This window comes from Streptomyces sp. NPDC043878 (genome assembly GCF_056435735.1).
Genome location: NZ_JBWKDW010000005.1, coordinates 171,222 through 284,648, shown reverse-complemented (window position 1 = coordinate 284,648; position 113,427 = coordinate 171,222). Strand labels below are relative to the sequence as shown.

General features: G+C 72.0%; 99 protein-coding genes, 3 pseudogenes and 1 riboswitch (1 of these 103 cut by a window edge). Of the genes and pseudogenes, 56 read left to right on the top strand and 46 right to left on the bottom strand.

Features of this window, described 5'->3' with window-relative positions; all coding sequences use genetic code 11:
- Positions 1-111, top strand: partial view of a glycosyltransferase 87 family protein gene (locus tag AC07AZ_RS10250; protein WP_478845803.1) — the 3' end only. It extends 1,125 nt beyond the left edge of the window; 111 of the gene's 1,236 nt are visible here — the last part of the coding sequence; the start codon falls outside the window, past its left edge; it ends in the stop codon at positions 109-111.
- 168 nt (positions 112-279) lie between these two features.
- On the opposite strand, the gene AC07AZ_RS10245 is transcribed toward AC07AZ_RS10250, so the two are convergent.
- The 5 genes from AC07AZ_RS10245 to AC07AZ_RS10225 all read right to left on the bottom strand — a co-directional run bounded on the left by AC07AZ_RS10245 (position 280) and on the right by AC07AZ_RS10225 (position 5,725).
- A complete protein-coding gene (locus AC07AZ_RS10245; protein WP_478845801.1) occupies positions 280-1,470 on the bottom strand; it encodes a hypothetical protein in 1,191 nt (396 codons plus the stop codon).
- Positions 1,471-1,502: 32 nt separating this feature from the next.
- Positions 1,503-2,516, bottom strand: a complete 1,014-nt coding sequence (locus tag AC07AZ_RS10240; protein WP_478845799.1) for a C40 family peptidase — start codon at positions 2,514-2,516, stop codon at positions 1,503-1,505.
- A 221-nt stretch (positions 2,517-2,737) separates the two neighbouring features.
- The gene (locus tag AC07AZ_RS10235) at positions 2,738-3,772 is read right to left on the bottom strand and encodes a C40 family peptidase (protein WP_478845797.1); all 1,035 of its coding nucleotides are present in this window, start codon (positions 3,770-3,772) and stop codon (positions 2,738-2,740) included.
- Between the two features lie 327 nt (positions 3,773-4,099).
- Positions 4,100-5,449 carry an NYN domain-containing protein gene (locus tag AC07AZ_RS10230; protein ID WP_478845795.1) on the bottom strand — a complete coding sequence of 450 codons (1,350 nt, stop codon included), beginning with the start codon at positions 5,447-5,449 and terminating at the stop codon, positions 4,100-4,102.
- A gap of 36 nt (positions 5,450-5,485) precedes the next feature.
- Positions 5,486-5,725 (bottom strand): hypothetical protein, encoded by a 240-nt coding sequence (locus AC07AZ_RS10225; RefSeq protein WP_356046383.1) that lies wholly within the window; start codon positions 5,723-5,725, stop codon positions 5,486-5,488.
- A gap of 157 nt (positions 5,726-5,882) precedes the next feature.
- On the opposite strand from AC07AZ_RS10225, the gene AC07AZ_RS10220 reads away from it, so the two are divergent.
- On the top strand, positions 5,883-6,626 hold the full coding sequence (locus tag AC07AZ_RS10220; protein WP_478845793.1) for a rhomboid family intramembrane serine protease: 744 nt from the start codon (positions 5,883-5,885) through the stop codon (positions 6,624-6,626).
- The gene (locus AC07AZ_RS10215; RefSeq protein WP_356046387.1) at positions 6,623-6,904 is read left to right on the top strand and encodes an Lrp/AsnC family transcriptional regulator; all 282 of its coding nucleotides are present in this window, start codon (positions 6,623-6,625) and stop codon (positions 6,902-6,904) included. Before AC07AZ_RS10220 ends, AC07AZ_RS10215 begins: the two co-directional genes overlap by 4 nt.
- A 39-nt stretch (positions 6,905-6,943) precedes the next feature.
- Here AC07AZ_RS10215 and AC07AZ_RS10210 read toward each other — a convergent pair whose 3' ends face one another.
- The 6 genes from AC07AZ_RS10210 to ctaE all read right to left on the bottom strand — a co-directional run bounded on the left by AC07AZ_RS10210 (position 6,944) and on the right by ctaE (position 14,095).
- Positions 6,944-8,305 (bottom strand): aminotransferase class V-fold PLP-dependent enzyme, encoded by a 1,362-nt coding sequence (locus AC07AZ_RS10210; protein WP_478845790.1) that lies wholly within the window; start codon positions 8,303-8,305, stop codon positions 6,944-6,946.
- A 180-nt stretch (positions 8,306-8,485) separates the two neighbouring features.
- A riboswitch (SAM riboswitch) is annotated at positions 8,486-8,602 on the bottom strand.
- Positions 8,603-8,686: 84 nt separating this feature from the next.
- Positions 8,687-9,751 carry an anthranilate phosphoribosyltransferase gene (gene trpD, locus AC07AZ_RS10205; RefSeq protein WP_478845788.1) on the bottom strand — a complete coding sequence of 355 codons (1,065 nt, stop codon included), beginning with the start codon at positions 9,749-9,751 and terminating at the stop codon, positions 8,687-8,689.
- 133 nt (positions 9,752-9,884) lie between these two features.
- Positions 9,885-11,549, bottom strand: a complete 1,665-nt coding sequence (gene qcrB, locus AC07AZ_RS10200) for a cytochrome bc1 complex cytochrome b subunit (RefSeq protein ID WP_478845786.1) — start codon at positions 11,547-11,549, stop codon at positions 9,885-9,887.
- A complete protein-coding gene (gene qcrA / locus AC07AZ_RS10195; RefSeq protein ID WP_478845784.1) occupies positions 11,546-12,613 on the bottom strand; it encodes a cytochrome bc1 complex Rieske iron-sulfur subunit in 1,068 nt (355 codons plus the stop codon). The genes qcrB and qcrA overlap by 4 nt, the downstream gene beginning before the upstream one ends.
- Positions 12,610-13,419 (bottom strand): cytochrome bc1 complex diheme cytochrome c subunit, encoded by an 810-nt coding sequence (gene qcrC, locus AC07AZ_RS10190; protein ID WP_478845782.1) that lies wholly within the window; start codon positions 13,417-13,419, stop codon positions 12,610-12,612. The genes qcrA and qcrC overlap by 4 nt, the downstream gene beginning before the upstream one ends.
- A 64-nt stretch (positions 13,420-13,483) precedes the next feature.
- Positions 13,484-14,095 (bottom strand): aa3-type cytochrome oxidase subunit III, encoded by a 612-nt coding sequence (ctaE, locus tag AC07AZ_RS10185; protein WP_356046399.1) that lies wholly within the window; start codon positions 14,093-14,095, stop codon positions 13,484-13,486.
- Between the two features lie 186 nt (positions 14,096-14,281).
- Between ctaE and AC07AZ_RS10180 the strand changes: the two genes are divergently transcribed.
- Complete coding sequence (locus AC07AZ_RS10180; protein ID WP_478845779.1) at positions 14,282-14,683, top strand: response regulator; 402 nt, start codon at positions 14,282-14,284, stop codon at positions 14,681-14,683.
- Positions 14,684-14,730: 47 nt separating this feature from the next.
- On the opposite strand, the gene AC07AZ_RS10175 is transcribed toward AC07AZ_RS10180, so the two are convergent.
- The 4 genes from AC07AZ_RS10175 to ctaC all read right to left on the bottom strand — a co-directional run bounded on the left by AC07AZ_RS10175 (position 14,731) and on the right by ctaC (position 19,305).
- A complete protein-coding gene (locus AC07AZ_RS10175) occupies positions 14,731-16,008 on the bottom strand; it encodes a L,D-transpeptidase (protein ID WP_478845777.1) in 1,278 nt (425 codons plus the stop codon).
- Positions 16,009-16,217: 209 nt separating this feature from the next.
- A complete protein-coding gene (locus AC07AZ_RS10170; RefSeq protein WP_478845775.1) occupies positions 16,218-16,616 on the bottom strand; it encodes a cytochrome c oxidase subunit 4 in 399 nt (132 codons plus the stop codon).
- Complete coding sequence (gene ctaD / locus AC07AZ_RS10165) at positions 16,613-18,349, bottom strand: aa3-type cytochrome oxidase subunit I (protein WP_478845773.1); 1,737 nt, start codon at positions 18,347-18,349, stop codon at positions 16,613-16,615. Before ctaD ends, AC07AZ_RS10170 begins: the two co-directional genes overlap by 4 nt.
- Positions 18,346-19,305, bottom strand: a complete 960-nt coding sequence (ctaC, locus tag AC07AZ_RS10160) for an aa3-type cytochrome oxidase subunit II (RefSeq protein WP_478845771.1) — start codon at positions 19,303-19,305, stop codon at positions 18,346-18,348. The genes ctaD and ctaC overlap by 4 nt, the downstream gene beginning before the upstream one ends.
- A 329-nt stretch (positions 19,306-19,634) precedes the next feature.
- Here ctaC and AC07AZ_RS10155 point away from each other — a divergent pair, with 329 nt between their 5' ends.
- Positions 19,635-21,011, top strand: coding sequence for an aminotransferase class V-fold PLP-dependent enzyme (locus tag AC07AZ_RS10155; protein ID WP_478845769.1), 1,377 nt, complete (start codon positions 19,635-19,637; stop codon positions 21,009-21,011).
- Positions 21,012-21,026: 15 nt separating this feature from the next.
- Here the strand turns inward: AC07AZ_RS10155 and AC07AZ_RS10150 are convergent, their stop codons facing one another.
- Positions 21,027-22,001, bottom strand: a complete 975-nt coding sequence (locus AC07AZ_RS10150) for a carbohydrate kinase family protein (RefSeq protein WP_478845767.1) — start codon at positions 21,999-22,001, stop codon at positions 21,027-21,029.
- A 149-nt stretch (positions 22,002-22,150) separates the two neighbouring features.
- On the opposite strand from AC07AZ_RS10150, the gene AC07AZ_RS10145 reads away from it, so the two are divergent.
- Positions 22,151-22,360, top strand: a complete 210-nt coding sequence (locus AC07AZ_RS10145; protein WP_478845765.1) for a hypothetical protein — start codon at positions 22,151-22,153, stop codon at positions 22,358-22,360.
- A gap of 184 nt (positions 22,361-22,544) precedes the next feature.
- A complete protein-coding gene (locus AC07AZ_RS10140) occupies positions 22,545-24,692 on the top strand; it encodes a hypothetical protein (protein ID WP_478845763.1) in 2,148 nt (715 codons plus the stop codon).
- Between the two features lie 108 nt (positions 24,693-24,800).
- On the opposite strand, the gene erpA is transcribed toward AC07AZ_RS10140, so the two are convergent.
- The gene (erpA, locus tag AC07AZ_RS10135; RefSeq protein WP_030039301.1) at positions 24,801-25,157 is read right to left on the bottom strand and encodes an iron-sulfur cluster insertion protein ErpA; all 357 of its coding nucleotides are present in this window, start codon (positions 25,155-25,157) and stop codon (positions 24,801-24,803) included.
- A 288-nt stretch (positions 25,158-25,445) separates the two neighbouring features.
- Here erpA and nadA point away from each other — a divergent pair, with 288 nt between their 5' ends.
- Positions 25,446-26,630 carry a quinolinate synthase NadA gene (gene nadA / locus AC07AZ_RS10130; protein WP_478845761.1) on the top strand — a complete coding sequence of 395 codons (1,185 nt, stop codon included), beginning with the start codon at positions 25,446-25,448 and terminating at the stop codon, positions 26,628-26,630.
- A 210-nt stretch (positions 26,631-26,840) separates the two neighbouring features.
- Here the strand turns inward: nadA and AC07AZ_RS10125 are convergent, their stop codons facing one another.
- The 4 genes from AC07AZ_RS10125 to AC07AZ_RS10110 all read right to left on the bottom strand — a co-directional run bounded on the left by AC07AZ_RS10125 (position 26,841) and on the right by AC07AZ_RS10110 (position 30,000).
- Positions 26,841-27,521, bottom strand: a complete 681-nt coding sequence (locus AC07AZ_RS10125; protein ID WP_478845759.1) for a response regulator — start codon at positions 27,519-27,521, stop codon at positions 26,841-26,843.
- Positions 27,518-28,747, bottom strand: coding sequence for a sensor histidine kinase (locus tag AC07AZ_RS10120; protein ID WP_478845757.1), 1,230 nt, complete (start codon positions 28,745-28,747; stop codon positions 27,518-27,520). The genes AC07AZ_RS10125 and AC07AZ_RS10120 overlap by 4 nt, the downstream gene beginning before the upstream one ends.
- A gap of 136 nt (positions 28,748-28,883) precedes the next feature.
- Positions 28,884-29,162 carry a PspA-associated protein PspAA gene (pspAA, locus tag AC07AZ_RS10115; RefSeq protein ID WP_478845755.1) on the bottom strand — a complete coding sequence of 93 codons (279 nt, stop codon included), beginning with the start codon at positions 29,160-29,162 and terminating at the stop codon, positions 28,884-28,886.
- A 40-nt stretch (positions 29,163-29,202) separates the two neighbouring features.
- Positions 29,203-30,000 (bottom strand): PspA/IM30 family protein, encoded by a 798-nt coding sequence (locus AC07AZ_RS10110; protein WP_478845753.1) that lies wholly within the window; start codon positions 29,998-30,000, stop codon positions 29,203-29,205.
- Between the two features lie 243 nt (positions 30,001-30,243).
- Here AC07AZ_RS10110 and AC07AZ_RS10105 point away from each other — a divergent pair, with 243 nt between their 5' ends.
- Complete coding sequence (locus AC07AZ_RS10105; RefSeq protein WP_478845751.1) at positions 30,244-30,915, top strand: DUF3043 domain-containing protein; 672 nt, start codon at positions 30,244-30,246, stop codon at positions 30,913-30,915.
- Positions 30,916-30,998: 83 nt separating this feature from the next.
- Positions 30,999-31,700, top strand: coding sequence for a class I SAM-dependent methyltransferase (locus AC07AZ_RS10100; protein ID WP_478845749.1), 702 nt, complete (start codon positions 30,999-31,001; stop codon positions 31,698-31,700).
- Positions 31,701-31,761: 61 nt separating this feature from the next.
- On the opposite strand, the gene AC07AZ_RS10095 is transcribed toward AC07AZ_RS10100, so the two are convergent.
- Positions 31,762-31,977 carry a hypothetical protein gene (locus tag AC07AZ_RS10095; protein ID WP_356047948.1) on the bottom strand — a complete coding sequence of 72 codons (216 nt, stop codon included), beginning with the start codon at positions 31,975-31,977 and terminating at the stop codon, positions 31,762-31,764.
- 112 nt (positions 31,978-32,089) lie between these two features.
- On the opposite strand from AC07AZ_RS10095, the gene AC07AZ_RS10090 reads away from it, so the two are divergent.
- Complete coding sequence (locus AC07AZ_RS10090; RefSeq protein WP_478845747.1) at positions 32,090-33,292, top strand: bifunctional adenosylcobinamide kinase/adenosylcobinamide-phosphate guanylyltransferase; 1,203 nt, start codon at positions 32,090-32,092, stop codon at positions 33,290-33,292.
- Here AC07AZ_RS10090 and AC07AZ_RS10085 read toward each other — a convergent pair.
- Positions 33,281-34,195, bottom strand: a complete 915-nt coding sequence (locus AC07AZ_RS10085) for a class I SAM-dependent methyltransferase (RefSeq protein ID WP_478845745.1) — start codon at positions 34,193-34,195, stop codon at positions 33,281-33,283. The genes AC07AZ_RS10090 and AC07AZ_RS10085 overlap by 12 nt on opposite strands.
- Positions 34,196-34,352: 157 nt before the next feature.
- Between AC07AZ_RS10085 and cobT the strand changes: the two are divergent.
- The 3 genes and pseudogenes from cobT to AC07AZ_RS10070 all read left to right on the top strand — a co-directional run.
- Positions 34,353-35,429 (top strand): annotated as a pseudogene (gene cobT / locus AC07AZ_RS10080) (nicotinate-nucleotide--dimethylbenzimidazole phosphoribosyltransferase); the annotation flags it as partial.
- 394 nt (positions 35,430-35,823) lie between these two features.
- Entirely contained in the window at positions 35,824-37,590 is a 1,767-nt protein-coding gene (locus tag AC07AZ_RS10075; protein WP_478845743.1) for a phosphatidylglycerol lysyltransferase domain-containing protein, read from the top strand.
- Positions 37,587-38,282, top strand: coding sequence for a hypothetical protein (locus AC07AZ_RS10070; RefSeq protein WP_478845741.1), 696 nt, complete (start codon positions 37,587-37,589; stop codon positions 38,280-38,282). Before AC07AZ_RS10075 ends, AC07AZ_RS10070 begins: the two co-directional genes overlap by 4 nt.
- On the opposite strand, the gene AC07AZ_RS10065 is transcribed toward AC07AZ_RS10070, so the two are convergent.
- On the bottom strand, positions 38,225-38,986 hold the full coding sequence (locus AC07AZ_RS10065) for a hypothetical protein (protein ID WP_478845739.1): 762 nt from the start codon (positions 38,984-38,986) through the stop codon (positions 38,225-38,227). The genes AC07AZ_RS10070 and AC07AZ_RS10065 overlap by 58 nt on opposite strands.
- Positions 38,987-39,068: 82 nt before the next feature.
- Between AC07AZ_RS10065 and AC07AZ_RS10060 the strand changes: the two genes are divergently transcribed.
- Positions 39,069-39,851, top strand: coding sequence for an adenosylcobinamide-GDP ribazoletransferase (locus AC07AZ_RS10060; RefSeq protein WP_478845737.1), 783 nt, complete (start codon positions 39,069-39,071; stop codon positions 39,849-39,851).
- A 31-nt stretch (positions 39,852-39,882) separates the two neighbouring features.
- On the opposite strand, the gene AC07AZ_RS10055 is transcribed toward AC07AZ_RS10060, so the two are convergent.
- The gene (locus tag AC07AZ_RS10055; RefSeq protein WP_478845735.1) at positions 39,883-40,668 is read right to left on the bottom strand and encodes an endo alpha-1,4 polygalactosaminidase; all 786 of its coding nucleotides are present in this window, start codon (positions 40,666-40,668) and stop codon (positions 39,883-39,885) included.
- 283 nt (positions 40,669-40,951) lie between these two features.
- Here AC07AZ_RS10055 and AC07AZ_RS10050 point away from each other — a divergent pair, with 283 nt between their 5' ends.
- The 7 genes from AC07AZ_RS10050 to AC07AZ_RS10020 all read left to right on the top strand — a co-directional run bounded on the left by AC07AZ_RS10050 (position 40,952) and on the right by AC07AZ_RS10020 (position 51,915).
- On the top strand, positions 40,952-42,493 hold the full coding sequence (locus AC07AZ_RS10050; protein ID WP_478845733.1) for a leucyl aminopeptidase: 1,542 nt from the start codon (positions 40,952-40,954) through the stop codon (positions 42,491-42,493).
- 272 nt (positions 42,494-42,765) lie between these two features.
- Positions 42,766-44,154 carry a dihydrolipoyl dehydrogenase gene (gene lpdA / locus AC07AZ_RS10045; protein ID WP_478845731.1) on the top strand — a complete coding sequence of 463 codons (1,389 nt, stop codon included), beginning with the start codon at positions 42,766-42,768 and terminating at the stop codon, positions 44,152-44,154.
- A gap of 74 nt (positions 44,155-44,228) precedes the next feature.
- The gene (sucB, locus tag AC07AZ_RS10040; RefSeq protein WP_478845729.1) at positions 44,229-46,094 is read left to right on the top strand and encodes a 2-oxoglutarate dehydrogenase, E2 component, dihydrolipoamide succinyltransferase; all 1,866 of its coding nucleotides are present in this window, start codon (positions 44,229-44,231) and stop codon (positions 46,092-46,094) included.
- 402 nt (positions 46,095-46,496) lie between these two features.
- A complete protein-coding gene (locus AC07AZ_RS10035) occupies positions 46,497-47,120 on the top strand; it encodes a GntR family transcriptional regulator (protein ID WP_478845727.1) in 624 nt (207 codons plus the stop codon).
- A 440-nt stretch (positions 47,121-47,560) separates the two neighbouring features.
- Positions 47,561-50,263 (top strand): pyruvate dehydrogenase (acetyl-transferring), homodimeric type, encoded by a 2,703-nt coding sequence (aceE, locus tag AC07AZ_RS10030; protein ID WP_478845725.1) that lies wholly within the window; start codon positions 47,561-47,563, stop codon positions 50,261-50,263.
- Positions 50,264-50,348: 85 nt separating this feature from the next.
- The gene (locus AC07AZ_RS10025) at positions 50,349-51,383 is read left to right on the top strand and encodes a helix-turn-helix transcriptional regulator (protein ID WP_478845723.1); all 1,035 of its coding nucleotides are present in this window, start codon (positions 50,349-50,351) and stop codon (positions 51,381-51,383) included.
- 13 nt (positions 51,384-51,396) lie between these two features.
- Positions 51,397-51,915, top strand: a complete 519-nt coding sequence (locus tag AC07AZ_RS10020; protein ID WP_478845857.1) for a DUF4240 domain-containing protein — start codon at positions 51,397-51,399, stop codon at positions 51,913-51,915.
- Positions 51,916-52,010: 95 nt separating this feature from the next.
- Here AC07AZ_RS10020 and AC07AZ_RS10015 read toward each other — a convergent pair whose 3' ends face one another.
- Both AC07AZ_RS10015 and AC07AZ_RS10010 read right to left on the bottom strand, forming a co-directional pair.
- Complete coding sequence (locus AC07AZ_RS10015) at positions 52,011-52,241, bottom strand: hypothetical protein (protein ID WP_478845721.1); 231 nt, start codon at positions 52,239-52,241, stop codon at positions 52,011-52,013.
- A gap of 376 nt (positions 52,242-52,617) precedes the next feature.
- A complete protein-coding gene (locus tag AC07AZ_RS10010; RefSeq protein WP_478845855.1) occupies positions 52,618-53,355 on the bottom strand; it encodes a peptidoglycan recognition protein family protein in 738 nt (245 codons plus the stop codon).
- Positions 53,356-53,624: 269 nt separating this feature from the next.
- Here AC07AZ_RS10010 and AC07AZ_RS10005 point away from each other — a divergent pair, with 269 nt between their 5' ends.
- A complete protein-coding gene (locus AC07AZ_RS10005) occupies positions 53,625-54,809 on the top strand; it encodes a MarP family serine protease (protein WP_478845719.1) in 1,185 nt (394 codons plus the stop codon).
- 188 nt (positions 54,810-54,997) lie between these two features.
- Here AC07AZ_RS10005 and AC07AZ_RS10000 read toward each other — a convergent pair whose 3' ends face one another.
- On the bottom strand, positions 54,998-55,486 hold the full coding sequence (locus AC07AZ_RS10000) for an N-acetyltransferase family protein (protein ID WP_478845717.1): 489 nt from the start codon (positions 55,484-55,486) through the stop codon (positions 54,998-55,000).
- A 73-nt stretch (positions 55,487-55,559) separates the two neighbouring features.
- Here AC07AZ_RS10000 and AC07AZ_RS09995 point away from each other — a divergent pair, with 73 nt between their 5' ends.
- Together AC07AZ_RS09995 and AC07AZ_RS09990 are read left to right on the top strand one after the other, a co-directional pair.
- Complete coding sequence (locus AC07AZ_RS09995; RefSeq protein WP_478845715.1) at positions 55,560-56,456, top strand: TIGR01777 family oxidoreductase; 897 nt, start codon at positions 55,560-55,562, stop codon at positions 56,454-56,456.
- Positions 56,457-56,635: 179 nt separating this feature from the next.
- Positions 56,636-58,015: an NAD(P)/FAD-dependent oxidoreductase gene (locus AC07AZ_RS09990; RefSeq protein WP_478845713.1), complete on the top strand. Its 1,380-nt coding sequence runs from the start codon at positions 56,636-56,638 to the stop codon at positions 58,013-58,015.
- Between the two features lie 416 nt (positions 58,016-58,431).
- Here the strand turns inward: AC07AZ_RS09990 and AC07AZ_RS09985 are convergent, their stop codons facing one another.
- Complete coding sequence (locus AC07AZ_RS09985; RefSeq protein WP_478845711.1) at positions 58,432-59,868, bottom strand: regulator; 1,437 nt, start codon at positions 59,866-59,868, stop codon at positions 58,432-58,434.
- A 200-nt stretch (positions 59,869-60,068) separates the two neighbouring features.
- Here AC07AZ_RS09985 and lipB point away from each other — a divergent pair, with 200 nt between their 5' ends.
- The 4 genes from lipB (at position 60,069) to AC07AZ_RS09965 (ending at position 63,350) form a co-directional block, all read left to right on the top strand.
- Positions 60,069-60,911: a lipoyl(octanoyl) transferase LipB gene (gene lipB, locus AC07AZ_RS09980; protein ID WP_478845709.1), complete on the top strand. Its 843-nt coding sequence runs from the start codon at positions 60,069-60,071 to the stop codon at positions 60,909-60,911.
- Positions 60,912-61,086: 175 nt separating this feature from the next.
- Positions 61,087-62,052, top strand: a complete 966-nt coding sequence (lipA, locus tag AC07AZ_RS09975; protein ID WP_478845707.1) for a lipoyl synthase — start codon at positions 61,087-61,089, stop codon at positions 62,050-62,052.
- 326 nt (positions 62,053-62,378) lie between these two features.
- Positions 62,379-62,579 carry an SCO2195 family GlnR-regulated protein gene (locus AC07AZ_RS09970; protein WP_478845705.1) on the top strand — a complete coding sequence of 67 codons (201 nt, stop codon included), beginning with the start codon at positions 62,379-62,381 and terminating at the stop codon, positions 62,577-62,579.
- 69 nt (positions 62,580-62,648) lie between these two features.
- Positions 62,649-63,350 (top strand): DUF4191 domain-containing protein, encoded by a 702-nt coding sequence (locus AC07AZ_RS09965; protein ID WP_478845703.1) that lies wholly within the window; start codon positions 62,649-62,651, stop codon positions 63,348-63,350.
- Positions 63,351-63,465: 115 nt separating this feature from the next.
- Here the strand turns inward: AC07AZ_RS09965 and AC07AZ_RS09960 are convergent, their stop codons facing one another.
- A complete protein-coding gene (locus tag AC07AZ_RS09960) occupies positions 63,466-63,933 on the bottom strand; it encodes an RDD family protein (protein ID WP_478845701.1) in 468 nt (155 codons plus the stop codon).
- Positions 63,934-64,145: 212 nt separating this feature from the next.
- On the opposite strand from AC07AZ_RS09960, the gene glnA (AC07AZ_RS09955) reads away from it, so the two are divergent.
- From glnA (AC07AZ_RS09955) to pspAB, 4 genes are all read left to right on the top strand, one after another.
- A complete protein-coding gene (gene glnA, locus AC07AZ_RS09955) occupies positions 64,146-65,555 on the top strand; it encodes a type I glutamate--ammonia ligase (protein ID WP_478845699.1) in 1,410 nt (469 codons plus the stop codon).
- A 138-nt stretch (positions 65,556-65,693) separates the two neighbouring features.
- The gene (locus tag AC07AZ_RS09950) at positions 65,694-65,951 is read left to right on the top strand and encodes an SCO2583/SCO2584 N-terminal domain-containing protein (RefSeq protein ID WP_478845697.1); all 258 of its coding nucleotides are present in this window, start codon (positions 65,694-65,696) and stop codon (positions 65,949-65,951) included.
- A 229-nt stretch (positions 65,952-66,180) separates the two neighbouring features.
- A complete protein-coding gene (gene htpX / locus AC07AZ_RS09945; protein ID WP_478845695.1) occupies positions 66,181-67,101 on the top strand; it encodes a zinc metalloprotease HtpX in 921 nt (306 codons plus the stop codon).
- Positions 67,102-67,103: 2 nt separating this feature from the next.
- Positions 67,104-67,688, top strand: coding sequence for a PspA-associated protein PspAB (pspAB, locus tag AC07AZ_RS09940; RefSeq protein WP_478845693.1), 585 nt, complete (start codon positions 67,104-67,106; stop codon positions 67,686-67,688).
- Positions 67,689-67,728: 40 nt separating this feature from the next.
- Here the strand turns inward: pspAB and AC07AZ_RS09935 are convergent, their stop codons facing one another.
- Together AC07AZ_RS09935 and AC07AZ_RS09930 are read right to left on the bottom strand one after the other, a co-directional pair.
- Positions 67,729-68,007 (bottom strand): hypothetical protein, encoded by a 279-nt coding sequence (locus AC07AZ_RS09935; RefSeq protein WP_478845691.1) that lies wholly within the window; start codon positions 68,005-68,007, stop codon positions 67,729-67,731.
- 239 nt (positions 68,008-68,246) lie between these two features.
- Complete coding sequence (locus AC07AZ_RS09930) at positions 68,247-69,596, bottom strand: DUF2252 domain-containing protein (RefSeq protein WP_478845689.1); 1,350 nt, start codon at positions 69,594-69,596, stop codon at positions 68,247-68,249.
- 188 nt (positions 69,597-69,784) lie between these two features.
- On the opposite strand from AC07AZ_RS09930, the gene AC07AZ_RS09925 reads away from it, so the two are divergent.
- A complete protein-coding gene (locus AC07AZ_RS09925) occupies positions 69,785-70,978 on the top strand; it encodes a winged helix DNA-binding domain-containing protein (RefSeq protein ID WP_478845687.1) in 1,194 nt (397 codons plus the stop codon).
- Between the two features lie 243 nt (positions 70,979-71,221).
- Here AC07AZ_RS09925 and AC07AZ_RS09920 read toward each other — a convergent pair whose 3' ends face one another.
- Positions 71,222-71,530 carry a hypothetical protein gene (locus tag AC07AZ_RS09920; RefSeq protein WP_478845685.1) on the bottom strand — a complete coding sequence of 103 codons (309 nt, stop codon included), beginning with the start codon at positions 71,528-71,530 and terminating at the stop codon, positions 71,222-71,224.
- A gap of 280 nt (positions 71,531-71,810) precedes the next feature.
- Positions 71,811-72,014, bottom strand: a complete 204-nt coding sequence (locus tag AC07AZ_RS09915) for a hypothetical protein (RefSeq protein ID WP_478845859.1) — start codon at positions 72,012-72,014, stop codon at positions 71,811-71,813.
- On the opposite strand from AC07AZ_RS09915, the pseudogene AC07AZ_RS09910 reads away from it, so the two are divergent.
- The 6 genes and pseudogenes from AC07AZ_RS09910 (at position 71,950) to AC07AZ_RS09885 (ending at position 77,256) form a co-directional block, all read left to right on the top strand.
- Positions 71,950-72,328: pseudogene (locus tag AC07AZ_RS09910) on the top strand (RlpA-like double-psi beta-barrel domain-containing protein). The gene AC07AZ_RS09915 and the pseudogene AC07AZ_RS09910 sit on opposite strands and share 65 nt — an antisense overlap.
- A gap of 475 nt (positions 72,329-72,803) precedes the next feature.
- Positions 72,804-73,832, top strand: a complete 1,029-nt coding sequence (gene glnII, locus AC07AZ_RS09905) for a glutamine synthetase (RefSeq protein WP_478845683.1) — start codon at positions 72,804-72,806, stop codon at positions 73,830-73,832.
- A 145-nt stretch (positions 73,833-73,977) separates the two neighbouring features.
- Positions 73,978-74,100: a hypothetical protein gene (locus AC07AZ_RS09900; RefSeq protein ID WP_399731594.1), complete on the top strand. Its 123-nt coding sequence runs from the start codon at positions 73,978-73,980 to the stop codon at positions 74,098-74,100.
- A gap of 118 nt (positions 74,101-74,218) precedes the next feature.
- Positions 74,219-74,812, top strand: a complete 594-nt coding sequence (locus AC07AZ_RS09895) for a winged helix-turn-helix domain-containing protein (RefSeq protein WP_478845680.1) — start codon at positions 74,219-74,221, stop codon at positions 74,810-74,812.
- A 122-nt stretch (positions 74,813-74,934) separates the two neighbouring features.
- A pseudogene (locus AC07AZ_RS09890) lies at positions 74,935-75,526 on the top strand (LuxR C-terminal-related transcriptional regulator); the annotation flags it as partial.
- Between the two features lie 170 nt (positions 75,527-75,696).
- The gene (locus AC07AZ_RS09885; protein ID WP_478845678.1) at positions 75,697-77,256 is read left to right on the top strand and encodes a DUF1996 domain-containing protein; all 1,560 of its coding nucleotides are present in this window, start codon (positions 75,697-75,699) and stop codon (positions 77,254-77,256) included.
- Positions 77,257-77,350: 94 nt separating this feature from the next.
- Here the strand turns inward: AC07AZ_RS09885 and AC07AZ_RS09880 are convergent, their stop codons facing one another.
- Positions 77,351-77,770, bottom strand: coding sequence for a hypothetical protein (locus AC07AZ_RS09880; protein ID WP_478845677.1), 420 nt, complete (start codon positions 77,768-77,770; stop codon positions 77,351-77,353).
- Positions 77,771-77,914: 144 nt separating this feature from the next.
- Between AC07AZ_RS09880 and AC07AZ_RS09875 the strand changes: the two genes are divergently transcribed.
- The 5 genes from AC07AZ_RS09875 to AC07AZ_RS09855 all read left to right on the top strand — a co-directional run bounded on the left by AC07AZ_RS09875 (position 77,915) and on the right by AC07AZ_RS09855 (position 83,259).
- Positions 77,915-78,424 (top strand): tetratricopeptide repeat protein, encoded by a 510-nt coding sequence (locus AC07AZ_RS09875; protein WP_478845675.1) that lies wholly within the window; start codon positions 77,915-77,917, stop codon positions 78,422-78,424.
- Between the two features lie 48 nt (positions 78,425-78,472).
- On the top strand, positions 78,473-80,398 hold the full coding sequence (locus tag AC07AZ_RS09870) for a hypothetical protein (protein ID WP_478845673.1): 1,926 nt from the start codon (positions 78,473-78,475) through the stop codon (positions 80,396-80,398).
- Positions 80,399-80,486: 88 nt separating this feature from the next.
- Complete coding sequence (locus AC07AZ_RS09865; RefSeq protein WP_478845671.1) at positions 80,487-81,464, top strand: metal-dependent hydrolase; 978 nt, start codon at positions 80,487-80,489, stop codon at positions 81,462-81,464.
- Positions 81,464-82,513 carry a PDR/VanB family oxidoreductase gene (locus AC07AZ_RS09860; RefSeq protein WP_478845669.1) on the top strand — a complete coding sequence of 350 codons (1,050 nt, stop codon included), beginning with the start codon at positions 81,464-81,466 and terminating at the stop codon, positions 82,511-82,513. The genes AC07AZ_RS09865 and AC07AZ_RS09860 overlap by 1 nt, the downstream gene beginning before the upstream one ends.
- Before the next feature lie 56 nt (positions 82,514-82,569).
- Positions 82,570-83,259 carry a TetR/AcrR family transcriptional regulator gene (locus AC07AZ_RS09855; RefSeq protein ID WP_478845667.1) on the top strand — a complete coding sequence of 230 codons (690 nt, stop codon included), beginning with the start codon at positions 82,570-82,572 and terminating at the stop codon, positions 83,257-83,259.
- Positions 83,260-83,268: 9 nt separating this feature from the next.
- Here AC07AZ_RS09855 and AC07AZ_RS09850 read toward each other — a convergent pair whose 3' ends face one another.
- The 8 genes from AC07AZ_RS09850 to AC07AZ_RS09815 all read right to left on the bottom strand — a co-directional run bounded on the left by AC07AZ_RS09850 (position 83,269) and on the right by AC07AZ_RS09815 (position 97,808).
- The gene (locus tag AC07AZ_RS09850; RefSeq protein ID WP_478845665.1) at positions 83,269-83,625 is read right to left on the bottom strand and encodes a 5-carboxymethyl-2-hydroxymuconate Delta-isomerase; all 357 of its coding nucleotides are present in this window, start codon (positions 83,623-83,625) and stop codon (positions 83,269-83,271) included.
- Between the two features lie 84 nt (positions 83,626-83,709).
- Positions 83,710-85,332: a SpoIIE family protein phosphatase gene (locus AC07AZ_RS09845; protein ID WP_478845663.1), complete on the bottom strand. Its 1,623-nt coding sequence runs from the start codon at positions 85,330-85,332 to the stop codon at positions 83,710-83,712.
- 75 nt (positions 85,333-85,407) lie between these two features.
- Positions 85,408-90,855 carry a pullulanase-type alpha-1,6-glucosidase gene (gene pulA / locus AC07AZ_RS09840; RefSeq protein ID WP_478845661.1) on the bottom strand — a complete coding sequence of 1,816 codons (5,448 nt, stop codon included), beginning with the start codon at positions 90,853-90,855 and terminating at the stop codon, positions 85,408-85,410.
- A gap of 201 nt (positions 90,856-91,056) precedes the next feature.
- Positions 91,057-92,430: an alpha-amylase gene (locus AC07AZ_RS09835; protein ID WP_478845659.1), complete on the bottom strand. Its 1,374-nt coding sequence runs from the start codon at positions 92,428-92,430 to the stop codon at positions 91,057-91,059.
- Between the two features lie 175 nt (positions 92,431-92,605).
- Positions 92,606-94,339, bottom strand: a complete 1,734-nt coding sequence (locus tag AC07AZ_RS09830; RefSeq protein WP_478845657.1) for a glycoside hydrolase family 13 protein — start codon at positions 94,337-94,339, stop codon at positions 92,606-92,608.
- 170 nt (positions 94,340-94,509) lie between these two features.
- Positions 94,510-95,418, bottom strand: a complete 909-nt coding sequence (locus tag AC07AZ_RS09825) for a sugar ABC transporter permease (protein WP_478845655.1) — start codon at positions 95,416-95,418, stop codon at positions 94,510-94,512.
- A gap of 13 nt (positions 95,419-95,431) precedes the next feature.
- Positions 95,432-96,436, bottom strand: coding sequence for a carbohydrate ABC transporter permease (locus AC07AZ_RS09820; RefSeq protein WP_478845653.1), 1,005 nt, complete (start codon positions 96,434-96,436; stop codon positions 95,432-95,434).
- Positions 96,437-96,533: 97 nt separating this feature from the next.
- Entirely contained in the window at positions 96,534-97,808 is a 1,275-nt protein-coding gene (locus AC07AZ_RS09815; protein WP_478845651.1) for an extracellular solute-binding protein, read from the bottom strand.
- Positions 97,809-98,254: 446 nt separating this feature from the next.
- On the opposite strand from AC07AZ_RS09815, the gene AC07AZ_RS09810 reads away from it, so the two are divergent.
- Both AC07AZ_RS09810 and AC07AZ_RS09805 read left to right on the top strand, forming a co-directional pair.
- Positions 98,255-99,289 (top strand): LacI family DNA-binding transcriptional regulator, encoded by a 1,035-nt coding sequence (locus AC07AZ_RS09810; protein ID WP_478845649.1) that lies wholly within the window; start codon positions 98,255-98,257, stop codon positions 99,287-99,289.
- Positions 99,290-99,419: 130 nt separating this feature from the next.
- Positions 99,420-100,283, top strand: coding sequence for a phosphatase PAP2 family protein (locus AC07AZ_RS09805; protein WP_478845647.1), 864 nt, complete (start codon positions 99,420-99,422; stop codon positions 100,281-100,283).
- Between the two features lie 472 nt (positions 100,284-100,755).
- On the opposite strand, the gene AC07AZ_RS09800 is transcribed toward AC07AZ_RS09805, so the two are convergent.
- Positions 100,756-103,761: a bifunctional [glutamine synthetase] adenylyltransferase/[glutamine synthetase]-adenylyl-L-tyrosine phosphorylase gene (locus AC07AZ_RS09800; protein ID WP_478845645.1), complete on the bottom strand. Its 3,006-nt coding sequence runs from the start codon at positions 103,759-103,761 to the stop codon at positions 100,756-100,758.
- 318 nt (positions 103,762-104,079) lie between these two features.
- Between AC07AZ_RS09800 and AC07AZ_RS09795 the strand changes: the two genes are divergently transcribed.
- From AC07AZ_RS09795 to AC07AZ_RS09785, 3 genes are all read left to right on the top strand, one after another.
- Complete coding sequence (locus AC07AZ_RS09795; protein WP_478845643.1) at positions 104,080-104,520, top strand: VOC family protein; 441 nt, start codon at positions 104,080-104,082, stop codon at positions 104,518-104,520.
- A gap of 111 nt (positions 104,521-104,631) precedes the next feature.
- Positions 104,632-105,522 (top strand): alkaline phosphatase family protein, encoded by an 891-nt coding sequence (locus tag AC07AZ_RS09790; RefSeq protein WP_478845641.1) that lies wholly within the window; start codon positions 104,632-104,634, stop codon positions 105,520-105,522.
- A gap of 155 nt (positions 105,523-105,677) precedes the next feature.
- Complete coding sequence (locus tag AC07AZ_RS09785) at positions 105,678-106,697, top strand: TolB family protein (RefSeq protein WP_478845639.1); 1,020 nt, start codon at positions 105,678-105,680, stop codon at positions 106,695-106,697.
- Position 106,698: 1 nt separating this feature from the next.
- Here the strand turns inward: AC07AZ_RS09785 and AC07AZ_RS09780 are convergent, their stop codons facing one another.
- Positions 106,699-106,821 carry a hypothetical protein gene (locus AC07AZ_RS09780; RefSeq protein ID WP_478845637.1) on the bottom strand — a complete coding sequence of 41 codons (123 nt, stop codon included), beginning with the start codon at positions 106,819-106,821 and terminating at the stop codon, positions 106,699-106,701.
- Positions 106,822-106,880: 59 nt separating this feature from the next.
- On the opposite strand from AC07AZ_RS09780, the gene AC07AZ_RS09775 reads away from it, so the two are divergent.
- From AC07AZ_RS09775 to AC07AZ_RS09765, 3 genes are read left to right on the top strand one after another with little or no spacing between them, the layout of a single operon-like run.
- Entirely contained in the window at positions 106,881-107,477 is a 597-nt protein-coding gene (locus AC07AZ_RS09775) for a DUF5753 domain-containing protein (protein WP_478845635.1), read from the top strand.
- On the top strand, positions 107,474-107,683 hold the full coding sequence (locus tag AC07AZ_RS09770; protein WP_478845633.1) for a DUF397 domain-containing protein: 210 nt from the start codon (positions 107,474-107,476) through the stop codon (positions 107,681-107,683). Before AC07AZ_RS09775 ends, AC07AZ_RS09770 begins: the two co-directional genes overlap by 4 nt.
- A 23-nt stretch (positions 107,684-107,706) precedes the next feature.
- Positions 107,707-108,090 (top strand): hypothetical protein, encoded by a 384-nt coding sequence (locus AC07AZ_RS09765; protein ID WP_478845631.1) that lies wholly within the window; start codon positions 107,707-107,709, stop codon positions 108,088-108,090.
- A gap of 92 nt (positions 108,091-108,182) precedes the next feature.
- On the opposite strand, the gene glnA (AC07AZ_RS09760) is transcribed toward AC07AZ_RS09765, so the two are convergent.
- Positions 108,183-109,544, bottom strand: a complete 1,362-nt coding sequence (glnA, locus tag AC07AZ_RS09760; protein WP_478845629.1) for a type I glutamate--ammonia ligase — start codon at positions 109,542-109,544, stop codon at positions 108,183-108,185.
- 336 nt (positions 109,545-109,880) lie between these two features.
- Between glnA (AC07AZ_RS09760) and AC07AZ_RS09755 the strand changes: the two genes are divergently transcribed.
- The 3 genes from AC07AZ_RS09755 to AC07AZ_RS09745 all read left to right on the top strand — a co-directional run bounded on the left by AC07AZ_RS09755 (position 109,881) and on the right by AC07AZ_RS09745 (position 113,281).
- Entirely contained in the window at positions 109,881-110,540 is a 660-nt protein-coding gene (locus tag AC07AZ_RS09755) for a DUF3105 domain-containing protein (protein WP_478845627.1), read from the top strand.
- Complete coding sequence (locus AC07AZ_RS09750) at positions 110,537-111,157, top strand: DUF305 domain-containing protein (RefSeq protein ID WP_478845625.1); 621 nt, start codon at positions 110,537-110,539, stop codon at positions 111,155-111,157. The genes AC07AZ_RS09755 and AC07AZ_RS09750 overlap by 4 nt, the downstream gene beginning before the upstream one ends.
- A 183-nt stretch (positions 111,158-111,340) precedes the next feature.
- A complete protein-coding gene (locus AC07AZ_RS09745; protein ID WP_478845623.1) occupies positions 111,341-113,281 on the top strand; it encodes a S53 family peptidase in 1,941 nt (646 codons plus the stop codon).
- Positions 113,282-113,427: the final 146 nt, after the last annotated feature.

Below are 113,427 nucleotides of genomic sequence, written 5' to 3'. Positions count from 1 at the left end.
GCCACCCTCGCCGGGGCCCGCGCCCTGTGGCGCTCGACGGTCCCCCGCCCGGACCCGGCCCTCCTCCCGGCCCAGACGGCCCGCGCCGACGAGACCTCCGTCTCCCGCTGAACCCGCCCGGCGCCGGCCTGCCGCGGGAGCCCGGGCGACCGGGGCGACCGGGGAGGTGGAACGCGCCCGGCACACCGAGTCGCTGGTTCCGCCCCGGCCGGATCAGCCGGGCCCGCGGACCGGACCGGTCAGGCCGGCCGAACCCGCGGACAGGCGAGAGGCACCCGGTCAGGTCAGCTGAGCCCGCAGATAGGCCCGCCAGCGGTCGGTGAACCGCGCCGGGGTCGTGCCGAGGACCTTGTCCATGGCGTCCTCGACCGCCCCGGCCCGCCGGTCGTGTCCGCCCACGGCCCGGTAGAACGCGCGCAGGCGGGCGTCGCCCCAGTGCTCGGCGATGTACCGGCAGGCCATCCACCCGCCCTCGTAGGCCCGTGCCAGCCCGCTCGCGTCCCCGGTGAAGCCGAAGTCGCCGTCGGCCGGCAGCCCGGCGGGGACGTGGCCGCCGGTCACCGCCCGCCACAGCTCGGGCGCGGCCTCGGCCGGCGTGCGGCCGGTGCCCAGGTAGCCGATCCAGTCGGCGTACCCCTCGGACAGCCACAGCGGGGTGGCGGCGCTGGTGGCGGCGCGGGTGGCGACATGGGTGGTCTCGTGGGTGAGCACCACCTGCTTGCCGACGTCGCCCAGGACGCCGTACGCGTCCGGGTTGACGATGATCCGGTCCGCCGGTGCCCGGGCCGGGGCGCCCGTCTCACCGGTGGTGACGGCGGCGATCCCCCGGTAGGAGGAGGCGGGCGAGCCGAGCAGGCCGGCCATCCCGTCCAGCGACTTCGGCACGAGCACCACGACGTGCCGGCTCCAGCCCGTGCCCCAGGCCGCCGACACGGCCGGCACCGCGCGGTCGGCGAGCTCCGCGTACCGGTGCAGGGTCTCGCCGGTCTGCCCGACCCCCATCACCAGGCTGTGCGCGCCCCGCACGACGGCCACCTCGCCCTCGTCCCACAGCTGCTGCGCCGTCTTCCGGGCGGGCAGCTCCGCGTCGACGTACCAGTGCCCGCCCGCGTCCCGGCTCAGGTTCAGGGTCCGGCCGACGGTGACCGGGGCCGTGTCGTACCCCTCGACGCGATAGCCCAGCTCCGCGTCGGCGGTGGCCGTGGAGCCGCTGCGGTGCACGGCGGTCACCCGGTAGGACCAGGACGCCAGCGGCACCGCGCCGAGGTTCCCGAACCAGCTCAGCGCACCGGTCCGGACGAACGCGGCCGGGTCACGGTCGAGGACCGCGGCCGCACGCCGGTCCAGAACCCGCTGCACGTCGGCCTTCGCGCTGTCGGTCGCCGTCCGCCCGCCGCACCCGGCCAGGGAGACGAGCAGCAGACACAGCGCCACGAATCCCGATCCCGCCACCCGCCCTCGACCAGCCACTTCCCGATCGTACGGCCAGCGGGGGCGCCGGGTCAGACCCGCGTGACCGACGAGACAGGCATCATGCCGACCGGGTCGTAGCGCACCGGCGCGCCGGGGTAGGGCGCGTGGATCACCTGGCCGTCGCCCATGTACATCCCGACATGGCTGGCGTCGGACCGGTAGGTGACCAGGTCACCGGGCCGGGCCTCGGAGAGCGGGATCTGCCGGCCCGCGTGGCGCTGGGACTGCGAGGTGCGGGGCAGGGAGACACCGGCCTGCGCGTAGGACCACTGCATCAGGCCCGAGCAGTCGAAGCCGGAGGGGCCGGTCGCGCCCCAGACGTACGGCTTGCCGAGCGCGGAGCGGGCGGCGGCGACCGCGGCGGCCGCCCGGGCGGAGGACGCGCCCGCCCCGGTGGGGTCGGGCAGTTGGAAACGCCCCGAACGGGAGGCACGGTCGTAGGCCGCGCGCTCCGCGGACGGCAGGGAGTTGAGCAGCTGCCTGGCCCTGGCGAGCTTCTTCTCCACGGTCCGCCTGTGGGTGGCGACGGCCTCGCGGCCGCGCTCCAGTTCGGCGAGTTCGCCGGCCGCCTCCGCGCGCTCCTGGGCGAGTTCACGCATCGCCGCCTGGAGTTCCCTCAGTTGGCCGGCCTGGCGGGCGGTGATCCGGTCGAGCGTGGCGGCCCTGTCGAGATAGTCGTCCGGGTCGTCGGAGAACAGCAGCGCGAGCGAGGGGTCGAGGCCGCCGGAGCGGTACTGCGCTCCGGCGAGTGAACCGAGCGACTCCCGCATGGTGTTGACGCGTTCCTGCTGCCGGGCGATGTGGTCCTGCGCGTCGCTCACCCGCTCGCGCAGTGAGTCGGCCCGCTCGTCGGCCTTGTTGTAGGCCTCGGTGGCCTGCTCGGCCGCCTCGTAGAGGCGGTCCACCTCGGCACGGGTGTCGTCGTGCGGCGCGGCCGCCGCCGGCACGGCGCCGAGAGCGGCGGCCGCGGCGGACAGGACGCACAGGGCGGTGCCGGCGCCCCGGTTGAACCCGGACGGTACAAGGCGGCGATGGAACCCCACGGGAAGCCGCGCTCCTTCCGCTGGCGGACACGGACTGCTTCCCGGTGCCGGAGCGGCGCTCCGGTGTGGGGAAACGCGGCAGACAGTAGCCCCGCCACCGGGCGGTCACCAACGACCCGCGCGGGCACACAACGTGACACCCCGCCTATGACGCAGGTCATGGGCGGGGCGTGGGGTCAGCGGCGGTGACAGCAATTCGCCCGTTCGGGCGGGAGCCGGAGTCAGATACGGACGCCGAACTGGAACGGCATGTTGCCGATCGACTCGTAGCGCACGACGGTGCCGGTGCGGGGGGCGTGCAGCACCTGGCCGTTGCCGGCGTAGAGGCCGACGTGGTGCATGTCGCCGTAGAAGATGACCAGGTCGCCGACCTTGAGGTCGCTCTGGTTGTAGATGCGCGTACCGGCGTTGGCCTGGGCCTGCGAGGTGCGCGGGATGGTGACGCCGGCCTGGGCGTAGGCCCAGGAGGTGAAGCCCGAGCAGTCGAAGGAGGAGGGGCCGGACGCGCCGTAGACGTACGGCGTGCCGATCTTGCTCTGTCCGGCGGCGAAGGCCGCGGCGGCCCGGTTGGAGGCGGAACCGTCGTTGCCGAGGTCGACCCGCTCGGTGGCGGAGCGGCTGGCACGGGCGTCCGCGGCGTTGAGTGCCGCCTGCTCCGCGGCCGTCAGGGTGTTGAGCAGCTTGCGCGCGTCGGCGAGCTTGGTCTGGACTTCCTGCTTCTTCTTGCCCAGTTCCGTGCGGGTGGAGGCGAGGTCCTTGAGCTTGTCGGAGGCCTCGGCGCGCTCCTGCGCGAGTTCGCGCTGCTTCCCCTGGATCTTCTTCAGCGCCTCGACCTGCTGGCCGCTCAACTGGTCGAGCGTGGAGGCCTTGTCGAGGTAGTCGTCCGGGTCGGCCGACAGGAACAGCTGGACGGAGGAGTCTATGGAGCCGGTGCGGTACTGGGCGGCGGCCGCCAGGCCGATGCTGTCGCGCAGCTCGTTGAGCTCTTCCTGGCCGCGGGCGACGTTGTCCTGGATGGTGGAGATCTCCTTCTGGAGCTTCTCCTGCTTCTCCTGGGCCCCGTTGTACTTCTCGGTGGCCTGCTCCGCCTCTTCGTAGAGCTTGTCGACCTTGGCCTTGACGTCGCCCTTGCTCGGCTTCTCGCTCGGCGCCGCGTTGGCGGCGTTGGCGCTGAGGACGACGGCCGCTGCGGCGGCGGTGGTGAGCACGGTCACACGGGTGCGGCTCGGCTGCTTGGGTCGACGGTGGGACGCCACGAAGGCGAGCTCCTTCTTCCTCCAGCCGCCTACCGAGACGCCGGCGGGCGGTGCCCCTCCGCCGTCACTCCCAATGAGTGATCACCCGAGCGGGGGTTCGAGCCCAGACCCTAGTGACCTTCTTGTGATCAGTTCAAATCCTCACGTGAAAAATGTTTGTCACAGTCTGCAATCTTCACAAACAACTCACGTGCAGTGATGCACATCTGACACTACGTTGCGTGCAGGTACTGTCAATTCGGTCATTGCCGCCGTACGTTGCGGTTGGGATCTAAGCGACGCACGGGATCTACGGGGCAGTTCGGCCCACGCGACCCCCGGGCCGTCTCAGACCCTGGAGAACCGCTTCAGAAGCACCGCGGAGGCGACCGGCCGGGCCCCCGCCCGCGCCACCCCGTCGGCCACCTCGCGGTCGGTGGAGACCACGATGACCGGACGCCCGGGCGGCTCCGCGCGCACCAGCTGACGGATCAACTCGTCGGCCGTCACACCGGGTTTGGAGAACAGCACCCGCACCCCGCGCGGTGGCGCGAGCAGCACCGGCGCGAGCAGCTCGGCCCCGTCGAAGACACAGGTCGCCTCGGCCCCCGTCTGCGCGGCGAGCTGCGAGAGCTGCCCGAGCAGCCGCAACCGCTGCTTCTCCAGCGGCATTTGGGGATAGCCTGTCTTGGTGACGTTGTAGCCGTCGACCACGAGATGCGCCTGCGGCAGCGCGAGCAACTGGTCGAGGATCGCGGGGTCGTTCTCGGACAGAGCGCGCGCGGCGATGTCCTTCGGGGTCATTCGTCCCGGTTCGACCGCGTCGACGGTCTCCGCCGGCCGTACGGACACGGGCGGCAGCGCCAGTTCGCGCCGCAGCCCCTGGGCCGCGTCGAGCACGGTGTCGAGCAGCAGCCGCACCCGCATGTCCTCGACGCTGCGCCCCTCCCGGGCCGCCCGGCGGGTGGCCTCCAGGGCCGCCTCGGCCTCGCCGAGCCGCGCCTTGAGCCGCCGGCTCTCGCTCTCGGCGGCGGACACCTGGGCCTGCCCCTCGGCGCGGGCCGTCTCGGTCTCGCTCTGGAGCTTGCGCAGGGCCGCCTCGCCGCGCTTGACGTCGCTGAGGGCCGCGCGCAGCTTGCGGTGAAGCGCTTCCGTCTCCTTCTTCGCCGTGTCCAGCTCGGTCCGCAGCCGCTCGGTGTCGGCCCGGGTCTGCTCACGGGCCTGGGCGAGCTCCTCGCGCAGCCGCGCCAGCTCCGCCCGGCTCTCCTCGCCGGCCCGCTCGGCGTCCGCCCGCAGGGCCTCCTCGCCGGCCGCGGTCACCAGCTTCACCCAGCCGGTGGGGCGCAGCACGTAGGCCGCGGCCGCCACGTCCAGCGGGTGCGCGGCCGGCGGCGGCGCACCGGAGTCCAGAGCCGCGGACAGCTCCGGCTGGATCTCCCGGAACTTCTCCCCGATGCGCTGCCGGAACAGCGGATCGGTCTCCAGGGCGGCCGCCATCGCGTTCCCGGCGAACTTGGCCCGCCGGTTGGGGGCGAACCGGGCGTACTGTCTGAGCTGTGCGGGCAGTTCGCCGACGGTCAGGCCGCCGAAGCCGTCCGACACGATCTGCACGACCCTGCGGCGCACGCCGTCGGGCAGCGGACGGTCGAGCACCTCGGCGGCGCCGTCGCCCGGCTCCCCGCCCGTGGTCTCCACCATCCGTCAACCCCAATACCTGTGCGGGGCCCGCTCCCGTCAGGAGCCGGCACCCGGCCTGTCCACGAGTTCCACCTGATCCACCGCGTTGCACCAGCGGCACCGCACCGACTCGATGGTCTCACTGAGCGTCTCGCGCTCCTCGACCTTCGGCTCACCCGCGAGGTCGAGGTGGACGTACTCGACGACCTTCGACGAGCGCGTCACGTCGAAGCGGGTGAGGTTGCCGCAGAGGGTGCAACGCCACCGGGTGGCGTCGGTCGGCAGGGGAACCGTCATCGTGGGCGTCCGCTTTCCTTCTAGTGTCCGTGACGCGCCGGATTCCCCGGTGCGTGTGGCTCGTAACCCTACGGCCTGGCAGGGACCCGCCGCCCGCCCGTCCACGGCGGCGAGGCGGTCTGTGCGGTTCGGTCCGCTTACGTCATGCTCTGTGCTCATGATCGGCAACTGGAGCACGGCGGTCGGCAGGACGGTCGGCAGGGTCCGGACGTCGCCCGCACCGGTGACGTACGGCCTGATCGGCGCCTGCTGCCTGCTGTTCGCGATGGGCCCGGCCTCCGGCCTCGACCCCGCGTACGGCTCCGGCGACGGGCTGCTCGCCGCGCAGCGGGCCTACTTCCACCGCTGGGGCGTGGTCCCCGCAGAACTGTTCGAGGGCTCCCCCCGGGCCGCCCTCACCCCCGCCACGGCCCTGTTCGTGCACGGCAGCTGGGTGCACCTGCTGGGCAACATGCTGTTCCTGCACGTCTTCGGCGCGCTGACCGAGGAACGCATGGGCCGGCTCCGCTTCGCCCTCTTCTACCTCGGCTGCGGCTGCCTGGCGCTGCTGGGCTACGCGGCCGCCAACGCCGGCTCCACCCAGTCCCTGGTCGGCGCCTCCGGGGCGATCTCCGCCGTCCTCGGGGCGTGTCTGTACCTGTTCCCCGGAGCGCGGGTGACCAGCCTCCTGCCGTTCCTGTTCTTCCTGCCGCTGCGCTTCCCCGCCTGGGTCGTGCTGCCCTTCTGGGCGGCCCTGCAGTGGCTGGCGGCCGGGCGGGCGTCCCAGGGGCCCGGCGTCGCCTATCTGGCGCACCTGGTGGGGTTCACGGCGGGCTTCGGCTACGCGTGGGTGTGCTTCGGCCGTACCACTAGAGTGAACTCCGCCCCAGCTCCGGCCCCCGAGGGAGAGAACCAGCCGTGATCACCGCGATCGTCCTCATCAAGACAAGCGTGGACCGGATTCCCGAGATCGCGGAGTCGATCGCCGCCCTGGAGTCCGTCAGCGAGGTCTTCTCGGTCACCGGCACCTATGACCTGATCGCCATGGTCCGGGTCGCGCGGCACGAGGACCTCGCGGAGGTCATCCCCGGGCGCATCAGCAAGATCCCCGGGGTGGAGGGCACGGACACGCACGTCGCGTTCCGCACCTACTCGCAGCACGACCTGGAGGCGGCGTTCGCGATCGGGCTGGACTCCTGACCGCCTGAACCCCGCCTCCGGGCACCGCCGAGCGGGGCCTCACACCGCCGGGACGCAGCGACCGCCCTCGGTGCGGTACTGCCACCGGGCGCCGTCACGCACGAGTTCCCGTACGGCGCCCACGAAGCGCTCCACGTGTTCGTCGGGGGTGCCCGCGCCGAAGCTCACCCGGATCGCGTTGAGGGACTTCTCGCCCGGCGCCGCCTCGGGGGCACCGCACTCGCCCTGGGTCCCGGGTTCGCCGCCCAGCAGGGTGCGGACCAGGGGGTGGGCGCAGAAGAGGCCGTCGCGGACGCCGATGCCGTACTCGGCGGAGAGCGCCGCGGCGAAGTGCGAGCTGTTCCAGCCCTCGACGACGAACGAGATCACGCCGACGCGCGGGGCGTCGTCCCCGAAGAGCGACAGCACCCGCACCTCCGGCACCTCGGCGAGGCCCGCGCGGACGGTGTCGATCAGCTGCCGCTCCCGGGCGACCAGGTTGTCGAAGCCGGCCTCGGTGAGGGCCTTGCAGGCGGAGGCGATGGAGTACACGCCGATGACGTTGGGCGAGCCGGCCTCGTGGCGGGCGGCGGTGTCGTGCCACTCGACGTCCACTCCCCCGTCCTCGCGCCGCGTGACCTTGCGGCTGGCGCCGCCGCCGGCGAGGTACGGATCGGCCTCCCGCAGCCAGTCGGCGCGGCCGGCCAGCACGCCGGAGCCGAAGGGCGCGTACAGCTTGTGCCCGGAGAAGGCGACCCAGTCGACGTCCAGCTCCCGCACCGACACCGGGTGGTGCGGGGCCAGCTGGGCGGCGTCCAGGACGATCCGGGCGCCGTGGGCGTGCGCGGCGGCCGCCAGCTCCCGTACGGGCCACAGCTCGCCGGTGACGTTCGAGGCGCCGGTGACGCAGACCAGGGCCGGACCGTGCGGGTCACGGCCGGCGAGGGCGCGCTCCAGGGTCTCGACGGCCTGGCGCGGGGTGCGCGGGGCGTCGAGGTAGGTGACCCGGGCGTCCTTCCAGGGCAGCAGCGAGGCGTGGTGCTCGGTCTCGAAGACGAAGACCTGGCAGCCGGCCGGCAGCGCGGCGGCCAGCAGGTTGAGGGAGTCGGTGGTGGAGCGGGTGAAGACCAGCTGGTCGTCGCCGCGGCAGTCGAGGAACTCCGCGACCGTCCGGCGGGCGTTCTCGAACAGGTCGGTCGAGAGCTGCGAGAGGTATCCGGCACCGCGGTGCACGCTGCCGTAGTACGGGGCGTACGCGGCGACGTCGTCCCAGACCCGCTGGAGGGCGGGGGCGCTGGCCGCGTAGTCGAGCGCGGCGTAGGTGACCTCGCCGCCCGTGACGAGCGGGACGGTGACGTCCGCGCCCAGAACGGGCAGCGGGGCACAAAGCGACCGGGCGGCGGCAGCGGTGGAGACAGACATGGGGGAACTCCCGTGAGAAGCGGCGGAATCACGCGCGGGCGGACACGGCCCGGCGCGGGAAAGGCTGGAGAAGAGGGGATGCGGAGGCGGGGCTCTGCGGCCCTATCGCATTCGCTTGCTCACGGAGGACTCCCTCGAGACCAGGACCCCTGGGCTTCGTCCACTCGAACGAGTGGGAGGGGTCCGCGCTTGCCGCAGACCTCGCTGCCTGCGGCCTGGTCTTCACCCGGGGCACCCCGCCACGGACGGAGGGTTGCCGGACAGTCGGCCGGGGCCTCATGACTGTCACTCATGACCTGCCGGACATCCTGCCACACGGCTCCGTACGCGCAAGGCGCGGTCCGGATCGTGGACCGCGCCCCGCGTCACACCGTGCCGTCGTCAGGCGTTGCTGACCGCCACCCAGCGCTCCAGCGTCCGCCGGGCCGCACCGGAGTCGATCGACTCGGCGGCCTTCGCCATGCCGTCCCGGATCTGCTCGGCCAGCGGCCCGTTGCCGGGCTCCAGGGCGACCAGCGCGGCCGCCGAGTTCAGCAGGACGGCGTCCCGTACCGGCCCCGTCTCCCCGTCGAGCACCCGCCGGGCGACCTCCGCGTTGAACGAGGCGTCGGCGCCCCGCAGGGCCTCCACCGGCACCAGGTCGAGGCCGACGTCCCGGGGATCGAAGGGCTCCTCGGTGACCTTGCCGTCCCGCACGACCCACACCCGGGAGGTCGCGGTGGTCGTCAGCTCGTCCAGGCCGTCGTCGCCCCGGAACACCAGCGAGGAGTTGCCGCGCTCGGCGAAGACCCCGGCGACGATCGGCGCCATCCGCAGGTCGGCGACCCCGACCGCCTGTGCCCTGACCTTGGCCGGGTTGGTCAGCGGACCGAGGAAGTTGAAGGTCGTCCGGATGCCCAGCTGACCGCGCGCGGCGGCCACATGGCGCAGCGCCGGGTGGAACTTCACGGCGAAGCAGAAGGTGATCCCGGCCTCCTCGGCCACCTCCGCGACGCGCTTCGGCGTCAGTTCCAGATTGACGCCGAGCTTCTCCAGGACGTCCGAGGCGCCGGAGGCGGAGGAGGCGGCCCGGTTGCCGTGCTTGACGACCTTCGCGCCGGCGCCGGCCACGACGATCGAGGACATCGTGGAGATGTTCACCGTCCGGGCGCCGTCGCCGCCGGTGCCGACGATGTCGACGGTCGCGCCCGGCACCTCGATGACGTTCGCGTGCTCGTACATCGTCCGGACCAGCCCGGTGATCTCCTCGACGGTCTCGCCCTTGGCCCGCAGCGCCACCGCGAAGCCCGCGATCTGGGCGTCGGTCGCCTCGCCCCGCAGGATGCGGTCCATCGCCCAGGCCGTGGCCTCGGCGCTCTGGTCCCGGCCGTAGAGCAGGGCGTCCAGTACCTGGGGCCAGGAACGGCCCGCCGCGGTGTCGCCTCCAGCGGGGGTCACAGCGCTCATCAGCCGCTCCTGGGTCGGTCCCGTACCTCGGGACGCGGATCTCAACGGGACCACCCTATCCAGCCCGGACCACGGCGAAGGGCCCCCGTCCGAACACCGGACGGGGGCCCTTCGGCTGTGGCGTGCGCAGCGATCAGTGGTGGCCGTGGCCGCTCGTGATCTCCTTGTACTCCTCGACGGTGGGCTTGGGGATCTGGGACTCGTCGCCGTAGTACGCCTCGCTCAGCTTGGCGCGCAGCCTCTCGGGTCCCTTCACCTTGCGCTCGACGCCGTTCCCGTCGACCGTCGGGCCGATCTCGGCCGGCTTGTACTGCTCGTGCGCGGTGAGGGTGTGCAGCTGCTCCTGGCTGAGCGGCTCGTGCACCTCGATGAACTCACCGTGCGGCAGGCGCTTGATGATGCCCGACTCGCGGCCGTGCAGCACCTTGTCCTTGTCGCGGCGCTGGAGGCCGAGACAGACGCGCTTGGTGATGACGAACGCGATGACCGGCGCCACGAAGAACGCGACCCGGACGAACCAGGTGATGGCGTTGATCGACAGGTGGAAGTGGGTGGCGATGATGTCGTTGCCACCACCGATCAGCAGGACGAAGTACCAGGTCATCCAGGCCACACCGAACGCCGTCCGGGTGGGGACGTTGCGCGGGCGGTCCAGGATGTGGTGCTCGCGCTTGTCGCCGGTGACCCAGGACTCGATGAACGGGTACACCGCGATCGCGACCAGGACCAGCGGGAAGATCACCAGCGGGATGAACACGCCCAGCACGAGCGTGTGACCCCAGAGGTTGATCTCCCAGCCCGGCATCACACGGATCAGGCCCTCGGAGAAGCCCATGTACCAGTCGGGCTGGGCGCCCGTGGAGACCATGTCCGGCCGGTAGGGGCCCATGGCCCAGATCGGGTTGATCGAGGCGATCGCCGCGATGGCCGCGATGACACCGAAGACCAGGAAGAAGAAGCCTCCGGCCTTGGCCATGTAGACCGGCAGCAGCGGCATGCCGACGACGTTGTTGTTCGTCTTTCCGGGACCCGCGAACTGCGTGTGCTTGTGATAGAAGACCAGGATCAGGTGGCCGACCACCAGGCCGAGCATGATGCCCGGCAGCAGCAGGATGTGGATCGAGTAGAAGCGGGCCACGAAGTCGCCGCCCGGGAACTCGCCGCCGAAGAGGAAGAACGAGAGGTACGTGCCGACGATCGGCACGGACAGGATCGCGCCCTCCATGAAGCGGACACCGGTGCCGGAGAGCAGGTCGTCCGGGAGCGAGTAGCCGGTGAAGCCGGTGAACATGCCCAGGACGAACAGCAGGAAGCCGAACAGCCAGTTGACCTCACGCGGCTTGCGGAACGCGCCCGTGAAGAACACGCGCATCATGTGCACGAACATGCCGGCGAGGAAGACCAGCGCCGCCCAGTGGTGGATCTGCCGGATCAGCAGACCACCGCGCACATCGAAGGAGATGTGCATGGTCGAGTTGAACGCCTCGGACATCAGCTGTCCCTGCAGCGGGACGTAGCTGCCGTGGTACTCCACCTCGTTCATCGACGGGTGGAAGAACAGCGTCAGGTACACACCCGTGAGGATGATGATGATGAAGCTGTAGAGGCAGACCTCGCCCAGCATGAACGACCAGTGGTCGGGGAAGATCTTGCGCATGTTGGACTTGGCCAGGGAGTAGATCCCGAGCCGTCCGTCCGCCCAGTCGGCCACCCGCTCGCCGGCCGGTGCCCTGTCGCGCGAGCCGCTCGCCGAGCCGGTCGTGGCGGAGGGATTCGTGTTGCCGGGTGTAGTACTCATCCGCGCTCCCAGAAAGCAGGACCGACAGGCTCCTCGAAGTCGCCGAGCGCCTCGAGGTAGCCCTGGTCGTTCACGCCGATACGCAGCTGCGGCAGGGCGTGACCGGCGGGACCGAAGATCACCCGGGCACCGTCGGACAGGTCGAAGGTGGACTGGTGGCAGGGGCACAGGACGTGGTGCGTCTGCTGCTCGTACAGGGAGATCGGGCAGCCCACGTGGGTGCAGATCTTCGAGTACGCGACGATGCCCTCGTGCGACCACTCGAGCTCGCGCTTGTCCTTGATGTTGTCCGGCTGCAGCCGGACGATCATCACGGCCGCCTTGGCGATCTCGGTCTGGAAATCCTCGGCGTCCTCCTCCAGGCCCTCGGGCTTGACGAAGGTGAGCGAGCCGGTCACCACGTCGGAGGCGCGCAGCGGCTCGTTCGTGTTCATGTTGACGAGCAGCTTGCCCTTGGACCACAGGGTGTGGCGGAGCTTGGTGCCCGGCAGCGTGCCGAGGTCGCGCAGCAGCATGACGCCGGAGAGCGGGAACAGGGTCAGCGCACCGAACATCGTGTTGCGGATCAGCTTGCGACGGCCGAGCGCGGACTCCTTGGCACCCTGCTTGAAGTCGGCCAGGACCTTGGCCTTGACCTCCGGGGGCGCCTCGATCGGGTGACGCTCGTCGGCGATCTCCATGTCGGACATCAGGGTGCGGGCCCAGTGGACCGCGCCCGCGCCGATGGTGAACAGGGCGAGCCCCAGGGTCAGGCCCAGCGCGAAGTTCAGCGCGCTGACCCGGCCGATCGGGAAGACGTAGATCGCCCTGTCGGCCGGGATCGCCACGTAGGAGACGATGAAGCCGACCGTCGCCAGCATCGACAGCGTGAACAGGAACGCGACCACACGCTCGGACCGCTTGGCGGCCCGCTCGTCGATGTCCTGCACCCGGTGCTCGTGGGGCGGCAGACCGGGGTCGGCGAACGGGTTGCGGTCGTCCGCGACGGCCACCGCGCCGTGCCCGTGGTCGTGGGCGGCCTGCTCAGCGGGCAGGTTCTCTTCTGGAATGTCTTGGCTACTCATGACTTCTTGGCCTTTGCGGTCCGAGCGGCGACCCAGACGGCGACCGCGATCAGCGCGCCGAGTCCGAAGACCCAACCGAACAGACCCTCGGTGACCGGACCGAGTCCACCCAGCTCAAGACCGCCGGGGCTCTCGGTGTTGTCACCGTTGACCTGGTTCAGGTACGCGATGATGTCCTTCTTGTTCTGCTCCGACAGCGTGGTGTCGGGGAAGGAAGGCATGTTCTGCGGGCCGGTCTGCATGGCCTCGTAGATGTGCTTCGGGTCGACTCCGTCGAGGTCCGGTGCGAACTTGCCGTGCGTCAGCGCGCCGCCCTTGCCGGTGAAGTTGTGGCACTGGGCGCAGTTGGTGCGGAACAGCTCGCCGCCCTTGGCGACGTCGGCTCCGTCGGGGCCGAACTGCGCCTTGGTCGGAACGGACGGACCGGCACCCAGCGACGCGATGTACGCGGCCAGCTGGTCGATCTCGGCCTGCGAGTAGATGACCTTCTTCTTCGGGATCTGCGCGCCGGGCTGCTGGGCCGGCATACGGCCGGTGCCGACCTGGAAGTCGACGGCCGCGGCGCCCACACCCACGAGGCTCGGACCGTCAGAGGTGCCCTGACCGCCGGTGCCGTGGCAGCTGGCGCAGCCGACCGAATAGAGCTTCTTGCCCTCCTCGATGGTGAGGGACTGGGCTGTCTCGTCGGCCTGCGCCTTGCTCGCGGGTGCGAACGCGGCGTACAGCCCCCCGGTGCATGCCAGCGCGAGGAGTAGGACGACGAGCGCCGCCAGCGGATGGCGTCGTCGTGCGGAGAGCTTTTTCACGGATTACCCCGGTGTCAGGATCTTCTGCGTCGATGCTTCTGGATAAGTGCGGGTACGGCCGCGACTACTTGATCAGGTAGATCGTGGCGAAGAGGCCGATCCAGACGACGTCGACGAAGTGCCAGTAGTAGGACACGACGATCGCGGCGGTCGCCTGCTCGTGGGTGAACCTCTTGGCCGCGTAGGTGCGTCCGAGGACGAACAGGAAGGCGATGAGGCCGCCCGTCACGTGCAGGCCGTGGAAGCCGGTGGTCAGGTAGAACACCGAGCCGTACGGATCGGAGGAGAGCGAGAGCCCGTCCTTCTTCACCAGCTCCGTGTACTCGAAGATCTGACCGCCGATGAAGATGGCGCCCATCACGAAGGTGACGATGAACCAGCCCCGGAGCCTCTTCACGTCACCGCGCTCGGCGGCGAACACGCCGAGCTGGCAGGTGAGTGAGGAGAGCACCAGCACCGTGGTGTTCACCGACGAGAAGGGGACGTTGAGAGAGTCCGCCATCTCCTTCCAGTGATCGGGCCCCGTCACCGATCGCAGGGTGAAGTACATCGCGAAGAGGGCCGCGAAGAACATCAGCTCGGAACTCAGCCAGATGATGGTTCCGACGCTGGTGAGGTTCGGCCGGTTGACCGACGGGTGCGCGTGCCCGGTATCTACTGTCGTTGCTGTCGCCACGCCGACATTATGTCGGTCCCTTATCCCGCCCTCACTCCGGGGGGTGCCGTTCGGAGTGTCCGCAGCGTGTGCAGTGCCCGTATGGCCCACCGAAGGGGTGTCCGAACCGGTGTTGGCGGGGTGGGTGAGGGAGTAGCATCCGCCGCATCGGTTCTGTCCGTACGACGCTGACGTCCCGGAGGAAACATGCGGCCGACCGCCACGGTGCTGGTCTACAGCGACAACTCCACCACCCGTGAACAAGTGCGGCTCGCCACCGGGCGGCGGCCCGCCCCCGACGCTCCCGCGGTGGAGTTCGTGGAGTGCGCGACGCAGGCCGCCGTCGTCAAGGAACTCGACAAGGGCGGCATCGACGTCTGCGTGCTGGACGGCGAGGCCGCGCCGATGGGCGGCATGGGCCTGTGCCGGCAGCTCAAGGACGAGATCTTCCGCTGCCCGCCCGTGCTGTTGCTCATCGGCCGGCCGCAGGACGCCTGGCTGGCCACCTGGAGCCGGGCGGACGCCGCGGTGACGCTGCCGGTGGACCCGGTGGAGTTCGCGGGCGCCCTGGCCTCCCTGTTGCGGCAGCAGCGCGCTCTGAGCGCCTGAGCACCCGCTCGGGCCTCGCCCCCGAGGTCCGTGGCCCCTGACACCGCTCAGACGCTCTGTGGCCTCAGCCGGGCCCGCTCCGCCGCGCTCGGCGCGTCGGGCGTGCCGGCGACCAGGGAACTGCCGGTGCGCCACTTCTTCCAGTCCAGGTTCCAGTCCCCGAAGCCGTTGCCGAACGGCTCCATGGTGTCGCCGTCGGAGTTGACGACCTGGACCACGTCGCCCTCGCGGACGTGGTCGAAGAACCACTCGGCGTTGCCGGTGCTCATCCCGGTGCAGCCGTGGCTGACGTTGGCGTAGCCCTGGGAGCCGACGGACCAGGGGGCGGCGTGCACGTACTCGCCGCTCCAGGTGACCCGGGTGGCGTAGTAGACCGGCAGGTCGTAGGAGTCGGCGGAGCCCTCGGCGATACCGACGGTGGTACCGCGCATCCGTACGAAGTACTCCTTGCCCAGGACGACCTTGACGCCGTTGCGGGTGTCGAAGCCGGGCTTGCCCGTGGTGACCGGGATCTCGTTGATCACTTCGTTGTTCTTGTAGAACGTCATGGAGTGCGCCGAGGCGTCCGTGACGGCGATGACCCGGTCGCCCGTGGTGAGCTTCACGGGCTTGGCCGGACCGCCCCGCAGGCGGTCGCTGATCTTCACCCCGTCCAGGTCGCTGTGCACCTGGACGGTGGCGTGGGCGGGCCAGTACTCCTTCGGCCGGTAGTGCAGCGTCTTGTCGTCCACCCAGTGCCACGCGCCCTGCACGGCGGGGGTGGAGTCCACCCTGAGGGCGCGCTCGACTATCGCGCGCTGCGCCTTGTCCCTGACCGGTTTGCTCAGTTCGGCGGTGACCGGCTGGCCGACGCCGTAGGTGCCGGACTTGGGGCCGAACGTCACGGTCAGCCGCTTGCTGGTGGTGGGCTTGCTGGTGTCGAAGGTGAGGACCTTGCGGCCGGGCGCCCCGTCCTCGTCCTCGGTGCTGACGCGCACGGTGTAGTGGGCGTCGGCGGCCAGCGGAGAGGTGCTGTGCCAGCGGCTGCCGTCGGCGGAGAGTTCGCCGACGACGTAGCGGCCGGTCGCGTCCACGGCCGTGACGTCCGTGAGGCGCCCGTCGGAGTCGTCGGCGGTGACCTCCAGGGGCTTGTCCGGGTCGGCCTTCCTGCCGTCGCCCGTGAGGCCGTTGAAGGAGATCTGGTCCGCCGCGTCGTACGGGGTCGCGGACAGCGGGTTGCCGTCGCTGCCGCAGGCGGTGACGGCCACGCCGAGGGCGAGGGCCAGCACCGTGCAGCCGAGGACGGTGCGGGTGCGCGGGCGTGCCGGGGTCGAGAGGCGGAGCACGTGGGGGCCCGTAGGGCTGAGCACGGCCGGCCTCTCGGCACCGGCTGTCGCGCCTTGGGAGGTGTCAGAGTGGCTCATGAGCCCAACGTAGGAAGCCTCGTCAACGGCGGCGCGCTGGGTGACACGGACGGGGGACGCGCATTGCGGCAAAAGCAGGAGCCCGGACCCTCCTGACGGAGTGTCCGGGCTCCTGGGGCGCCAGGCGCGTGCTACTGGGTGCGGCTCTCACCGCGGTAGTACTCGAAGACCCAGCCCCACAGCCCGATCATGACCAGCGGCGCCGAGAAGAACAGCAGCCACCAGCCGATCGCGATCGACAGGAAGGCGAGGGCTCCGCCGACGGCCAGGGACAGCGGCTGCCAGCTGTGCGGGCTGAAGAACCCGACCTCGCCGGCGTCGTCCGCGACGTCCGCCTCCTTGTTGTCCTGGGCGCCCGCGTCGACCCGCCGGGCCGTGAATCCCAGGTAGAAGCCGATCATGACGCACAGGCCGAAGGCCAGGAAGAGGGCCGTGGTACCGGCCGGCTCCTTCGACCACACGCCGTAGACGATCGCCATGACGAGCACGAAAGCGCTCAGCCAGATGAACATCCATCCCTGGATTTTCACTTGCCGGCCTCCTTGCCGCCGGAGAGGGCCTTCTCACCGTGACCGACGTTCTCGAGCTGGTCGAGAGCGGCGATCTCGGGGTGGTGCAGGTCGAACGCCGGGGATTCACTGCGGATCCGCGGCAGGGTGAGGAAGTTGTGCCGCGGGGGCGGGCAGGAGGTCGCCCACTCCAGCGAGCGGCCGTAGCCCCACGGGTCGTCGACGCCGACCGGCTTGCCGTACTTGGCCGTCTTCCACACGTTGTAGAGGAACGGCAGGATCGACAGGCCGAGCAGGAACGAGCTGATCGTCGAGATCGTGTTCAGGGCGGTGAAGCCGTCGGCCGCGAGGTAGTCCGCGTACCGGCGGGGCATGCCCTCGGCGCCGAGCCAGTGCTGGACCAGGAAGGTGCCGTGGAAGCCGATGAACAGCGTCCAGAAGGTGATCTTGCCGAGGCGCTCGTCGAGCATCTTGCCGGTCATCTTCGGCCACCAGAAGTGGAAGCCGGAGAACATTGCGAAGACGACGGTGCCGAAGACGACGTAGTGGAAGTGCGCCACCACGAAGTAGGAGTCGGACACGTGGAAGTCCATCGGCGGCGAGGCCAGGATGACACCGGTCAGACCACCGAAGGTGAAGGTGATCAGGAAGCCGGTCGCCCAGAGCATCGGGGTCTCGAAACTCAGTGACCCCTTCCACATGGTGCCGATCCAGTTGAAGAACTTCACGCCCGTCGGGACCGCGATGAGGAACGTCATGAAGGAGAAGAACGGCAGCAGCACACCGCCGGTGACGTACATGTGGTGGGCCCACACGGTCACGGACAGGCCGGCGATGGAGATGGTCGCGGCGATCAGGCCCATGTAGCCGAACATCGGCTTGCGGGAGAACACCGGGATCACTTCGGAGATGATGCCGAAGAACGGCAGGGCGATGATGTACACCTCCGGATGGCCGAAGAACCAGAAGAGGTGTTGCCACAGCAACGCTCCGCCGTTGGCCGCGTCGAAGACGTGAGCGCCGAACTTCCGATCCGCCTCCAGCGCGAACAGCGCGGCGGCGAGCACGGGGAAGGCGAGCAGGACCAGGACCGCGGTCAGCAGCACGTTCCAGACGAAGATCGGCATGCGGAACATCGTCATGCCGGGCGCGCGCATGCAGATGATCGTGGTGATGAAGTTGACCGCGCCGAGGATGGTGCCGAAGCCGGAGAACGCCAGACCCATGATCCACAGGTCGGCGCCGATGCCCGGCGAGCGGACCGCGTCCGACAGCGGGGAGTAGGCGAACCAGCCGAAGTCGGCCGCGCCCGACGGGGTGAGGAAGCCGCCGACCGCGATGGTCGAGCCGAACAGGTACAGCCAGTAGGCGAACATGTTCAGCCGCGGGAACGCCACGTCCGGCGCGCCGATCTGCAGCGGCATGATCCAGTTGGTGAAACCGGCGAACAGCGGCGTCGCGAACATCAGCAGCATGATCGTGCCGTGCATCGTGAACGCCTGGTTGAACTGCTCGTTCGACATGATCTGCAGACCCGGCCGGGCCAGCTCGGCGCGCATGAACAGCGCCATCACGCCACCGATGCAGAAGAACGCGAACGACGTGACCAGGTACAGCGTGCCGATCGTCTTGTGGTCGGTGGTCGTCAGCCACTTGATGACGATCTCGCCGCGCCTCTGGCGCCGGACCGGCAGCTCGTCCGCGTAGTGGGACCCTGCGGCCGCGGCACCCTGGGGTTCGTTGAGGATGCTCACAGGTTGTTCGTCTCCCGGTTCTTCTCGTGGCTCGTCTGCGCGATGCCGGCGGGAATGTAACCGGTCTGCCCCTTCTTGGCGAGGTCCTTCAGGTGCTGCTGGTAGCGCTCGGGGGAGACGACCTTCACGTTGAACAGCATCCGGGAGTGGTCGACGCCGCAGAGCTCGGCGCACTTGCCCAGGAAGGTGCCCTCCCTGTTGGGGGTCACCTGGAAGGAGTTGGTGTGGCCCGGGATGACGTCCTGCTTCATCAGGAACGGCACCACCCAGAAGGAGTGGATGACGTCACGCGAGGTGAGGACGAAGCGGACCGTCTGACCCTTGGGCAGCCACAGGGTGGGACCGGGGTTGTGGGTCTGCGGGTTCCGCGTGCCGGGAGTGCCGACGTCGTAGACACCGCCGGCGTTCGCCGGGAACGCGTCCTTGAACCGGCTCGGAATCGCGGCCAGGTTCTTGTCGGTCTTCGCGTCACCGGTGGAACCCGCGACGGGCTCGACGTAGTTGAAGCCCCAGCTCCACTGGAAGCCGACGACGTTGATGGTGACGTCGGGCTTCTTGTCGAGGCTGAGGAGCTTCGACTCGTCACGAGCCGTGAAGTAGAACAGCACCGAGACGATGATCAGCGGGACCACCGTGTACAGCGCCTCGATCGGCATGTTGTACCGGGTCTGTGGGGGAACTTCGACCTTGGTGCGGCTGCGCCGGTGGAACATGGCGCTCCACAGGATCAGGCCCCACACCAGCACGCCCACGGCGAGCGCGGCCGCCCAGGAGCCCTGCCACAGGGAGAGGATCCGCGGAGCCTCTTCCGTGGTCGGGGTGGGCATACCAAGGCGGGGGAAGTCCTTGTATGTGCAACCGGTCGCGGTCGCCAGGACCAGGCCCGCGGTCAGTGCCTGCAGCAGCTTCCGCCGCATCGGGCGCCGCGGCGAGCGGTCGGAGCCGTTGGGACTCACGTAGCGCCTTCCCGAGAGTCTCGCCCGCGCTGTACGGCTGCGGCCTTCTCGCTGGTCGGTCGCCGCCCTGCGTCGGGCAGGGGTTTGGATGTTTATGCGGACCAAACCCTACTGGACGCGTTTTGGGGTCGCGCGGGGAGGGGGGGCAACGCGCCGCACATGGCTCACCGGGTCACGCCGACGGGTCGGGCTGGGCGGCCACGGGCCGATTCTGACGGTGGGTCCGGGGCGCCCGGCGGGCCCGGTCGTACGGCGGTCGCGGCGCCGTCGCGGCTGGTCGCCCGGCTCCCGCGCTTCGGCGGAAGGGCCGGAAGTCCTACCGTTGCGGTGTGTCCTACTTCGACGCGGCCTCCGCCGCTCCCCTCCATCCCGTGGCCCGCCAGGCCCTGCTGGCCTCCCTCGACGAGGGCTGGGCCGACCCCGCGCGGCTCTACCGCGAGGGCCGGCGGGCCCGGTTGCTGCTGGACGCGGCGCGGGAGGCGGCGGCCGAGGCGGTGGGGTGCCGGCCGGACGAACTGGCCTTCACCTCCTCCGGCACCCGCGCGGTGCACTCCGGGATCGCCGGGGTGCTGGCGGGCCGGCGCCGCGTCGGGCGTCACCTGATCGTGTCAGCGGTCGAACACTCCTCGGTCCTGCATTCGGCGGAGGTGTTCGAGGCGGACGGCGGATCGGTGACGGAGGTACCGGTCACGCGTTCGGGCGCGGTGACCGCCGAGTCGTACGAGAGGGCTCTGCGCGCCGACACCGCGCTGGCCTGTCTCCAGTCGGCCAACCACGAGGTGGGCACCGAGCAGCCGGTGGCGGCCGTCGCCGAGGTGTGCCGGCGGACGGGCGTGCCGCTGCTGGTGGACGCGGCCCAGTCGCTGGGCTGGGCGCCGGTGGAGGGCGACTGGTCCCTGCTGACGGCGAGCGCGCACAAATGGGGCGGCCCCTCGGGTGTCGGGCTGCTCGTCGTGCGCAAGGGGGTGCGGTTCGCGCCCCAGGGGCCCGTGGACGAACGGGAGTCGGGGCGGGCGGCCGGGTTCGAGAACATCCCGGCCGTGGTGGCCGCGGCGGCCTCGCTGCGCGCGGTACGCGCCGAGGCGGCCCTGGAGGCGGCCCGGCTGCGGGAACTGACGGAGCGGATCCGGGTACGGGTGGCACGGTCGGTGCCGGACGTGGAGGTGGTCGGCGACCCCGAGCGCCGGCTGCCCGGGATCGTCACCTTCTCCTGTCTCTACGTCGACGGCGAGACCCTGCTGCACGAGCTGGACCGCGCCGGGTTCTCCGTCTCGTCGGGTTCGTCCTGCACGAGCAGCACGCTGACGCCCAGCCATGTGCTGAAGGCGATGGGCGTGCTGAGCGAGGGGAACGTCCGCGTGTCGCTGCCGCCCGGGACCCCGGCGCAGGAGGTCGACCGGTTCCTGGACGTGCTGCCTGGGGCGGTCGCCGCGGTGCGCGAGCGACTGGGGGCGGCGGCCCCGCAGACGGTGGTGCGGGACGACGTCCTGGTCGTCGACGCCGTCGGCAGGCGATGCCCGATCCCGGTGATCGAACTGGCGAAGGTCATCGGGGACGTGCCGGTGGGCGGGCGGGTCCGCGTCCTGTCCGACGACGAGGCGGCCCGGCTGGACATCCCGGCCTGGTGCCAGATGCGGGGACAGGAGTACGTCGGCGAGGAGCCGGCGGACCAGGGCTCGGCCTACGTGGTCCGCCGGCTCGCGTGAGCCGGTGGGGGCCGGTCAGCCGAGGTGCGCCCGGACCTCGGCGGCGGCGTCGTGGCCGTACGCCTTGGTGAAGCGGTCCATGAAGTTGGCGCGGCGCAGGGTGTACTCCTGGGTGCCGACCGTCTCGATGACCAGCGTGGCGAGCATGCAGCCGACCTGCGCGGCGCGCTCCAGGGGGACGCCCCAGGCGAGGCCGGAGAGGAAGCCGGCCCGGAAGGCGTCGCCGACGCCGGTGGGGTCGGCCTTGCGCTCCTCCTCCGCGCAGCCCACCTCGATCGGGTCCGCGCCGACCGCCTCGATGCGCACCCCGCGCGAGCCGAGGGTGGTCACGCGGTGGCCGACCTTGGTGAGGATCTCGGCGTCGCTCCAGCCCGTCTTCGACTCGATGAGGCCCTTCTCGTACTCGTTCGAGAAGAGGTACGTCGCCCCGTCCAGCAGTATCCGGATCTCGTCGCCGTTCATCCGGGCGATCTGCTGGGAGAAGTCGGCGGCGAACGGGATGGAGCGGGAACGGCACTCCTCGGTGTGGCGGAGCATCGCCTCCGGGTCGTCCGCGCCGATCAGGACCAGGTCGAGTCCCTCCACCCGGTCGGCCACGGTCTTGAGCTCGATCTGCCGGGCCTCGCTCATGGCACCCGTGTAGAAGGAGCCGATCTGGTTGTGGTCGGCGTCGGTGGTGCACACGAAGCGGGCGGTGTGCAGCGTCTCGGAGATGCGCACGGACTCGGTGTCGACGCCGTGCCGGTCGAGCCAGGCACGGTACTCGTCGAAGTCGAAGCCGGCGGCGCCGACGAGGATGGGCCGGGTGCCCAGCTGTCCCATGCCGAACGCGATGTTCGCGCCGACACCGCCCCGGCGGACGTCCAGGTTGTCGACCAGGAAGGAGAGCGAGACCGTGTGCAGCTGATCCGCGACGAACTGGTCGGCGAATCGGCCGGGGAAGGTCATGAGGTGGTCGGTGGCGATGGAGCCGGTGACTGCGATGCGCACGACGTGGACTCTCCTGCGGGGAGACGACTTGACGGTTCACGCTACCGGGTCGGGCAGGGCTCTGCGAGGCTGCGTGCCGCCGGGAAGCATGCAAAACTACCCGATAGTAGATCTTTCTTCGCGGACTTCGACGTGCTTACGGTGCCGCCATGACGAACCTGAAGGTCCATGCCCCCGTCCCGGCCGACCTGGACGGCGACCTCGCGTCGCTGCGGGTGGACTGCGCCCGGATGGCCCCTCACTGGGCCGCTCCCGACCGGGTGACCGCCCTGCCCGTGTCCCCGTCGCTCATCCACGGCGTGACCGTGCCGCCGGCCTCGGCCCGGCTGCTGGACGCGATGTCGGACTACGGGGACTGATCCGGCGCAGCCGACCGGCGCTCTTTCCGAAACCGCGCGCCGTTTCGGGGAACCGTGCGCTCCCCCGCCGCGTCCCATCGCCGTCCCCCGTAGAGGGGATACGGGATACGACCCACCGGCACGTCCGAACGGGCGGGGCCGGGCCGGGATCACAGGGACTGTGCGCAGCCGAAGGAGCGATGCGGTGAACACCGAGCGACCCGACAACGACGACGCCGCGGGGGCCTCCGAGGCGGGTGCGACGACCGAGGGCGCAGAGGCGGCCGAGGGCGCCGGGGCTCCCGAGGGCGCCGGGGCTTCCGAGGGCGCCGGGGCTTCCGAGGGCGTCGAGGGCGTCGACAGCTCCGAAGGCGTCGAGGCTTCCGGGGCCGGGGAGGTGGAGGCCACCTCGGAGCGGGCCTCGGGCGCCGGGACTTCCGAGGGCGTCGGCAGCTCCGAGGGCGCCAAGGCGGCCGAGGGCGCCAAGGGTGTCGAGGGCGCCAAGGGTGTCGAGGGCGCCAAGGGTGTCGAGGGCGCCAAGGGTGTCGAGGGCGCCAAGGGTGTCGAGGGCGCCGACAGCTCCGCAGGCATCGAGGCTTCCGGGCCGGCGGAGGGGGAGGCCACCTCGGAGCGGGCCTCGGGCGCCAGGGGTGCCGCGGAGGACGCCGATGGTTCGGAGGGGTCCGGCTCGGGCGTGTCGGGCACTCCCGCCGAGGCCACCGGGGCCACCGGGGCCCCTGAAGCCGCTGACACTGTCGAGCCGCGCGAGGCCGTGGAGGCCGTGGAGGCTTCCGCGACCGCTGAGGCCGAGGCGCCGGATGTGGATGCGGCCGCGGTAACCGCGGCCCCAGCTCCCGCCCCCGGCCCCGACCCCGCGGAGCCGGCCCGGCGGCGCTCCCCGCTGGTCGTCGCCTCCGTCGCGGCCACCGTACTGCTGGTGGGCGGTGGCGGGGCGTACTTCGCCGCCAACGCGGCCGGGGACTCCGGGGGTTCGGACGCCCGTCCGCGCTCCGCCGCCCCCGGCTCCGACGGCACTCCCCCGCCGCTCCACCTGGACGACCTCGCCGGGCAGGAGGGCGGTACGAACGGCATCGCGCCCGGTGAGCCCAACCCCTACGGCGTCACCTACCGCGCCGCCGGCACCCTCCCGGACGGCCCCTCCTCGGCGCCGGTGTACCGGGCGAAGGGTGAGGTCACCCGGGACGAGGTGGCCCGCCTCGCGAAGGCCCTCGGTGTCGACGGAACCCCGGTGGTCCGCGGCCAGGACTGGCAGGTCGGGCCGGTGACGGACGGCGCGGGTCCGAGCCTGCGGGTGGGCCGGCAGGCGCCGGGCGCCTGGACGTTCCACCGGTACCTGCCGGGCACCGACTCCTGCAAGAGCGCCATGGTGTGCGGCAACGACCCCGCGAACCCGGCCGGTGACACGGTGGGCGAGGAGGCCGCGGAGAAGGCGGCCGCCCCGGTCCTCAAGGCGGTCGGCCAGGACGACGCGAAGGTCGACGCGAGCCAGATCATGGGCGCCCAGCGGGTGGTGAACGCCGATCCGGTGATCGGCGGGCTGCCCACCTACGGCTGGACGACCGGGCTGACCGTCAGCGCCGACGGCCAGGTGATCGGCGGGAGCGGCCGGCTGGAGGCACCGGTGAAGAGCGACACGTATCCGGTGCTGAGCGCGGACCGGACGCTGGACCGGATGAACACCGAGCCGGTGGCCGACCACCGCATGGGCATCGGCGGCTGTGCCAGTCCGGTCCCCCTCGGAGAGCGGCTGGAGGCGCCCTGCGGCTCCTCCACGTCGACGTCCGTACCGAAGTCGCCGGCCGCGCCGACGCCCACGCGGCCGCGGACCACGATCACGGTGGACAAGGCCGTGTTCGGGCTCGCGGCGCATGTGGTGGACGGGCGGGCGGCGCTGGTGCCGTCCTGGCTGTTCGGTGTGCGGGCCTCCGGGGCGCAGAACGCCTTCACGGTGACGCATCCGGCGGTCGACCCGGCGTATCTGACGACCACGGAACCGGGCGCGCCGAGCGACGGGGCGACCTCGACGGTGGGCCCGCACCCGGTCGCGGTGGACGGCTACACGGCCGAGGGCAAGGAGCTGACCGTGGCGTTCACGGGCGGTGTCTGCGCCGACTACAAGGCGACGGCGAGCGAGTCCGCCGGCAGGGTGACGGTCGAGGTGACGGCGACGCACTGGCCCGACAAGGTCTGCATCGCGATCGCGAAGCAGTACCACAGGACCGTGCGGCTGAACGCGCCGCTGGGTGACCGCAAGGTCGTGGACGAGGACGGCACGGGGGTCCCGCTGGAGAAGGCGGGGGCGCGGCTGCCGGCGACGACCGAGGCACGGTAGCGCCGCTTCCCCCGACCGCGCGAAAGGCGGCGGCCCCGTCGGAGGGGGCCGCCGCCTTTCGCGTGTCGGACCGGTGTCGTCCGTGCGGAGGCACGGGCCGGGCAGCTCCTAGCTGAAGGAGTCACCGCAGGCGCAGGAGCCGGTCGCGTTCGGGTTGTCGATCGTGAAGCCCTGCTTCTCGATGGTGTCCACGAAGTCGATCGACGCGCCGCCCAGGTACGGGGCGCTCATGCGGTCGGTGACGACCTTGACGCCGTCGAAGTCCTTGACCACGTCGCCGTCGAGGGAACGCTCGTCGAAGAAGAGCTGGTAGCGCAGGCCGGAGCAGCCGCCGGGCTGGACGGCGACACGCAGCGCCAGATCCTCACGGCCTTCCTGGTCGAGCAGGGCCTTGACCTTCGCCGCGGCGGCGTCGGACAGGATGATGCCGTCGGTGACGGTGCTGGTCTCGTCCGATACGGACATCTACATCTCTCCAAGGTTGTACGGAGACTGCTTGCCGACGGTTGCAACCGGCTAAGCGGCGGATTCATTCCGGGCAGAGCGCTTCTTTCTCGCCTCCCTCTTCATGCTCGCACACGCGCGGCGAAGCGAACAGCGACCGCCGGACGGCGCCGGCACCCCGGGCCGCGGCCTCCCCCGGTTCCGGCACCGGGATTGATGTCACATCGACGCTATGGCCGTCGTCAAAGTGACGTGAACCGGTTATGATAGATAGCGTCAGTTAGACGAAAAGTAGAAAAGGTGCGTGTCGTGACCACCGCCCAGCCCCAGGAGCTCGACGTACAGCCGACGCCCCTCGCCCTGTTGCTGCTCGGCCGTGAGGCCGACCCGAGGAGCGAGCGGGGCGTCGAGTGTCCCGGCGACCTGCCCTCGCCGTCCGACCCGGATCTGGTCGAGCGCGCCCGTGCCGCCAAGGAGAAGCTCGGCAGCAAGGTCTTCGTACTCGGCCACCACTACCAGCGCGACGAGGTCATCCAGTTCGCCGACGTCACGGGCGACTCCTTCAAGCTGGCCCGTGACGCGGCCGCGCGCCCGGAGGCCGAGTACATCGTCTTCTGCGGTGTCCACTTCATGGCGGAGTCCGCGGACATCCTGACGTCCGACGACCAGAAGGTGGTCCTGCCCGACCTCGCGGCCGGCTGCTCGATGGCCGACATGGCGACGGCCGAGCAGGTCGCCGAGTGCTGGGACGTGCTGACCGAGGCCGGCGTGGCCGAGCAGGTCGTGCCCGTCTCGTACATGAACTCCTCCGCCGACATCAAGGCGTTCACCGGCAAGCACGGCGGCACCATCTGCACCTCCTCCAACGCCCGGCGCGCCCTGGAGTGGGCGTTCGAACAGGGCGAGAAGGTGCTGTTCCTGCCGGACCAGCACCTGGGCCGCAACACCGCGGTGCGGGACATGGGGATGTCGCTCGAGGACTGCGTCCTCTACAACCCGCACAAGCCGAACGGCGGGCTGACGGTGGAGGAGCTGCGGGCCGCGAAGATGATCCTGTGGCGGGGTCACTGCTCGGTGCACGGCCGCTTCAGCGTGCAGTCGGTGAACGACGTGCGCGAGCGCGTCCCGGGAGTGAACGTCCTGGTGCACCCGGAGTGCCGGCACGAGGTCGTGGCGGCGGCGGACTACGTCGGCTCGACCGAGTACATCATCAAGGCCCTGGAGGCCGCTCCGGCCGGTTCCAAGTGGGCCATCGGCACGGAGCTGAACCTCGTACGGCGGCTGGCGAACCGTTTCGCGAGCGAGGACAAGGAGATCGTGTTCCTCGACCGGACGGTGTGCTTCTGCTCCACGATGAACCGCATCGACCTCCCCCACCTGGTGTGGACCCTGGAGTCGCTGGCCGAGGGCAACCTGGTCAACCGCATCGAGGTGGACCGGGAGACGGAGACGTTCGCGAAGCTCGCGCTGGAGCGGATGCTGGCGCTGCCGTAACCGGCCGCTCCACGGTGGGACGTCGGTGCCGGGCACCTCGTGCGCCCGGCCCCGACGTCCCACACCTCCCGCGTCACCCGCCCGCGGGCTCCCGCTGCGCCGGGGCACGCCGTCCGCCCGCCGCGCCGCGCGCTTCGCCGCCCGGCCCGCTCGTCGCGGACCTGTTGCCCGGCGCGGCACCGGTCCGGGCGCCGTACGCCCGGCTCACGCTCAGTCCACCCGTGGACGTACCAGGCCCGATTCGTAGGCGATCACCACGAGCTGGGCCCGGTCCCGGGCGCCCAGCTTGGCCATGGCCCGGTTGACGTGCGTCTTCACGGTGAGCGGGCTGACCTCCAGCCGCTCGGCGATCTCGTCGTTCGAGTGCCCGCCGGCCACCTGCACCAGCACCTCGCGTTCGCGCACGGTGAGTGTGCCGAGCTTTTCGGCGCGGGCCGGGTCGCGGTCCTCGTCCCCGTCGCCCTGGGCGAGGAAACGGGCGATCAGTCCCTTGGTGGCCGCCGGGGACAGCAGGGCCTCCCCGCCGGCCGCGACCCGGATCGCGCTGAGCAGTTCCTCGGGTTCGGAGCCCTTGCCGAGGAATCCGGAGGCGCCCGCGCGCAACGACCGCACCACGTAGTCGTCGACCTCGAACGTCGTCAGGATGACCACGCGGACGTCGCCGAGGGACGGGTCGGCGCCGATCGTGCGGGTCGCGGCGAGCCCGTCGGTGCCGGGCATCCGGATGTCCATCAGCACCACGTCGGGCCGCAGTTCCCGGGCCAGCCGCACCGCCTCCGCGCCGTCGGACGCCTCGCCCACGACCTCCATGTCGGGCTCGGAGTCGACGAGCACCCGAAAGGCACTGCGCAGCAGCGCCTGGTCGTCGGCGAGCAGGACACGGATCGTCATACGGGCTCCCCCGGCTTGCGCGTGGCGGCCGCACGGACCTTGACCGGCAGGATCGCATGGACCCTGAAACCGCCCCCGTAGCGGGGACCCGTGGTGAGGGTGCCGCGCAGGGCCGTCACGCGCTCCCGCATGCCGAGCAGTCCGTGGCCGCCGCCGGTGTCGGGGTCCAGGTCCTCCCCCGCGCCGTTGTCCAGCACCGTGATCTCGATGTTCGGTCCCACGCGCACGACGCTGACCTCGGCTTTCGCCTCACCCCCTGCGTGCTTCTGCACATTGGTGAGGGCCTCCTGCACGATCCGGTAGGCGGCCAGGCCGACGGCGGCGGGCAGCGTGGTGCCGTGGTCGGCGCGGGCGACCTCGACATGCAGGCCCGCGCTGCGGAAGGTGCCGACCAGTTCGTCGAGGCGGTCGAGGCCCGGCGCCGGTTCGGTGGGCGCCTCGGGGTCGCCCGACTGCCGGAGCAGGCCGACCGTGGCGCGCAGCTCGTTGAGCGCGGAACGGCTGGCCTCCCGTACGTGCGCGAGGGCCTCCTTGGCCTGGTCGGGCCGCTTGTCCATGACATGGGCGGCCACCCCGGCCTGGACGTTGACCAGGGCGATGTGGTGGGCGACGACGTCGTGCAGGTCGCGGGCGATGCGCAGGCGCTCCTCGGCGACCCGGCGGCGGGCCTCCTCCTCGCGGGTGCGCTCGGCGCGTTCGGCGCGCTCGCGGATGGCGTGCACGAAGGCGCGGCGGCTGCGGACGGCGTCGCCCGCGGCGGCGGCCATGCCGGTCCAGGCGAAGATGCCGAGGTTCTCCTGCGCGTACCAGGGCAGGGGGCCGGCGAGCATCGCGGCGCCGGTCAGGACGGTCATGGTGAGCACGCCGACGCGCCAGGTGGTGGGGCGGTCGGTGGAGGCGGCGACGGTGTAGAGGGCGATCACCGCGGACATGGCCACGGGGGCTCGGGGGTCACCGGTGACGCACTCGACGAGGGAGACCGTGCCGGTCAGGGCGAGCACGGTCATGGGCGCCCGGCGGCGGAACACCAGGGCGACGGCGCCGAGGGTCATCAGGACCAGGCTGAGCGGGTCGGGGCTGCGCACGCCCCAGCTGACGCCGCTCTCGCCGTGCGGGTCCACGAACGAACCGGCCACCATGCAGCCCAGCACACCGGCCGCGAGGACGGCGTCCAGGGCCAGGGGATGCGCTGTCATCCGGTGCCGGGTGCGATCGAGGGTGCTCACGTCCGGTAACGGTACGGAAGCCCAGGCCGGGGCGGAACGGGACGGACCTGTGGGAGGCGTCTCCCCGGCCTGTCGCGCGGCGTCGGGCCGGGCGACACCGGGAACCGACGGACCGGGGGGAGCGGGAGGGGAGGGGTCAGCCCGGGATGAGACCGTCGTCGCTCAGGAGGTCCCGGACCTCCTCCAGCGTCGCGTCGGGCGACGGGAGGATCAGCCCGGAGGGGTCCAGGGAGTCGTCGGGCAGGGGGACGCCCAGTTCGCGGACCCTGGACAGCAGGGCCCCGAGGGTGCGGCGGAAGGCGGGGCCGTCGCCCTTCTCCATCTCGGCCAGGAGCTCGTCGTCCAGTCTGTCCAGCTCGGGGAGGTGGCTGTCCGCCAGCCTCACCTGTCCTTCTCCCATGATCCGAACGATCATGTCGCCCTCCTCGGCGTGGACCCCGGCCGCCGGCCGGTGGCTACTGCTTGTCGAAGCGCGGGGTGTCCTGCGGCTGCTGCTGGGACCGGGGCTGTCCGGCGCCGCCCTCGATGGCCTGCTGGCCACCGGTGGGACCGCCGGCCAGCTCGGCCTTCATGCGCTGCAGTTCCAGCTCCACATCAGTACCACCGGAGAGCCGGTCCAGCTCGCTCTGGATGTCGTCCTTGGCCAGCCCGGACTGGTCGTCGAGCGCCCCGGAGGCGAGCAGTTCGTCGATCGCGCCGGCCCGCGCCTGGAGCTGCGCGGTCTTGTCCTCGGCGCGCTGGATCGCCATGCCGACGTCGCCCATCTCCTCGGAGATGCCGGAGAACGCCTCGCCGATGCGGGTCTGCGCCTGGGCCGCGGTGTACGTGGCCTTGATCGTCTCCTTCTTGGTGCGGAAGGCGTCGACCTTGGCCTGGAGCCGCTGGGCCGCGAGGGTGAGCTTCTCCTCCTCGCCCTGGAGCGTGGCGTGCTGCGTCTGCAGGTCGGTCACCTGCTGCTGGAGGGCGGAGCGGCGGGACAGCGCCTCGCGGGCCAGGTCCTCGCGGCCGAGCGCGAGCGCCTTGCGGCCCTGGTCCTCCAGCTTGGTGGACTGCGACTGCAACTGGTTGAGCTGGAGTTCCAGCCGCTTGCGGCTGGTCGCCACGTCGGCGACACCGCGGCGCACCTTCTGGAGCAGCTCCAGCTGCTTCTGGTACGAGTAGTCGAGGGTTTCGCGCGGGTCCTCGGCCCGGTCAAGGGCCTTGTTCGCCTTCGCGCGGAAGATCATCCCCATACGCTTCATGACACCGCTCATGGGCTTCGCGCGCCCCCTTCTGACGGACTCCGGCTTCAGCACCTGCGACAGAACCCACAGTACGGGCCCTGCATCCATTACCGCACTGTTCGGGGACGGATGTGGTCCTCCCCAAGGACGACTGCGTGCCCTCCCGCTCCGGCGTAGGGAGTAGGTGTCTCCCGGGGAAACCCGGGGGGTCTCTCAGGGACACCTCGGACACCGGCGGGCGGAAGCGCGTGCAACGTCCCCTCTGCCCCCTTCATGACGACTGGTGTTGCCGGATCGTTCCCCAGCGGGCTGGGGTCCATGCCCTCGCACCCCGTACCCTTGGGTTTTGTGTTCCGTAGCCGCGCCAAGGAAGAGAAGGGCCCCGCCGCCAAGGCGGCGGTGACCGACTCCACTCAGCCCCGTCATCCGCAGGCCCCCAAGGGCCGCCCCACGCCCAAGCGCAGTGAGGCCCAGTCCCAGCGTCGCAGCGTCGCCACGACGCCGACGACGCGCAAGGACGCCGCCAAGCGCCAGCGCGACGAGCGCCGTGCGCAGATGGACAGGCAGCGCCAGGCGTTGGCCGGCGGCGACGAGCGGTACCTGCCGGCCCGTGACAAGGGCCCGGTCCGCAAGTTCGCACGTGACTTCATCGACTCGCGTTTCAACGTGGCCGAGTTCTTCCTGCCGATGGCCGTGGTCATCCTCGTGCTGAGCATGGTGCGGGTGGGTTCGCTGCAGAGCATCGCGCTGCTGCTGTGGCTCGTCGTGATCGTGCTGATCGTGCTCGACTCGATCGCCACCGGCTTCCGCCTGAAGAAGCGGCTGGCGGAGCGCTTCGCGGACCAGAACACGAAGGGCGCCGTCGCGTACGCCCTGATGCGCTCGCTCCAGATGCGTCGCCTCCGGCTGCCGAAGCCGCAGGTCAAGCGCGGAGAGCGGCCCTGAGCGCGACGTCGTTCTCCGGGGGTGCGGCGGACGCCTGGCTGAGCCGGCTGGGCGGTCTGCGCAATGTCGTACGGCAGGAGCTGGTGGCCCGGCAGCTCGACGAGCAGATAGTCGGCCGGTACCCGGTGGGGCGCCGGCTGCGGGTGCTCGACGTGGGGATGGGCCAGGGCACCCAGTCCCTGCGGCTGGCCCGGGCCGGGCACCAGGTCACCGGTCTGGAGCAGGACGCGCGGATGGTCGCGGCCGCCCGTGAGGCGCTGGCCGGGGAGCCCGAGGGCATCCGGGAGCGGATGCGGATCGTCGAGGGCGACGGCCGGGACACCGGGGTGCACTTCCTGCCGGGCAGTTTCGACGTCGTGCTGTGCCACGGCGTGCTCATGTACGTCGAGGATCCGGACGCCCTGCTGGCGGGGCTGGGCCGGATGCTCGCCCCGGGCGGGCTGCTCTCGCTGCTGGTGCGCAACGGGGACGCGCTGGCCATGCGGCCGGGGCTGTCCGGTGACTGGGCGGGCGCGCTGGACGCCTTCGACTCGGTGTCGTACCGCAACCGGCTCGGGCTGGACGTCCGCGCGGACCGGCTGGACACGCTGACCGGGACGCTCGCGGGGATCGGGGCGCCGTTGCAGGCGTGGTACGGCGTGCGGGTGTTCACGGACACGGCCGTCGACTCGGCTGAGATCCCGGCCGACCTGGAGAGCCTGCTGGCCGCCGAGGAACGCGCGGGGCGGACCGATCCGTACCGCCGGGTCGCGGCACTGCTGCACCTGTGCGGCGTACGGGGCTGACCGTCGCCGGACGCGCCAGGGGCCGGAGGGCGGCGGCCCCGGGGGACCGCCGCCCCGCTCGCTACGCGTCCTCGGCCGCGCGCAGGCTCATCGGCCCGTAGATCTCCGCGGAGTCCTCGAACAGCCGCACCTGGTCCGCGCCGCCTTCGAGCAGGTCCTTCCAGTGCTCCCCGATCCAGGACTCGGCGTCCCCCTGCGTGGTGAACTCCTCGGGCACGACCGAGGGCTGGACCTCCGCCCCGTCGGCCTTCTCGAACCGCCACGTCCATGCCGCCATGTACGCCTCCAACGTATGAGCACATGCAGAGCGGAAGCCGGATCTTGGTCCGGCTCCCGCTCAGAGCCTAGCCGGACGCGCAAGACCTGCTGGGACAAGCCAAAATCAGGGCGTGGAACTCACTCTGCTCGGCACCGGCGCCCCCGCGGGACTCCCCCGCCCCGACTGCCCCTGCGCGGCCTGTGCGACCGCGCTCGGCGCGTACGCGCGGGCGGCGACCGCGCTGCTCGTGGACGGCACGCTGCTGCTGGACCTGACGCCCGGCGCGGCGCTCGCCGCCGCGCGGGCGGGGCACTCGCTGACGGGCGTACGGCAGGTGCTGCTGACGCATCCGCACAACGGGCCGGCGGTCGAGGTGCCGGCCGGGCTGCCGCAGCCCGGCCGGGTGCCCGACGGGCGGGAGTTGGCGCTGCTGACGGGTCATCGGGTGCGGGCGGTGGCGATGGACGCGCCGGGCACCGGCTACGCGGTGACCGGTCCCGACGGCCGCCGGCTGCTGTACCTGCCGCCCGGCGGCGCGCCGGCCGGACTGGAGGGGCGGTCCGACGAGGCGTACGACATGGTCCTCGTGGACGTGGTGGGGCGGCCGGACGCGCTGGCGCGGCTGCGCGCGGTGGGCGCGCTCGGGCCGGCCACGGACGTGGTCGCCGTGCACCTGGACCACGACGTGCCGCCGGGGTCCGAGTCGCGGCGGCGGCTGGCCGCGGCGGGCGCGCGGGCCGTGCCCGACGGGACGACCCTGACGGTGGGCGTCTACGAGGACGTACCGGACGTGCCGCGGCGGACGCTGGTGCTGGGCGGGGCCCGGTCGGGGAAGTCGGTGGAGGCCGAGCGCCGGCTGGAGGCCTTCCCGGACGTGCTGTACGTGGCGACGGGTGGCACCCGCGGCGGGGACACCGAGTGGGCCTCGCGGGTCGCGGTCCACCGGGAGCGTCGGCCCGGTTCCTGGCGTACGTCCGAAACCTGCGACCTGGTACCGCTGTTGGCCCAGGACGGGCCGCCGCTGCTGGTCGACTGTCTGTCGCTGTGGCTGACGGACGCGATGGACTCCGCCGGGGCGTGGGACGACGCGCAGTGGGCGGACGGCGGCGAACGTGCGCTGCGGGAACGGGTGCGTGAGCTGACGGAGGCGGTGCGGGCCACCCGGCGCACCCTGGTCGCCGTGTCGAACGAGGTCGGCTCGGGGATCGTGCCGGCCACGGCGTCCGGCCGCCGCTACCGGGACGAACTGGGCCGCCTGAACGCCGCGTTCGCCACCGAGTGCGAGCACGTCCTGCTGGTGGTGGCGGGCCAGGCGGTGACGCTACGAGGGTGAGCCGGGGGCGGCCCGGGAGGCCGCCGGGTCCGCCGTGACCCGGGTGGGTACCGCCCGGGTCATCCGGGTCGCCTTGCGGGCGACGAGCCGGTACACGGGGGCCAGACGGGCACGGTGGTCCGGGGTGAGGACCGTGCAGCCCCGGGCCTCCAGTACCGCCCGCAGGTTGGCCGGGGGGATCAGGTGGACGGCGCGGGCCTGGGTGCGGGGCAGCCACCAGGGACGCAGCAGGGTGGCCGGCACGCTGTGCGGGTCGAGGAGTTCGAGCAGCAGGTGGCCGCCCGGCCGCAGGACCGCGAGGGCGGCGCGGAGTTCCTCGCGGGGGTCGGGGGCGCGCTGCAGGTGGTGGAACATGCTGACCACGTCGTAGCGGCCGCGCAGCCGGGCCACGAGGTGCGGGTCCGTCAGCGGGCCCACGTACGCCTCCTCCAGCCGTCCGGCCGCGCGCGCCTGTTCCACGCGGGCGGTGGGGTCGAGGCCGTCGAAGGACGTGTACGGGAACAACTCCTTGGCCACCGCCGCGAAGTGGGCCCGGCCCGCGCCGACGTCGAGCCAGCTCTCCGGCTCCGGGAACGGCAGCATCGCGCGGGCGGCCGAGCGGTGACGCCGGACCGCGCCCCGCCCTTCGGCGGCGTCCCCGAGGCGGGCGGTGAGGCTCCGCGCGGTGAGCCGGGGGTTGTGGAACAGGTGACCGCAGTCCCGGCACTCGTCGACGGCGAGAGCGCCCGGGCCGCGCAGCCGTCGCGACGCGCACCAGGGGCAGTCCTCCCGGTGCGGCTCGTACACCCGGGGCAGGGCGGGACCGGTCGCGGTGGCGGAGGGCTCCGGCGGTGCGGTGGGCGCCGGGGGCGCGGAGGACGCCGGTGCTCCGGAGGGGGTGGACGGTACGGAGGGTGCGGACATGGGCGGCTCCCGGGTGCGCGGGCCGTACGGCAGGTCGTACGACAATCCAGTGCAAATGGGAACGTATGGGATCGTGATCCCGGGTGCAACGACGCGTGGGAGGCGTGGTGGCCATGTGGCGCCGTCCTGTTCGATGGGGGCCGGTACTGTTCGGCGAATGAGCTCGCTTAATCTCGACGACTTCACCGATCTGATCGAGCGCCCCGACGGCGGGGTGCGCCGCGACGCCGAGGCGCGTCGGGAGCGTCAGGTCGTGCCTCCCGGGGCGCTGGGCCGCCTGGACGACCTGGGTGAGTGGCTGGCGGCGGCGCAGTCGTCCGTGCCGGTGCGGCCGATCGAGCGGCCCCGGGTGGTGCTCTTCGCCGGAGACCACGGGATCGCCGAACTCGGCGTCTCCGCACGGCCGGCGGGCACCGCGGGACGGCTGGTGCGCGAGGTGCTGGAGGGCGCGCGTCCGGTGTCCGTGCTCGCCCGGCGCCTCGGGGTGCCGGTGCGGGTCGTCGACATGGCACTGGACTGCGACCCCGCCACCCTGCCCGCCGAGGTCGTACGGCACCGGGTGCGGCGCGGCAGCGGACGGATCGACCTGGAGGACGCGCTGACCGCCGAGGAGGCGGAGGCCGCCTTCCGGGCCGGCGCCGCGGTCGCCGACGAGGAGGCCGACTCCGGTACGGATCTTGTGGTGCTCGGCGATGTGAGCGTGGGCGGGACGACCGCAGCGGGCGTGCTGATCGCCGCGCTGTGCGGGACCGACGCGTCCGTGGTGACCGGGCGGGGCGGGCTCGCGATCGACGACCTGGCGTGGATGCGCAAGTGCGCGGCGATCCGGGACGCGTTGCGGCGGGCCCGGCCCGTGCTCGGGGACCAGCTCCAGTTGCTGGCGACGGTGGGCGGCGCCGACCTGACGGCGATCACGGGCTTCCTGCTGCAGAGCGCGGTGCGGAAGCTGCCGGTGATCCTGGACGGGGTCGTGGTGGCCGCCTGCGCGCTGGTGGCGCAGCGGATCGCGTTCCGGGCGCCGGACTGGTGGCTGGCCGGCCAGAACAGCGGGGAGCCGGGTCAGGGCAAGGCGCTCGACCGGATGGCGCTCGAACCGCTGCTGGACCACGGGGTGACGGTCGGGGAAGGCGCGGGCGCCCTGCTGGCACTGCCCCTGGTCCAGGCCGCGGCGGCCCTGGCCGCGGAACTGCCGGAGACTTCCGGCGGTGAGCCGGCGGAGACCGGATCCGGCGAGCCGCGGTCCGTCGAGGAGGGAACCGAGGCGCCCCGGGAGTCACGGTCCCCCGTCGGGGAGGAGGCCGAGGCTTCCGCGGAGCCGCGCTCCGCCGACCCGGCTTCCACGAGGCCGCAGCCCACCGGCCACGCGGCCGACGGGTCCGCGCGGCCGGTGGGAGGCGCCGGCAAGCCGGCGGATGGGTCCGGGACGATCGAAGAGGCCGCGGAGGCCGGCGTGCGGGCGGAGCCGGACGCCTTCGCGGAGCTCAGGGAGTTCGCGAAGGCGTCCGAGGCCGGCGAGACGAGGGATTCCGCGGCACCGGCGGAGCCGAAGGAGTAATCACCGGGGCCGAGCCGTGCCCGGCGACCCAAAACGGACGTTCGCCGCAACGGCACCCATATGATCACCCTTCATGGAAGATGCCCACGTTGCGCCCGTTCGGGACCACCGGCCCACCGCTGTCCCGCGGCGGGCCGCCGCCTTCGCCGTCTGGTACCTGCGGGCGGTCGCGTTCGTCAACTTCCTCAGTGCGGTGTGGGTCTCCCTGGGGCAGGACGTGCGGCGCCACAACCAGGAGAACCTCTTCACGCCGTACCTGCTGACGGCCGGCTTCGCCTCCGGGGTGTTCACGGCGTTCCTCGCCATCACCATGCGGCGGCGCAAACGGGCCGCGTGGATCCTGAACCTCGCGCTCGGCGGGCCGTTCCTCGCGCTGTTCGGCTTCGCCATGACCTTCCCGGAGATGCGGCGGTACGCGCAGAACTGGGTCTCCCTCGCCCTCACCGCCGCCTTCGTCGCCGCCCTCCTGCTCGGCCGGCGGGAGTTCTACGCCAAGGGCGACCGGTCCAACCCGAGACTGGCCGCGGCCGTCGCGGTGGGCGGCCTCTCGGTGTCCTCGCTGCTCGCCGCGCTGCTGGTGACGGCCACCAACCAGGCGGACGACGCCCACCGTTCGAGGTTCGCGGAGCGCTGGCGCTACGGCACGCTGCGGCTGGTCTCGGTCGCCGCCGACGACTCCCACTACCCCGGTATCTCGACGCCGAACTGGGTCAACGTCGCCGTCAACGTCCTCAGTACGGTCCTCGTCCTCGCCGTCCTCTACGCCGCCTTCCGCTCCCGGCGCGCCGTCGACCCGCTCACCGAGGACGACGAGAAGCGACTGCGGGCCCTGCTGGAACGCCACGGCGACCGCGACTCGCTCGGTTACTTCGCGCTGCGCCGGGAGAAGAGCGTCGTCTGGTCGCCGACCGGCAAGGCGGCCGTCGCCTACCGCGTCGTCGGCGGGGTGTCGCTGGCCTCCGGTGACCCGCTCGGCGACCCGGAGGCCTGGCCCGGCGCGATCGCGCCCTGGCTCGCCGAGGCGCGGGCGCACGGCTGGATCCCAGCCGTGATGGGGGCCGGCGAGGAGGCCGGGACGGTGTACGCCCGGCACGGCCTGGACGCCCTCGAACTGGGCGACGAAGCCCTCGTGGAGGTGGCCGAGTTCACCCTGGAGGGGCGGGCGATGCGGACCGTGCGGCAGGCCTACAACCGGGTGAGACGCGCCGGGTACAGCGTGCGCATCCGCCGCCACGAGGACATCCCGGCCGACGAGCGGGCGTATCTGGTCCGGCGCGCGGACGACTGGCGCGACGGGGCCACCGAACGCGGCTTCAGCATGGCGCTGGGACGCCTCGGGGACCCGGCGGACGGGCAGTGCGTGATGCTCGAATGCACCGACGCCCAGGGCGAGTTGAAGGCGCTGCTGTCCTTCGTGCCGTGGGGGCCGCGGGGACTGTCCCTCGACCTGATGCGGCGCGACCGCGACGCCGACAACGGACTCATGGAGTTCATGGTCATCGACCTCCTGCGCCGGGCCCGGGAGACGGGGATCACTCAGGTCTCACTCAACTTCGCGATGTTCCGTTCGGTCTTCGAACGTGGCGCACGCCTCGGCGCCGGGCCGGTGCTGAGGCTGTGGCGGTCACTGCTCAGCTTCTTCTCGCGCTGGTGGCAGATCGAGTCGCTGTACCGCGCCAACGCCAAGTACCGGCCCATCTGGGAGCCGCGGTTCCTGCTCTTCGAGAAGAGCGCGGACCTGCCGCGCATCGCCATCGCGTCGGCGCGCGCGGAGGGGTTCCTGGAAGCGCCGGGGCTGCCGAAGTGGCTGCACCGCAAGCACCTGGAGACCCGTGGATGAACGCCCTCGCCCGCCGGGCCCGCGCCGAGTGGGGACCGCTGTACGTCACCGTGCGCGGGCCGCTGGTCGAGCGGAGGTGGCGGGCGGTCCCGATGACGCTCGGAGCGGTGTGCCTGACAGCGGCCGTGCAGGTGGCGCAGAACCAGTCCTGGGGCTACGCACTCGTCCAGAACGCCGGGGCCGTACAAGCCCGGGAGCCGCTGTGGCTCGCCCTGCTGCGCACTCCCCTGTCGCTGTTCGTGCCCGCGCTCGACCTGCCGGTGTGGGGGGCGCTGGCGCAGATCCTGTTCGTGTTCGGGATCGCGGAGATCTGCCTCGGCTGGTGGCGGACGCTCACCGTCGCCTACCTCGCCACGCTCGCCGGGACGCTGTTCGCGCGGGTGGGCATCTGGCTGGGCCCCGACGGGCTGTTCGGGCTGCCCGGTTCGGACGCGCGGGTCGTGGACACCGGCCCGTCGGCCGCGGTGGTGGGCCTCGCGGTGTTCCTCGGGGTGCGCCACGGGGCGTACGTCACGGCGGCCGGGGTGGTCGTGGCGATGATCGTCGAGGTGCTGCTGAAGGGGAACCTGGCCGGCAAGGAGCATCTGGCGGCGATCGCGGCGGCGCTGGCGCTGTGCGCGGTGCCGGGGCCGCGTCACCGGCGCAGGGCGGGCACCACCGGCTCGTCGGGCCTGCCGCCGATCAGGTCCTGAAGCCGGCGGCGGGGACCGGCCCAGCGGCGGTCGTGGCGGTAGACGCGCAGGGTGGACCGGGCGCGGGCGCGCGGGCGGCGGCGGTAGAAACGCCTGGCCCACGGGGAGCCGGGGCGGGCCAGGCGGATCGCGCCGACCAGGGCGACGACCGGCACGACCACGCCGAAGATCGCGGTACGCCCCTTGCCCTTGCTCAGGGCGAGCAGGGAGAAGGCGAAGTTGACGGCGACGCTGAGGACGGCGGCGCCGCGGTCGTGCAGTTCCTCGGCGGACAGGTCGTTGACGCCGAACGGCAGGAAGCCCGCGAGCAGCAGGCCGACCAGGGCGGCCGTGACCACCACGACCTCGACGCTCTGCCGGCCGGCCTCGGTCCAGTAGACGTCGTCGAGGTGCAGGATCAGCGCGAACTCGTCCAGGACCAGGCCGGCGCCGATGCCGAAGACGACCGCGGCCAGGCCCGAGCCGAAGCCCTGCCGGCCGCTGGCGACCGCGCCGAAGCCGCCGACGACGGTGAGCACGACGCCGGGGACCACGTGGTGGATGTGCACCCCGCCGGCGCTGACGTTGCCGAACGGCCCCTTGCCCGCCCGGATCAAACGGGTGATGACCCGGGTGACCAGGAAGGTCAGGACGAAGGCCGTGAGGGCGAGGAGCAGGGGCAGCTTGCCCGGCTCTACGATGTTCCGCTGCAACCAATGTCCCATATGATCACTTTATCCTTGCCCCTCGCCGACGCCATCCCCCGCCGCCACGGGCGCCCTCGCGACCGCCGGGTAACCTGCGCCGGTGTCCAAGACCCCCTGGCCGGACGGCCTCCGCTTCGCGTTCGGCACCCTCACCGCGCTGCCGGTCCGGGTGACCCGCTGGGACCGGGAGGCCGCCCGCGGCGGCATGCTGAGCGCCCCGCTGGTGGGCCTGGCCGTCGGCGCGGGTGCGGCGGCCGTCGGTCTCCTGCTGCTGTCCCTGGGCGCGGGCGCCCCGCTCGCCGCCGTCGCCACCGCCGCCGTACCGGCCGCCCTCACCCGCGGCCTGCACCTGGACGGGCTCGCCGACACCGCGGACGGGCTCGGCAGCGGCAAGCCCGCCGAGGACGCCCTGCGGATCATGAAGCAGTCGGACATCGGGCCCTTCGGCGTCCTCACCCTCGTCCTCGTGCTGCTCGCCCAGGTCGCCGCGCTCGCCCAGCTCTACGACGGCTCGTGGGCCCGGGGCGCGCTCGCGGCCCTCGTCTCGGCGACCGCGGCCCGGCTGGCCCTGACCCTGGCCGCCCGCGCCGGGGTGCCGGCCGCCCGGCCGGAGGGCCTGGGCGCGGCGGTGGCGGGGGTGGTGCCGGCGGGCGGCGCGGTGGTGGCGGCGTTGGCGGTGACCGCCGCCGCGGCGGCCGGGGGCGCGTTCCTCGGGGTGTGGGACGCGGTCCGGGCCGCGCTCGCGGTGCTCGTGGCCGCCGGCGTGGCCGAACTCCTGCTGCGGCACTGCACCCGGCGGTTCGGCGGGGTGACCGGGGACGTGTTCGGGGGGCTCGCGGAGACGGCGGCCACCACGGCCCTGCTGGTGCTCTGCCTCGGGTGAGGCGGGGACCCGGGCGCGGGCGGGACCGAGCTCAGCACGCCTTCCGCCAGGCCCCCAGGTCGTACTTCTTGAGCATCGAACTCAGCTTCAGGCGGCGGGAGTCGGCGCAGAAGCGGCCGACGGGCAGTTCGTACTCGACGTGGAAGACCGCCTTGTCCGCGGCGACGAACGGCTTCAGGTCGGCGCACTCGCCGTACTGGGCGCACTGTTCGTTGACCGCGAAGTCGAAGTCCCCCACCAGGTCGGGGATCTGGTCCAGGTCGTTCTTCAGGCCGACCGCCATGCCCCGGTCGTGGGCCAGCTTCGCGATCAGCCGGTTGTAGCGCACCTGGTCGCGGGCCGACAGGTCGAAGCCCGTACGGTTGCGGTAGCCGTCCATGTTGTCCGGCTCGACCGCGTCGAAGCCCTTGGTCCGGCACAGGTCGAGGCGGGCCGCCATCAGGGGTTGCAGTACGTCGGTGCGGCGGATGTCGAGCCAGCGCTCGCCCTTCCAGCCGTTGCCCCGGCCGAGCACCGAGCGGGGGAACTTCCCCGCGTCCGGGCGGAAGTCCTCCCAGGCGCCGGTGGAGACGTAGCAGATGACCCTGCGGCCGGCGCGGTGCAGGCCGGCCACCGCGGCCCGGGAGTGGTCGAAGCCGTCGATGTCGTAGACGGGCACGTCGACGGAGGTGTCGAGCCGGCCGCTGAGCTGCCACTGCCAGGCGACCCCCGGGCGCGGACGCCAGCGTTCAGCGGACGGCCGACCGTCGTCGGTGGGGCCTGCGCAGGCCGCCGACAGCAGGAGCAGGGCGGCGACGGTGAGGGGGACGCGTCTCAACGGGGGCTCCAGGGTCGGCGACGACGTTCTCCCCCGATGATCGCCGACGCCCGCGCCGGGTGGCCGGGGGCCGCCGGGTGGGGGTCCGCGGTCGCGGCGAGGGGTGGTCGGGGGCCCTGCCGGGGTGATCGGGGCCCGGGCCGAGCGTAGGCTCGTGCCGGGCGTCCGCCCGCCCGCTCGCGGACCTCGTCCGAGGCCGGAAACAAGGTCGGATGCCGGGCCCGGCCGACCCATCCCGATCGGCCACCGCTACTTCACTCAACGGAAGCGAGATTTCACCACCGTGACTGCTCTCACTCTCAGCACCGCCGCGGTGCCCGGTCTGCGGGCCGACGCGATCGTGATCGGTGTCGCCAAGAGCCCGAAGGGCGGCTCCGAGCTCGTCGTCGCGCCGGGCGCCGAGGCCGTGGACAAGGCGTACGACGGCAGGCTCGCCGGCGTCCTGGAGACCCTCGGAGCCTCCGGGGCCGAGGGCGAGGTGACGAAGCTGCCGGCCCCGTCCGGCTTCAAGACGCCGCTCGTGGTCGCGGTGGGCCTGGGCGAGGAGCCCGAGAAGGACGAGACCTACGACGCCGAGGCGCTGCGGCGCGCGGCCGGTGTCGCCGCCCGCGCCCTCTTCGGCGCCAGGAAGGCCGCCTTCGCCCTGCCGCTCACCGACCCCGCCGACGCCGGCGCGGTCGCCGAGGGCGCGCTGCTCGGCGCGTACTCCTTCGACACCTACAAGGGCACCGGCGCGGACAAGGCCGCCAAGGGCAAGAGCAACAAGGCCCCGCTGGCCGAGGTCACCCTGCTCGGCGGCAAGCCCCGCGACAAGGCGTTCAAGGCCGCGGTCGAGCGCGCCACCGCCGTGTCCCAGGAGCTGAACCGCGCCCGCGACCTGATCAACACCCCGCCGAACGACCTCAACCCGCAGTCGTTCGCCGCCCTGGCGCAGGCCGCGGCCAAGGAGCACGGCATCAAGGTGCAGGTGCTCGACGAGAAGGCGCTGGAGAAGGGCGGCTACGGCGGCATCCTCGGCGTGGGCGTGGGCTCCGCCGCGGCTCCCCGTCTGGTGAAGCTGTCGTACACGCACTCCAAGGCGGCCAAGCACCTCGCCTTCGTCGGCAAGGGCATCACCTACGACTCGGGCGGCATCTCGCTCAAGCCGGCCGGGCACAACGAGACGATGAAGTGCGACATGAGCGGCGCGGCCGCCGTGTTCGCCGCGGTCGTCGCCGCCGCCCGGCTCGGCCTGGAGGTCAACGTCACCGGCTGGCTGGCGCTGGCGGAGAACATGCCGTCGGGCTCGGCGACCCGGCCGGGTGACGTGCTGCGCATGTACAGCGGCAAGACGGTGGAGGTGCTCAACACCGACGCCGAGGGCCGTCTGGTCCTCGCGGACGCGCTGTGGGCCGCCTCCCAGGAGACACCGGACGCCATCGTGGACGTCGCGACCCTGACCGGTGCGATGGTGCTGGCGCTCGGCAGCCGTACGTTCGGCATCATGGCGAACGACGACGCGTTCCGCTCCACGGTCCTGGAGGCCGCGGAGGAGGTCGGCGAGCCGGCGTGGCCGATGCCGCTGCCGGAGCACCTGCGCAAGGGCATGGACTCCCCCACCGCCGACATCGCCAACATGGGCGAGCGGATGGGCGGCGGTCTGGTCGCCGGACTGTTCCTGCGCGAGTTCGTGGGTGAGGGGATCACCTGGGCGCACCTGGACATCGCGGGGCCGGCCTACAACGAGGGCGGACCGTTCGGTTACACCCCCAAGGGCGGTACGGGCAGCGCGGTGCGGACGCTGGTGCGGCTGGCCGAGCTGACCGCGGCCGGCGACCTGGGCTGACCCGCGTCGGACCGGAAGTGACGGCGGGGCCTCGCACGCGGGTAGCGCGAGGCCCCGCCGCCCGTTCGTCCGGCTCCCGGTGGACGTGGGGCGTCTCACACACCATCCCGGCGTCTCGTCCACCCCTGACAAGTGCGAAGATGGGGCTCGGCAGGACAGGGCCCCCACCACAGGGCCGAAGAAAGAGCGGCCGGACACCAGCCGACCGACCGGTCAACCACCCGCAAGGGACAAGGTGCCCGGCGTACGGCGCACAGCATGGAGGACGTGACGTGGCGAACGACGCCAGCACCGTTTTCGACCTAGTGATCCTCGGCGGTGGTAGCGGTGGTTACGCCGCGGCCCTGCGCGGGGCGCAGCTGGGCCTGGACGTCGCCCTGATCGAGAAGGACAAGGTCGGCGGCACCTGCCTGCACCGGGGATGCATCCCCACCAAGGCCCTGCTGCACGCGGGCGAGATCGCCGACCAGGCCCGCGAGAGCGAGCAGTTCGGCGTCAAGGCCACCTTCGAGGGCATCGACGTCCCCGCCGTCCACAAGTACAAGGACGGTGTCGTCTCCGGCCTGTACAAGGGGCTGCAGGGGCTCATCGCCTCCCGCAAGGTCACCTACATCGAGGGTGAGGGCCGGCTGTCCTCCCCCACCTCCGTCGACGTGGACGGCCGGCGCGTGCAGGGCCGTCACGTCCTGCTGGCGACCGGCTCCGTGCCGAAGTCGCTGCCGGGCCTGGAGATCGACGGCAACCGCATCATCTCCTCGGACCACGCCCTCGTCCTGGACCGGGTGCCGAAGTCGGCGATCGTCCTCGGCGGCGGTGTCATCGGCGTCGAGTTCGCCTCCGCCTGGAAGTCCTTCGGGACGGACATCACCATCGTCGAGGGCCTCAAGCACCTCGCCCCGCTCGAGGACGAGAACTCCTCCAAGCTCCTCGAGCGCGCGTTCCGCAAGCGCGGCATCAAGTTCAACCTGGGCACCTTCTTCTCGAAGGCCGAGTACACCCAGGACGGCGTGAAGGTCACCCTCGCCGACGGCAAGGAGTTCGAGGCGGAGCTCCTCCTCGTCGCCGTCGGCCGCGGTCCGGTCTCCCAGGGCCTCGGCTACGAGGAGCAGGGCGTCGCGATGGACCGCGGCTACGTCCTGGTCGACGAGTACATGCGCACGAACGTCCCGACCATCTCCGCCGTCGGTGACCTGGTCCCCACGCTCCAGCTCGCGCACGTCGGCTTCGCCGAGGGCATCCTGGTGGCGGAGCGTCTGGCCGGTCTGAAGACCGTTCCGATCGACTACGACGGCGTGCCGCGGGTGACGTACTGCCACCCCGAGGTCGCCTCCGTGGGCATCACCGAGGCCAAGGCCAAGGAGATCTACGGCGCGGACAAGGTCGTCGCGCTGAAGTACAACCTCGCGGGCAACGGCAAGAGCAAGATCCTCAACACGTCGGGCGAGATCAAGCTCGTCCAGGTGAAGGACGGTGCCGTGGTCGGCGTCCACATGGTCGGCGACCGCATGGGCGAGCAGGTCGGCGAGGCCCAGCTGATCTACAACTGGGAAGCGCTGCCCGCCGAGGTCGCCCAGCTCATCCACGCCCACCCGACGCAGAACGAGGCACTCGGCGAGGCCCACCTGGCCCTGGCCGGCAAGCCCCTCCACTCCCACGACTGAGCCTTCGGTCAACGGACGCGCGAATCCACGCGACGACACAGACTTCCGCACTTCCGTAAGGAGCAACCGAAACCATGGCGGTTTCCGTAACCCTTCCGGCGCTCGGTGAGAGCGTCACCGAGGGCACTGTCACCCGCTGGCTGAAGGCAGAGGGCGAGCGCGTCGAGGCCGACGAGCCGCTGCTCGAGGTGTCGACCGACAAGGTCGACACCGAGATCCCCTCTCCCGCAGCCGGCGTCCTGGCCTCCATCAAGGTCGCCGAGGACGAGACCGTCGAGGTCGGCGCCGAGCTGGCCGTCATCGACGACGGCACCGGTGCGGCCGAGGCCCCCGCCGCCGAGCAGGCCCCCGCCGCCGAGCAGGCCCCCGCCGCCGAGCAGGCCCCGGCCGCCGAGGAGGTGGCCCCTCCGGCCCCCGAGCCGGCTCCGGCCGCCCAGCCGTCCACCGAGCAGGCGGCTCCGGCCCCGGCTCCCACCGCCGAGGCCGCGTCCGGCGGCGGCTCCGCCGAGGGCACGGACGTCGTCCTGCCCGCGCTCGGCGAGTCCGTCACCGAGGGCACCGTCACCCGGTGGCTGAAGGAGGTCGGGGACTCCGTCGAGGCCGACGAGCCGCTGCTCGAGGTCTCCACGGACAAGGTCGACACCGAGATCCCGGCGCCCACCTCCGGTGTGCTGCTGGAGATCACGGTCGGCGAGGACGAGACGGCCGAGGTCGGCGCCAAGCTGGCCGTGATCGGCGCCCCTGGTGCCGCTCCCGCGGCCGCTCCGGCCCCCGCCGCCCCGGCTCCGGCCCCCGCCGCCGAGGCCCCGGCGCCCGCTCCGGCCGCCCCCGCGGCTCCGGCCGCTCCGGCCCCCGCGGCTCCGGCTCCGGCCGCCCCCGCTCCGGCCCCGCAGGCGCCCGCGGCTCCGGCCCCGCAGCAGCAGGTCACCCCGGCTCCCGAGCCGGCCCCGGCCGCTCCCGCGCCCGCCCCCGTCACCCCGGCCGCGGCACCCGCCGCGACCTCCGGTGACGACGGCGCGTACGTGACCCCGCTGGTGCGCAAGCTCGCCGCCGAGAACGGCGTCGACCTGGCCGGCGTCAAGGGCTCCGGCGTCGGCGGCCGTATCCGCAAGCAGGACGTCGTCGCCGCCGCCGAGGCGGCGAAGGCGGCCGCCGCGGCTCCGGCTCCGGCCGCCGCCGCTCCGGCCGCCCGGAAGGCGCCCGCGCTGGAGGCCTCGCCGCTGCGCGGCCAGACGGTCAAGATGCCGCGCATCCGCAAGGTCATCGGCGACAACATGGTCAAGGCGCTGCACGAGCAGGCGCAGCTGTCCTCGGTCGTCGAGGTCGACGTGACCCGCCTGATGCGCCTGCGCAACCAGGCCAAGGACTCCTTCGCGGCGCGCGAGGGCGTCAAGCTCTCCCCGATGCCGTTCTTCGTGAAGGCGGCGGCCCAGGCGCTGAAGGCCCACCCGGTCATCAACGCCCGGATCAACGAGGCCGAGGGCACGATCACCTACTTCGACTCCGAGAGCGTCGGAATCGCGGTGGACTCCGAGAAGGGCCTGATGACCCCGGTCATCAAGCACGCGGGCGACCTCAACATCGCCGGGATCGCCAAGGCCACCGCCGAGCTGGCGGGCAAGGTCCGGGGCAACAAGATCACTCCGGACGAGCTGTCCGGCGCGACCTTCACCATCAGCAACACCGGCTCGCGCGGTGCGCTCTTCGACACGATCATCGTGCCGCCGGGCCAGGTCGCGATCCTCGGCATCGGCGCGACGGTCAAGCGTCCGGCCGTCATCGAGACGGAGGAGGGCACGGTCATCGGCGTTCGCGACATGACCTACCTGACGCTGTCCTACGACCACCGTCTGGTGGACGGCGCCGACGCGGCCCGCTACCTGACCGCGGTCAAGGCGATCCTGGAGGCCGGCGAGTTCGAGGTCGAGCTCGGCCTGTAGCCCTCACCAGCCGCAGTTGTGCCCCCGTCCGGGATCCTCCGGGCGGGGGCACCGGCGTTCCGGCGGCCTTCCCGGGCCGCCGGCAGGTGACGACGGCCGGCGGGCGCCCAGGGCCGGCCGGGGGCATGCCGCACCGCTTCACATCCGCCTCCGGCCGGGCACCGCCGGCCGCCGCGAACCCCTGCGCGGCCTCCCGGTTCCGCATGGCGAGACGGCGATGACCGCTCGGGTGCCGACCCGGCAGGCGGCTTTACGGGGAGCACCGCCGTGACAGGCGTGTAAGTCTCGTCTCACCTGCGGGAAAGCGCCGTCGTGCGCCCCTCCGGGACGGGCCCCCGGCCTTATTGTCTAAACGTCAAACGCCCCAGGGGCCGATGGGCGGCCCCTCCCTAAGGAGCCCTCATGACCGCGCCCGTCGTCCACTCGCTGCGCGAGCAGATCCGCGAGCACATCGTGGAGGGGATCGTCAGCGGGCGCTGGAAGCCGGGCGAGCGGATCGTGGAGCGCCGGATCGCCACCGAGCTGGAGGTCAGCCAGACCCCGGTGCGGGAGGCGCTGCGCGAGCTGGAGTCGCTGCGGCTGATCGAGTCGGCGCCGAACAAGGGCGTACGCGTCCGCAATCTGACCGCGGCCGACCTGGAAGAGAGCTACCCGGTGCGGGCCGGCCTGGAGGCGATCGCGGCGGAACTGGCGGCGGTGGGGCTGGCGGAGGACTGCTCGGCCCTGGAACCGCACGTCGCGGCCCTGTACGAGGCGGACCGCAGGGCGGACGGCACGGGCCAGGTGCGGCACACGGTGGGCTTCCACCGGGAGCTGGTGCGGGCGGCCGGCAACTCGGTGCTGCTGCACACCTGGGAGGGGCTCGGCATCGAGGTGTTCACCGCGCTGTCGATCCGCTGGCTGGGGACGGTGCAGCAGTCCTACGCGGAGGAGCACGAGGAGCTGGTGGCCGCTTTCCGGCGGCGCGATCCCCGGATCGCCGAGATCGTGAAGGCCCATGTCCTGGGCTGTGCGCCACGACCCTGAGCCGGTCCTGAGCCGGTCCAGAGCCGGTCCTGATCCTGTGACGGGCCGCCGCCGCGCAGCTGCCGACCTCGCCCCGAGCCGTTCCTGAACGCCCCTGAGTCTTCCCTGAGCTGTTCCTGAGCCGCTCCGGAGCCGGTCCGGAGTCGTCCCCGAGCCGGTCGCGAGCTGACGAGCGCGCCCCCGCTCACCTGCGAAAACCCGCCCGGGGCGGGCGAAGGATCCGGGCGGGAACACGACACCCCGTGCCTTCGGCCGAGGCACCGCGTGCCGACTTTCTCGTGATCAAGAGGTTTTGCCCCTCAACCCTTTGATCGATCATCGATCAGGGAGTTACAGTCACCGACGGGCTCCTACCAGAGCGCACGCCCTGTCCTGCCAAAGACAAAGGGCACCCCCCGAATACCCCACAGGGAACCCCTTCGACTGAGGAAGGCGGCGACATGACCGACCCCAACGCCATCCAGCCGAGCGAGCTCGACCAGCTCCCGGACCGCGACCCCGAGGAGACCGCCGAATGGCAGGCCTCCCTCGACGCCGTCACCAAGGCGGCCGGGCCGCACCGTGCCGCGTACCTGATGCGCCGCACGCTGGAGCGCGCGGAGGGCAACGGCATCGCGCTGCCCAAGCTGCTGGAGACCGACTACGTCAACTCCATCCCGACCGCCGCCGAGCCGTCCGCGCCCGGTGACCCGGAGATGGAGCGCCGGATCACCGCGTGGAACCGCTGGAACGCGGCCGCGATGGTCACCCGGGGCGCGAAGCACGGCGTCGGCGGCCACATCGCCACCTTCGCCTCCGCGGCCTGGCTGTACGAGACCGGCTTCAACCACTTCTTCAAGGGCAAGGAGGCCGACGGTTCGGGCGACCAGCTCTACATCCAGGGCCACGCCTCCCCCGGCATCTACGCCCGCGCCTTCCTCGACGGCCGGCTGACCGAGCAGCACCTCGACAACTTCCGCCAGGAGGCGGGCGGCGACGGCCTCCCGTCGTACCCGCACCCGCGCCGGCTGCCCTGGCTGTGGGAGTTCCCGACGGTGTCGATGGGCCTCGGCCCGCTCTCCGCCATCTACCAGGCGCGCTTCAACCGCTATCTCACCAACCGCGGCATCAAGGACGTCTCGCAGTCCCACGTCTGGGCGTTCCTCGGCGACGGCGAGATGGACGAGCCCGAGTCGACGGCGGCACTGGCACTCGCCTCCCGCGAGGGCCTGGACAACCTGACCTTCGTCATCAACTGCAACCTGCAGCGCCTCGACGGCCCGGTCCGCGCCAACTTCAAGATCGTGCAGGAGCTGGAGGCCCAGTTCCGGGGCGCCGGCTGGAACGTGATCAAGTCGCTGTGGGGCTCCGCCTGGGACGAGCTGTTCCAGCTCGACACCACGGGCGCGCTGGTGCGCCGGCTGCGCGAGGTACCCGACGCCCAGGTCCAGACGTACCAGACCAGGGGCGCCGCCTACATCCGCGAGGACTTCTTCGGCCGGGACCCGGCGCTCGCCGAGATGGCGAAGCTGCTGAGCGACGACAAGATCCTGGAGTGCTTCCACCTCTCCCGCGGCGGCCACGAGGCCCGCAAGGTCTACGCGGCCTACAAGGCGGCCGTGGAGTTCGAGGGCGCGCCGACGGTCATCCTGGCGCAGACGGTCAAGGGCCACACCCTCGGTGAGGGCTTCGCCTCGAAGAACGCCAACCACCAGATGAAGAAGCTCTCGGTGGACGAGTTCAAGGCGATGCGCGACCTGCTGGAGCTGCCGATCAGGGACAGCGACTTCGTCGACGGCGTGGTGCCCTACGGCCACCCGGGCGCCGACGCCCCCGAGGTCCGCTACCTCCAGGAGCGCCGCGCGGCCCTCGGCGGCCCTGCCCCGGCCCGCCGTACGCACGCCCTCGCCCCGCTGCCCGCCCCCGCCGAGAAGGCGTTCGCCTCCTTCGACAAGGGCTCCGGCGCCCAGAACATCGCCACGACCATGGCGTTCGTCCGTCTGGTCAAGGACCTGGTCCGCGACAAGGAGACCGGCCGGCGCTGGGTGCCGATCGTCCCCGACGAGGCGCGCACCTTCGGCATGGAGAGCCTCTTCCCCTCCCTCGGCATCTACTCGCCGAAGGGGCAGACGTACGAGCCGGTCGACCGCGACCAGCTGATGTACTACAAGGAGGCCAAGAACGGCCAGATCCTCAACGAGGGGATCACCGAGGCCGGTTCGATGGCCGACTTCATCGCCGCGTCCACCGCGTACTCCACGCACGGTGAGGCGATGATCCCGTTCTACATCTTCTACTCGATGTTCGGCTGGCAGCGCACGGCCGACCAGATGTGGCAGCTCGCCGACCAGCTCGGCCGCGGTTTCCTCGTCGGCGCCACGGCCGGCCGTACGACGCTGACGGGCGAGGGCCTCCAGCACGCCGACGGCCACTCCCCCGTGATCGCCGCGACCAACCCGGCCGCGCTGACCTACGACCCCGCGTTCGCCTACGAGGTGGCGGCGATCGTCAAGGACGGTCTGCGCCGGATGTACGGCGCGGCCAGGCCCGACGAGGACCCGAACGTCTTCTACTACCTCACCGTCTACAACGAGCCGATGCCGCAGCCGGCGAAGCCGTCCGTACCCGGTGTGGACGAGGGCATCGTCAAGGGTCTGTACCGCTTCAACACCGCGGAGTCGGCCGGACTGTCCCCGGTGGCCAACGCCCCGCGCATCCAGCTCCTGGGCTCCGGCACGGCGATCCACTGGACGCTCGCGGCGCAGCAGCTGCTCGCCGAGGAATGGGGCGTCGCGGCCGACGTCTGGTCCGCGACCTCTTGGACGGAACTGCGCCGGGACGCGCTGGCGGCCGACGCGGCCCTGCTGCGCGGCGAGGAGCGGCTGCCGTACGTCCGGCAGGCGCTGGCCGGCGCCGAGGGCCCGGTGCTCGCGGTCTCCGACTACATGCGCCAGGTCCCGGACCAGATCGCGCAGTGGGTGGAGCAGGACTACTCGTCGCTGGGCGCGGACGGCTTCGGCCTCTCCGACACCCGGGACGCGGCCCGCCGCCACTTCGGCGTCGACGCCCAGTCGATCGTCGTCGCCGCCCTGGCCCAGCTGGCCCGCCGCGGCGAGGTCAAGGCGTCCGCGGTCAAGGAGGCCCGGGAGCGCTACGGCCTGTAGGGCTCGGGCTGACAGGAAGTCCGGCGAAGGGGTACGGCGGCTGCCGTGCCCCTTCGTTGTCGGTGGGTCCCGGCATGATGGCCGTATGCGCGCTGCCCGGCTGATCAGAATGGTGCTGCTGCTCCAGTCCCGGCCCTCGATGACCGCCGCCGAGCTGGCGCGGGAGCTGGAGGTGTCCGAGCGGACGGTCACCCGGGACGCGCAGGCGCTGTCCGAGGCGGGGGTCCCGGTGTACGCGGACCGGGGGCGGGCCGGCGGGTACCGCCTGGTCGGGGGCTACCGCACCCGGCTGACCGGGCTGGCCCGGAGCGAGGCCGAGGCGCTGTTCCTCAGCGGCGTCCCCGCCGCGCTGCGCGAGATGGGCCTGGCGGACACCGCCTCCGCCGCCCGGCTCAAGGTGTCCGCGGCCCTGCTGCCCTCCCTCCAGGACGCCTCCCGGACGGCGGCGCAGCGCTTCCACCTGGACGCGCCGAGCTGGTTCCAGGAGCCCGGGACGCCCGAGCTGCTGCCCGCCGTCGCGGAGGCGGTGTGGGACGACCGGCGGATCACCGCGCGCTACCGGCGCCGGGAGGCGGAGGTGGCACGCGAGCTGGAGCCGTACGGACTCGTGCTGAAGGCGGGCGTCTGGTATCTGTGCGCGCGGGTGACGGACGGCGGCTCCCTCCGCGTGTACCGCCTCGACCGGTTCACGGCGGTGGAGGCGGCCGGCGAACGCTTCGCCCGCGCCGCGGAGTTCGACCTGCCGGACTTCTGGGCGGAGCGGGCCGGGCAGTTCGCGCGGTCGATCCTGCGCGCCGAGGTCCGGGTGCGGCTGTCGCCGGAGGGAGTGCGGAGACTGCCGTACGTCGTCGATCCGCCCGCCGCCCGCGAGGCGCTGGGGTCGGCGGGCGCCCCGGACGGCGAGGGCCTGGTGACGGTGGACCTGCCCGTGGAGTCCGAGGAGGTCGCCCACACCCAGCTCACCGCGCTCGGACCCGAGGTGGAGGTGCTGGCGCCGCGGAGGCTGCGGGCGCGCTTCGCCGCCGACGCGCTGCGGCTGGCCGGGCTGTACGGACAGCCGGGCTGTACGGGACATAACAATCCGCCGCACTCCGCGTGCGCCTCACCCCTCCAGGGCTGATGCTTGTCCCGTGATGGACGAGACGGAGTTCTGGGAGCTGGTCGACGCCACCCGGGAGGCCGCCGGGGGCGACCCGGAGGACCAGGCCGACCTGCTCGTGGACCGGCTGCTCCAGTTCGACCCCGAGTGGGTCCTCGACTTCGCCCGTCACTTCGAGGCCCGCTACAACCGCGCCTACACCTGGGACCTCTGGGGCGCCGCCGCGGTCCTGCTGGACGGGGCGAGCGACGACGCCTTCGACTTCTTCCGCTGCTGGCTGATCGGCCAGGGCCGCGAGGTGTACGAGGGCGCGGTGCACGACGCCGACTCCCTGGCCGGTCTTCTGGACGACTTCGACGAGGAGGTCGACGGCGACGGCGAGGATCTCGGCTACGCGGCCGACGAGGCCTACGAACAGCTCACCGGGACCGTCGCCCCCGACCTCGGCATCCAGCCCCCGCCCGCCGAACCGGCGGGCACACCGGTCGACTTCGAGCACGACCACGTACTGGCGGAACGCTTCCCCAAGCTGTGGGAGCGGTTCAGGGGCTGACGAGCCCCCAGGGGGCGCGGGGAACCGCGCGACCGGCCACGCCGCACCCGCGGCCGACGGCACCGGCTGTCCGGGTGGGAGAAGCCCGGCCCCGTTCAGGCCGGGACGCGGCGCCGACCCTGGTCGGCCGGGATGTACGCCTGCTTCTGGTCGGCCTTCACCGCGTGGTACAGCGGTGCCGCGTTCGCCTGGTCCAGGGCGGACGCCGTGACCGCGGCCGGACCCAGGATGACGGTCGCGACGGCGCAGACCACCGTCCAGGGCCCGCGGGCGGCCCTGCTCCACCCCGCGGACCGCTGCGTGGCTTCCGTACGACTGCTGTTCATGATCCCCACCTCCGGTCGGCTTCTGCTGACGACCGTAGATCGTGGGGATCTGAGTGGTCTGCGGAGCGGCTGTGGGCTTCCTGTGGACCTGCGGTCGGGGCCGGGGTGCCTGGGGTCCGGTGGGCCAGGGTCGCGTGGACCTGCGGTCGGGGCGCCTGCACGCCTGGCGTCTGGTGGGGCCGGGGCCGGGTGGACCTGCGGTCGGGGCGCCTGCACGCCCGGGGCCGGTGGGCCGGGGCCGGGTGAACTTGCGCGCCCGGGTCCGCTGGACCCGGCGTGCCGGGGTCCCGCGCGCCGGGGCGTCCTCGCGGCGCGGGCCCCGCGCGGTCGTCACCCCGCCGGGTGAGGCCGCCGTACGGAAGGCGGCGGGGCCGGCTCACCTGCGGCCCTGGAGCAGTGCCGCCCGTTCCCTGATGGCGGGCAGGCGGGCGCTGAGGGCCGCGCCGGGGCAGCTCGTCATGTAGCCGTCTCTATGGCCCGCGAGGGCGGGCAGGGTGGTGGAGGTGCCGGCCGCGAACCGGCTGTGGCTGTTGCTGGAGACCAGTTTGACCTCGGCTCGCGGGTCGACGCCCGCCAGGCCCAGCTTCCATGCGGCCAGCGCGGCGATCGCCTCGGTCATCGCCCGGGGCACGGGCACCCCGGCCGTGAACGTGCCGAGCGCGGCGATGCCCGCGGTGCGGTGGTTGAAGCCCTGGGTGTGGGCGCCGGTGACGGGCCGGTCGACGCCGCCGGCGCGGCCCTCGTAGATGGTGCCGCAGCGGTCGACGAGGAAGTTGTAGCCGATGTCGTCCCACTGGCGGGCGCCGGTCTGGCCCGCCGCCAGGTAGCGGATGACGCGGGGCGCGTCGGCGCAGGCGTAGTCGTTGGGCGAGTCGGTGTGGTGGACGAAGACGGCGACGACCTTGTCGTCGTAGCGCGGTGGCGGCGGGGCCGGGGAGTCGACGCCGACCCAGGCCGACCTCGGCACGATCCGTGGTCGGGGCGCGGTGTGACGGCCGTCGGGGCGGATCACGGCCGCCGGCCGGGCCGTCGCCCCGCCCTCGCGGCCGACGTCGCCGGCGCACAGGGCCAGCGCCCCGACGGCGGTGATCGCGGGCAGGCAGGCCAGCAGCACGGCCACGGCACGGGGTATTCGTACCGCCCGCCGTTTCCGCGCCCCCCGCGCTCTTCGGAAGACACGCATGGACCCACTGTCGGACCGATCCGCCCGGTCCGCGATGTGTGCTGTGCCACCCGGTGGAACCATCGTCCTGGTCCGCGACGTTTTCCCGGGTGGACGCACGTGCGGCCGGTTCCGGGGCCGCGCGCGGTCGGCTGATCACCGGGCCCGTCCGGCGCGTACTAGGAGACGCCCCCTGAGGGGTCCGAGAGAAAGGCGGCTCCGTGGACCTGCTCGACATCGTGCTGTTGCTGGTCGTTCTGGCCTACGCGGCTTCCGGTTACCGGCGGGGGCTGGTGGCCGGCTGTGTGTCGCTGGCCGGCTTCGTGGGCGGCGCGGTCGTCGGCGTGTGGGCGCTGCCCTGGATGATGGACCTGGCCACGCCGGGCACCACCGCGGCGACGGTCACCGCGGTGCTGACCGTGCTGATGCCGGGCGTCCTGGGGCACGAGCTGGCGGGCCGGCTGGCGCTGAAACTGCGCCGCGAACTGGACGACGGGCCCCTCCGGGCGGCCGACGGGATCGGCGGGGCCGCCGCCAACTCGGTGGCCGTGCTGATCGTGGCCTGGGTGGCCGCGAGCGTGCTGGGCGTGTCCTCCTCCCCGCTGGTCACCACGGCCATCCGGGACTCCGTGCTGCTGGGCGCCGTACAGGACGCCATGCCGGACACCACGCCGACCTGGTTCTCCCGTGCCACGTCCGCGCTCACCGAGGCGGGTTTCCCGCAGGTGTTCAACCCGTTCGAGAACGAGTCGACGGCCGAGGTCGCCAAGCCCACCGGCGACAGCGTCACGGCGAGCGCCACGAACGCCGCCAGGACCAGCACGGTGAAGATCGAGGGCGTCTCCGGCGACCAGGGCCGCGAGGGCAGCGGCTTCGTGTACGCGGCGGAGCACGTCATGACCAACGCGCACGTGGTGGCGGGCATCGACCGGCCGACCGTGCGGATCGGCGGCGTCGGGCGGTCGTACGAGGCGCGGGTGGTGCTCTTCGACCCGCAGAAGGACGTGGCCGTGCTGTACGTGCCCGGTCTGCGGGCGCCGGTGCTGCGCTTCGACGACCAGGCCGTGCGCGGCGACTCCGCGGTCGTCGCGGGCTATCCGCAGGACGGCGACCTGAACCTCCAGGCGGCGACGGTCGCCGGCCGGGTCCGGGCCACGGGGCGGAACATCTACAACGACGCGACCGTCACCCGCGAGATCTACTCGATCCGGTCCACGGTCCGCCCCGGCAACTCCGGAGGCCCCCTGCTGACCACCGACGGCAGGGTCTACGGCGTCGTCTTCGCCCGGTCCACCTCCGACGACGAGACGGGCTACGTCCTGACGGCGGCCGAGGTCGCCCCCGACGCCCGGCGCGCGGCGGACGCGACGGCACCGGTGGACACCGGAGACCTCGTCACCTCCTGAGCGGAACGGGCACGCGCGGCACGGCGGAGTCCGGCACGGCGGGCTCCGGCACGGCGGGCTCCGGCACGGCGGGCTCCGGTACGGCGGGGTCCGGCACGGCGGGGTCCGGGTTCACCCGAACGGCGCTGTGCCGCGGCGGCCGGTCGCATCGTCGGTGGAGGCGGGGAGCGGGGGTGTGGCGGGGCAGGTCACAGACCGCGTCCCATGAGGACGTCGTCGACGTACTCGCCGTCCAGCAGGAACTCCTCGGGCAGCACGCCCTCCACCACGAAGCCCTCGGACTCGTAGAGTGCCCGGGCCGCGGTGTTGTGGCCCAGGACGCGCAGGGTCAGGCGCCGCGCCCCGAGCCGCGTGGCCTCCCGCACCGCGGCCCGCACCAGCTCCCGCCCGACCCCGGCGCCGCGCGCCTCGTCGGCGACGGCGAGACCCTGGATCTGGCGGACATGGGTGTTGCACGCCAGGGACGTCGGGAAGCCCATGCGGAGGTATCCGACGACCTTCCCGTCCAGTTCGGCCACGAGGTGGTCCCGCGGCCCGAACCGCTCGTTGTAGAACGGCGGGTAGGGCGGCCGGGGACGCGGCTGTACGGCGTGCAGGGTGGACCAGGTGGCCCGGTCGAGCCGGCCGAGCGTCTCCTCGTCGTCGTCAGTGGCGTGACGTATGTGCGGAACGGGCATGCCGGTCACCCTACGGCGGCCGTCCGGGCGCCCCGCTCGGAGGTTTTCCCCGGCCGAGGGGCAGGATGGAGGCATGGAACGTTCCCGAATCGCGGTGGCCGGCGCGTCCGGCCTCATCGGCGGCGCCCTGACGCGGTCCCTGCGGGCCGACGGGCACGAAGTGGTACGGCTGGTGCGCCGTACACCCGAAGCCGAGGACGAGGTGCGCTGGGACCCCGAGCGTCGGTACGTGGACACGGCCGGACTCGCCGGGTGCGACGCCGTGGTGAACCTGGCCGGGGCGGGGGTGGGCTCGCGCCGCTGGACGGACGCGTACAAGGCGCGCATCCGCGGCAGCCGGGTGCTCGGCACGGCGACCCTCGCCGAGGCCGTGGCCTCGCTGGACACCCCACCGCGCGTGTTCGTGAACGGCAGCGCGATCGGCATCTACGGGGAGACCGGCGACCGGCCCGTGGACGAGGACGCTCCGCCCGGGGAGGGTTTCCTGCCCGGGGTGTGCGTGGAGTGGGAGGCGGCCGCGGCGCCCGCGGCGAAGGCGGGCGTGCGGACGGCGTTCGCGCGCACCGGGCTCGTGGTGGCCCGCGACGGCGGGGCGTGGGGACGGCTGTTCCCTCTCGTGAAGGCGGGGCTCGGCGGACGTCTGGGCGACGGGCGGCAGTACTGGTCGTTCGTGTCGCTGCACGACGAGGTGGCCGCGATCCGCCATCTCATCGACACCGACGGTCTGTCCGGGCCGTTCAACCTGACCGCGCCGCACCCGCTGACGAACCGTGAGATCACCGAGGCGATGGGGCGCGTGCTGCACCGGCCGACGGCGTTCGCGGTGCCCGCGCCGGTGCTGCGGGCCGCGCTCGGCGAGATGGCCGGGGACGTGCTGGGCAGCCAACGGGTGTTGCCGATGCGCCTGTTGGAGTCGGGGTTCACCTTCGCGTTCCCGGAGATCGAGGGGGCGATCAGGGCTGCGCTGTGACCGCCGTGCGCTGTTTCGCGGCCGGGTATGACGTATGCGACCGCCGTGCGTCCGTGCCCTGTGCGTGCGCGACTCCCCCCGACCGGTCACGGTCCTAATCTCAAGCCGAACTCGGGTATTCCCGGAGCCAGTTGGGAGCGGTACGCTCCCGCCGGCCGCGCAACCTCGAGGAGGGGCACGTGCTTGAGCCCGCATACCAGGCGGACGTCGTGGTGGTGGGGGCCGGGGTCGCCGGACTCTCGGCCGCGCACCGGTTGACCAGCGCAGGAGTGAGGACCGCGGTCCTCGATGCCGCCCCCTGTGCGGGCGGCCGCATGACGACGGAGAAGGTGGACGGCTTCCGGCTCGACCGGATCGGACAGCTCCTGTCCACCGCGTATCCCGAACTACGCCGCACTCCCGGGCTCGACGCGCTCGTCCTGCGTCTCTTCGCGCCCGGTGTCCTGCTGCACGCCGACGGCCGGCATCACCGGGCGGGCACCCCGGCCGACGCGGGGGGCGCGAGGGGCGCGCTCCACGCTGCGCGCGCCCTGGCAAGCGCCCCCCGGCACGCTCCCCGGCACGCCCCCCGCGGCACGTCCGCCCCCAGAGCCCTCGCGGGCGCCCCCCTGGGGACCCCCGTCGACCAGGCCCGGCTCGGCGTGGCCCTGACCCGGCTCGCGGGCACGCCCGCCGAACGGCTGCTGGCCCGCCCCGATCTGCCCGCCGGCCAGGCCCTCGCCGCCCGCGGGGTCCCCGCCCGCACGATCGAAGGGTTCCTGCGCCCCCTGCTGGCCGCGCTGCTGTGCGACCCGGGGCTGACCACGTCCAGCCGGTGCGCGGACCTGGCGCTGCGGGCCTTCGCCCGGGGGCGGCTGTGCGTGCCGGAGGGCGGCGCGGAGGCGCTGCCGGAACTGCTCGCGCGGGCGCTGCCGCCGGGCACCGTGCACACCGGCGTGCGGGTGACCGCCGTCTCCACGACCTCGGTGACCACCGCCGGGCACGGGGAGATCAACTGCCGGGCGGTGCTCGTCGCGACGGACGCGCGGGCCGCCGCCGAGCTGCTGCCCGGTCTGCGGGTGCCCGAGTTCCATCCGGTGACGGTGGTGCACCACACGACGGACGAGCCGCCGGCGACCGGGGCCGCCCTGCTGCTCGACGCGGACCGCGGGGGCCCGGTCGCGCACACGGCGGTGGTCAGCGAGGTCGACCCGAGCCGGGCGCCCGCGGGCCGGGCGCTCGTCTCCTCGACGGTCCTGGGACCGCCGCCGCCCGACGTCGACACCGCCGTACGCAGGCACCTGTCCCGGCTCTACGGCACCTCGACCGCGTCCTGGGAGACGCTGGCCGTGCGTCACACCCCGGAGGCCGTGCCGGCCATGCGCGCACCGCACGACCTGCGCCGTCCGGTGCGCCTGCTGGCGGGTCTGTACGTGTGCGGCGACCACCGGGACACCAGCACGGTCCAGGGCGCGCTGCATTCGGGCCACCGCGCCGCGTCCGCGATCCTGACGGACCTGGGCGCGACCGAGTCCCTGCACACGGCGGACCCACCACGAGCCTTACGCCCGGCAGCCTGACGCCCGACAGACACGGACCAGCCACGAGCGCGGGGCCAGGCACATCACCCTGGCCCGGCACCCGGCCGCACCGGAGCGACCCGGGCGGCGAGGTCGCAGTGCGGTCGGCAGCGAGCGCTGCGCGGCCGGCACCGGCCGACCAACGGCCGCCCGCTGGGCCGCTGGCCGCTGGGCAGCCGGACGCCGACCGAGGAGAGCCACCCGGCCCGGCACCCCGGGCGGCACCCGGGCCGCACCGGAGCGGCCCCGGCGGCCAGGGCAGCGCAACCCGCCCACCGGCGGCCACGCGACGCCCCGGAGAAGGCGCCGCGTGGCCCGCCGACCGCCGCCACCGCGAGACAGACCCCGCCGCACACCGGCCGAAAGTCACCAGCCCGGCGCCCCGGCCGCACCAACTCCTGTCAGCCGGTGCCTCGTCAGCCCAGGGTCGCGATCCTGTCGCGGTAGCCGCGGACCGGGGCCGCGTCCTTGTACGGCTCCAGCCGGCGTTCGAAGTCCCGGACGTACTCGATCGCCCGGACCGACCGCATCTCCGCCGCCGCCCCGGCCGCTTCGGCGCCCAGCTGGCAGGCCTGGTCGAGTTCGCCGAGGCCGAGCCGGGCGGAGGCCAGGACGACCCGGCAGAACAGGCGGCTGCGGGCGTAGACGGGAGCACGCAGGTGCAGCGAGCGCTCCGCGTGCTGGGCGGCCGCGCGGAACTGCTGGAGGTCGCGGTGGCAGTGCCCGAACTCGTCGGCGAGCTGGGCCTCGTCGAAGAACCGGGCCCAGTGCGGGACCTCGTCGCCGGGCCGGGCGGCCTCCAGGGCGCGTTCGGCCCGTACCAGCGAGGCGGTGCAGGCCCGTACCTCGCCGAGCACCCCGTGGGCGCGCGCCTCGGCCGAGTGCAGAAGTGCCTGCACGACGGGTGGGGCGCTGGTGCCGACGCCCTGCTGTGCCACCCGGGCGAGCTGCACCGCCTCCCTGCCGTGCCCGAGGTAGACGGCCTGCCGGCTCATCGTGACCAGCACGTAGGAGCCGTACGCCCGGTCCGCGGCCGCCTGCGACAACCGCAGCGCCTGCACGAAGTAGCGCTGGGCGAGTCCGTGCGCCGCGATGTCGTACGACGTCCAGCCGGCGAGCCGGGTCAGGTCGGCGGCCGCCGCGAACAGCCGGCGGCCGGTCTGCTCGCCGTAGGTGCCGCGCAGCATCGGCTCGCACTCGTGCTCCAGATAGCGCACGAGGGCCTGCCGGGCGTGTCCGCCGCCGTACATGTCGTCGAGGGAGCGGAACAGTTCGCCGACCGAGCGGAGCGCGGCGATGTCGCCGCCGCTGACCCTCTGGCCGGGGCCGCGCTCGACCTGGCCGCGCTGGCGGGGCACCCCCGGGCGGCCCTGGGCGGGGACGCGCAGCGGTGGTTCGCCGCGGGCCACCCGGTCGTCGGCCCGCCCGATCAGCCAGTCCCGGCTGGGCACGACGAGGCCCGCCGGGGTGAAGGCGATCTTGCGCAGTTCGGCGTGGCTGCCGGAGTCCTTGCGCCACAGCCCGCCGACGATGTCGACGGCCTCCTCGGGGGTGGCGGCGAACTCCAGGCCGGCGTACACGGGTGCGCAGGCGTCGAGCCCGAGATCCTGGGCGCTCAGGCGGCGCCCGAGCCGGCGCGTGAAGACCTCGGCGATCAGGGCCGGGGTGGTGCCTCGGGGCTGCTGTCCGCGCAGCCACCGGGTGACGGACGTCTTGTCGTATCTCAGGTCCAGTCCGTGTTCGAGACCGAGCTGGTCCACGCGACGGGCGAGACCCGCGTTGGAGAACCCCGCTTCTGCGATGAGCGCGGCGAGCTGTCGGTTGGGCGTGCGCTGCGCGGGTCGTTCCGTCATCTGCGGTGCGGTCTCCTGCCTTTCGGGCCTCGCGGCGGCCGCCGCCCTGCCCGGATTGCCTGTGAGCAGCCGTTATGGCCTCCTGAACGGCGCGAATGTAGCGGAGCGTGAGCGGGCGATCGCACACTTCGGTGTTCATTCATCCGATCGTGTGAGAATTGCCCCCTGGGCTGACGCGACGCGGCCGGACGTACAGTGGCGTGGGCACGCTTCGTGCCTTACGAGCTTCCGAGGAGGCGCTTGCCGTGAGTGGGTTGCGGTTCGTCCGCATGGGATTCGGTGCCGAGGCCGTCGAGTACCAGGAGGCGTGGGACGAGCAGCGCCGGGTGCACGCGGCACGCTTCGGGGACGAGGTCCCCGACACCGTGCTCCTTCTCGAACACCCCCCGGTCTACACGGCCGGCCGGCGCACGGCGGACAACGAGCGCCCGCTCGACGGCACCCCGGTGATCGACGTGGACCGCGGCGGCAAGATCACCTGGCACGGCCCGGGCCAGCTGGTGGGCTACCCCATCCAGAAACTGCCGCGTCCGGTGGACGTGGTGGCGCACGTACGGCGCCTGGAGGAGGCCCTGATCCGCACCTGCGCGGAGTTCGGTCTGGAGACCACCCGCGTCGAGGGCCGCAGCGGGGTGTGGGTCCTCGGCGACCCGGTGGCCCGGCGCCCGGCGCTCGGCGGACTGTCCCTCGACTTCGACCCGCGGCTGCACGACGACGAGTTCGACCCGCGTCTGAACGGCCCCGAGTACGCCCCCTCCAACGCCGGCCAGCGCCGCGAGGACCGCAAGATCGCGGCGATCGGCATCCGGGTCGCCAAGGGCGTCACCATGCACGGCTTCTCGCTCAACGTGAACCCCGACAACGTGTGGTTCGACCGGATCATCCCGTGCGGCATCCGGGACGCGGGCGTCACCTCGCTGGCCGGCGAACTGGGCCGCGACGTGACGATCGAGGACGTGCTGCCGGTCGCCGAGCGCCATCTGCGCGAGGTCCTCGAACACGCGGAGCTGAAGCCGCGCGAGATCGACCGGGCCCCGGCCTGAGCCGCGGCATAAACCCGGCCCGCCCGACGTTGCCCGTAGGGGCGCTCGCGCCTTCGGCCCGAGCGCGGGCCCTGGGCGACAGCCCTCGACATGCCCCGCGCCGACGCCGGAGAACCATCAAAAGCACGGGCGTACCCTGGTGGACGCCGAAGAATCAAACGCTAGGGAGCCGGTCGTGTCCGCAGTCGCACCCGACGGACGCAAGATGCTGCGCCTGGAGGTCCGCAACAGCCAGACCCCCATCGAGCGCAAGCCCGAGTGGATCAAGACCCGGGCGAAAATGGGTCCCGAGTACACGAAGATGCAGAACCTCGTGAAGAGCGAGGGCCTGCACACGGTCTGCCAGGAAGCCGGCTGTCCCAACATCTACGAGTGCTGGGAGGACCGCGAGGCCACCTTCCTCATCGGCGGCGACCAGTGCACCCGGCGCTGCGACTTCTGCCAGATCGACACCGGCAAGCCCGAGGCACTGGACCGTGACGAGCCGCGCCGCGTCGGCGAGTCCGTGGTCACCATGGACCTGAACTACGCCACCATCACCGGCGTCGCGCGTGACGACCTCGCCGACGGCGGCGCCTGGCTGTACGCGGAGACGGTCCGCCAGATCCACCGGCAGACCGCGGAGCGCGCCGAGGGCCGTACCAAGGTCGAGCTCCTGGCCCCCGACTTCAACGCGGTGCCCGAGCAGCTCGCGGAGGTCTTCTCCGCCCGCCCCGAGGTCTTCGCGCACAACGTCGAGACGGTCCCGCGGATCTTCAAGCGCATCCGCCCCGGCTTCCGCTACGAGCGTTCGCTGAAGGTCATCACCGAGGCCCGCGACTACGGCCTGGTCACCAAGTCGAACCTGATCCTCGGCATGGGCGAGACCCGCGAGGAGGTCGGCGAGGCGCTCCGGCAGCTGCACGACGCGGGCTGCGAGCTGGTCACCATCACGCAGTACCTGCGTCCCTCGGTGCGCCACCACCCCGTGGAGCGCTGGGTCAAGCCGCACGAGTTCGTGGAGCTGAAGGAGGAGGCCGAGCAGATCGGCTTCTCGGGGGTCATGTCCGGCCCGCTGGTGCGTTCCTCGTACCGCGCCGGGCGGCTGTACCGGATGGCGGTCGAGAAGCGCGGCGAGTATGTCGCCTCGCAGGCCGTCTGACCGGGCTTTCGGGTCGGGCCGGTCCGGCCTGCGGCGCCGGTCCGTTCACCTGACCCACCGTCACCCGCCGTACGCCGTAAGGAGTGCGGCAACCGTGTGAACTCACGCACAAGCGACTACTCGCCAGTAGCGGCCGATATGACGCGGTCCCGACCGTCCTCGCAGCTGAGGGCACCCGTCGGGGCCGCGTCCCCGTTCGGGGGTCCCGCATCAAGGTTTCATTGGCGTTTGACCGGTCGGTCATGCCCTGGTAACACCAAACAGTGACCCTGGACTCACAGCACGTAAACCCGTACCCGCAACGGTACCGAGGGGGGACCTCCATCATGCAGGCCGCGCCCGTTCGCGCCACAGCCATCCCGTCCTTCACCGACGCGCTGCGCGCCGTCGAGTCGCTGCTCCTCAGCAGCGGCCAGCGCACCGCCCGCCGTAACGCGTGGACCTCCGTCCTGGAGGACCGCCGCCGCGCCAAGGACCGCGTCGAGGCGCAGCTCGTGGTCGATCGGACCTTCACCGCGCGCCCCTGAGCCGGCCCTCCCCCTTTCCCGCGGACACTGCCGTCGTCGGCGCCTCCGGGGCCACGTAGACTTCACGGCATGGCGAGGAAGGACACGGCAGCGGACGCTGCGAACCCCGGGCGACTCAAGCAGATTGCCCAGACCTACAAGATGACCCGCAAGGCCGACAAGAAGATCGGTCTTGTACTCGCGGGTGTCGGCATCATCACCTTCGGTGTCTTCCTCGCGATCGGTTTCCTGATCGGTCACCCCATCTATCTCGGCATCCTGGGCCTGCTGCTCGCCTTCCTCGCGACGGCGATCGTCTTCGGGCGCCGGGCCGAGCGGGCGGCCTTCGGGCAGATGGAAGGCCAGCCGGGCGCTGCGGCGGCCGTCCTGGACAACATCGGCCGGGGCTGGACGACGACGCCCGCGGTGGCGATGAACCGCAGCCAGGACGTGGTGCACCGGGCCGTCGGCAAGGCCGGCATCGTCCTGGTCGCCGAGGGCAACCCGAACCGGGTGAAGACCCTGCTGGCCGCCGAGAAGCGGAAGATGAACCGCATCGTCGCGGACGTGCCGGTGCACGACGTGATCGTGGGCACCGGCGAGGGCCAGGTCCCGCTCAAGAAGGTCCGCACGACGCTGCTGAAGTTCCCGCGCGTCCTGACCGGCCCGCAGGTCACCACGACCAACGACCGGCTGCGGGCCATGGGCGACCTGATGAACAACATGCCGCTGCCCAAGGGGCCGATGCCCAAGGGCATGAAGCTGCCGAAGGGCGGCCCGAAGGCCCGCTGACCCCTCCCGCGTCACACGTTGAAAGGGGCCGTCCGGATCACTCCGGACGGCCCCTTCGTCATGCGGTGCGCCTCGCGTTCGTCATGCGGTGCGCCTCGCCGCCGTACGGGAGGCGTCAGATCCGCACCTCGACCGTGCCGGCCAGCCGGTCGTGCAGGCCGCGCCCGTCGCGGTCCCAGATCAGGGCCGGGACGGCGAGGAACAGCAGGACCGTGCGCAGCAGCGCGCGCAGCGGGTTGACGCGGCCGGTGTCCAGGGCGATCACCCGCAGGCCGAGGAGCCGCTTGCCGGGGGTGAAGCCGACCGTGCCGACGGTGAGGACGATCAGAGCGAACAGGACGAGCGGCGCCCAGACCTGGGCCGCACGGTCATAGCTGTCCGTGATCAGGCCGTATGCGATCAAGAGACACAGGCCCCAGTCGACGGCGAGGGCGCCGAGCCGGCGGCCCGGGCGGGCGATCGAACCCGGCCCCTCCTGCGGCAGACCGAGCTGCTCGCCCCGGTATCCGAAGTCGGCACCGGCTTCCTCCATCGCCGAGCGGGGTCCGGACAGCCACGATCCGATTGCTTGCCTGTTGTCCACCCGTCCACGGTACTGCGCCCCCATATGCGCCCGGGACGGCGGGGTGTCGACAGGCTAGGCTCGAACCCGGGCCGGTTAACTTCTGCGAAACAAATGAGTCACGCCCGAGAAACCACCCGTCCCTAGGGTCGAGGTCAGCGTGTGCCACCGCACTGGCCGCACGAACGAACTACCACCCCGGCACGGGAACGGCCGGGAGTAGGAGGAGCTGGATGTTCCAGAACGCCGACGAGGCCAAGAAGTTCATCGCGGACGAGGACGTCAAGTTCATCGACGTCCGTTTCTGCGACCTGCCGGGAGTCATGCAGCACTTCACGCTGCCGGTGGAGGCCTTCGACCCGGACGAGGAACTGGCCTTCGACGGCTCCTCCATCCGCGGCTTCCAGGCCATCCACGAGTCGGACATGGCGCTGCGCGCCGACCTGTCCACCGCGCGCGTCGACCCCTTCCGCCGCGACAAGACGGTCAACATCAACTTCTTCATCCACGACCCGATCACGGGCGAGCAGTACTCCCGTGACCCGCGCAACGTGGCCAAGAAGGCCGAGGCCTACCTCGCGTCGACCGGGATCGCGGACACCGCGTACTTCGGCCCCGAGGCCGAGTTCTACGTTTTCGACAGCGTGCGGTTCCAGACCTCCGCGAACGAGTCCTTCTACCACATCGACTCCGAGGCGGGCGCCTGGAACACCGGTGCGCTGGAGGACAACCGCGGCTACAAGGTCCGCTACAAGGGCGGCTACTTCCCGACCCCGCCGGTCGACCACTTCGCCGACCTGCGTGCGGAGATCTCCCTGGAGCTGGCCGCGTCCGGCCTCCAGGTCGAGCGCCAGCACCACGAGGTGGGCACGGCCGGCCAGGCCGAGATCAACTACAAGTTCAACACGCTGCTCGCCGCGGCCGACGACCTCCAGCTCTTCAAGTACATCGTGAAGAACGTGGCCTGGCGCAACGGCAAGACCGCGACCTTCATGCCGAAGCCGATCTTCGGTGACAACGGCTCGGGCATGCACGTCCACCAGTCGCTGTGGAGCGGCGGATCCCCGCTGTTCTACGACGAGGCCGGTTACGCGGGCCTGTCGGACATGGCCCGCTACTACATCGGCGGCATCCTCAAGCACGCCCCGTCGCTGCTGGCCTTCACCAACCCGACGGTGAACTCCTACCACCGCCTGGTGCCGGGCTTCGAGGCGCCGGTCAACCTGGTGTACTCGCAGCGCAACCGCTCCGCGGCCATGCGTATCCCGATCACCGGCTCCAACCCGAAGGCCAAGCGCGTCGAGTTCCGCGCGCCCGACTCCTCCGGCAACCCGTACCTGGCCTTCTCCGCGCTGCTGCTCGCGGGCCTGGACGGCATCAAGAACAAGATCGAGCCGGCCGAGCCGATCGACAAGGACCTCTACGAGCTGGCGCCCGACGAGCACGCGGGCGTCGCGCAGGTCCCGACCTCGCTCCCGGCCGTCCTCGACCGCCTGGAGGCCGACCACGAGTTCCTGCTCGCGGGCGACGTCTTCACGTCCGACCTGATCGAGACGTGGATCGACTTCAAGCGCACCAACGAGATCGCGCCGCTCCAGCTGCGTCCGCACCCGCACGAGTTCGAGCTGTACTTCGACGTGTGACCGGACCGACGCGTCACCGGCGCCCCGTCTCCCTCCCGGAGGCGGGGCGCCGTCGTGTTTCGCCGGACTCGCTTCACAGACCGGGCACAGTCGAGGGATCATCCCTACCGACACAGTTGTTCGAGGAAGGTAACGGGGATGGCGCAACAGGAAGACGAAGAGCGCGAGTTCGACCTCCGCTGGGCGGACACCGCCGAGTACAAGGAGCCCTCGGCGCGGGCCCGGATGCTCGCCGCGCGCTGGAAGGAGAACCCGCCCGCGCCGCAGCCCTTCCGGGCCGACCCCGGCCGGTCGGCGCCCCGCCGGTCGTCCTGGGTCTCGACCACCGTCGTGCTGGGCACCGTGGTCGTGATCATCGTGCTGCTGGGCTGGGCGAACTTCCGCGCCCCCTACTAGCCGCGAGGGGCGACGTCCGCCCGCCGCTCCTTGACGGCGAGAGGGCGTGCCGGGCGTCGCGACGGGGCGACCGACGCCTGCCGCGGCACTGGTCCGCACGCGCCGCGAGTCCGCCCGCGCCGGAGCTCGGGCGGGCTTTGCCGGTCCTAGGGCGGATCGGGAGCTCCTCGTGGAAGGGGGCAGGTGCACACTGGCAGTGGGACGAGTGCCTGACTGCGGGGTGGTGCAGATGCAGAGCCGATTCCGGAGCGACCGGCGGCTGACCGTGCGGATGGCGGTCACGCTCTTTTTGCTCGGACTGTTGTACGTGGCGTTCGTCGCCGCGCTGATCGTGCTGCTGAAGTCCTGGGTGCTGGTCGTGGTCGTCGCGGCGGGGATGCTCGGCGCCCAGTACTGGTTCTCCGACCGGATCGCGCTGTGGGCGATGCGCGGGCGGATCGTGGAGCGGGAGGAGTATCCGGAGCTGCACGCGGTGATCGACCGGCTGTGCGCGATCGCGGACATGCCGAAACCGGTGGTCGCCGTGTCGCAGCTGGACATGCCGAACGCCTTCGCCACCGGGCGCAACCCCGACAACGCCGTGGTCTGTGTGACGACCGGGCTGCTGCGGCGGCTGGAGCCGGCGGAGCTGGAGGGCGTACTCGCGCACGAGCTGTCCCATGTGGCGCACAAGGACGTCGCCGTGATCACCGTCGCGTCCTTCCTCGGCGTGATCGCGGGGCTGATCGTGCGGTTCGCCTTCTACTCGCAGCTGTTCGGCGGGGGCCGGCGGGACCAGAACACCGCCGTGATCTTCGCCGCCGTGATGGGGGTGTCGGCGGCCGTCTACGCGCTCAGTTTCCTGCTCATCCGGGCCCTGTCCCGCTATCGGGAGCTCGCGGCCGACCGTGCGGCTGCGCACCTCACGGGCCGTCCCTCGGCGCTGGCGTCCGCGCTGACGAAGGTCTCCGGGGACATCGCGCGGATCCCCGTCAAGGACCTGCGGACCGCCCAGGCGTTCAACGCCTTCTACTTCACCCCGGCACTGGGCTCCGGCCCGGATGTGGCACGGCTCTTCTCCACGCACCCGAGCCTTGAGGAACGGCTCGACCAACTGGGCCGCATCTCGACCGAGTTGGGCGAGGCGGCGAAGCCGGGGAAGGCGGGCTGAGGATGGGGCTGCTGGACATCCTGCTCGGCCGGACCAAGCCGGTCGCGCCCGATCTCGACCGGCTCTTCGCGCTGCCGTCGGCCGCGGTGACGCTGGAGGCGGCGGCGGGGTTCACCCCGACCGGGGACGGCGCGGTGTGCTTCGCCACGGTCGAGGGCGCCGCCTTCGAGCAGTCGCACCGGGAGGTGCGGGCCCTGCTCGACGCGGACGCCGACCGGGACGGGTCCCCGGTGGAGCTGCGGCGCGACGACTACGGCTACTCGTGGCTCGTCTCGCACCGCTCCCCCGGGCAGCTGCCGCTTCTCGTCAACGACCTGCACGCGGTGAACAGTTCGATGGAGGTCAACGGCTTCGGCCCGCAACTGCTGTGCTCGCTGGCCGGTTTCCAGGACCCGCAGGGGCGCCGGCTCGCTCTGGTCTACCTGTACAAGCGGGGCACCTTCTACCCCTTCGCGCCGCTGCCCGGTGCGGGGCAACGGCGCGACAACCCGCTGGAGCTGCGGATCAGGGCGGCACTCGCCGACGACCTGCGGATCGAGCAGGACCTGAACCGCTGGTTCCCGCTGTGGGGGGCTCCGGGCCTGTGACCGGTGACGCCAGGCGGCGGCACCGGTGCCACCGGCGGTCTCACCCGCTCTTCTCGCGCTCCTGACGGCGGGTCTGGAGCGGGTGCTCCCGGCGGTAGCGGCGCTCCCAGCGGGCCTGCTGGTCACGGCGGTCCCGGTAGGCGCGGTAGCTCGCGGGCGTGGACCCCGGGGTGGAGCCCTGCGAGGTGGGCGCCGAGCCACGGCCGCGGCCGTACTGCGTGTAGAGGAAGAGGACGGCGACGGCGGCGAGCCACCAGAGGTGGTTTCCGAATCCCAGGACGACCAGGACGACGGTCCCGGTTATGACGATGGTGCCCATCACGGGCCTCCGTGTGCGTGGTTGGTCCGAGCGGTGATCGACGTGTCCGGCGGAACGTGGGGAGGGCGTCCGGCCGTGGGTGCGTAGAGACTAGCCCCCGAGTCAGCCGTGTGGTGCCTCTCGTGCGGGAAGCGGGGGCGGGCGCCTCCGTAACGCGTATCCAGCGTAGGGAGACGGTCACGCCGCGTGCATCTCCTTTTCCCGCGGCACGTGACCGGGGCCGTTCTGCCGCTCCCGGGTCAGATGCCGGGGGCCGCCCGCAGTACGCCCGCCGCGACGGCCGCGCACAGCGCCGCGTGGTCGGCGGCGGTCTGACGGGCGTAGCTCAGGGCGAACTCCGCGACGGCCCGCTCGAAGGTGTCCGTGTCCCCCAGGTACCCGGCGATCGCGACCCGGTCGCCGGAGCGGGCGTGCGCGCGGGCCAGCGCGGTGCCGCACAGCCGGGCGTACGCCACCAGGTCGGCCGGGGCCATGCCCGCCACGTCCGCGGAGCCCTTGGTGTCACGCAGCCGGCGCCAGTAGAAGGCGCGGCCCTGCGGCCCGGTCATCCACCCGAGGAAGATGTCGCCGGTGGCCTGGAGCAGCCGCTGCCCGGCGACGACCCGGTGCCCGGGATGGACGTACGGGCCGCCCGGCAGGTGTTCCTCCAGGACGGACCTGCGGGCCTCCTTGATCTGGAGGAACAGCGGGTCGTCGTGGTCGCGGCCGGCGAGCAGCACCAGGAAGCAGCGGGTGCCGACGCTGCCGACGCCGACGGCCTTGCGGGCCACGTCCACGAAGCGGTAGCGGTCCAGGAGGAGCCGGCGTTCCTCGGAGAGGGTGGAGCGGTAGTCGCAGAAGATCTTGCGCAGGGCGGCGGTGTCGGAGGCGCCGGCGGGTTCGAGGAGCGGCGGGTCGGTGATGATGCGCCGGCGGCCGTCGACGACCTCCGTCAGCTTGCCGAGGGACTGGAGGCTGGTGCGGCGGCGGGCCCGGGTGAGGCTGGACCCGACGTGCCGGCGCGAGCGGCCGGAGCGGACCAGGGGCAGCAGACTGCCGGCGTCGATCCGCTCGTACCAGACGTCGAGTTCGCCGCGCGGGGCCAGCCGCCGCATGGTCGTGCGGTACGCGGCCACCGCCTCCTGTGCCGCCCGGCGCACCTTGGTCTCGCCGTGGCCGTTCTCGCGGGCGGCGACGGCGACGCTGGCGGCGAGCCGTTTGACGTCCCACTCGAAGGGGCCGGGGAACGTCTCGTCGAAGTCCTTGAGGTCGAACAGCAGGGACCGCTCCGGGCACGCGTACAGGCCGAAGTTGAGCAGGTGGGCGTCGCCGCACAGCTGCACGGTCAGCCCGGAGTGCGGCTGCGCGGCGAGGTCGGCGGCCATCACGGCGGCCGCGCCGCGCAGGAAGGCGAGGGGGGAGGCGGCCATGCGCCCGTAGCGGACCGGCAGCAGCTCGGGCAGCCGGTCGCGGCCCTGGCGTTCCAGTACGGCGACGGGGTCGGGCCGTTCCACGGAGGGGATCCACAGGGCGTGCGCGGAGCGCGGGACGCGTTTGCGGGCGGCCCTGCCCCGCCGCTCGCGCTGTGCGGGGCCGGCGGGAGCGGTCATCCGCCCTGCTGCCTGTCCATCGCGCCTCCCGTTTCCCGGCCCTCGTCCCTGCGGTTCGCGCCCTCCTGAAGGCAGTGAAGGCCGGGCGGGGGGACGCCCGCACGCGGGGTACGGCGTTCGGGTGACGGCATACGGATGTCAGTGGCGTCGGGGAGGATCGGTGCGGGACGACACGGGTGGAGGTCGGTATGACGCGCAGGGCGGCCGGGGAGCGGCACATCGGGGTGCCGGAGCGCCGGGCGAGGCTCGCGCTGCGGCAGCGGGTGGCGGGCGCGGCCCGGGCGGCGAGCCCGGAGGAGGTGGCCCGTTCACTCGTCGCCCTGCACGGCACGGACCCGGCGACGGTGTACCTGTCGGTGGGCGCGCGCCTGGCGGACCCGGCGCGGACGGTGGAGGAGACGGGCCGGGCGCTGTACACGGACCGCACGCTGGTGCGGATGCACGGCATGCGGCACACCGTGTTCGTGTTCCCCACCGAGCTGACGGCCGTCGTGCACGCCTCGACGGGCCGTACGGTCGCCACCCGCGAGCGGGCCGCGCTGCTCAGGGACATGGCGAAGGCCGGGGCGCCGGACGCGGCCTGGCTGAAGGAGGTCGAGGACTCGGCGCTGGCCGCGCTGGCCCGGCGCGGGCAGGCCACGGCGGCCGAGCTCGCGGCGGACGAACCGCGGCTGCGCGAGCAGTTCGTGTACGCGGCGGGGAAGGGCTACGAGGGGCTGCACACCGTCTCGACGCGGCTGCTGAAGGTGCTGGGTGTGGAGGGCAGGGTCGTCCGGGGGCGGCCGCTGGGCTCCTGGACCTCCAGCCAGTTCCGCTGGGCGGTGGCGCCCGCGCATCCCGAACTGGACCCGGCCGGGGCGCAGGCCTCGCTGCTGGGGCGGTGGCTCGCCGTGTGCGGCCCGGCCACGGAGGCCGACCTGGCCTGGTGGACGGGGTGGCGGGTGACGGAGGTCCGCCGGGCGCTGGCGGCGGTCGGGGCCCTCCGGGTGTCGGTGGACGAGGGACCGGCGTACGTCGCCGACGGTGACGACGGCCCGGTGGCCGGGCCCGCCGAGCCGTGGGCCGCGCTGCTGCCGTCGCTCGATCCGGCGGTGATGAGCCGCCGGGAGCGCGACTGGTACCTCGCGCCCGGGCTGCGGCCCCTGCTGGTCGACGGCAGCGGCAACGTGGGGCCGACGGTGTGGTGGGACGGACGGGTGGTGGGCGGTTGGGCCCAGCGGCCGGACGGGGAGATCGTGTGGCGGCTCCTGGAGACCGACGGTTCGGGCCGGGAGGCGCGGGCGGCGATCGAGGCGGAGGCCGCCCGGCTGCGCGGCTGGGTGGGCGCGACCCGGGTGACCCCGCGCTTCCGGACACCGCTGGAGAAGGAACTGTCGGCGTGAGCGGTGACGCCTGAGACGTGACGCCTGAGACGTGAGACCTGAGCTCCGAGGCGTGATCTCTGGGACGTGACCTCTGAGGCGTGCGCCTGAGGGGTCACGCCTCGGGCACACGTCTGAGGGGGCACGCCGAACGCCTCGGCGCCTCGACGCCCAGACAACTCACCTTTCGCGCGCGGCGGTTGGCTCCGCGTCGGCGCGAACTCCGGGCGCGCCCTCCGCAACAGCGGCGCGCCCGGGGTGCGTTCAGCGCGAGTAGCGGATCAGCGCTCGCACCATGTGGCACGTGGTGTCCGACGGCGGGTGGACTCCGATCAGCTCCGCCGTGCTCCGGATCGTCTCGTTGCGGGCCTGGTCGGGTACGTAGACGCCCGAGTCGAGCAGGGCGATCGCCAGTCGCAAAGCCTTGAGGCGGCGGTTGTGCGTGACGTACCACTCGCGCGGCCGGCCCGGCGGCAGCGTGCGCTTCTCCACGGGCGCGTACGGCAGGTCGAGCAGCACGGGGTGCTTCGCGGTGGACTGGGTGGGCTTCGGCTTCAGTGCGGCAGCGGGCACAGGCATCCTCCTGTCGCGGTCAGGGCGCCCCCTTCCGGAGTTCGGACACCCCGGCGACACCCTCGAACACTGCTTCTATTCTACCGCCCGCCACTGACAAAAGCCCCTGGCCACAAGGGCTTTCGAGGCTGCTGTGACAGGGGTGGGAAACGGGTTTCCGGCCCCCGCGTCCCACACCATCCGAACGACGGTGTGACGCAGGTTACTTCGGTGACTCCTGTAACCACTGAGTAACTTCGTTCGGTATCTCGTACATCCCGGCGTACGCTCCCCGACCTCTTCAGGAGGCGCGCATGTCCCGCAGGAGAACCGTCAGTACGAAGAAGAAGCTCGCGCTGCTGGTGAGCGCGGCGGCCGTGGCCGGAGGTGGAGCCTTCGCCATGGCGAACACCTCGAACGCCGCGCAGACACCCCGGACACTGTCCGCGGAGTCGACCGTCTGCCAGGGGCTCACCACCGCGCTCGGCAACAACCAGGCGTTCATCGACGCGCAGCGCGCCCTCGCAGACCGCCGCGGCGGGAAACGCCGGCGGTGGCGCTGCGGCCTCCGGCCGGCAGGTGTGCAACGGCTCCACCGTCACCCTCTCCGGCGAGGGCGGGGCGCCTGCCGCCTCCAGCAACCAGTTCCCGGCGGGGACGAAGCTGAAGGTCACCAACCTGGACAACAACAAGTCCACGACCGTGCAGGTCACCTCGGTCTCCGGCAGCTGCGCGCTGCTGAACAACGCGGCCTTCGAACAGGTCCGTGAGCCCGGCAAGTTCCTCATCCGCCGGGCGCTGATCGAGAAGGTGGGGTGAGGCACCGCCGGGCCGGCCGCTGAGGCGCGGTCCCGGGCCGCGCCTCGCGCCCACGTGTCACGGAACCGGTTGCTCCCGGCCAGGAGCAGCCGGTTCCGGCATGTCCAAGCCCCCCGCCGCACCGACCCCGTCCGGGCGGCACGGGCCGTGGGCGGCCACTGGCCGACGGCGGCCCACCCGTCGTACGACGCTCAACCCCATCGCATACGAGCCGCCGGCGCTCCGCCCGTCCGCCGCCCCCCGCGCCCGCGCGGACGAGGTCCCGCCGCGCGCTCCGGCCGACATCCGGAGCGGACCTCGCCCCTCACGCCGTGAACCGCGCCACCCCACGACCCGGTAACACGGGGTTCACGTTCGAGCAATGACCGGGAAATCGCCTGTTGACAGGCTGCCCGGCATCGAAGGCGGCGCCCCGGTGCCGCAGCGCCGCTGCACCCGCAAGTGAGCCCAGACCCACCCCCGAAGGAAGTGGCCAGTGACCTTCAAGGCTGAGTACATCTGGATCGACGGCACCGAGCCGACGGCCAAGCTGCGCTCCAAGACCAAGATCCTGGCCGACGACGCCAAGGGCGCCGAGCTGCCGATCTGGGGCTTCGACGGGTCGTCCACGAACCAGGCCGAGGGCCACGCCTCGGACCGCGTACTCAAGCCGGTGGCCACCTTCCCGGACCCGATCCGCGGCGGCGACGACGTCCTCGTCATGTGCGAGGTCCTCAACATCGACATGACGCCGCACGAGTCCAACACGCGTGCCGCGCTCACCGAGGTCGCGGAGAGGTTCGCCTCGCAGGAGCCGATCTTCGGCATCGAGCAGGAGTACACCTTCTTCGACGGCTCCCGCCCGCTCGGCTTCCCCGAGGGCGGCTTCCCCGCCCCGCAGGGCGGCTACTACTGCGGTGTCGGCGCCGACGAGATCTTCGGCCGCGAGATCGTCGAGGCGCACCTCGACAACTGCCTGAAGGCGGGCCTCGGCATCTCCGGCATCAACGCCGAGGTCATGCCCGGCCAGTGGGAGTTCCAGGTCGGCCCGCTGTCCCCGCTGGAGGTCTCCGACCAGCTGTGGGTGGCCCGCTGGCTGCTCTACCGCACCGCCGAGGACTTCGGCATCTCCGCCACCCTCGACCCGAAGCCGGTCAAGGGCGACTGGAACGGCGCCGGCGCGCACACCAACTTCTCCACCAAGGCGATGCGCGAGGGCTACGACGCGATCATCACCGCCTGCGAGTCGCTCGGCGAGGGCTCCAAGCCGCTGGACCACGTCAAGCACTACGGCGCCGGCATCGACGACCGTCTGACGGGCCTGCACGAGACCGCCCCGTGGAACGAGTACTCCTACGGCGTCTCCAACCGCGGCGCCTCGGTCCGTATCCCGTGGCAGGTCGAGAAGGACGGCAAGGGCTACATCGAGGACCGCCGTCCGAACGCCAACGTCGACCCGTACCTGGTGACCCGTCTGATCGTGGACACCTGCTGCACCGCGCTCGACAAGGCCGGCCAGGTCTGATCCGCTCCGCTTCCCGGCAGGGGGCGTCCGCCGACACGGCGGGCGCCCCCTGCCGCGTGCGCGCCGCCGGGGAGTTCCGGCACGGATGCGTCCAAGCAGTGAGAGGAGGGTCCTGCCGGCCGCCTCCTTCTGCTTCAATGGGCTCATGGCCAGCTTCCAGAAGTACACCGCGACGGGTCGCCATGACCTCGAGCCCTTCTGGCCCTCCCGTCAGCACCACGACTTCGACCGGGTGTGTTGCCGCGCGACGAACGCGCGGGCCCTCTAAAGCCGTACACCCCCGGCCTTCGGCCAGCGCGAAACGACGTACGTCCTCGACGGGCCCGACCACGAATCGGGTCGTCGGCCTCCCTGACGAACTCCTCGCGCGAAAGAGCTGACCTCTCATGGCGACCACTCGTTCCTTCCCCACCGCCACACTTCCCGCCCCGTCCGCCACCGCGCCGGCCGGGACGCCCCGGCACCGGCTGCGCGCCGTCGACCGGGACGAGGTGATCGACGTCGCGGACTTCCTGCCCCCGGGTGCCACCTGGCTGCCGGCGCCCCAGCACACCCTGCCCGTCCTGCCGGGCCGGCCGCCGATGGTCGGCTACCTGGTGCTGGTCCCGGCCGACCAGCAACCGCCGTTCCTGCCGGTCGCGGTGCCCGACCGGCCCGAGGCCGCCGAGCCGGCCGGCCAGGCGGGCGACCTGCTCGTCCGGATCGACACCGTGCAGCGCACCGCCGAGGTGGACGGACGCGCGCTCGACCTCACCTACCTGGAGTTCGAGCTGCTCTCCCACCTCGTCGCGCACCCGAACCGGGTGCACACCCGCGACCAGCTGGTCACCACGGTGTGGGGCTACGGGCATGTGGGCGACGGCCGTACCGTCGACGTCCACATCGCCCGGCTGCGCCGCAAGCTGGGTGCCGAGCACCGCTCCGCGATCCAGACGGTGCGCCGGGTCGGCTACAAGTACACCCCGCCGACCGCTCGTTGACAGCTGCGGACGGCCCGCTCGGCCGTGACGGCGCGGACGTGTCGCGGGCGGTCGGCACGAGGTTGCCGCCGCCCCGTCACCGAGACCGTGGCCGACACCCGGAGCCAGCCGGCAACGCCGCATTCGAGATCGCCGCGGCCGTCGAGAGCGGGCCCGAACTCGCCCGCGCGCTGGCGGAGTTCGGCACCGGACGTCGCCGTGGTCGACGTACGCCTGCCCCCGGCGCACACCGACGAGGGACTGCGCTGCGCGCTGGAGGCGCGGCGGGCCAGACCCGGGCTCCCGGCGCTCGTGCTGTCGCAGCACGTGGAGCAGTTGTACGCGCGTGAGCTGCTCGCCGACGGCGACGGCGGGGGCTACCTGCTCAAGGACCGGGTGTTCGACGCGGAGCAGTTCGTGGACGCCGTACGGCGGGTGGCGGCGGGCGGCACCGCCATGGACCCGCAGGTGATCCGGCAGCTGCTGTCGCGCCGGGCGGCCGGCGACCGGATGCCGGGACGGCTCACCCCGCGCGAGACGGAGGTGCTGGAGCTGGTGGCGCAGGGCCGCTCCAACGCGGCGATCGCCGCACAGCTGGTGGTCACCGAACGGGCCGTCGCCAAACACACCTCCAACATCTTCGCCAAACCGGGACTCGAGGTGTCGGACGATGACAATCGGCGCGTACTGGCGGTGCTGGCGTATCTGGACCACGGGCCGGCCCAAACCCCCTGACAGCATCGAATTCCGTGACGTGTGCGGGAGTTGGGGCCGAATTGTCTCGCGACTCTCTCATCAATTTCTGAGTCGGCTGAACACCTGTGGGACCACCCTCGTATGAATGGGAGCCGCTTCATCCTGTCGGGCGCCTCGATGCTGCCCCGCAAGGAAGTCAGAGGAGTTCCATGGGACGCAACACACGCAAACGCCGCACGCCGCTGGCCACCAAGGCCATAGCCGCATCGGCGGCCCTAGCGCTCGGTGGGGGCGGGCTGATCTGGGCAAACTTCTACGCTTCTGCGCACGAGTCCAACAGCTCGGGCCAGAACTGGACGAAGGCCGCCGCCGCGCAGGTCGCGACGATCTCCTGCCCGGACGTGGGCCAGAAACTGACGAGCGTGCCGACCGCGGCACGCGCCGGCGTCGACAGGGAGTTGGCGAACCTCGACAAGCAGATCACCGAGGCCTACGCCCGCCTCGCCTCGACGCGCCAGGCACAGACGAACGACGCGAGCTTCGTGCAGAACGCGATCGTCGGCCCGCTCAAGGAGAAGCGGAACGCGACTATCGACCGCATCCGCATCAACATCACGCGGGTCGGCGGCAGTTTCGACAACTCGGTGAGCCAGCTCGCCGCCTGCACGACGCAGAACGCCAACAACACCACGGCTGGTGGCCAGAACAACGGCGGCCAGCAGAACAACAACGGTGGGCAGCAGCAGGGCGGCAACACCGCCACCGCCGCTCCCAGCCAGAGCGCCGGCGCCGGCCAGAACAACGGCGGCCAGAACAACGGCGGTCAGCAGGCGGGCAACGGCGGCCAGGCCGGCAACGGCCCGGTGGCGGCCGACTTCGTGGACATCACGAAGGTGCAGGCGAACGTGAAGGCCAAGCCGCAGAAGAACGGCAACGCCTCCACCGGTACCTTCACCACCAAGTGCGGTGTCAACGCCAACGGCAGCCACAACACCGACAACGTGATCGTGGCGCCCGGCGTGAAGAACGGCGCGCACCACCTGCACGACTACGTCGGCAACCAGACCAACGACGCCTTCGCGAACAACAACACGTTCGCGGCCGGCGAGACCACCTGCCAGAACCAGCAGGACAAGTCGCTGTACTACTGGCCGGTGCTGCGTGTGCAGAACGGCACGCAGGACTTCGACCAGAACAACGACGGTGGCGGCAAGGAGGGCAACGTCGGCAAGATCCTGCTCGCCAAGCAGGCTCAGATCAAGTTCGTCGGCAGCCCGACCAGCAAGGTCGTCGCGATGCCGCAGTTCCTGCGCATCATCACCGGTGACGCCAAGACCACGACCAACGGTCTGGCCAACGCCAACGCGCACTGGAGCTGCACGGGCTTCGAGAACAAGGTGCAGCTCACCGAGCAGTACCCGATCTGCCCGAAGGGCAGCAGCGTGGTGCGGACGTTCGCCTTCCAGTCCTGCTGGGACGGCAAGAACATCGACAGCGCCAACCACCGCACGCACGTCGCCTTCGCCGACGCCAACGGCAACTGCGCCAACGGCTTCAAGGCGATCCCCCAGCTGACGATGCGCCTGGTGTACGACGTTCCCACCCCGGTCCTGGCCAACGGTCAGATCAAGAACCCCTACGCGGTCGACGGTTTCCCGGAGCAGCTCCACAAGCCGTCCACCGACCACGACGACTTCATCAACGTGATGAACGCCAACCTGAACAACAAGGTCGCCAACTGCGTCAACACCGGCCAGCGGTGCCAGTGATGTCACCCCGGTGACGTCCTGAGACGAGAAGGGCCGGTGGCGGGAACTCCCGCCACCGGCCCTTCTCGTGTGCCGGTGGATGCGACCGGTGCGGTCAGCCGCCGTGGCCGGCGGAGTGCGAGGCGCCGTGGTCGGTGCCCTGCTCGATGTCACCGCCGAGCGTGCCGCGGAGCGCGGACACCGTGGTGTTCTCGCCCACGGCGACCCACTTGCGGCCCACCAGGTAGTGGCCACCGTAGTCCTTCGCCTCGTTGATCCACTCGCGCTGGCCGCGGTCGGTGGCGAAGGTGGCGAGGATGAACCTGCCGTCGGAGTTCTTGCAGATGGCCTGCCGGATCTCGTCGGCGTCCGTCTGCATGTCCGGCGTGCACTTCACCTCGGCGGCCAGGTGTTCCAGGCTGCCGGTGGCCGTCTCGGGCACGGTCGCCTCGCTCTTCGCACCGGATCCGCAGCCCGCCAGCGCCAGCACCGCCGCCGCGCCGGTCAGCGCGAGCATCGGTCGGGTCAACCTCATGTGTTCCTCCGGTCCCTTCGGCGGCACGGTCCGGACGCATGCCGCACGGAGCCCGGGCGAGGGCTCTGTCTTCGATACGGCTCCGGTTCGCGGAGCACTCAAAATACGCTGTCACCCCCGGCACACCCGTGCGAAGGTGACCCGGTGAACGCTGACTGGGAAGATCGTGTGACCGCCGCCTGGGCGACCTTCGACGACTACGCCGAACAGGACGCCGCCGGCTTCCGGGCGGTGATCGACGCGCTGGTCGCCGAGCTGCCCGCCGACAGCCCGCTCGGCCCCTTCGAGCGGGCCTGCGCGTGGGACTCCACGGGGCACTCGGACCGGGCGGTGCCGCTGTACGAGGAGGCGCTGGCGCGCGGGCTCGGCGACGTCAGCGGTTACAAGGGCCGCCGGGCGAGGATCCAGCTGTCGAGCTCGCTGCGGAACACCGGCCGGGCGGAGGAGGGCGTCGCACTGCTCTCGCCCGAACTGGTCGCCCCCTCCGACGAGTTGGACGATGCCGTACGGGCATGTCTCGCGCTGTGCCTGTCCAGTCTGGGCCGGGACCGCGAGGGCCTGTCCCTGGCGCTCGGCGCGCTGGCCCCCCATCTGCCGCGTTACCAGCGCTCGATGGCGAACTACGCCCGCCTGCTCGTGGAGGAGGAGGCGTAACTCTCCGCAGCCAGGTGACCATCCGCGGATTCGCTCGTTCTGCTGAACGTGCAGCCACAGGATGTCGCCCCGCGCCCCGGACCCGCCGCCTCCTCCTCCGCCGACCCCGTCGTCGGCGTCGAGCAGGCCGAGGCAGCGCTCGTCGAGCACTACCCACGGCTGGTCCGGCTCGCCTATCTGGTGCTGCCGCCGGGCCTGGGCCGCAAGCGGCGGGTCCTGACCGCGCACGCCCTCACCCAGCGCGCCCTGCCCCGCGGCCGGGCCTCGGCCTCCGTGATCCCGGCGCAGTCGACGGGCCGGGACGGCGACCCGGGCTACGCCTACCTCCGCCTCCAGGTCGTCCGTGCGGCGCTGGAGGCCGGCCGGCCGCTCGGGTTCGGTGCCTGGCCCAAGCGGTCCCAGCTGCCGCCGCTGCTGCCCCAGGTGTGGGGTCTGCGGCTGTTCCCGCGCTCCGGCGGCGCCGACGAACTCGCCCTGGAACAGCGGCTGTCCACCTTGTCAGGGCCGGCCCGCGCCGCGTACGTGCTGCGCGGCCTGGAGAAGCTCCCCGACGGCGTCCTGCGCAAGGTGCTGAAGGCCGCGGGGGTGGAGGACACGGAGGCGGCGCTGCGGGAGGCGGACGGCCACACCGAGCGGTACCCGCTGCTGGAGTCCCCCGAGTTCGACCCCTGCTCGCTCCAGGCCCGGCCCACCGACCTGATGCGGCGCCGACAGCACACGAAGGCGGCGCTCGCCGCCGCGGCGGCCGTCGTGGTGTCCGGGGCACTGCTCGCCCTGCCCGGCGGCGGCTGGGGCCCCGACGGCGCCGCCGCCCCCGCCTCCGCGCAGAACCCGGCGGCCCGCGCCGCCCTCGACCCTGGCCTGCTGACCAGGGTCGCGGCCACGGCGTGGGAGTCCTCCGCGCGCACCGACTTCTCGGTCTGGCCCGCGCGCGGCGACCTGACCGGCGACAGCGCGCTGCTGCGCCGGGCCCTCGCCGTCTGGGCCCGCCCCGGGGAGAACGTCCGGGTCTCGGCGACCCCGGGCACCCCGTCCGGCGGCCCGGCCGGCCCGCCCCAGCTGCTGTACGCGGGGCTCGTGGACAACGCGCGCGTGGTGATCTTCTACGACGGTCTGCGCATCGCCCGCTACGCCGAGCCGAAGGACGGCAAGCGGGGCGCGGCCCTCGACTTCGCGCGGGTCGACGGCGCGACCGGGGCCGGCGCGGAGGCGGTGGTGCTGGGCCGGTCGGACGGCAACGTCCGCTATCTGACGGCCCCCTGGGTCAGGAAGGCGGCCGAGCGGGACCTGCTGAAGCCGGGGGCCGGCGAGATGGCACTCACTCTCGCCGGGGGCGTCACCTCGCCGGTGGCCTCCGCCCCGCAGACCGGCTCCTGCACGTCCTGGAACGTCCTCCAGGTGACGGACCAGTCCGGTACGCGGCTGCTCAGCGACCTCGGCGAGCTGGTCCCCGCCCATCTCACCGCGGGCCGGCCGGGGTACACCGGCGAGGCCTCCGGCGCGCAGGCCCTGCGCACCTGGTCGCCGTTCGCCTGCTCGCTGGCGTCGATGCGCTCGGCGGGCGTGCGCGGCGTCAACGCCTGGGCGTACGCCTCGCAGCCGCTGCCGGACGCGAGCGGATCGGCGGACTGGGTGTGCACGCGGGCGGAGACCTGGCGGGGCGGCGGAACGCGCGTGCTGGCCCAGTTCCACACGCCGGGCGGGGCGTACGGGGCGGTGACGGCGAAGGCGGAGAACGTGCCGTCCTGCGGTCCGCGCGACCCGCATGTGCTGGCCGGGGTGCTGTGGAAGTCGCAGCAGGGCTCCTGGTACCTGCTCGCGGCGGCCAGCCGGGACACCGCTTCCATCAGTGCGACGGGCGGGGTCGAGGGCACCGCGCGGGGCGGCCTGCTGGCCGTGCGGGCCGAACAGGGCGCACAGGCGGGGCTGAAGGGGACCCTGGAGGACGGGCGGTCGATCAGCGGACTGGGATGAGGGCGCGCGCCGGCCTGTGGACCGTTGCTCGGGCACCAGTTGCCGCAGGAGGGTTTCCCCCCGACTTACCCGTCAGTACATTGACGTCATGTCTAACAAGCTGCCCCGGCGGATCGAGTCCGAGCGCGTCCCGCTGAAGGCCCGGAAGGTGTCCTTCTCCTGGGAGGACACCCCCCTGCACTGGGTGCCGGGAGACCCTTTCGCCGGACACACCATCAATGTGCTGCACCTGCTGCTGCCCGCCGGTGAGCGGTGGTTCGTGCACGTCTACCGGCAGGTGCTGCCCCACATCCGGGACGAGCGGCTGCGCGCGGACGTCATCGGGTTCATCGGGCAGGAGGCGATCCACTCCCAGGCCCACGACGAGGTCCTGCCGCACCTGCGGAAGCTCGGACTGGACCCGACGCCGTACACCGCGCAGGTCGACTGGCTCTTCGAGAAGCTGCTCGGCGACCGGCGGCTGCCCCCGGGCCGGGCCCGCAGGTGGTGGCTGATGGAACGGGTCGCGATCATCGCGGCGATCGAGCACTACACCGCCTTCCTCGGCGACTGGATCCTGAACGCCGGGGAGCTCGACCGGCGGGGTGCCGACCCGACGATGCTGGACCTGCTGCGCTGGCACGGCGCGGAGGAGGTTGAACACCGCTCCGTCGCCTTCGAGTTGTTCCTGCACGTCGACGGGGGGTACCGGCGGCGCGCGCGGACCTGGGCGATCGCGTTCGCGGCGCTGGTGTTCCTCTGGCAGCGCGGGGCCCGCTTCTTCATGGCGAACGACCCGACGCTCACCGATGGGAGGGCCCCCTTCAGGGACTTCCACACGCGCGGCAGGCGCGGCACCCTGCCGGCGACCGAGGCCCTGCTCCGGTCCGTCCCGCGCTATCTGAGCCGCGCGTACCACCCCTCCCAGCAGGGCTCCACCGCGCAGGCCGTCGCCTACCTGGCGTCCTCCCCCGCGGCGCGCGCCGCCGACACGGCCGCCGCCGACACGGCCGCCGCCGCCGCCGCCGCAGCCGATACGCCCGCTGCCGACGCGGCCGCAGCCGACATGGACAGGGAGAGCGCGTGATGGCACGGGTGTGGACCGTCACGGCCCTCGCGGGCGCCACCCTGCTGGCCCGGCGGGCGGTGCGGCGCCGCATCCGGACCTCGCCGCTGTGGCCGCTGCCCGCCCTGCCCACGCCGGTCTCCGGGCGGCCCCGGTCGCGGACGGCGAAGGTGCGGGTCACCTCGCGCGAGACGGTGGCCGACGGGGTCGTCCGGCTGCGGCTGGAGGGCCGTGACCTGCCGCGCTGGGAACCGGGGGCGCACCTCGACCTGGTGCTGCCGTCGGGGTTGGTACGGCAGTACTCGCTGTGCGGCGACCCCCGGGACACCACGTCGTACACCGTCGCCGTCCGGCTGGCCGGGGACGGGCGGGGCGGCTCGCGCGAGGTGCACGAGCGGGTGCGGGAGGGCACGGAGCTGGAGGTGCGGGGGCCGCGGAACCGGTTCCCGCTGGTGCCGGCCGACTCCTTCCTCTTCGTCGTCGGCGGCATCGGCATCACTCCGGTCCTGCCGATGCTGCGGGCCCTGCCGGACGGCGCGCGATGGCGGCTGCTGTACGGCGGGCGGACGCGTGGCTCGATGCCGTTCCTGGCGGAACTCGAAGAGCTCGGCGGGGACCGGGTCACCGTCGTCGCCGGGGACGAGGCCGGGCGGCCCGACCTCGGCGCGCTCTTCGCGGACCTGCCCGCCGACACCGCCGTGTACTGCTGCGGGCCACCGGGACTCATGGCGGCCGTCGAGGAGCGGCTGCCGGCCGGGCCGGCCCTGCACCTGGAGCGGTTCGCGCCGCCCGGGCCGTCGTCCGGCGACGGCGCCTTCGAGGTCGAACTACGGCGCAGCGGGCGGACGTTGACGGTGCCCGCCGGGTCCACGGTGCTGGCCGCCGTCCGCGCGGAACTGCCGGACACCGTCTACTCCTGCGAGCAGGGCTTCTGCGGGACGTGCCGGCAGCGGGTGCTGGCGGGGGAAGTGGAGCACCGGGACGAGTGGCTGACCGACGGGGAACGCGCGGACTCGATGCTCATCTGTGTGTCGCGGGCCCGGGGCGATCGCCTGGTGCTGGACCTGTGAACACCCCTGACCGGTCCTGTCCGTGGAAGGCCGGATCCGATCGGTAAGGTGTTCGTATGACTACCGGGGTGCGCCGCAGGATGGGCGTCGACGAACGGCGGCAGCAGTTGATCGGGGTCGCCCTCGAACTGTTCAGCCGCCGCTCGCCCGACGAGGTCTCCATCGACGAGATCGCGTCGGCGGCAGGTATCTCGCGTCCGCTGGTCTACCACTACTTCCCCGGCAAACTCAGCCTGTACGAAGCCGCGTTGAAGCGTGCCTCGGAGGATCTGGCCGGCCGGTTCACCGAGCCGCACCAGGGCCCGCTGGGGGGCAGGCTGCTGCGGGTGATGCGCCGCTACTTCGACTTCGTCGACGACCACGGGCCCGGTTTCTCGGCGCTGATGCGCGGCGGACCGGCCGTCGGCTCCTCGACGACGAACGCGCTCATCGACTCGGTGCGGCAGGCGGCGTATGTCCAGATCCTTTCGCACCTGGGGGTGGACGATCCGCCCGCGCGGCTGGAACTGGTCGTCCGCTCCTGGATCTCGCTCGCCGAGTCGACGGCGCTGCTGTGGCTGGACGGCCGCCGTATCCCGCGCGGCGAGCTGGAGGTGCAGCTCGTGCACGACTTCGCGGCGCTCGCCGCGGTGAGCGCCGCCTACGACGAGGAGATGACCGCACTGCTGCGCCGGATCCTCAAGGACGAGCCCTCGGAGGGGCCGTTCGGCGACCTGGCCGTCCGGCTGATCGCCCTCGCGACCTGAGCGGTCCGGTCAGCTCTCGAACTTGCGGTACGACGGATCGAGGTCGCGCACCTCGGCGGAGGCGTGCAGCGCGAGCCCCCCGGCCGGCTTGACGTACTGGCGCAGCAACTCCAGGACGGTCTCGGTGAGCCGCTGTTTCGTCTCGTCGGTTCGGCCGGCCAGCAGCCCGAGGGTGACGTGGACGACCGCGTGACCGTCCTCGTCCAGGCCCACCGTCGTGTCCTCGGTGGCCCGGAACTGCGTCTTGCACGCCTCGTACTTCGCGGCCGCGATCTCCACCACGGCCTCGTGCAGTCCGCGCGCGAACCCGCGCCGGTCGAAGCCCTCGGCGAGCTGCTCGGAGTAGTCGACGGCGATCTGCGGCATGCGGGCTCCTGGTCCGGTGAGGCGGGAGTCCCAGCCTAGTGCCGCGCCGGTGCCGAGGAAGGCAACGTTCGCCCCGTCGCGGCGCTAGTCCGTCAGTCTCAGCGCGAGCATGGCGATGTCGTCCTCGCGGTCGTGGCCGAAGGAGGCCAGGAGCGTGTCGCACAGGGCGTCCAGTCCGGTCAGCGCGCCGGAGGCGGCCGCGCGGAGCTGCTCCATGGAGGCCGCGAGGTCGGTGCCCCGGGTCTCGATCAGGCCGTCGGTGACCATGAGGAGCCGGTCGGTGGGTTCGAGGAACAGCTCGGTCGGGGCGGGGTGGGGCAGGCCCACGCCGAGCAGGGGTCCGGCGGCCTTGACGTAGTCGGCGCCACCGGTCTCCCGGACGATGAGCGGTGGGATGTGGCCGGCGTTGCCGACGCGGGTGCGTCCGGTGGCCGGGTCGACCAGGACCAGACAGACGGTGGCCGTGACGTACGGGTGGTAGCGCTGGAGCATCCGGTCGAGGCGCTCGGCGAGCACCGCCGGGTCGCTCTCCTCGACGCAGTGGGCGCGCAGCGCGTGCCGCATCTCGACCATGACGGTCGCCGCGTCCAGCGAGTGCCCGACGACGTCCCCGACGGCGGTGAGCACCCCCTCGTCGGTGCGCAGCGCCGCGTAGAAGTCGCCGCCGATCTCGGTCTGCCGGGAGGCCGGGACGTAGCGCACCGCGACGTCCACGCCCGGCAGTTCGGGCAGCCGGTGCGGCCGGGGCAGGAAGCTGTGCTGGAGGGTGAGGGCGACGTGCCGCTCGACCTGGTACATGAGCAGGGGCTGGGCGGCGAACGCGGTGGCCTGGGCGAGCTGGGCCAGCATGGCCTCGGCCTCGGGGCCCGCCCGGCGCAGCCCGCGGGTGGGCACGGTCAGGCACACCGGGGCCTGGCCGTCCTGGGTGAGGGCGAAGGCCAGCCGGGCGTCGTGCCGCACGCCGGGCCGGAAGAACCCGGTGGGCCACAGCGGCGCGGGCACCGTGGTGATCCGCACCCCGGAGTGGCCGCGGCTGAGGCGCCTCAGCAGACCGGCCACGGTCCGGTGGGCGCCCTCGTCCGGCAGGGCGACGAAGCCGCGGTCCCGGGAGAGGCCGCGGTACAGCTCGCCGTCCTGGTCGAGGACGAAGACGGCGGCGGGTGTGCCGGTGATCCGCGCGGTGCCGTCGGCGGCGGCGTCGACGAGTTCCGGCAGGGAGCGCGCCGCCTGGATGGTGACGATGGTCTCCGAGAGCAGCGTCAGGCGCCGTACCAGCGCCTGGTCGTCGGCCCGCATCCGGGCGGAGCGCACCGCGGCCCGGACGGCCGCCTCGATCTCCTCGGGCTCGGCGGGCACGGTGAGGTACGCCTCGGCGCCCTCGTCGAGGGCCTGGCAGCGGTCGACGGGGGCGGCGGCCGTGGCCGAGAAGTGCACGACGGGCAGGCCGGACATGCGTGGCCGCTGCCTGAGCAGGCCGCACAGTTCGAAGCCGCTCATGTCCGGCAGGCGCACGTCGACCAGGGCCACGTCGGGCAGGGTTCCCTTGCGCAGCCGTACCTCGAGTTCGGCGAGCGCCTCGGCACCGCTGCCGACGGGGACGACCCGGTGACCGGCCCGGCTCAGGACGGTGGTCGTGGCGAGCCGACTCGCCTCGACGCCGTCCACGACCAGCACGATCGCGCCCGTCAGCTTGCCGTTGACGTCCACTCTTCTTCTGCCCTCGGACAACAGCGGTGGGACAGGCCGAGGTTCGTGGCCTGCCCCACCAAGGTAGTGCCTGCTTCACGCGGACGGGGAGAATACCGCCACAGTCCGCCCGGGAACGGTGAACGTGCCCGATCCCCGGTCGTATGCCGCGGACCTGACGACCGGGTCGGCGCCCGCCGCCTGCACCGGGTGCAGCCGGTAGCCGGTCCCGGCCAGCGCGCCGATCCGCTGCTCGCTCGCCTCGGGCGTCGCGTTGAGGACGACGACGAGGTCACCGAGTCTCATGGTGATCACACCGGGTGTCTCGTCCTTACCGGACAGCGGGAAGGACAGCTTCGACTGGACCTGGGCGGCCGTGCCGAGGGAGAAGACGTGCTCCGTGCTCCGGATGCGCAGCAGGTCCCGGTACGCGGCCGAGGCGCCCTCGATCTGCGCGCAGCCGACCTTGACCGTGCTCAGCAGCGGCTTGGCGTAGGACCACTTGGAGGCGTTGTCGGCCGCCGGCGGCAGTCCGCGGCCGAAGCCGTTGCCGTCCGCGCAGTTCCAGTGCAGGGCGTTGAACCAGTCGCCGCTGTCGTAGGAGTTGCGGTCCAGGGACTTGGAGCGCAGCAGGTCGGAGCCGGCCTGGGAGAGCGAGGGCCCCTGCGAGAGGGTGGCCGTCGCCATGGCGAGGACCTGCATGCGGGCCCGGTCGGCCGGGGAGGTGTCCTGGGGCAGTTTGTACGTCAGCGCGTCGAACAGCGACTCGTTGTCGTGCGCGTCGGTGTAGGCGAGGGCGTCGCCCGGCGCGTCGGCGTATCCGGCCGGGGCGCCGTTGTAGTCGACGCCGGCGCCGGTGACGTGCTTGCCGTCGGTGTCGGTGAAGCCGTAGGCGGCGAGGTTGCCGCTCAGCCCGACCTTGATGAGGTCCTGGTAGTGCAGCAGGCGGGCCTTCTGTTCGGCCGGGGTGCCGTTGCCGGTGGAGGAGTTGGGGTCGGTGTACAGCCCGGACGCGAAGCCCTGCACGCCGGGGTCCGTGTCGAAGGGCCCGCCGCCGCGTACGGCGTCCCGTGCCCGGTCGGAGAAGGTGGCGATGCCGGTGCCGGCCATGTTCTTCTGCGTGGCCTGCACGAAGCGGGCGTCGTCGGCGACCTCACCGAAGTTCCAGCCCTCGCCGTAGAGGATGATCTTCTTTCCGTCGACGCCGTCCCTGGCGGGGGTCAGCGCGTCCAGGGCCCTGCGGACGGCGAGGATGTTGGCCTTCGGGTGGTGGCCCATGAGGTCGAAGCGGAAGCCGTCGACCTTGTACTCCCTGGCCCAGGTGACGAGGGAGTCGACGACCAGCTTGCCCATCATGGCGTTCTCGGTGGCGGTGTTCGCGCAGCACGTGCTGGTGGCGACGGAGCCGTCGGCGAGGAGCCGCTGGTAGTAGCCGGGCACGATCCGGTCGAGCACGGAGGTGTCGGCCTGGCCACTGGCGGCCGTGTGGTTGTAGACGACGTCCATGACGACCCGCAGGCCGTCCTGGTTGAGCGCCTTGACCATCCTGCGGAACTCGACCGTACGGCCGGTGCCGTTCGGGTCGGTGGCGTAGGAGCCCTCGGGGACCGTGTAGTGGAAGGGGTCGTAGCCCCAGTTGTAGGCGTCCTTCGCGGCGACCGCGGACACGCACTCCTGCTGCTTGTCGGAGTCGGCCGGGTAGGAGGCGAGGTCGCAGTGGGGGCTCGCCTGGTCGGTCTTCTTCTCGGCGATGGTGGCGATGTCGAAGGCGGGCAGCAGGTGCACGTACGAGGTGCCCGACCTCGCCAGCTCACGCAGGTGCTTCGAGCCGTCGCTGCCGCGGTCGGTGAAGGCGAGGTAGGTGCCCCGGTCGCGGGCCGGCACGGTCGGGTCGGCGACGGAGAAGTCCCGGACGTGCAGTTCCTGGATCTGGGCGTCCCTGAGCGGTACCGCCCTGGGCTTGGCCAGGGTGGACCAGCCCTCCGGGGCGAGGGAGCGGTCGCGCAGGTCGACGGCGAGACTGCGCCGGGAGTCGGTCGTGAGGGCGAGCGAGTAGGGGTCGGTGACCTTGTTGGTGACGACCTTGCGCACGCTGGGCGCCCACACCGTCACGACGTACCGGTACGGCGTGTTCTTCCAGGAGGCGGGCCCGGTGACGGACCAGACGCCGGTGGTGTCGTTCCGCTTCATGGCGACGGTGGAACGGCCGGTCTCCAGGGCGACCCGGCGTGCCGTCGGGGCCCAGACGGCCAGGGTGGGCCGGCCGGCGCGGAACGTGGGGCCGAGTGCCGCCTTGGTCGCGCCGGCGTAGAGGTCGTCCAGCACGCCCGCGGTCTGCACGCCGGTCGCGGCCAGCACCGCGCCGTTCACCGCGCGTTGGGAGGCGACGAGCTGGCCGCGCAGCGCCTCACGCACCCGGTCGCGGTCGCGGGGGTCGACGGACCAGGCGGTGTAGTCCTTCAGGTGCGGGAACTTCACCTTCTGGGCGTCGGTGAGGGTGGTCTTCGACAGGCGCAGCCAGCGCTCGTCGTCACTGGTCAGCGCGCCGTCCCTGACGGCGATCGAGCCGTCGCGGGAGGAGAGCAGCTGGGTGGAGGCGGCCGCGTCGGAGCCGTTCCAGGCCACGGTGTCCCGGTCGATCCAGACCGCCTTGGAGGTGGTGAGGTCGAGCGCGGCGGCGGACCCGGCCGGCTGCGGCAGCAGGTACTGCTCCTGGCCGCCGAGCAGCCACACCTCGTGGCCGTTCGCCGTGAGGTCGAGGGACTGGTCGGTGGGCAGGTCCTTCTCGTCGCCGTTGTGGAGGATGTAGCTGAGGCTGGTGGCGCCGTCGGCGAGCGGCACCTCGAAGACGGCGCCGTAGGAGTCGGTCCGCACCGGTTCGAGGGGCTTCGTCCAGTCCGTGGGCGTCGCGGCGCCGGTCCAGGTGTGCAGGCCCCAGCCGGTGTAGTCGCCGTCGGCGCGGTGGTAGTGCAGGACCGCCCTGGTCCTGTCCTGCGCGGGGTGGCCGGGCCGCTCGGTGAGGACGGTGTCCTTGCCCTGCTCGACCCAGACCTCACCCGTCCTGGTGACGTCGATCGTGCGGTCGCCGGCGACGTCCTTGTTGCCGTCCTTGTCGATGACCAGGAAGCCCACCGTGGAGGCGCCGGGCTTCAGCTTCACGTAGGCGAAGGCGCCGTAGGCGTCCCGGCCGACGAAGTCGTGGCCGGCCGGCCAGGTCGTCGACTCGCCGTCGGCGAGGTCGCCCCAGGCGTACAGGCGCCAGTCGGTGTAGTCGTCGTCGGTGCGCTTGTAGTGGACGATCGCGTAGTCGCGCGAGGAGGCCGCCGGGACCTCCGGGGCGGCCGGGGTACCCGTGACGGACGTGGCCGTGGCGCTCGCGGTGCGGCCCGCCGAGTCGATGACGACGGCCTTGTAGCGCAGCGCCGTTCCGGCCGGTACGTCCGCGCCGATGACCTGGGTGACCTTGTACGGGGCGTGGTCGGCGGAGCCGAGGGTGCGCCAGGCCCCGTTGCCGGTCTGGGCGGCGAAGACGACCCGGTCGAGCCGGCCGTCTCCTCCACCGCCGGATTCGCTCGACCGGGAGGTGCCCCCGTCGTCCGCCGACAGCTCGACGGTGCCGGTGGCGCCGGCGTCGGGGGCCTTCAGGGTCAGCGTCGGCTTCGACGCGGGGGCCGCGAGCCGGCCCGCGGCCTTGAGGACGATCGCCGCACCGGCCGGGACGGTGACGTCGACCTTCTTGTCCGCGTCGCTCTTCACCGAGGTCGAAGTGCCGTAGAGAGCCCGGAAGTTCATGTTCGCCGAGCCCGTCGTGAACGTCGCCGGCCTCGCCTCGTCGGCGTTGTTCACGGCGACGACGTACTCGGTGCCGGTCTTCGCGTCGGTGCGGGAGAAGGCGTACACACCGGCGCCGTCCGCGGCGTACCGCTCCGTCTGGACACCGTCGGCGAGGGCCGGGTTGTCCCTGCGGAGCTTGGACAGCGCGCTGATCTGGCGGTAGAGCGGTGCCTTCGGGTCGTACGCGGCGCTCGCGTGGGTGCGGTCGGTGCCGATCTCGTCGTCGTCGAGGTAGTCCGCGACCTTGGAGGCGAACATGGTCTGGCGGGCGTCCTTGTCGCCGCCGGAGCCGGTGAAGCCCTGCTCGTCGCCGTAGTAGACGACGGGGTTGCCGCGGCTGAGGAACATCAGCTCGTTGGCGAGCCTGTCCTTCTTCAGCAGTCGGGCGTCGGTGGCCCCGGGGTTGTCCTGGTGCAGGAAGTACCCGATGCGGCCCATGTCGTGGTTGCCGAGGAAGGTGACCTGTTCGTAGGCGTTGGCCTTGTCGGTCGTGTACTTGTAGTCGTCACCGAAGACGGCCGCCAGTTTCCGCGCGCTGCCGCCCTGCGAGGCGTACGAGCGGGCCGCGTCCTGGAAGGGGAAGTCGAGGGTGGCGTCGAGGCGGCCCTGGGTGACGTACGGCGAGGTGACGGAGGTGTCGGCGGAGTAGACCTCGCCGAACATGAAGAAGTTCCTGCGCCCCTGGCTGGCCGCGTACGCGTCGAGGGCGGTCGCCCACCGCGTCCAGAACTCCATGTTCACGTGCTTCACGGTGTCGATCCGGAAGCCGTCGATACGGAAGTCCCGCACCCACCGCTGGTAGATCTTCTCCATGCCGCTGACCACCTCGGGACGCTCGGTCCACAGGTCGTCGAGACCGGAGAAGTCGCCGTACGTGGTGGACTCGCCGGCGTAGGTGGAGTCGCCGCGGTTGGTGTACATCGTCGTGTCGTTGAGCCAGGACGGGACCTTGGCGTTCTTCTTCGCGGCGGGGACCGTCGGCGTGCGGGGGAAGGAGTCGGTGTCCACCGGCGGGAAGCCCTTGGTGCCGTCCGCGTGGTCCGCGTCGTCGAACGGCTTCCCGTCCTTGGTGAGGTACGGGAAGGCGCCCTTGGAAAGGTAGTTGTAGGACTTCTCCTGGTAGTCGACGACGTCGGCGGTGTGGTTGGTGATGACGTCGAAGAAGACCTTCATGCCCTTGGCGTGGGCCTTGGAGATGAGGTTCTCCAGGTCCTTGTCGGTGCCGAAGTGCGGGTCGACCCGGGTGAAGTCGGTGATCCAGTAGCCGTGGTAGCCGGCGGAGGCGTCCTTGCCGGTGCCCTGCACGGGCTGGTTCCTGAAGATCGGCGCCATCCAGATGGCGGTGGTGCCGAGGCCCTTGATGTAGTCGAGCCTGCCGGTCAGGCCCTTGAGGTCGCCGCCCTGGTAGAAGCCCTTGTCGGTGGGGTCGTAGCCGGTGGACAGCCGGGAACCGGTCAGGCCGCCGCGGTCGTTGGCGGTGTCACCGTTGGCGAAACGGTCCGGCATGACGAAGTAGAACTGCTCGCGCGTGTCGTCGTGCCGGGCGGGCTCGGCGGCGAGCCTCGCGTCGGACGGGGGCGGCGGCGGGGTGGCGGCGCGGGCGGCGAGCGGCTGGACGAGCGCCGCGGCCAGCGCGGTCACGGTGACCGCGGCGACTCGCGCGGCATGGGCACTGCGGCGCCTCGACGGCACCGGCCATCTCGGTATCACTGACGTGGACTCCTTGCGATCGCGGCTCTCGTGGGTCCGACCCCGCGCGACCGTATCGCCGTCGAAAGGTTTACAGCAAGAGTCCTGAAACCATTGGAAAGAAGTTTCAGGAACGGGAGTTGACCCGCGCAGTCGACCGGCCCCTCGCGTACCGCGCGTCGCCTGCTGTCACCACGCGCGGTACGCGACGGGGTCAGGGGGTCAGCAGCCCGACTTCCCCGCGTAGACCGCCAGGGCGGTGTTGGCGCCGAGGGTCGCGGTGAACTGCCCAGAACCGTTCACGGTCACGGTGGTGTTGTTCTGCACGTCGCAGTACGTGCCCGCCGCGAGCGACGTCTGGTACGTCCGCGTCAGCGAGCCCGACTCGTGGTTGATGGCGACATAGCCCTTGGGGCCACGGCCGAAGGCGATGGCGTCGTTGCCGTCGTCCCACCAGTCGGTCATCGCGGCGCCCCGGGTGCTGTTGCGGAAGGCGACCATCGACCTGATCTCCGGCCAGGCGTGCTGGCATTTCCAGCCGTCCTGCCAGCAGGCGTTCACCGCGCCGCCGTTGGGCGGTCCCGCGTCCGCGTCGGACCACTCGTAGCCGGAGTCGATGTCCGGGGCTCCGTAGGGGTACGCCAGCATGAAGACGTTGGCCAGGGTGTAGGTGGCGCCGTCCTTGTAGTTCAGGGTGCTGCCGTTGCGCTCGGTGTCGTGGTTGTCGACGAAGACACCCGCCCCCGAGCCGCTCAGGTAGCCCCAGCCCTCACCGTAGTTCTTCAGGTAGGCGAGGTTCTCGTTGGTGAAGACCCGCTTGAGGTCGTAGGCGTAGCGGAACTCCTGGACGTCGCCGTTGCCGGTGTACTCGGTGGGCTGGACGGCCTCGGCGCTGCCGTAGATGACCTCCTGCTTCCAGTACACGCCCGGGTTGGTCAGCCGTGACTTGATGTTGGCGAGGTCGGCGGTGTCGATGTGCTTGGCCGCGTCGATGCGGAAGCCGTCGACACCGAGGGACAGCAGGTCGTTCAGGTAGCCGGCGATGGCCTGGCGGACGTAGCTCTCGCCGGTGTCGAGGTCGGCCAGGCCGACCAGTTCGCAGTGCTGGACGTTCCACCGGTCGGCGTAGTCGGTGATCCGGGACGTGCAGTCGTCGAAGTCGTAGGACGAGTACAGGCCGGGGTAGGTGTACTTGGTGTACGACGAGCCGCCGGTGCCGGTGCCGCTGCCGGCCGCCATGTGGTTGATGACGGTGTCGGTGACCACCTTCACCCCGGCCGCGTGGCAGGTGTTCACCATGTTCCGGAAGGCCGTCCGGTCGCCGAGCCGGCCCGCGATCCGGTAGCTCACCGGCTGGTAGGAGGTCCACCACTGCGAGCCCTGTATGTGCTCGGCGGGCGGGGAGACCTGGACGTAGCCGTACCCCGCGGGGCCCAGCGTGGTGGTGCACTCCCGGGCCACCGAGGCGAAGTTCCACTCGAAGAGGACGGCCGTGACGTCCTTGGTGCCGGGCGGGGAGGCGTGTGCGTTAGTCGGGTTCATGACAAGGGCGGCGGCCGCGAGGGCGAGCGCCCCGGAGAGGGTTCTGCGTGCCATGTGGGGTTCCTTCGTCTTTGAAGGCGTACTGACGTCTCGTCGAAGACGTGCTGAAATCTTGCAGCAATCTTGCGGTGACGCAGATGTTAGAGGCCCGCTGCCTGAAAAGGCAGCGGGCCGAGGGAAGTTGATGCGAGAACTTTGGCGGGCCGTCGGGCGGCCGGCCCGGAACCGGTCAGGCCGTGGCGAACCACACCGTCGTGTCGGCGGGCACCTTCGCCTCGCCGTCCGCCTCGGTGACCTCACCGCTGGCGAGCAGCACGCGGCCGTACGCCGGGGTCGTCACGGACTCGCCGCCGGTGTTCGCGACGCACACGAAGTCCCCGCGCCGGAAGGCCAGGACGCCCTCGGGCGCCCGCAGCCACTCCACCGAGTCGCCGGCGCCCAGGTCGGGCCGCTCCCGGCGGATCGCCAGGGCGGCCCGGTACAGCTCCAGGGTGGAGCCCGCCACCCCGGTCTGCGCCTCGATGCTCAGCTCGCCCCAACCCGCCGGCTGCGGCAGCCAGCTGCCCCCGCCGCCGAAGCCGTACGACGTCCCGGTGCGCGTCCACGGGATCGGCACCCGGCAGCCGTCGCGGAAGCCGTCCTGGCCCTCGCCCCGGAAGTAGGCGGGGTCCTGGCGCACCTCGTCCGCCAGGTCGACCACGTCCGGCAGGCCGAGCTCCTCGCCCTGGTAGACGTAGGCCGAGCCGGGCAGCGCCAGCATCAGCAGGGAGGCCGCGCGGGCCCGGCGCAGGCCGAGTTCGCGGTCACCGGCCAGGCGGATCTGGGTGCCGAGGCCCGGCGGGTTGGCGAAGCGGGTGGCGTGCCGGGTGACGTCGTGGTTGGACAGCACCCAGGTGGCGGGGGCACCGACCGGGCGCATCGCCTCCAGGGTGCGGTCGACGACCTCGCGCAGCTCCCCGGCGTCCCACGCGGTCGCCAGGTACTGGAAGTTGAAGGCCTGGTGAAGCTCGTCGGGGCGCACGTAGTTGGCGGTGCGCTCGATCGTCGGAGTCCACGCCTCGGCCACGAAGATCCGCCCATCCGTCACCTGCCCCCGCCCTTCCGGGGAAGGCCCTTCGGGCCCTTTCTCCCTTCCGGAGTACTCGTCGAGGATCGTGCGCCACTGCCGGTAGACCTCGTGCACGCCGTCCTGGTCGAAGAACGGCATGACATCGTTGCCCAGCAGTTTCACCTGGTCGCGGGAGCCCAGGTCCGGCAGGCCCGCCGCCTTCACCAGGCCGTGCGCCACGTCGATCCGGAAGCCGTCCACGCCCATGTCGAGCCAGAAACGCAGGATGGAGCGGAACTCGTCCCCGACGGCGGGGTGTTCCCAGTTGAAGTCGGGCTGCTCGGGGGCGAACAGGTGCAGGTACCACTCCCCCGGCGTGCCGTCCGGCTCGGTGACCCGGGTCCAGGCCGGCCCGCCGAAGATGGACTCCCAGTCGTTGGGCGGGAGTTCACCGCTCGCGCCCTTGCCCGGACGGAAGTGGTAGCGGTCCCGCAGCGCCGATCCGGGGCCCTCGCGCAGCGCCCGCTTGAACCACTCGTGCTGGTCGGAGGAGTGGTTGGGGACCAGGTCGACGATGATCCGCAGGGACAGCTCGTGGGCGTCGCGGATCAGCGCGTCGGCGTCCAGGAGGTTGCCGAACATGGGGTCCACGGCCCGGTAGTCGGCGACGTCGTAGCCGGCGTCGGCCTGCGGCGAGGCGTAGAAGGGGCTGAGCCACACGGCGTCCACGCCCAGGTCGCGCAGGTACGGGAGTCGGGAGCGTACGCCCTCCAGGTCCCCCATGCCGTCGCCGTTGCTGTCGGCGAAGCTGCGCGGGTAGACCTGGTAGATCACCGCGTCCCGCCACCAGTCGCGGCGCTGGGCGACGGTGGCGACGGCGGAGTTCGGTGCCGGGTCGGCGGAGTACTGGCTCATGGCGTCCTTGAAGCGATGGGGCCCCCGCTCGGGCGGAGGCGGGAGCGGGCCTTCTGGTCGTATGGCGGTGGTGGGGCGGCGGGTGACGAGGCGGCCGCGGTGCTGCGGGGTCGGATGGGCACCGCGGCCGCCACCCGCGCGCGGTCAGGCGCGCGGGAGCCAAGGGGGTGTCAGCCCTTCGTGCCGCCGGCGGTCAGGCCGGTCACCAGGTTCTTCTGCACGAAGTAGAAGAACGCGGAGACCGGTATGGCGATCAGTACCGCGGTGGCGGCCATGAGGTTGCGCTGCGCGTCGTGCTCGCTGACGAAGGTCTGCAGGCCGACGGCGAAGGTGTACTTCGTGTCGGACAGCATGAACGTCGACGCGAACGCGACCTCACCGAACGCCGTGAGGAAGCTGTAGAACGCGGCGACCGCCAGGCCCGGCTTGGCGAGCGGCAGGATCAGTCGCGCGAACGTGCCGAAGGGGGACAGGCCGTCGACGCGTCCCGCCTCGTCGATCTCGAACGGGATGGTGTCGAAGTAGCCCTTCATCAGCCACGCACAGTACGGGACGACGGTCGAGCAGTACACGAGGACGAGACCGAGGTAGGTGTCGATGAGCTGGAGGTCCGAGAGGATCTGGTACATCGGCACCATGAGGACGGCGACCGGGAACATCTGGGTGACCAGCAGGACCCACATGAACTTCTTGTAGCCCGGGAAGCGCATCCGCGAGACCGCGTAGCCGGTGGTGGCGGAGATGATCACACCGATGGCCGTGGTGCCGAGCGTGACGATCAGCGTGGTCTGCAGCCAGTCGAAGAACTTCGTGTGCCGCAGGACGAACGCGTAGTTGTCGAGCGTCATCTTGTGCCAGATGCCGCCGGGGTGCAGGTAGTCGTCCTTGTCCGGGCCGAGGGACAGGTAGACCAGCCAGGCGACCGGGAACAGCGCGATCAGGCTCGCCGCGACCAGCAGGCCGTGGGAGACGAGACGGGCGGCGGGGCCGCTCTCGCCGCGGCGGCGGACCCTGCGCGGCGCGGCGGCGGGGCCCGGCCCGGTGACCGCGCCGGGGGTCTCGACGGTGGTGGTGCTCATGGGGGCTCCTGCCTCAGATCGCGAGCTGCTGGTCATTGCGGTTCAGCCAGCGGCGGTAGAAGGAGGTGAAGACGATCAGGATGGCCAGCAGCAGGATGCCGTAGGCCGCCGACTGCGCGAAGTCACGCGGCTGCTGTCCGAAGCCGAGGTAGTACGCCCAGGTGACGAGGATCTGCGCGTCGGGGGCGGTGTTGCCGAACAGCAGGAAGATGATGGCGAACTGGTTGAAGGTCCAGATGATGCCGAGCAGGACGACGGTGGAGCTGACGGACCTCAGGCCCGGCAGGGTGACGTACCGGAACTGCTGCCAGGCACTGGCCCCGTCCATCTCGGCCGCCTCGTACAGGGTGGAGTCGACGGACTGCAGGCCGCCGAGCAGCGACAGCATCATGAAGGGGACACCGCACCAGGTGTTGACCATGATCGCGGCGAACCGCTGCCAGAAGGTGTCCTCCAGCCACAGCGGTGACGGCAGGTGCAGCACGTCGAGGGCGTTGTTGATGATGCCGCCGTCGGCCAGCATGAAGCGCCAGCCGAAGACGGTGACGAAGGTCGGCACGGCCCACGGCAGGATCAGGATCAGCCGGTACAGGGTGCGGCCGCGCAGCTTCTGGTTGAGCAGCAGGGCCAGGCCCAGGCCGATGCAGTAGTGCAGGGTGACACAGAGCGCGGTCCACACGACCGTCCACACGAAGTGCGACCAGAAGCGGTCGTAGGCCGTCGGACCCCACAGGATGTCGGCGTAGTTGTCGAGGCCGATGAACTGGTAGGCGGCGTCGATGTGGTTGACGCCGATCGTGCGGGCGGTGTTGAGGCTGTTGGCGTCGGTGAGGGTCAGGTAGAGGCCGTACACCAGGGGATAGATCACGAGGACGCCGAGCACGACGACCACCGGCGCGATCATCGCGTACGCGTACCAGTGCTTCTGGTATCCGTGCCTGAGCCGCTGGAGCGGCCCGGGGCGTGACCCGTGGTCGCCCCGGGTCTTTCCGGTCGCGCGGTCGATGGCGACTGTCATGGTTCGACAACCTTCGTGAGGAGCTTGGATCGGGGAGTACGGCGCACAGGCCGGTGGCCGCCGGATCGCTCGCGGGCGATCCGGCGGCCACGCGGGCTTACTTGCTGAAGTCCGGGACCAGCTTCCCGATCGCGAGTTCGGCGTTGGCGAGCCCCTTGTCCAGGGACTCGTTGCCACCCGCGATCTTCACCAGCTCGGTGTCCAGCGGACCCCACAGGGAGCTGTACTCGGGCAGGGCCGGGCGCGGCTGGGCGGCGGCCAGGACACCCTGGTAGCCGGCGATGCCCGGGTCGGCCTTGACGGCGGTGGTGTAGGCGTCGTCACGCGTCGGCAGCGTGGAGTTCTTCAGGGCGATCGTCTCCTGGGACTTCGCCGAGGTCATGAACTTCAGGAACTTCAGCGACGCCTGCTGGTGGGCCTTGTCCGAGCCGGCGTACACCGAGAGGTTGTGGCCGCCGGTCGGGGCGCCCGCCTTGCCGGTGGAGCCGGCCGGCACGGTGGCGATGCCGAGGTTGGCCTTGTCCTTGAACGCCGAGCCCTTGTAGAAGTTCGTGATCTCCCACGGGCCCTGGATGATCGAGGCGACCTTGCCGGTGACGAACGCCTCCTGGATGTGGGCGTAGGCGTCGGCGGTGGTGTCGGCCTTGTGCAGGCCCTGGCCGGAGAAGAGGCTCTTCCAGGTGCCGTAGCCCTTCTTCGCCGCGTCCGAGTTCACGGTGATCTTCTTCGCGGCGGCGTCGACGGTGTCGGTGCCCTCGCCGTAGAGGAAGGTCTGCGCGTAGTAGGCCTGGGTGGAGCCCCAGTAGCCGTAGACGTTCTCCTTGGCGTCGATCCTGGAGGCGTCGGCCTTCAGCTCGTCCCAGGTCCTGGGGGCCTCGGTGATGCCGGCCTTCTTGAACAGCGCCTTGTTGTAGACCAGTGCGAGGGTGTCGGTGACCAGCGGTACGCCGTAGGTCTTGCCCTCGTACTTGGCCTGCTCGATCAGGCTGGGCTGGAACTTGGCCTGGTCCGCGAGGGCCTCGGTGCCGTCCAGCGGCAGGAAGAAGCCCTTCTTCGCGAAGGCGGGGGTCCAGCCGACCTCGGAGCGCAGGATGTCCGGGGCGCCCTTGGAACCGGCGGCCGTGTCGAACTTGTTCTGCGCCTGGTCGAAGGGGACGTTGACGTACGTGACCTTGACGTCCTTGTTGGCGGCCTCGAACTCCTTGACCAGGGCCTGGTACGTCGGGGCCTCATTGGTGGCGTTGGAGGTGTCCCACCAGGTGATGGTGACCGGGCCGTCCGCCTTGTCGCTGCCGCTGTCGTTCCCGCCGCAGGCCGTCGCCGCGAGGGCGAGGGACGCCACCAGCGCAGTGGCCGCTATGCCACGCCGCATGAGTTCTCCTTGAGGGTGAAAAGCCCGTGTGCTCACAGGAGGCGGTCCCGTCCGCGCTCCTGTCGACTTGCCGACTGCGCCGATGGGGGCCCCGCCCGCTCGATGAGGTCGAGAGTGGGGGACGCCGTCGGGCGACGTGAACGTAACAGCGATGTAAGCGCCGCGAAAGACCTTGCAGCAAAAAAGTGCAAGAGGGCCGTGGAGTTACCCCGCCGTGACCTCGCCGGGACCCGGCGGAAACCATGCGGTGCGGTCCCTGAGCGGGCACGGACCCGGTTGTGCAAGACTCTGCAAGCCCTGCAAGCTCTTGCTGTAGCGCGTGGCAGAAGCCCACCAGAACACGAGGGACCGCGATGACGCAGCAACCCCCACAGGCTCGTTCGACCGCTCGTGCCCGGCGTCCGATCGGTGTGCAAGGTGAAGGTCGACCGGTACAGTCCACCCCTGTGACCACCCGGCTTGCCGACATCGCAGCTCAGGCGGGGGTGAGCGAAGCGACCGTCAGCCGCGTCCTCAACGGCAAGCCCGGCGTCGCCGCCACCACGCGCCAGTCCGTCCTGGCCGCACTCGACGTGCTCGGCTACGAACGTCCGGTGCGTCTGCGGCAGCGCAGCGAGGGCCTGGTGGGCCTGATAACGCCGGAGCTGGAGAACCCCATATTCCCGGCGCTGGCCCAGGTCATCGGCCAGGCGCTGACGCGGCAGGGCTACACGCCGGTCCTCGCCACCCAGACCCCGGGCGGGTCCACCGAGGACGAGCTGACCGAGATGCTGGTGGACCGCGGGGTCGCCGGCATCATCTACGTCTCCGGTCTGCACGCCGACACCACCGCCGACATGCAGCGCTACGAGCAGCTGCGTGCGCAGGGCGTGCCGTTCGTGCTGGTCGACGGCTTCTCGCCGAAGGTGCAGGCGCCGTTCATCTCCCCCGACGACCGGGCCGCGATGAGCCTCGCGGTCACGCACCTGGTGTCCCTGGGGCACACCAGGATCGGCCTGGCACTCGGTCCGAAGCGGTTCGTGCCGGTGCAGCGCAAGATCGAGGGCTTCGTCCGCGCGATGCAGGACGAGCTGGGGCTGACCGCGGAGACCGTCGAGTCGCAGCTCGTCCAGCACTCCCTCTACACGCTGGAGGGCGGCCAGGCAGCCGCGGCCGCGCTCATCGAGCGGGACTGCACGGCGGTGGTCTGCGCCAGCGACATGATGGCGCTGGGCGCGATACGGGCCGCCCGGCAGCGCGGCCTGGACGTCCCCAAGGGCGTCTCCGTGGTCGGCTTCGACGACTCCCCGCTGATCGCGTTCACCGACCCGCCCCTGACCACGGTCCGCAAGCCGGTGCCCGCGATGGGTCAGGCGGCGGTGCGCACGCTGCTGGAGGAGATCGGCGGAACACCCGCGCCGCACAGCGAGTTCGTGTTCATGCCGGAGCTGGTGGTGCGCGGTTCGACGGCTTCGGCACCCGGGGCCCGTAATCGTCCGTAGGGCGGAGAGACGCCGGTTCCCCGCAGTGCCCTGGTAGGAGAGGCGATGGTCTCTCCGCCGTAGAACATGCGGCTCGGACCCGTCCCGTGGATGATCGGTGGGGAAGGCTTTTCTGGCAGACTTCGTGTCTATGGGTGATACCACCGTGACGACTCTGGAAGGCCGTACAGAGGCCGTTCCGCACCCCGTCACGAACGAGGCGGCGGGGCGGGGTCCCCTGCGCCGGCTGCGCACCCGCCGCCGTCCCCGGCTGTGGTTCGAGATCCTGCTGATCGCGGTGAGTTACTGGACGTACTCGCTGATCCGCAACGCGGTCCCGGAGCAGCGCGGAGCGGCACTGCGCAACGCCGACTGGCTGTGGCGGATGGAGCACCACCTCGGCATCGCCGTCGAGGGCTCGGTCAACCACGGTCTCGACTCGGTGACTTGGCTCATCGTCGGGATGAACTACTACTACGCGACGCTGCACTTCGTGCTCACGCTGGGTGTCCTGGTGTGGCTGTACCGCAGCCATCCCGGCCGGTACGCGGCGACGCGTCTGGTGCTCTTCGCGACCACCCTCGTCGCCCTGGCCGGTTACTACCTGTACCCGCTCGCGCCGCCCCGCCTGATGAACGGCGGGCACTTCGTCGACACCGTCGCGGTCCACCAGACCTGGGGTTCGATGGCCTCGGGGGACCTGAAGAACATGTCGAACCAGTACGCGGCGATGCCCTCGATGCACATCGGCTGGTCCCTGTGGTGCGGGCTGACGATCTTCGCGCTGGCCAGGGTGCCGTGGGTGCGGGTGCTGGGCCTGCTCTACCCGGCGGTGACCCTGGTGGTCATCGTGGCCACCGCCAACCACTTCTGGCTGGACGCGGTGGGCGGCATGATCTGCCTGGCCTTCGGCTTCACGGTGGCAGGCCTCTGGTACGGGGCCCTGCCGTACGCCCTGCCACGGACCCCGCCCGCGCGGGACCCGGTGGGCCCACTGCTGCCGGCGAAGGGCTAGGGACCCGGCCCGCACTGGTACGGGGCCGGCACTCAGCGCCGGCCCGCGGCTGTCACTCCGCGAGCGCCTCCCGACCCGTCGGCCCGGCCCGGCGGAGGCCGCGCCCCGGGGCCGCCGGCCGTGGCCGGCACCGCCCACACGTCGTGATGCGCGAGCGGCCGGTCCGAGCCTGGGGCCACCACCGCCCCCGCGTCCCGCAGGTCCCGGGGCCGGGGGCCACCACCGCGCCCGCGTCCCGCAGGTCCCGGGGCCGGGGGCCACCAGCGCGCCCGCGTCCCGCAGGTCCCGGAGCCCGGGGCCACCACCGCGCCCGCGTCCCGCAGGTCCCGGGGCCGCCGGGCGTGCCCGGCCCGGCCGTCGCCCAGCCGGCACGACCACTCGCCGGTGTCGTCGGCGCGCGTGTGGACGGTGTGCGGCGGCCGCATCGGGCGAACCCTTCGGGCGCGGCGGACGGGGAGGTCCCGTCGCGGCGCTAGCGTTCCGTCGCTCCGTAGAAGAGTTCGTCCACCACGCTTCGGGCTCTGCGGGTCGTACGCCGGTAGTCGTCCAGCATGTCGCCCACATGGCCGGAGCCGTAGCCCAGGTAGCGGCCCACCGCGCCCAGTTCGCGGGCGTCCGACGGGAACGTGTCCCCGGCGCGGCCGCGCACCAGCATCACCGCGTTGCGGACCCGGGTGGCCAGCACCCACGCCTCGTCGAGGATCACGGCCTCCTCCTCGCCGATGAACCCCTCGGCGCGCGCGGCGGACAGGGCCTCGCGGGTGCGGGTGGTGCGCAGCCCGGGGTGCCCCGAGCCGTGCCGCATCTGGATCAGCTGCACGGTCCACTCGACGTCGGACAGGCCGCCGGGCCCGAGTTTGGTGTGCAGTCTGGGGTCGGCGCCGCGTGGCATCCGCTCGGACTCCATCCGGGCCTTCAGCCGCCGGATCTCGCGTACGGCGTCCTCGCCGAGCCCGTCCGACGGATACCTCAGCGGGTCGATCAGCTCGATGAACCGGCCGGCCAACTCCTCGTCCCCGGCGACGGGTTCGGCCCGCAGCAGCGCCTGCGCCTCCCACACCAGCGACCAGCGCCGGTAGTAGGCCGCGTACGAGTTCAGGGTCCGTACGAGCGGTCCGGACTTGCCCTCCGGGCGCAGGTCGGCGTCGATGAGCAGCGGTGGGTCGGCGCTGGGGATCTGGAGCAGCCGGCGCATCTCGGAGACGACCCGGTTGGCGGCCTCGCCGGCCTTGCGCTCGTCGACGCCCTCGCACGGCTCGTGCACGAACAGGACGTCGGCGTCGGAGCCGTAGCCCAGTTCGTGGCCGCCGAAGCGGCCCATGCCGATGACGGCGAAGCGGGTGGGCAGGCTGTCGCCCCAGCCGTCGCGGACGACCGCGCGCAGGGTGCCGGCCAGGGTCGCCGCCGTCAGGTCCGAGACCGCGCCGCCGACCCGGTCCACCAGGGCGCCCTGGTCGGCCTCGACGGGCTGGGCCTCGGTGCCGTAGGAGCCGACGATGTCCGCGGCGGCCGTACGGAAGAGTTCGCGGCGGCGCACCCCGCGGGCCGCGGTGACCGCCTGGGTGGCGCCTTCGGCGCGGCCGACCGCGGCGAGGATCTCCTGCTCCAGGTGGTCGCGGCCGCGGGGCGCGAGGAACCCGCCGTCGCCGTCGCCGAGCAGCGCCACCGCCTCCGGGGCGCGCAGCAGCAGGTCGGGGGCGAGCCGGCCGGCGGACAGGACGCGGGCCAGGTTCTCGGCGGCCGCTCCCTCGTCCCGCAGCAGCCGCAGGTACCAGGGGGTCTTGCCCAGGGCGTCCGACACCTTGCGGAAGTTGAGCAGGCCCGCGTCCGGGTCGGCGGAGTCCGCGAACCAGCCGAGCAGGACGGGCAGCAGGGTGCGCTGGATCGCGGCCTTGCGGCTGACGCCGGAGGCCAGCGCCTCCAGGTGGCGCAGCGCGGACGCGGGGTCGGCGTACCCGAGCGCGACCAGCCGCTCCCGGGCCGCGCGCGGGCTCAACCGGGATTCGCCCGGGGCGAGTTGGGCGACCGCGTCGAGCAGCGGCCGGTAGAAGAGCTTCTCGTGCAGCCGCCGTACGACTCCGGTGTGCCGTTTCCACTCGCGGCGCAGCTCGGCGACCGGGTCGGCGCGCAGGCCGAGGGAGCGGCCGATGCGGCGCAGGTCGGCCTCGTGCTCGGGGACGAGGTGGGTGCGGCGCAGCCGGTAGAGCTGGATGCGGTGCTCCATGGAGCGCAGGAAGCGGTACGCCTCGTCGAGCTGCACCGCGTCCGCGCGCCCGACGTAGCCGCCGGTGGCCAGCGCGTGCAGGGCGTGCAGGGTGGTCCCGCTGCGCAGCGAGACGTCGGCCCTGCCGTGCACCAGCTGCAGCAGCTGCACGGCGAACTCGACGTCCCGCAGGCCGCCCGGGCCGAGTTTGAGTTCGCGCTCGATCTCGGCGGCCGGGATGTTCTCGACGACCCGGCGCCGCATCTTCTGTACGTCGGCGACGAAGTTCTCGCGTTCCGCGGCCTTCCACACGAGCGGTTCGAGCGCGGCGAGGTAGTCCGCGCCGAGCCCGGCGTCGCCCGCCACCGGGCGTGCCTTGAGCAGGGCCTGGAACTCCCAGGTCTTGGCCCACCGCTGGTAGTAGGCGAGGTGGCTGCTGAGCGTGCGCACCAGCGGTCCGTTCCTGCCCTCGGGCCGCAGGTTGGCGTCGACGGGCCAGATCGAGCCCTCGACGGTGGTCTCGGAGCAGATCCGCATCAGGTGCGAGGCCAGCTTGGTCGCGGAGCGCAGCGCCTTGCCCTCGTCGGCGCCCTCGACGGCCTCGCCGACGAAGATGACGTCGACGTCGGACACGTAGTTGAGTTCGTGGCCCCCGCACTTGCCCATCGCGATCACCGCGAGCCGGCACAGCGCGGCGTCGTCGGGCGCGGCGGCGACGGCAAGGCCGAGGGCGGCACGCAGGGTGGCGGTGGCGAGGTCGGCGAGCTCGGCGGCGGTCTCGGCGAGGTCTGTGGTGCCGCAGACGTCCCGGGCGGCGATGGACAGCAGGCAGCGGCGGTAGGCGACGCGCAGCGACACCGGGTCGGCCGCCTCGGCGAGGCCCCGCTCGAACTCCTCCACCCCGGGATGCAGGTCGCGCGGCTCGTAGGTGACCAGGGCCTGCCAGTCGCTGGGGTGCCGGGCGAGGTGGTCGGCGAGGGCGGCGGACGCCCCGAGCACGCCGAGCAGCCGGTCGCGCAGCGGCTTGGCCGCTATCAGCGTGTCCAGCAGTTCGCGCCGGGCGGTGGGGGCGGGCTGCGCTTCGAGCAGCCGTACGAGGCCGTGCAGGGCGAGGTCGGGGTCGGCGGTCGCGCCGAGCGCCTCCAGCAGGACCGGGTCGTCGCGCACGGGGGCGAGTTCCACGCTGTCGAGGAGGCGTTCGGCGGCCGAGGGATCGGTGAAACCGTGCCGCAGCAGCCGCGTGAAGGTACTGCTCCTGCGCCCCGGCGCCGTCATCCGGGCCTCCCGTCTGGATCACGTGCGTACGAGCCGTCGGATCAAGGTCGTACCCGGTCGAGCCTAACCGGGAAGCGCCGGATCAGCGCCGGGACGGGCGAGTGGTTTCCCCTGACCCGCCGCAGGTCCCGGGCATACCGGTCGCGGGAGGTCCGGGGAGTACCGGGGCGACTCGCTTCGGCGTCCGGCCGGTGACGCGCTTTCGCGCTCTCGGTGGCGCCCGGCCGCGTTTTCCGCTTCGGTGAGGGAAGGCCGTTCAGCCGGACACGGCGGCGATTCGGGTGATGTGGGTCCGGCGCACGACGAAGGAGTCCATCGATGGACATGACCCTCGAAGTGATCCTGCTCCCGGTGTCCGACGTGGACCGGGCCAAGGAGTTCTACCGGGACAGGGTCGGCTTCCACGTCGATCTCGACGGCGAGGTGATGGAGGGCGTACGGATCGTACAGCTCACCCCGCCCGGCTCCGGCTGTTCGATCGCGCTGGTGGACGGGCTCCGGGTGCCGACCGGGACTCCGCGGCCGGGGACGTACCACGGGATGCAGCTGTGCGTCACGGACGCGAAGGCGGCGTACGAGGAGCTGACCGCGCGCGGTCTGGAGGTCAGCGAGCCGCAGCGGTTCGCGCCGCAGGACGGAGCGACCTTCATGTACTTCAAGGACCCGGACGGCAACGGCTGGGCGATCCAGGAGTACCGGCGGCGGGCGACGGAACCCCTGCACCAGGTGCTCGCCGGCCTGGCGGCCCGGCAGGAGTAGTTCACCCGCTCTTCATCCTCCAGGTTGAACGAGGACCGACAAGGGAATGTTGGCGTGTGCATGCTCTGTCTGCACCGCCACCCCCGCCCCTCCCCCCACCGGAGGTCTGAAGTGTCCGGCAGAACCGTGTACCGACGCAGTCGTACCCTCGTGGCCTCCGTCCTGGCCTTCACGGCGGCCGCGGCCGGCCTGTGGACCGGGCTCGGCGGCCTCGCGTCCGCCCACGCCGCGGCCGCCGTCCCGAGCCCCGGCCACGTGGTCGTCGTGGTCTTCGAGAACCACGCCTACAGCCAGGTGATCGGCTCCTCCAGCGCGCCGTACATCAACTCGCTGAAGACCGGCGGCGCCAACCTCAGCCAGGCGTACGCCGAGACCCACCCCAGCCAGCCGAACTACTTCGCCCTGTTCTCCGGCTCCACCCAGGGGATCACGGACGACAGCTGCTACACCCCCGGCTTCTCCTCGGCGGCCAACCTCGCCTCCGAGCTGCTCGCCGCCGGCCACACCTGGGCCAGCTACAACGAGACCCTGCCCAGCCAGGGCTCGACCACGTGCAGCAGCGGCAGCTACGCCCGCAAGCACAACCCGTGGTTCGGCTTCAGCAACGTGCCGACGTCGACGGCGAAGACCTTCGCCCAGTTCCCGTCCGACTACACGACGCTGCCCGACGTCTCCTTCGTCGTCCCCAACCTGTGCAGCGACATGCACGACTGCTCGGTGGCGACCGGCGACACCTGGCTCAAGAACAACCTCGGCGCCTACGCGACCTGGGCCAGGACCCACAACAGTCTGCTCGTCGTCACCTTCGACGAGGACAACCGGCTCAGCGGCAACCGCATCCCGACCGTCCTGTACGGGCAGCCGGTCACCGCGGGCTCCAGCAGCTCGACGACGTACAACCACTACGACCTGCTGCGCACCCTGGAGGACACGCAGGGCCTGACCGCCCACGCGGGCAACGCCGCCTCCGCGAAGGACATCACCGGTATCTGGACGTCCTGAGACGTACGGGGCGGACAGCCGGGCGGTACCGGCGGCATCGCCCGGCCCCGCGCCGGGCGGCGCCGCACCGCCACCGCCGTCGCCCCGCCGACGGGTCCTCGAAGACGCAGACCGCGGTCCTCCCCCTCCCTGCGGCCGAAAGGCACGGCACCGGCATGACCGTCCGCACCCGCCTCCTGATCCTGCTCTCGGCGGTCGTCGCCCTCGCGGCGGTCGCCGCGGCCTCGGTCCTGCACGCCTCGGCGCGCGCGGAGCGCCGCGACCAGGCCGCGCCCGGCGGTCCGCGGGTCACCTCCGGCACGGTCACCCTCACCGCCCCCGGCCGGCTGGTGTTCCGCAACCTGGCCTGGGGCCCGCACCGCGACGAACTGACCGCGGTCTCGGCCTCCGGACCCTCGGGCCCGCGCACCGCGTCCGGCGTCAGGTGCCTGCGCTTCTACGCCGCCTCGGGCACGGGAGTGTGCCTCCAGGCGGTGCACGGCCCGGTCTCGGACACCTACCGCGCGGTGATCCTCGACGCGCGTCTGCACGCCACGGCCCACTACGACGTCCCCGGCATCCCGTCCCGGGCCCGCGTCTCCCCGACCGGTCACCTCGCCGCCTGGACGGCGTTCGTCGGCGGCGACTCGTACGCGGGCACCGACTTCTCCACGCGGGCGGCGATCGTGGACACCAGGACGGGCCGGCTCATCCCGTCCCTGGAGTCCTTCCGCATCGTCAGGAACGGCCGCGCCTACCGGGCGCCCGACGTCAACTTCTGGGGCGTGACGTTCGCGTCGGACGACCGCACCTTCTACGCGACGCTGGCGACGAAGGGCCGCACCTACCTGGTCCGCGGCGACCTGCGCACCCGCACGGTGACCACGGTCCACGAGAACGTCGAATGCCCGTCCCTGTCCCCCGACGGCACCCGCGTCGCCTACAAGAAGCGCGTCGCGGGCCTGCCGAAGGACGCCCCCTGGCACCTGTACGTCCTGGACCTGCGCACCGGCCGCGAAACCCCCCTCGCCGAGCCCCGCAGCGTCGACGACCAGGCGGTCTGGCGGGACACGCGCACCCTCGTCTACGCCCTCCCCGGCGACTACGGAGCGGACCTGTACGCGCTCCCGGCGGACGGCACGGGAAGCCCCCGCCGCATCCTGTCGGCGGGCGTGTCCGCCGCGTTCCCGCGGTGACTCAGAGGTCGTCCGGGCGGACCCCGGTGGCACGACGGCGGCCGGGTTCGAGTTCGGCCCAGACCGTCTTGTGGGGCACAGGCCCGAGATCGACACCCCACCGGTCGGCGTACGCCTCGACCACGGCCGGAGTTCCTCGACAAGGCGGACGAGGTCCTGGACGCGGGCGGCATCATCACGGCGATGAAGCGGGACGTGGCGGAGGCGCGCTACCCGAAGAAGCTCCGGGACCTGGCGAAGCTGGAGAGCGAGGCGGTGGAGTTGGGGGCCTACAACGACTCCGTGATCCACGGCCTGTTGCAGACCGAGGAGTACGCGCGAGCGCTGTTCCGCGCGCGGCGACCGCTCCTCACCGAGGACGTCATCGAGCGTGAGGTGAGCGCTCGGATGGCCCGCCAGGAGATCATCGACAGGACGAAAACGGTCCCTGTCTTCAGCTTCGTCCAGGACGAGGTGACGCTCCGCCGCAAGGTCGGAGGCACGATGGTCAGACGACGCCAGCTGGAACGGCTGCTGGAGTTGGGGCAGTTCCGCAACGTGGAAATCCAGGTGCTGCCCAGCGATCACGACGATCACGCGGGGCTGACAGGCGGATTCCGCGTCCTCAAGCTCCACAGCGGGACAGCTGTCGGATACACCGAGGTCCTGCATGTCACCCGGCTTCTCTCCGAACCGAGGGAGGTGCAGTTCCTGGAAACGCACTATGGGAGCATCCGAGCGCAGGCTCTCACGCCACGGGAGTCACTGGCCTTCATCGAAAAAGTGCTGGGAGAGACATGAGCGTCGAGTCCGCCGCCGACGGCAGCACGCCACTGAAGTGGTTCAAAAGCAGCTACAGCAGCGGCGAGCCCGGCTCCGACTGCGTCGAGATAGCCCCCACCCCCGACACCGTCCACGTCCGGGACTCCAAGGACACGGCGCGGACCCACCTCACGTTCGCGATCGGGCCGTGGACGGACTTCGTGACGCACACGTCCGGACGCTGACGGTGCGGACCGATGGAGGGACCTTGAACGGCACCCAGGACGGCAGTCCACGGCTCTGGTTCCTCACATGGCTCGTGATCGGCGCGGTCGCCGGTCTCGGCGTTCTGACCGTCCCGACCATCGGCCTGTACCTGCTGCTGATCTCCGTGGCGGCTGCCCTCGCGGCGGCCGCCCGCCGTCGCGGCACGGCCGGCCTCCCCGGCCTGCTCTCCGGCATCGGCCTGCCCCTGCTGTACGTGGCCTGGCTCAACCGCCGGGGCCCCGGCGACGTCTGCACGACGACGGCGACCGGCCGGTCGTGCGTGGAGGAATGGAGCCCCTGGCTCTGGCTCACGGTCGGGGCCGCGCTGTTCCTGGCCGGAGCCGTGTGGTTCACCCTGACCGACAGGCGCCGCCGGGCGAGGTGATCACTCTTCCCCGCGCCCGGCCCCGGTCACCCCACGGGGCCGACGGTCCACGACCGTCGGCCCCACGCGCTGTCTCAGCGAGAAGCCCGCCCCTACAGCACCGGCAGGTTCTTCCGCAGTTCGAAGGCCGTGACCTCGCTGCGGTACTCCTCCCACTCCGACTTCTTGTTGCGCAGGAAGAAGTCGAAGACGTGCTCGCCGAGGGTTTCGGCGACCAGGTCGCTGCGTTCCATCAGGGTCAGGGCCTCGCCCAGGTTCTGCGGGAGGGGCTCGATGCCCAGCGCGCGGCGCTCCGCGTCGGAGAGGGCCCAGACGTCGTCCTCGGCGCCCGGCGGGAGCTCGTAGCTCTCCTCGACGCCCTTGAGGCCGGCGGCCAGCAGCATCGCGTAGGCGAGGTACGGGTTGGCGCCGGAGTCGATGGAGCGGACCTCGATGCGGGCCGAGCCGGTCTTGCCGGGCTTGTACATCGGGACGCGGACCAGCGCGGAGCGGTTGTTGTGGCCCCAGCAGATGTACGAGGGGGCCTCGCCGCCGGCGCCCGCCGTGCGCTCCGAGCCGCCCCAGATGCGCTTGTAGGAGTTCACCCACTGGTTGGTGACGGCGGAGATCTCCGCCGCGTGCCTCAGCAGGCCCGCGATGAAGGAGCGGCCGACCTTGGAGAGCTGGTACTCCGAACCGGACTCGTAGAACGCGTTCCGGTCGCCCTCGAAGAGGGAGAGGTGGGTGTGCATGCCGGAGCCGGGGTGCTCGCTGAACGGCTTCGGCATGAAGGTCGCCTGGACGCCCTGCTCCAGCGCCACCTGCTTCATGACCAGGCGGAACGTCATGATGTTGTCGGCGGTGGAGAGCGCGTCGGCGTAGCGGAGGTCGATCTCCTGCTGGCCGGGGGCGCCCTCGTGGTGGGAGAACTCGACCGAGATGCCCATCGACTCCAGCATGGTGATCGCCTGGCGGCGGAAGTCCATGCCGATGTTCTGCGGGGTGTGGTCGAAGTAGCCGGAGTTGTCGGCGGGCGTCGGACGGGAGCCGTCCAGCGGGCGGTCCTTCAGCAGGAAGAACTCGATCTCGGGGTGGGTGTAGAAGGTGAAGCCGAGGTCGGAGGTGCGGGCCAGGGCGCGCTTGAGGACGTAGCGGGGGTCCGCGAAGGACGGGGAGCCGTCCGGCATGAGGATGTCGCAGAACATGCGGGCGGTGCCGGGGGCCTCCGCGCGCCACGGCAGGACCTGGAAGGTGGACGGGTCGGGCTTGGCGATCATGTCGGACTCGTAGACCCGGGCGAAGCCCTCGATCGCCGAGCCGTCGAACCCGATCCCCTCGTCGAACGCCTGTTCGAGCTCGGCGGGGGCCACGGCGACGGACTTGAGGAAGCCCAGCACGTCCGTGAACCACAGCCGTACGAACCGGATGTCGCGCTCCTCCAACGTCCGGAGCACGAACTCCTGCTGCTTGTCCATCTTCCGCTTCCCCATCCTTGCTGGTCAGGCCGCCTGTCTCCCGCACCACGGGAGGCGGTCGGGCACCTGAGCATCCCACCACAACACCATTTCACGCGCGTTGCGCACCTTGATCGTCCGGCCGACCTCGGCGTGAACGCCTCACGTACGGCTGGTGGACCGCTCCGCAGCCCATCTTGCCTGCTCGGACCGACATCCGTAATGGGCGGCCCCCGGAGTCCCGGCTTTAGCTGTGCCCTCCCTACGAGAGGCGCCCCCTCCCGCACTACGATCAGCGGACCGATCGTCCAGATCACCCCGACCGCCGTCCTGTCCCTTTCCCAGAAGGACACACTCATGGGCTCCGCCAAGAAGACCGCCAGCGCGGCACGCAAGGCACGTATAGAGGAGATGCGGCGCGCCGAGCAGGCCCGCGAGCGCCGCAACCGGCTCCTCGTCGTCGCGGCGAGCGTGGTGGTCGTCGCCGGTCTCGTCGCCGGCGGTGTCTTCGTCGTCAGGTCGCAGAAGGACGACACCGCGGCGTCCGACGCGAAGACCTCGGGGCACTTCGTCACCGGCAAGGACGGCGTGAAGACCTGGAAGGGCACGCTGGGCCGCACCCACGTCACCAAGAAGGTCACGTACCCGACCGAGCCCCCGGTCGGCGGGGACCACAACCAGGTCTGGATGAACTGCAACGGCGACGTCTACACCAAGGCGCTCAACAACATGAACGCCGTGCACTCACTCGAACACGGCGCGGTGTGGGTGACGTACACCGACAAGGCGGCCAAGGCCGACGTCGAGGCGCTGGCGGCGAAGGTGAAGAAGACGCCGTACACGCTGATGAGCCCGGACGACAAGCAGGCCGACCCGATCATGCTGACCGCGTGGGGCCACCAGCGCACGGTGAAGAGCGCGAGCGACGCGAACGTCGACACGTTCTTCGAGCAGTTCGTGCAGGGCAAGCAGACGCCCGAGCCCGGCGCCGCGTGCACGGGCGGGCTGTCCCAGTGAGGCACGCAGGCTGGATCGCGGGCACCGCGGCCGCGGTGCTCGTCGCGGCCGGCGCGGTGACCTACGCGGTCGCCGAGGACGACGGTACGAGCGCGACCCCGGCGGCCGACTCGGCGGACGCCGGGTTCGCGCGGGACATGGCGGTGCATCACCAGCAGGCCGTGGAGATGTCGTACATCGTGCGCGACCGCACGAAGAACGCGGAAGTACGGCGGCTCGCCTACGACATCGCGCAGACGCAGGCCAACCAGCGGGGCATGCTGCTGGGTTGGCTGGACCTGTGGGACCTGCCGAAGGTGTCGGCGCAGGCGCCGATGACGTGGATGGACATGGGCGGCATGGCCTCCGGCAAGGACGGCTCACTGATGCCCGGCATGGCGACCAACACCGAGATGAAGAAGCTGGGCACGCTCGACGGCAAGCAGGCCGAGGTGTTCTACCTCCAGCTCATGACGGTCCATCACAAGGGCGGTATCCACATGGCCGAGGGCTGTGTCGCCCGGTGCACGGTCGGCGTGGAGAAGCAGCTCGCGCAGGGCATGGTGGACGCGCAGCGGTCGGAGATCGACCTGATGGCGGACCTGCTCAAGAAGCGCGGGGCGGCGGCGCGACCGTAGGGAGTTGCCAAGCGGGCCATAGGGTTTTCCCTAGAGTTCGCGGCCGTAACCGCCAAATCCGCCCTGGTTGCGGCCACTTGGGCTCTTCTTGGTCATTCCATTCCCCTGGCATGAACGGTTCATCGACAGAGTGACCCCGGGCGAGTGATCCACTCGCGCGACGAACCGCACACAGGGGGTTCCATGAGATCCAACCGCGCCACGATGCGCGCCGGGGTGAGCATGGCGGCCACACTGCCCATGCTCGCCGGCGCGCTGGCGCTCGGCATACCCGCCGCGCACGCCGCGGACACCCCGGGCCGGGACGCGCTCGCGGGCACCAAGCCCGCCTGGGCCACGGCCAAGGCGGACAAGGGTGCGACCGCGAACGGTGCCCAGGTCTCGGCCCGGGTCTACCTCGCCGGCCGGGACGCCGCCGGCCTGGCCGCGTACGCGAAGGCCGTGTCCGACCCGAACTCCGCGGCGTACGGCAAGTACCTGAGCGCCGGCCAGGCGCAGGCCCGCTACGGCGCGACCAAGGCGCAGGTCGCCGCGGTGAAGTCCTGGCTGACGGCCGCCGGCCTGAAGGTCACGGGCGTCACGCAGCACTACGTCTCCGTCACCGGTGACGTGGCCGCCGCAGAGAAGGCGTTCGGCACCCAGCTGCACAACTACGCCAAGGGTTCGAAGACCTACCGCGCCCCGGCGAAGACGGCCTCCGCGCCGGACGCCCTGGACGGTGCCGTCCTGACGGTCACCGGCCTGGACAACGCCCCGCACAAGGCGACCCACAGCGACACGCTGCCCGCGCCGGACGCGGTGTTCAAGAACTCCGGGCCGTTCTCCTCGTACTACGGCTCGAAGACCGCGTCGTCGCTGCCGGACGCGTACGGCTCCAAGATCCCGTACGCCATCAAGGGCTACACCGGCAAGCAGCTGCGCTCCGCCTACGGCGCCGGCAAGTACACCGGCAAGGGCGTCCGGGTCGCCATCACGGACGCGTACGCCTCGCCGACCATCGCCTACGACGCGGCCACGTACGCGAAGAAGCACGGTGACGCCGGCTGGAAGACCAAGCAGCTCACCCAGGTGCTGCCCGACGGCTACACCAAGACCGAGGAGTGCGGGGCGGCCGGCTGGTACGGCGAGGAGACCCTCGACGTCGAGGCCGTGCACGCGGTCGCGCCCGCCGCGAACGTCACGTACGTCGGGGCGGCCTCCTGCTACGACGACGCCCTGTTGGACTCGCTCAGCAAGGTGGTCGACGACCACCTCGCCGACATCGTCTCCAACTCGTGGGGCGACATCGAGGCCAACCAGACTCCGGACCTCGCGGCCGCCTACGACCAGGTCTTCCAGTTCGGCGCGGTCGAGGGCATCGGCTTCTACTTCTCCTCCGGTGACAACGGCGACGAGGTCGCCAACACGAAGACGAAGCAGGTCGACACCCCGGCCAACTCGGCGTGGGTGACGGCGGTCGGCGGTACCTCGCTGGCGGTCGGCAAGGGCGACAAGTACCTGTGGGAGACCGGCTGGGGCACCGAGAAGGCGACCCTGTCGGACGACGGCAAGAGCTGGACGAACTTCCCCGGCGCGTTCACCTCGGGTGCGGGCGGCGGCACCAGCAAGACGGTCGCCGAGCCCTTCTACCAGAAGGGTGTCGTCCCCGACGCGCTCGCCACGGCCAACAGCGCCGCCGGCAACCGCGTGGTCCCGGACATCTCCGCGATCGCCGACCCGAACACCGGTTTCAAGGTCGGCCAGACGCAGACCTTCCCGGACGGGTCGCAGCAGTACAGCGAGTACCGCATCGGCGGCACCTCGCTGGCCGCGCCGGTGATCGCGGCCGTCCAGGCCCTGGCCCAGGAGGCACACGGCGGCAAGGCGCTCGGCTTCGCCAACCCGTCGATCTACGCCAAGTACGGGTCGAAGGCCTACCACGACGTGGTGGACAAGCCGACCGGCACGGACCTCGCGGTCGCCCGCGTGGACTTCGCCAACGGCTTCGACGCCACCGACGGTCTGCTGACCTCCGTCCGCAGCCTCGGCAAGGACAGCTCGCTGTCGGCGGTCAAGGGATACGACGACGTCACCGGCGTGGGCACGCCCGCGGGCGGCTACGTCGAGTCGTTCCGCAAGCACTGATCCGGCGCTGACGTGAACGGGGTGGGGGGGGGGGCTTCCCCCCCCCCCCCCCCCCGCGCGGGCTTGGCCACTGCCCCCGGCGGCGTTCCTCCAACCCGTCCCCCTCCCAAACCAAGCGAACCCCGCGTTGGGGAGACCGACCGGTA

What these genes read in the sequence shown, in the direction of transcription:
- AC07AZ_RS10110 (WP_478845753.1), bottom strand. Translation starts at nt 30,000, where the DNA reads ATGAGCGGTGTCATGAAGCGTATGGGGATGATCTTCCGCGCGAAGGCG.
- AC07AZ_RS09965 (WP_478845703.1), top strand. Translation starts at nt 62,649, where the DNA reads ATGGCGAGGAAGGACACGGCAGCGGACGCTGCGAACCCCGGGCGACTC.
- AC07AZ_RS09775 (WP_478845635.1), top strand. Translation starts at nt 106,881, where the DNA reads ATGAAGCGGGACGTGGCGGAGGCGCGCTACCCGAAGAAGCTCCGGGAC.
- AC07AZ_RS10230 (WP_478845795.1), bottom strand. Translation starts at nt 5,449, where the DNA reads ATGGTGGAGACCACGGGCGGGGAGCCGGGCGACGGCGCCGCCGAGGTG.
- AC07AZ_RS10220 (WP_478845793.1), top strand. Translation starts at nt 5,883, where the DNA reads ATGATCGGCAACTGGAGCACGGCGGTCGGCAGGACGGTCGGCAGGGTC.
- AC07AZ_RS10000 (WP_478845717.1), bottom strand. Translation starts at nt 55,486, where the DNA reads ATGCCCGTTCCGCACATACGTCACGCCACTGACGACGACGAGGAGACG.
- AC07AZ_RS09865 (WP_478845671.1), top strand. Translation starts at nt 80,487, where the DNA reads ATGTCTAACAAGCTGCCCCGGCGGATCGAGTCCGAGCGCGTCCCGCTG.
- erpA (WP_030039301.1), bottom strand. Translation starts at nt 25,157, where the DNA reads ATGTCCGTATCGGACGAGACCAGCACCGTCACCGACGGCATCATCCTG.
- AC07AZ_RS10145 (WP_478845765.1), top strand. Translation starts at nt 22,151, where the DNA reads ATGACGAACCTGAAGGTCCATGCCCCCGTCCCGGCCGACCTGGACGGC.
- AC07AZ_RS09755 (WP_478845627.1), top strand. Translation starts at nt 109,881, where the DNA reads ATGGGCTCCGCCAAGAAGACCGCCAGCGCGGCACGCAAGGCACGTATA.
- AC07AZ_RS09985 (WP_478845711.1), bottom strand. Translation starts at nt 59,868, where the DNA reads ATGACGGAACGACCCGCGCAGCGCACGCCCAACCGACAGCTCGCCGCG.
- AC07AZ_RS10075 (WP_478845743.1), top strand. Translation starts at nt 35,824, where the DNA reads ATGGAAGATGCCCACGTTGCGCCCGTTCGGGACCACCGGCCCACCGCT.
- AC07AZ_RS09930 (WP_478845689.1), bottom strand. Translation starts at nt 69,596, where the DNA reads ATGACCGCTCCCGCCGGCCCCGCACAGCGCGAGCGGCGGGGCAGGGCC.
- AC07AZ_RS09800 (WP_478845645.1), bottom strand. Translation starts at nt 103,761, where the DNA reads ATGACGGCGCCGGGGCGCAGGAGCAGTACCTTCACGCGGCTGCTGCGG.
- aceE (WP_478845725.1), top strand. Translation starts at nt 47,561, where the DNA reads ATGACCGACCCCAACGCCATCCAGCCGAGCGAGCTCGACCAGCTCCCG.
- AC07AZ_RS09885 (WP_478845678.1), top strand. Translation starts at nt 75,697, where the DNA reads ATGGGACGCAACACACGCAAACGCCGCACGCCGCTGGCCACCAAGGCC.
- AC07AZ_RS09795 (WP_478845643.1), top strand. Translation starts at nt 104,080, where the DNA reads ATGGACATGACCCTCGAAGTGATCCTGCTCCCGGTGTCCGACGTGGAC.
- AC07AZ_RS10095 (WP_356047948.1), bottom strand. Translation starts at nt 31,977, where the DNA reads ATGGCGGCATGGACGTGGCGGTTCGAGAAGGCCGACGGGGCGGAGGTC.
- AC07AZ_RS10025 (WP_478845723.1), top strand. Translation starts at nt 50,349, where the DNA reads ATGCGCGCTGCCCGGCTGATCAGAATGGTGCTGCTGCTCCAGTCCCGG.
- AC07AZ_RS09770 (WP_478845633.1), top strand. Translation starts at nt 107,474, where the DNA reads ATGAGCGTCGAGTCCGCCGCCGACGGCAGCACGCCACTGAAGTGGTTC.
- AC07AZ_RS10065 (WP_478845739.1), bottom strand. Translation starts at nt 38,986, where the DNA reads ATGGGACATTGGTTGCAGCGGAACATCGTAGAGCCGGGCAAGCTGCCC.
- AC07AZ_RS10225 (WP_356046383.1), bottom strand. Translation starts at nt 5,725, where the DNA reads ATGACGGTTCCCCTGCCGACCGACGCCACCCGGTGGCGTTGCACCCTC.
- AC07AZ_RS09820 (WP_478845653.1), bottom strand. Translation starts at nt 96,436, where the DNA reads ATGACAGTCGCCATCGACCGCGCGACCGGAAAGACCCGGGGCGACCAC.
- AC07AZ_RS10070 (WP_478845741.1), top strand. Translation starts at nt 37,587, where the DNA reads ATGAACGCCCTCGCCCGCCGGGCCCGCGCCGAGTGGGGACCGCTGTAC.
- AC07AZ_RS09830 (WP_478845657.1), bottom strand. Translation starts at nt 94,339, where the DNA reads ATGAGCCAGTACTCCGCCGACCCGGCACCGAACTCCGCCGTCGCCACC.
- AC07AZ_RS10105 (WP_478845751.1), top strand. Translation starts at nt 30,244, where the DNA reads ATGACGACTGGTGTTGCCGGATCGTTCCCCAGCGGGCTGGGGTCCATG.
- AC07AZ_RS09995 (WP_478845715.1), top strand. Translation starts at nt 55,560, where the DNA reads ATGGAACGTTCCCGAATCGCGGTGGCCGGCGCGTCCGGCCTCATCGGC.
- pspAB (WP_478845693.1), top strand. Translation starts at nt 67,104, where the DNA reads ATGGGGCTGCTGGACATCCTGCTCGGCCGGACCAAGCCGGTCGCGCCC.
- AC07AZ_RS09950 (WP_478845697.1), top strand. Translation starts at nt 65,694, where the DNA reads ATGGCGCAACAGGAAGACGAAGAGCGCGAGTTCGACCTCCGCTGGGCG.
- qcrB (WP_478845786.1), bottom strand. Translation starts at nt 11,549, where the DNA reads ATGAGTACTACACCCGGCAACACGAATCCCTCCGCCACGACCGGCTCG.
- AC07AZ_RS09850 (WP_478845665.1), bottom strand. Translation starts at nt 83,625, where the DNA reads ATGCCGCAGATCGCCGTCGACTACTCCGAGCAGCTCGCCGAGGGCTTC.
- AC07AZ_RS09835 (WP_478845659.1), bottom strand. Translation starts at nt 92,430, where the DNA reads ATGGCACGCAGAACCCTCTCCGGGGCGCTCGCCCTCGCGGCCGCCGCC.
- AC07AZ_RS09915 (WP_478845859.1), bottom strand. Translation starts at nt 72,014, where the DNA reads ATGAACGCCTGGTTGTTGCCGAGCGCGGTGGTGAGCCCCTGGCAGACG.
- AC07AZ_RS10180 (WP_478845779.1), top strand. Translation starts at nt 14,282, where the DNA reads ATGCGGCCGACCGCCACGGTGCTGGTCTACAGCGACAACTCCACCACC.
- htpX (WP_478845695.1), top strand. Translation starts at nt 66,181, where the DNA reads ATGCAGAGCCGATTCCGGAGCGACCGGCGGCTGACCGTGCGGATGGCG.
- AC07AZ_RS09900 (WP_399731594.1), top strand. Translation starts at nt 73,978, where the DNA reads ATGGCCAGCTTCCAGAAGTACACCGCGACGGGTCGCCATGACCTCGAG.
- trpD (WP_478845788.1), bottom strand. Translation starts at nt 9,751, where the DNA reads ATGAGCGCTGTGACCCCCGCTGGAGGCGACACCGCGGCGGGCCGTTCC.
- sucB (WP_478845729.1), top strand. Translation starts at nt 44,229, where the DNA reads ATGGCGGTTTCCGTAACCCTTCCGGCGCTCGGTGAGAGCGTCACCGAG.
- AC07AZ_RS09935 (WP_478845691.1), bottom strand. Translation starts at nt 68,007, where the DNA reads ATGGGCACCATCGTCATAACCGGGACCGTCGTCCTGGTCGTCCTGGGA.
- AC07AZ_RS09745 (WP_478845623.1), top strand. Translation starts at nt 111,341, where the DNA reads ATGAGATCCAACCGCGCCACGATGCGCGCCGGGGTGAGCATGGCGGCC.
- AC07AZ_RS09925 (WP_478845687.1), top strand. Translation starts at nt 69,785, where the DNA reads ATGACGCGCAGGGCGGCCGGGGAGCGGCACATCGGGGTGCCGGAGCGC.
- AC07AZ_RS09860 (WP_478845669.1), top strand. Translation starts at nt 81,464, where the DNA reads ATGGCACGGGTGTGGACCGTCACGGCCCTCGCGGGCGCCACCCTGCTG.
- AC07AZ_RS09805 (WP_478845647.1), top strand. Translation starts at nt 99,420, where the DNA reads ATGGGTGATACCACCGTGACGACTCTGGAAGGCCGTACAGAGGCCGTT.
- AC07AZ_RS10015 (WP_478845721.1), bottom strand. Translation starts at nt 52,241, where the DNA reads ATGAACAGCAGTCGTACGGAAGCCACGCAGCGGTCCGCGGGGTGGAGC.
- AC07AZ_RS10035 (WP_478845727.1), top strand. Translation starts at nt 46,497, where the DNA reads ATGACCGCGCCCGTCGTCCACTCGCTGCGCGAGCAGATCCGCGAGCAC.
- AC07AZ_RS09970 (WP_478845705.1), top strand. Translation starts at nt 62,379, where the DNA reads ATGCAGGCCGCGCCCGTTCGCGCCACAGCCATCCCGTCCTTCACCGAC.
- AC07AZ_RS09855 (WP_478845667.1), top strand. Translation starts at nt 82,570, where the DNA reads ATGACTACCGGGGTGCGCCGCAGGATGGGCGTCGACGAACGGCGGCAG.
- glnA (WP_478845699.1), top strand. Translation starts at nt 64,146, where the DNA reads ATGTTCCAGAACGCCGACGAGGCCAAGAAGTTCATCGCGGACGAGGAC.
- AC07AZ_RS09825 (WP_478845655.1), bottom strand. Translation starts at nt 95,418, where the DNA reads ATGAGCACCACCACCGTCGAGACCCCCGGCGCGGTCACCGGGCCGGGC.
- AC07AZ_RS09895 (WP_478845680.1), top strand. Translation starts at nt 74,219, where the DNA reads ATGGCGACCACTCGTTCCTTCCCCACCGCCACACTTCCCGCCCCGTCC.
- AC07AZ_RS09785 (WP_478845639.1), top strand. Translation starts at nt 105,678, where the DNA reads ATGACCGTCCGCACCCGCCTCCTGATCCTGCTCTCGGCGGTCGTCGCC.
- AC07AZ_RS09815 (WP_478845651.1), bottom strand. Translation starts at nt 97,808, where the DNA reads ATGCGGCGTGGCATAGCGGCCACTGCGCTGGTGGCGTCCCTCGCCCTC.
- AC07AZ_RS10125 (WP_478845759.1), bottom strand. Translation starts at nt 27,521, where the DNA reads ATGACGATCCGTGTCCTGCTCGCCGACGACCAGGCGCTGCTGCGCAGT.
- AC07AZ_RS10210 (WP_478845790.1), bottom strand. Translation starts at nt 8,305, where the DNA reads ATGTCTGTCTCCACCGCTGCCGCCGCCCGGTCGCTTTGTGCCCCGCTG.
- glnA (WP_478845629.1), bottom strand. Translation starts at nt 109,544, where the DNA reads ATGGACAAGCAGCAGGAGTTCGTGCTCCGGACGTTGGAGGAGCGCGAC.
- qcrA (WP_478845784.1), bottom strand. Translation starts at nt 12,613, where the DNA reads ATGAGTAGCCAAGACATTCCAGAAGAGAACCTGCCCGCTGAGCAGGCC.
- AC07AZ_RS10020 (WP_478845857.1), top strand. Translation starts at nt 51,397, where the DNA reads ATGGACGAGACGGAGTTCTGGGAGCTGGTCGACGCCACCCGGGAGGCC.
- AC07AZ_RS10085 (WP_478845745.1), bottom strand. Translation starts at nt 34,195, where the DNA reads ATGTCCGCACCCTCCGTACCGTCCACCCCCTCCGGAGCACCGGCGTCC.
- AC07AZ_RS09880 (WP_478845677.1), bottom strand. Translation starts at nt 77,770, where the DNA reads ATGAGGTTGACCCGACCGATGCTCGCGCTGACCGGCGCGGCGGCGGTG.
- pspAA (WP_478845755.1), bottom strand. Translation starts at nt 29,162, where the DNA reads ATGATCGTTCGGATCATGGGAGAAGGACAGGTGAGGCTGGCGGACAGC.